Raw genomic sequence first — 115,343 nt, forward strand, 5'->3', positions numbered from 1 at the left:
AAAATAATTCAAGAGAGTAAAGAACGATTTTTAGTTAATCAAAAATCAAGATAGGCAGCAAAATAATGGGAGTATATGTAGAGAAAGAATGGAGGTATAGGAAAAGTAAGAATGCAAGTGAATCTACATTTTCATATAAAATAAATCAAATCAGAAAAGGCAACACAAGTAGCGGCAGAAAAGGTAGCAGAGAGGTATTTATAAAGTTTACAAAAGGAGCTAAATCAAGAGCAGGAATTCGTAACGCAATCAAGTATATTAGCAGAGATTCTAAGTTAGAATTATTGGATTCCGAAGGGCTTAAACAAAGTAGCAAGGAAGATATAGAAGATACAATAAGATTTATGCAAATGCATACATCTCTACCACAAAAATACGGTGTTGATTTAACAAAGAGTTTAACGTTTTCACCGCCGAAGATAGCTGGCGTATCAAAGGAGCGTGCATTAGAATCAGTAAGAAAGACATTAACGTCAATGTACCCTGATAATTATTTCGTGATGGCATACCATACAGATACTAAAAACCCACATGTTCACGTAATAATCAATGTGAGCAAATCAGATGGTACTAGAATTCGAATTAGCGGTGACAAAGATTATGATGAGATGAAAAAGCGGTTTGCAAATAATCTTAAAGATTATGGATATGATGTTAAGTCATCCATTAAGAAAGAAGCAATACGTGAAGAATGGAAAGAACTAACATCTAAGACAAACCGAAATGAATATGAGGTGGTGGAATTTGGAAGCAGCAGCTACCAGCTTGATAAAACAAAGGATCGCAATAATTACCTTGTATACAGGACGCATAACGGCAAGGAAGTTACTGTATGGGGCAAGGAGATAACCTCCGAGATCAAGAACAATGATGTACGAGTAGGCGACAAAATCAAACTAAAGAAAATAGGTACAAGAGATATTAAAGTCCCCGTATATTCTAAAGATGGTTGTGATATTGTGTCGTGGAAAAGTGCCAAGCGGAATATTTGGGAAATAAAGAATTTAAGCCGTGATATAGAGATCACACCAAAAACTGATGAGCATAAACTGACTGAAATTACGCTAGATGGTGAGATAAGGCAACAAATGCATATGAAATCACGAAAAGAGTTTGATCATGAGAAAAATATGTTGCTAAATCCAGAATGGCTTTGGGCTCTGTCTCATCAATTGTGTAAATTTCGTGAACCATTAAATTCTACCATCAAATTTGATCATAAAATGAGCCATAGCTTCATTCCAATTGGGGATAGGCATAGACCATTTTTTGGTAATATAATCAATTGTCAGATATAAAACTTTAAATACTGCGTCATCATTTGGAAAGATGCGTTTATTCTTAGTAACTTTTCTCAATTGGCTATTCAGCGATTCTATCGCATTTGTAGTGTAAATAATCTTACGAATCTCCTTTGGATATTGCAAGAAAATTATCAAATTATCCCAATTATTATACCAAGATTTAGCTATATGCGGATATTGCTTACTCCATTTTTGATCAAATGACTCAAGAGCTAATTCTGCTTCTTTTTCAGTAGCAGAAGTATAGATTAGTTTCAAATCCGCTGCTAATTGCTTTCTATCTTTATATGATACATATTTGAGGCTATTCCTGATCTGATGGACAATACAAATTTGATGTTCAGTTTTCGGATATACTGATGCAATAGCATCAGACATACCAGTTAGATTATCACTACAAGCAATTAAGATATCTTTTACTCCTCGATTCTTCATTTCAGTAAAATTACCAAGCCAAAATTTAGCTCCTTCATTCTCACTTATCCATAAGCCTAAAATATCCTTTCTGCCAGATAAATCTATTCCTAAAGCTACATATACTGATTTATTAATAATAAGTTTATCTTGTCTTACTTTCACTACTAAACAGTCAAAATATACTATAGGGTATACTGATTCAAGAGGTCTACTCTGCCAAATCTTGACCTCATCTATTACTTCATCTGTAATCCTGCTGATTAGGCTCTCACTGATCTCAGCTCCATATAATTCTTGCAATTGTGTTTTAATATCAGACACACTCATACCCTTCGCATATAAGGATATTATCTTTTGGTCTAAGCCATCTATTCTTGTTTGTTTCTTTGAGACTATTATAGGTTCAAATTTACCTTGTCTGTCTCTTGGAACATTTAGCTCTATAGTACCATTCTCACTAATCAGATTCTTACTAAAACTACCATTCCTCGCATTCTCAGTTTCAGCTCTATCATACTTGCTATAACCTAAATGTTCTGACATCTCAGCATGCAGTGCTCGCTCTAAAATACCCTTGGTTAATTCCTTAATTAATCCATTCTGACTTAGTACTGTTTTTAAATCTACTCCGCCTTCTATCAGCAAATCTATTGCTTCATTTATTTTTTTATTCTTCTCTATTTGCATTTCTGTTACCTATATTTTTAATTACTTCTAATATAGGCTCAACAAAAATTTACACAATCATTGCAAAAGACTCTGGCTTTGTTGCATAAATAAGCTTTTGAATATACTGCCCCTAACCCCGCAATGCTAGCCTAGCCAACAGGCACAGAGATAGGTTTACCAATTTCAAACATTTTGTTTAATAAGTGGCATTTAATAGACATTTCTTTTGTCATATTTTGATCATGTCTTGATAGAAACTTACTACCAAAAGAAGTTTTAAATCGAAAGAACGTGTTCTCTACACGCTCCCTTCTACCATAATTATTCTTTACCCTCCATGCTTGGTATCCTTTGTTTTGTTGATATATAACAGCTGCATCTCTCTCAGTTTTATCCCTAAGCGATTGAACTTTTACTGAAGAGTTTGGGGGTCTAATAACTGGTTTTATCTTCTTCTTTCTCAACAATTGATATGTAGATTCACCGTCATACCCTCGATCTCCCAGAAAATCCTTGGCTCTGACATTAGCTATTAGTAGTCCAATCTGTGATCTATCATCTATAGTATGCTCTGTGGTACTATCGGCAAGTATCATACCTTGATCTTCTATAACGATATGTAGCTTTTTCCATATGCGACGCTTATATTGCTTACCATGCTTATTTTCTAGCCATTCGTTCCCTGTGTAGGCTTGTATCCCTGTACTATCCATTGAAATACAACTAAATTCTTTATCTTGATTTCCATGTAAATACCTAAGATCTAATGACTTCATACGCTTACTTAATGTTGTATAGTCTGGACATCTAATAGATAAACCCGATATTTCAAAGAGCCAGTTTATAAAGCCTTGGGTTTGGCGTAACTTAAGACCGAATAAGCATCTGATCTTCAAACACTGTAATATAGCGTGATCACTATAGCGTCTAGGTCTTCCTCGTTTCATTTCCTCTCTGTAATCAGCATACCAGCCAATCGCCAAATCACTGGCAATCATAAAATCTATGCGACCCCTATTGCGTAAAAAATTATTATATTCTGACCAATTCGTTATTTTATATTTAGAATACTTGCGTGATTTACTAAAAGGGGCTTTCTTCCGAGATCTCATATAATCTGGATTATTTTTTAATTCAGGACATCTTACCAGATTATCACCACTCTTGCTCTACAAATTTTATTTATGCAACAAAGCCGTGCGGGGTCAGAAGCAACAAATTCTTGAGTATGGATAGGCAAAGGGTGGAGTATTGGAAAGCCCCGTACGGGGCTTTCGTGTTCTATGCAGAACACTATTTCATTGCTGCCGCAGACTCTCATTAATACTTGTACTACTATATTGACACGTTCGTGGTATTCTTAATATCAGAATATTATTCTACGATTACTAAAATATAGGTATATAATATACGCAAAATATTATTTTTTATACTCTCTAAATCAGGAGTTTCGCACTTAGCAAAGTTGCGAATCAGTTAAAAGCCATCTGATATTGTTTTGAATTGATGTTTTTATAACTTCCCAAGTTTGTTGATATAAAGTAATGTTTTCATTTATCCTCCTTTTATTCATATCAAGCCAGGCAAATACTGCAAGGCAAATATGATTTCTTTGAGCTCGGCCCGTGCGTGCCTGACAGCGTTCAATACCACAAGTTTGTTTTAATTCTCGATGATAAACCTCTATAGACCAACGTGCCTTAACAATTTTCTCTATTTGCTCACGTGTGGGATTTTCCAAGTTCGTTGTTATGTAATCAATGCGACCATTCTTTGCCACAAACTTAAATACCGTAACCCAACCGTATCCACGTAGGTGAATTTTTAGCCCCTCATCGGGTATCTCTAAACTTTCCAAGCTAACATTATGATTAACTTTTCTATTTTTCCTTAGGGTGGTAACCCATAGCCAGCCTAAATTACGTATATGTTTTAAATTCTCCAACCCGCTATACCAAGCATCCATGACTATGGCATCAGGATTGAGACCTCTTTCTTTAGCTAAAGTAAGCATATCACAAAAATGCTCATTCTTTGTTTTACCATCAGTGTCTTTATCATATATTCTATAATCTACGGGAGTAGATTGAGCAATTTTAGTATTGTAATGTAGTAAGTTTACCATTCCTATACCAGGTATAACATCATGTACAGCTCCAGAATATTGATAACGTACAAGCTCAATCTTCTGACTGTATTGCTTTGATAATAAGGTGTCATCCCCCACTAATAAACACGGTGCTTCCCAATCTATATATTTGGACACTTCCTTATAGATTTCGCTAGGACGAAAATCCTTACTCTTTAACCATCGACTTGCACTATCGTGAGATAGATCTACTGGACTCACTTCAGATAATGCCTTGCTAGTATATCTGACACTACTTGCTTGTAAAAATGATTTATATAAGTCCTTGCTACATTTTGTTCTTGTCATTTTTATCTAAAACTATTTTTCTCTAGATTAACATACTTTTTGCTAAGTGCGAAACTCCTGATGTAATCAATGCGACCATTTTTTGCCACAAACTTAAATACCGTAACCCAACCGTATCCACGTAGGTGAATTTTTAGCCCTTCATCGGGAATCTCTAAAGTTTCCAAGCTAACATTACGATTAACTTTTCTATTTTTTCTTAGGTTGGTAACCCATATCCAACCTAAATTACGTATATGTTTTAAATTATCCAAACCACTATACCAAGCATCCATAACTATAGCATCAGGCTTGATACCTCTTTCTTTAGCTAAAGTAAGCATATCACAAAAATGCTCGTTCTTTGTTTTACCATCAGTTTCTTTATCATATATTCTATAATCTACAGGAGTAGATTGATCAATTTGAGTATTGTAATGCAGTAAGTTTACCATTCCTATACCAGGTATAACATCATGTACAGCCCCAGAATATTGATAATTTACAAGCTCGATCCTCTTACTGTATTGCTTTGACAATAAGGTGTCATCTCCCACTAATAAACAAGGATCTTCCAGATCAATATATTTTGACACTTTGCTATAGATTTCGCTAGGGCGAAAATCCTTACTCTTTAACCATCGACTTGCACTATCGTGCGATAGATCTAATGGACTTACTTCAGATAATGCTTTGCTAGTATATCTTACACTACTTGCTTGTAAGAATGATTTATATAAATCTTTGCTACATTTTGATCTTGTCATTTTTATCTAAAACTATTTTTCTCTAGATTAGCATATTATTTGCTAAGTGCGAAACTCCTGAAAAGAAGAATTAAACCCAAATAATAAGCTATATAAATTAAGAGAATTAATAAATTGGTCTAGGCTCGAAGAGTGGTTATCAAAAAATGTTTGTATTAAGAAATTTGGTAGAAATAGAAAATGTCATAGAGTGATGCTTGGCATAACGATGCTACAAGCAATGTATAATTTTTCAGATTCATTATCAGAGGAAGAGCTAAAAGAGAATATGTATTGGCAGTATTTCTGCGGGTGGGAATATATAGAAAAAGACATAGCTATCTCGGAAACTAGTATACGACGGTTTCGTAGTGTATTAGGTGAAGCTGGATATAATGAGATATTATCGGAGTTGATCAGGGTTGGGATAAAAACTAACACAATTAAAAAAAAAGATTTGGAATTAATCATCGCTGATACGACTGTACAAATTAAGAATATCAAACACCCACACGATGTTTATTTAATGGATAAAGCTAGGCTTAGCATAGTAAAGCTTTGCAACAGTTTGGGTATACATTTGAATGAAACATACGCTAGAACCTATAAACGCGATATAGTAAAGCTATGGAAATATAAAGAACATAGTAAAGCCAAGAAGCGTTGGAAAATAATGAAGCATTTAAAAATATTACTGGGTCGTTTGATTAGAGTATGTGAGCGTGAGATCAAAAATAAGCAATTAAACTTGTCTCTCAAAAATCAAGAAGTATTGCAAAAAATAAAACAAATACATAACCAATCTGTTTTAAAAAGAGAAGCTAAAAAGCAATATAAAGAAGATAACAAAGTATTATATAGTCTATCCGCCAAAAACACTTCAAATCCTGATCATTTGTAATGGGATAGAGTTTTGACAACAAATTGCTAAGATTTTCAATAAAAATTAATAAGTTATGTTAATTTTTACTGATACATTTCTGTGTTGGTCTAATTTTGATATGGAGCTACTGTTAACGATTTTTTATCGTCATCTAGAGTCTTTTGCAATGATTGTGTAAATTTTTGTTGAGCCTATATTAGAAGTAATTAAAAATATAGGTAACAGAAATGCAAATAGAGAAGAATAAAAAAATAAATGAAGCAATAGATTTGCTGATAGAAGGCGGAGTAGATTTAAAAACAGTACTAAGTCAGAATGGATTAATTAAGGAATTAACCAAGGGTATTTTAGAGCGAGCACTGCATGCTGAGATGTCAGAACATTTAGGTTATAGCAAGTATGATAGAGCTGAAACTGAGAATGCGAGGAATGGTAGTTTTAGTAAGAATCTGATTAGTGAGAATGGTACTATAGAGCTAAATGTTCCAAGAGACAGACAAGGTAAATTTGAACCTATAATAGTCTCAAAGAAACAAACAAGAATAGATGGCTTAGACCAAAAGATAATATCCTTATATGCGAAGGGTATGAGTGTGTCTGATATTAAAACACAATTGCAAGAATTATATGGAGCTGAGATCAGTGAGAGCCTAATCAGCAGGATTACAGATGAAGTAATAGATGAGGTCAAGATTTGGCAGAGTAGACCTCTTGAATCAGTATACCCTATAGTATATTTTGACTGTTTAGTAGTGAAAGTAAGACAAGATAAACTTATTATTAATAAATCAGTATATGTAGCTTTAGGAATAGATTTATCTGGCAGAAAGGATATTTTAGGCTTATGGATAAGTGAGAATGAAGGAGCTAAATTTTGGCTTGGTAATTTTACTGAAATGAAGAATCGAGGAGTAAAAGATATCTTAATTGCTTGTAGTGATAATCTAACTGGTATGTCTGATGCTATTGCATCAGTATATCCGAAAACTGAACATCAAATTTGTATTGTCCATCAGATCAGGAATAGCCTCAAATATGTATCATATAAAGATAGAAAGCAATTAGCAGCGGATTTGAAACTAATCTATACTTCTGCTACTGAAAAAGAAGCAGAATTAGCTCTTGAGTCATTTGATCAAAAATGGAGTAAGCAATATCCGCATATAGCTAAATCTTGGTATAATAATTGGGATAATTTGATAATTTTCTTGCAATATCCAAAGGAGATTCGTAAGATTATTTACACTACAAATGCGATAGAATCGCTGAATAGCCAATTGAGAAAAGTTACTAAGAATAAACGCATCTTTCCAAATGATGACGCAGTATTTAAAGTTTTATATCTGACAATTGATTATATTACCAAAAAATGGTCTATGCCTATCCCCAATTGGAATGAAGCTATGGCTCATTTTATGATCAAATTTGATGGTAGAATTTAATGGTTCACGAAATTTACACAATTGATGAGACAGAGCCTTCATCTAGTTTTTGCATGATGATATTTTTGATTTATGTGGAGTTAGACACGATTTGTAAATGATTTGCAATGCATCGTAAATTCAAACCAATAGCAGAGATTATTGGATTGATAATATCTCCTATCATACCTTTCAAGAAGTTTCTACCCATCCGACCATATTGCTTTAAGTGACCTATTATTGGTTCTATGGCACTGCGTCTCTTGATCATAGACTTGTCCTCTTGTAACAACTTCTTCCGCGTTTTTGGGGTATATACCTTACTCTTCTCCTTTACATTGCTACCACTATACCCAAGATCAACAAATGATTTCTTTATCTTGATTCCAGTGACACTCTCTACTGCTTCAAAGCTCTGATGCAATGTATGACCATCATAAGGATTATTATGAAACGATTTTGCGGATAAAACAAAATTTCTACGACCACTTACTACTACCGCTACTTTATTGCCAAACTCATATGGCTTGTTGCGTTTTCCCTTTCCTATACACTCTACTTCAGGGGCATGAAAACTATATAATACTTTGTTATCTTCTTTATATTGCTTTTTAGCTTCTCTTTTTAAAACAGATTGGTTATGTATTTGTTTTATTTTTTGCAATACTTCTTGATTTTTGAGAGACAAGTTTAATTGCTTATTTTTGATCTCACGCTCACATACTCTAATCAAACGACCCAGTAATATTTTTAAATGCTTCATTATTTTCCAACGCTTCTTGGCTTTACTATGTTCTTTATATTTCCATAGCTTTACTATATCGCGTTTATAGGTTCTAGCGTATGTTTCATTCAAATGTATACCCAAACTGTTGCAAAGCTTTACTATGCTAAGCCTAGCTTTATCCATTAAATAAACATCGTGTGGGTGTTTGATATTCTTAATTTGTACAGTCGTATCAGCGATGATTAATTCCAAATCTTTTTTTTTAATTGTGTTAGTTTTTATCCCAACCCTGATCAACTCCGATAATATCTCATTATATCCAGCTTCACCTAATACACTACGAAACCGTCGTATACTAGTTTCCGAGATAGCTATGTCTTTTTCTATATATTCCCACCCGCAGAAATACTGCCAATACATATTCTCTTTTAGCTCTTCCTCTGATAATGAATCTGAAAAATTATACATTGCTTGTAGCATCGTTATGCCAAGCATCACTCTATGACATTTTCTATTTCTACCAAATTTCTTAATACAAACATTTTTTGATAACCACTCTTCGAGCCTAGACCAATTTATTAATTCTCTTAATTTATATAGCTTATTATTTGGGTTTAATTCTTCTTTTAATTTATAACCAAACAGTCTCCCTTGTTCTTGCGATTTGATAATGTTGTCTATTGGCATTGACTGAAATCCATAAGGTTTATGACCATATTTTATCATTTTCTTACGGATTGTTGTATTACTTCTTGTCTTAAAACCATATTATCTATAAGGCTTGTAGAGTTTTGGCGGACGGACTATATAATCTGCGTCACCTATTACTTCCGCTCTAATAAAACCTTTTTCAAAGTCGGTATGAATAATACCTGCAGCCCCCAGGGGCAAGCGTACCATCTTTAAAAGTCCAGCTATGTGCTTCTTTAGGACCAATCGTAAAAAAGCTTTTCAGATTTAAGAGATTATACCCTTCTTTAATTACTTGACTTAATCCTGTTTCTTCGAGGTCAATACTATTTAGGAATTCTTTTTTCTCGTCCTCATCTTCAAGCAAAGCAATATCTGCTTCTATTTTTGAGGAAATAACAACACTTTTAGCTTCTTCTTTTTTTGCTTGTTCTGCTACTAATTTTGTAAACGCGTTACCACTTGCTGCATCCTTTTCAAGTACATTACACACATATAGAACAGGCTTAGAAGTAAGTAGCTGTAACTGCTTGAGATTACCAGTTCCTAAAGTTTTATTTAGCACTCTTGCAGGTTTACCATCGGCTAATACTTTATGAACCTCTATTAATAGCTCTATTTGCTCTGCTAAAGTCTTATCACCTGATTTCAAACGTTTTTCGCTTGTAGCAAGTCGCTTTTCCACCGATTCTATATCGGCAAGTATTAACTCCATCTCAATTATTTCAAGGTCATGAATCGGATCAACCTTATGATGTACGTGCGTTACATCTTCATCCTCAAAACAACGTAACACATGCAATATTGCGTCTACTTCTCTAATGTTTGATAAGAACTTATTACCAAGCCCCTCCCCTTTGCTTGCACCTTTAACAAGACCTGCAATATCGACAAATTCGATATAAGATGGAATAATTTTTTTACTTCCTACAAGTCTAGCTAGCTTTTGTAAACGCTCATCAGGTACTGAAACAACGGCACTATTTGGTTCAATCGTACAAAACGGATAATTAGCAGCTTCAGCTGCCACGCTTGCCGTTAAGGCATTAAATAACGTTGACTTACCGACATTCGGCAAACCCACAATTCCTAATTTTAATGTCATAAATCTTTCCTTAGTAAATACATAACTGAATCTTTTTCATAGCCATGTCTTGTAAATTCTAGCTTATATCCTAATTTTTCATAAAACGGTTTCGCTTGAAAGTCCATAGTCGATAAAGCAACAAAATTACAGCCACGCTCACGTGCCAATTCTTCAGCTTTTTCCATTAACATTCTTCCATATTTTTTGTTTCTATGATTTTCATCTACAAATGATGCTCCTCGCAGCAGAGCTACGAGGTATCTATCCCAAAAGCTTTAACTGTTTTTGTTGCAATGCTTTATAAGAAGGTTTGCCTGAACCTTGATTCTGTACATAATTACGTAATTTCTGCTCATCACCATGTTTACCTACTGTGCTCATAAAATATCCTTTACTCCAAAACTCACTTCCCCATAATTTTTCTTTAAGATTTGGATATTTCTCAAACATTTTCTTAGAAGTAATACTTTTTATGATTTGAGTTATTTTTGTTGGGCTATACATTGGTATTGACTGTAATAAAAAATGTACGTGATCTTTATCTACTCCTATTTCTAAAAATCTAATTTCATAACGATCTTCTATGTGCTCACAAATTTTACACAAATAATCATCTAGTTCTTTATTGAATATTACTCTTCTATACTTTGCCGGCGTTACTAAATGATATATTAACCTGAATTCTGGATTAATCTAGGTTTGGAAGTAAGTATTTACAAGGGATAGAAGATACTCTATATAATTTTTAGCAAAAAAACAAGAGTATCCCCATGAAGAAAGATATTACTGCATTATTTTGTTTTGTCGATGATTTTTGTAAAATTAGCGAGCAGTGGATTAATCTCTCAGGGTTTAATTCCCCGAAGCTCTGCTTCGTGATATCATAAGAAACAACTAAAACTTTTTTAGATACCTCGTAGCTCTGCTGCGAGGAGCATCATTAATAAAAACCCTACAAGAAAGCCTGAAATAAGCTATTCTGAGCTGTTAACAATAGTGCTTTTATACCATCAATCACCTTGTAAAAACTTTAAATATTTTTATATGTCCTATCTACAATTATATAAATCAGACTTTGTAACTCTTCCATCATATACTCGTTTTATAGCTCTAAAACTAAGAGTTCTGAGTTATTTAGTTTTATTACTTGAATGGTATATGCAGGCAGCTCAATCTACGGGAGTTTCTTATATTGACGCCACATCTTTAGAGGTTTGTCATCGAAAAAGAATCTCTCGTAATAAAGTCTTTGCCGGTATTGCTGCTTTGGGTAAAACAACAAAAAGTTGGTTTTTTGGTCTAAAATTACATTTGGTTATTAACGAAAAAGGTGAGATTCAAGATCTAAAACTAACGCCTGGTAATGTAGATGATAGAGCGCCGGTTTCGATAATCACCAAACATATCACGGGATTATTGTTTGGCGATAAGGGTTATATCAAACAGGCGCTCTTTGATGATCTATACAGCAAAGGAATCAAGTTAGTAACTGGCATAAAGAAGAAAATGAAGAATAAACTTATGCCATTATTTGAAAAAATATTATTACGCAAACGCTCAATTATCGAAACAGTATTTAGTGTGCTGAAGGGTGCTTTCGAGATCGAACATACAAGACATAGATCAATTTGGAATGCCTTTGTACATATCTTATCCGCCCTAATTGCATACTGTATGAAACCTAACAAACCTGCTATATCTCAAAATTAGCTAATCCAGAATTCAGGTTTAAAAGGCATTAGCTCAAGAATTTTATTGCAAGAATTTACTCATTTACGAAAACAATTTTGGGGCAATCATTTGTGGGCTAGGGGCTATATGGCAGTCAGTTCAGGTAATATAACTGATGAAATGATACAGCACTATATTGATGAACAGGAAGGTGAACCTGTGAATGATGATCGATTTCTAATCGATTCCACTTTATAACCCCTCAGCTTATAGCTGAGGGTTGTTTAGTTCCTTTACCAACGGTGACTTATGAATACTCGCATTATCCATTATTACACATTGTCCAGGTTTTAGTGATGGGCATAATAGCTCACCTACCCACTGATTAAATAATTGCTTATCAATATAACCGGGATGCTCTAACGGAGCAATTAATTCTTTGGTGGAGTCTTGTGCAATGATTGTGTAAATTTTTGTTGAGCCTATATAGCTAACGCGGAAAGGTTTTTACCATAGTTTTTGTATTTACTCACATATTCACCAGATCTAAATCCTATTAAACATTGCTGGACTAACTTTAAAAACTGTTTACGTAAAATTATTGATCAATGCCTAAGTTTTTCCTAATCTGTGGTAGAAACATTTCCGTGTTAGCTATATTAGAAGTAATTAAAAATATAGGTAACAGAAATGCAAATAGAGAAGAATAAAAAAATAAATGAAGCAATAGATTTGCTGATAGAAGGCGGAGTAGATTTAAAAACAGTACTAAGTCAGAATGGATTAATTAAGGAAATGATGCTCCTCGCAGCAGAGCTACGAGGTATCTAAAAAAGTTTTAGTTGTTTCTTATGATATCACGAAGCAGAGCTTCGGGGAATTAAACCCTGAGAGATTAATAAATCAGTATATGTAGCTTTAGGAATAGATTTATCTGGCAGAAAGGATATCAGGAGTTTCGCACTTAGCAAAAAGTATGTTAATCTAGAGAAAAATAGTTTTAGATAAAAATGACAAGAACACAATGTAGCAAGGACTTATATAAATCATTTTTACAAGCAAGTAGTGTCAGATATACTAGCAAGGCATTATCTGAAGTGAGTCCAGTAGATCTATCTCACGATAGTGCAAGTCGATGGTTAAAGAGTAAGGATTTTCGTCCTAGCGAAATCTATAAGGAAGTGTCAAAATATATAGATTGGGAAGCACCGTGTTTATTAGTGGGGGATGACACCTTATTATCAAAGCAATACAGTCAGAAGATTGAGCTTGTACGTTATCAATATTCTGGAGCTGTACATGATGTTATACCTGGTATAGGAATGGTAAACTTACTACATTACAATACTAAAATTGCTCAATCTACTCCCGTAGATTATAGAATATATGATAAAGACACTGATGGTAAAACAAAGAATGAGCATTTTTGTGATATGCTTACTTTAGCTAAAGAAAGAGGTCTCAATCCTGATGCCATAGTCATGGATGCTTGGTATAGCGGGTTGGAGAATTTAAAACATATACGTAATTTAGGCTGGCTATGGGTTACCACCCTAAGGAAAAATAGAAAAGTTAATCATAATGTTAGCTTGGAAAGTTTAGAGATACCCGATGAGGGGCTAAAAATTCACCTACGTGGATACGGTTGGGTTACGGTATTTAAGTTTGTGGCAAAGAATGGTCGCATTGATTACATAACAACGAACTTGGAAAATCCCACACGTGAGCAAATAGAGAAAATTGTTAAGGCACGTTGGTCTATAGAGGTTTATCATCGAGAATTAAAACAAACTTGTGGTATTGAACGCTGTCAGGCACGCACGGGCCGAGCTCAAAGAAATCATATTTGCCTTGCAGTATTTGCCTGGCTTGATATGAATAAAAGGAGGATAAATGAAAACATTACTTTATATCAACACACTTGGGAAGTTATAAAAACATCAATTCAAAACAATATCAGATGGCTTTTAACTGATTCGCAACTTTGCTAAGTGCGAAACTCCTGGATATTTTAGGCTTATGGATAAGTGAGAATGAAGGAGCTAAATTTTGGCTTGGTAATTTTACTGAAATGAAGAATCGAGGAGTAAAAGATATCTTAATTGCTTGTAGTGATAATCTAACTGGTATGTCTGATGCTATTGCATCAGTATATCCGAAAACTGAACATCAAATTTGTATTGTCCATCAGATCAGGAATAGCCTCAAATATGTATCATATAAAGATAGAAAGCAATTAGCAGCGGATTTGAAACTAATCTATACTTCTGCTACTGAAAAAGAAGCAGAATTAGCTCTTGAGTCATTTGATCAAAAATGGAGTAAGCAATATCCGCATATAGCTAAATCTTGGTATAATAATTGGGATAATTTGATAATTTTCTTGCAATATCCAAAGGAGATTCGTAAGATTATTTACACTACAAATGCGATAGAATCGCTGAATAGCCAATTGAGAAAAGTTACTAAGAATAAACGCATCTTTCCAAATGATGACGCAGTATTTAAGGTTTTATATCTGACAATTGATTATATTACCAAAAAATGGTCTATGCCTATCCCCAATTGGAATGAAGCTATGGCTCATTTTATGATCAAATTTGATGGTAGAATTTAATGGTTCACGAAATTTACACAATTGATGAGACAGAGCCCTTTGGTGCCCTATTATAACCAGCAACTATATTTACTCGCTCAGTAGCAAAACCTGCTTGCTCTGAGTAAGCTCTTGTTCCTCTTTCTGATCATCCGTACAACATGGTTATATTATTACTTACCCCCATTTCGTCACAATACACAAGTTTATCAGATGCTATTTGATCAATATATTCCACAAATTGTTTTCTAGCTTCTTCATCCCTGCCTTTGTATTTTGGCTCTTTTTTTATATGTAATTTTCATTCTATGAAGCGTGTCATAAAATGTGCTCATTGGCAGCTCGGGCGCTACTGCATTTCTTATATCTGTAGCTCGGCTATCAGGATTATTTGCTAAAAATTCAATTATATTCTCCTTATTAGTAAACCTAGCATCACGTCCACTTTGCAGATGTTGTCTTGAGCTGTAGTCTCCATTTTCTTTATAACCAGGAGTTTCGCACTTAGCAAAAAGTATGTTAATCTAGAGAAAAATAGTTTTAGATAAAAATGACAAGAACAAAATGTAGCAAGGACTTATATAAATCATTTTTACAAGCAAGTAGTGTCAGATATACTAGCAAGGCATTATCTGAAGTGAGTCCAGTAGATCTATCTCACGATAGTGCAAGTCGATGGTTAAAGAGTAAGGATTTTCGTCCTAGCGAAATCTATAAGGAAGTGTCAAAATATATAGATTGGGAAGCACCGTGTTTATTAGTGGGGGATGACACCTTATTATCAAAGCAATACAGTCAGAAGATTGAGCTTGTACGTTATCAATATTCTGGAGCTGTACATGATGTTATACCTGGTATAGGAATGGTAAACTTACTACATTACAATACTAAAATTGCTCAATCTACTCCCGTAGATTATAGAATATATGATAAAGACACTGATGGTAAAACAAAGAATGAGCATTTTTGTGATATGCTTACTTTAGCTAAAGAAAGAGGTCTCAATCCTGATGCCATAGTCATGGATGCTTGGTATAGCGGGTTGGAGAATTTAAAACATATACGTAATTTAGGCTGGCTATGGGTTACCACCCTAAGGAAAAATAGAAAAGTTAATCATAATGTTAGCTTGGAAAGTTTAGAGATACCCGATGAGGGGCTAAAAATTCACCTACGTGGATACGGTTGGGTTACGGTATTTAAGTTTGTGGCAAAGAATGGTCGCATTGATTACATAACAACGAACTTGGAAAATCCCACACGTGAGCAAATAGAGAAAATTGTTAAGGCACGTTGGTCTATAGAGGTTTATCATCGAGAATTAAAACAAACTTGTGGTATTGAACGCTGTCAGGCACGCACGGGCCGAGCTCAAAGAAATCATATTTGCCTTGCAGTATTTGCCTGGCTTGATATGAATAAAAGGAGGATAAATGAAAACATTACTTTATATCAACAAACTTGGGAAGTTATAAAAACATCAATTCAAAACAATATCAGATGGCTTTTAACTGATTCGCAACTTTGCTAAGTGCGAAACTCCTGATAACGTCTAATCCAATTTGATATCGTATGACGCTCTATACCTAATAAGTCTATCCGCCAAAAACACTTCAAATCCTGATCATTTGTAATGGGATAGAGTTTTGACAACAAATTGCTAAGATTTTCAATAAAAATTAATAAGTTATGTTAATTTTTACTGATACATTTCTGTGTTGGTCTAATTTTGATATGGAGCTATTGTTAACGATTTTTTATCGTTCATCTAGTTTTTGCATGATGATATTTTTGATTTATGTGGAGTTAGACACGATTTGTAAATGATTTGCAATGCATCGTAAATTCAAACCAATAGCAGAGATTATTGGATTGATAATATCTCCTATCATACCTTTCAAGAAGTTTCTACCCATCCGACCATATTGCTTTAAGTGACCTATTATTGGTTCTATGGCACTGCGTCTCTTGATCATAGACTTGTCCTCTTGTAACAACTTCTTCCGCGTTTTTGGGGTATATACCTTACTCTTCTCCTTTACATTGCTACCACTATACCCAAGATCAACAAATGATTTCTTTATCTTGATTCCAGTGACACTCTCTACTGCTTCAAAGCTCTGATGCAATGTATGACCATCATAAGGATTATTATGAAACGATTTTGCGGATAAAACAAAATTTCTACGACCACTTACTACTACCGCTACTTTATTGCCAAACTCATATGGCTTGTTGCGTTTTCCCTTTCCTATACACTCTACTTCAGGGGCATGAAAACTATATAATACTTTGTTATCTTCTTTATATTGCTTTTTAGCTTCTCTTTTTAAAACAGATTGGTTATGTATTTGTTTTATTTTTTGCAATACTTCTTGATTTTTGAGAGACAAGTTTAATTGCTTATTTTTGATCTCACGCTCACATACTCTAATCAAACGACCCAGTAATATTTTTAAATGCTTCATTATTTTCCAACGCTTCTTGGCTTTACTATGTTCTTTATATTTCCATAGCTTTACTATATCGCGTTTATAGGTTCTAGCGTATGTTTCATTCAAATGTATACCCAAACTGTTGCAAAGCTTTACTATGCTAAGCCTAGCTTTATCCATTAAATAAACATCGTGTGGGTGTTTGATATTCTTAATTTGTACAGTCGTATCAGCGATGATTAATTCCAAATCTTTTTTTTTAATTGTGTTAGTTTTTATCCCAACCCTGATCAACTCCGATAATATCTCATTATATCCAGCTTCACCTAATACACTACGAAACCGTCGTATACTAGTTTCCGAGATAGCTATGTCTTTTTCTATATATTCCCACCCGCAGAAATACTGCCAATACATATTCTCTTTTAGCTCTTCCTCTGATAATGAATCTGAAAAATTATACATTGCTTGTAGCATCGTTATGCCAAGCATCACTCTATGACATTTTCTATTTCTACCAAATTTCTTAATACAAACATTTTTTGATAACCACTCTTCGAGCCTAGACCAATTTATTAATTCTCTTAATTTATATAGCTTATTATTTGGGTTTAATTCTTCTTTTAATTTATAACCAAACAGTTTCCCTTGTTCTTGCGATTTGATAATGTTGTCTATTGGCATTGACTGAAATCCATAAGGTTTATGACCATATTTTATCATTTTCTTACGGATTGTTGTATTACTTCTTGTCTTAAAACCATATTATCTATAAGGCTTGTAGAGTTTTGGCGGACGGACTATATAGTTTTCATGCCCCTGAAGTAGAGTGTATAGGAAAGGGAAAACGCAACAAGCCATATGAGTTTGGCAATAAAGTAGCGGTAGTAGTAAGTGGTCGTAGAAATTTTGTTTTATCCGCAAAATCGTTTCATAATAATCCTTATGATGGTCATACATTGCATCAGAGCTTTGAAGCAGTAGAGAGTGTCACTGGAATCAAGATAAAGAAATCATTTGTTGATCTTGGGTATAGTGGTAGCAATGTAAAGGAGAAGAGTAAGGTATATACCCCAAAAACGCGGAAGAAGTTGTTACAAGAGGACAAGTCTATGATCAAGAGACGCAGTGCCATAGAACCAATAATAGGTCACTTAAAGCAATATGGTCGGATGGGTAGAAACTTCTTGAAAGGTATGATAGGAGATATTATCAATCCAATAATCTCTGCTATTGGTTTGAATTTACGATGCATTGCAAATCATTTACAAATCGTGTCTAACTCCACATAAATCAAAAATATCATCATGCAAAAACTAGATGAACGATAAAAAATCGTTAACAATAGCTCCATATCAAAATTAGACCAACACAGAAATGTATCAGTAAAAATTAACATAACTTATTAATTTTTATTGAAAATCTTAGCAATTTGTTGTCAAAACTCTATCCCATTACAAATGATCAGGATTTGAAGTGTTTTTGGCGGATAGACTAAATACTGCGTCATCATTTGGAAAGATGCGTTTATTCTTAGTAACTTTTCTCAATTGGCTATTCAGCGATTCTATCGCATTTGTAGTGTAAATAATCTTACGAATCTCCTTTGGATATTGCAAGAAAATTATCAAATTATCCCAATTATTATACCAAGATTTAGCTATATGCGGATATTGCTTACTCCATTTTTGAGCAAATGACTCAAGAGCTAATTCTGCTTCTTTTTCAGTAGCAGAAGTATAGATTAGTTTCAAATCCGCTGCTAATTGCTTTCTATCTTTATATGATACATATTTGAGGCTATTCCTGATCTGATGGACAATACAAATTTGATGTTCAGTTTTCGGATATACTGATGCAATAGCATCAGACATACCAGTTAGATTATCACTACAAGCAATTAAGATATCTTTTACTACTCGATTCTTCATTTCAGTAAAATTACCAAGCCAAAATTTAGCTCCTTCATTCTCACTTATCCATAAGCCTAAAATATCCTTTCTGCCAGATAAATCTATTCCTAAAGCTACATATACTGATTTATTAATAATAAGTTTATCTTGTCTTACTTTCACTACTAAACAGTCAAAATATACTATAGGGTATACTGATTCAAGAGGTCTACTCTGCCAAATCTTGACCTCATCTATTACTTCATCTGTAATCCTGCTGATTAGGCTCTCACTGATCTCAGCTCCATATAATTCTTGCAATTGTGTTTTCATATCAGACACACTCATACCCTTCGCATATAAGGATATTATCTTTTGGTCTAAGCCATCTATTCTTGTTTGTTTCTTTGAGACTATTATAGGTTCAAATTTACCTTGTCTGTCTCTTGGAACATTTATCTCTATAGTACCATTCTCACTAATCAGATTCTTACTAAAACTACCATTCCTCGCATTCTCAGTTTCAGCTCTATCATACTTGCTATAACCTATAGCTAACGCGAAAAGGTTTTTACCATAGTTTTTGTATTTACTCACATATTCACCAGATCTAAATCCTATTAAACATTGCTGGACTAACTTTAAAAACTGTTTACATAAAATTATTGATCAATGCCTAAGTTTTTCCTAATCTATGGTAGAAACATTTCCGTGTTAGCTATAAATGTTCTGACATCTCAGCATGCAGTGCTCGCTCTAAAATACCCTTGGTTAATTCCTTAATTAATCTCTCAGGGTTTAATTCCCCGAAGCTCTGCTTCGTGATATCATAAGAAACAACTAAAACTTTTTTAGATACCTCGTAGCTCTGCTGCGAGGAGCATCATTCCATTCTGACTTAGTACTGTTTTTAAATCTACTCCGCCTTCTATCAGCAAATCTATTGCTTCATTTATTTTTTTATTCTTCTCTATTTGCATTTCTGTTACCTATATTTTTAATTACTTCTAATATAGGCTCAACAAAAATTTACACAATCATTGCAAAAGACTCCAATTGGCTATTCAGCGATTCTATCGCATTTGTAGTGTAAATAATCTTACGAATCTCCTTTGGATATTGCAAGAAAATTATCAAATTATCCCAATTATTATACCAAGATTTAGCTATATGCGGATATTGCTTACTCCATTTTTGATCAAATGACTCAAGAGCTAATTCTGCTTCTTTTTCAGTAGCAGAAGTATAGATGAGTTTCAAATCCGCTGCTAATTGCTTTCTATCTTTATATGATACATATTTGAGGCTATTCCTGATCTGATGGACAATACAAATTTGATGTTCAGTTTTCGGATGATGAACGAACATTAGAATTACCCATGACGAATATTAAAATTACCCATTTTTGAGTAAAAAATATTGTCTAAAGTGTTACATTATTATCCTCCGATTTTATAGTTCATTTTTTGCCTTTAGCTGTAGCGATTCTATAACTTTCAGTATTGAGTTCAAGAATTGAAGAATGGTGAACCAATCTGTCAATAACTGCTGACGTAGTCATTTCATCTTTAAAAATAGTATTCCATTTTGCAAAAACTAAATTGCTAGTAATTAATACACTACGCATTTCATAACGTTCAGCTAATAAGGTAAATAAAACATCAGTTTCTTCACGATTATATGGTACATATGATATATCATCAATTATCAATATTTCAAAATAATCGAATTTTTTAATAATTTGCTTAAGTTTTAAACTAAGCTTTGCTTCTAGTAATTGTTGAACCAAATTAGCTGCTGTTGTATATAACAGGAGTTTCGCACTTAGCAAAATTGTGTATTAGTTAGAAGCCATTTAATGTTGTTCTGAATTGATGTTTTTATAACTTCCCAAGTTTGTTGATATAAAGTAATGTTTTCATTTATCCTCCTTTTGTTCATATCAAGCCAGGCCAATACAGCAAGGCAAATATGATTTCTTTGAGCTCGACCCGTGCGTGCCTGACAGCATTCAATACCACAAGTTTGTTTCAATTCTCGATGATAAACTTCTATAGACCAACGCGCCTTAACAATTTTCTCTATTTGCTCACGTGTAGGATTCTCTAAATTAGTTGTTATGTAATCAATGCGACCATTTTTTGCCACAAACTTAAATACCGTAACCCAACCGTATCCACGTAGGTGAATTTTTAGCCCTTCATCGGGAATCTCTAAAGTTTCCAAGCTAACATTACGATTAACTTTTCTATTTTTTCTTAGGTTGGTAACCCATATCCAACCTAAATTACGTATATGTTTTAAATTATCCAAACCACTATACCAAGCATCCATAACTATAGCATCAGGCTTGATACCTCTTTCTTTAGCTAAAGTAAGCATATCACAAAAATGCTCGTTCTTTGTTTTACCATCAGTTTCTTTATCATATATTCTATAATCTACAGGAGTAGATTGATCAATTTGAGTATTGTAATGCAGTAAGTTTACCATTCCTATACCAGGTATAACATCATGTACAGCCCCAGAATATTGATAATTTACAAGCTCGATCCTCTTACTGTATTGCTTTGACAATAAGGTGTCATCTCACACTAATAAACAAGGATCTTCCAGATCAATATATTTTGACACTTTGCTATAGATTTCGCTAGGGCGAAAATCCTTACTCTTTAACCATCGACTTGCACTATCGTGCGATAGATCTAATGGACTTACTTCAGATAATGCTTTGCTAGTATATCTTACACTACTTGCTTGTAAGAATGATTTATATAAATCTTTGCTACATTTTGATCTTGTCATTTTTATCTAAAACTATTTTTCTCTAGATTAGCATATTATTTGCTAAGTGCGAAACTCCTGTATAATACACGTCTACCAGCAAGACACCACTCACGTGCTAAACCTATACTAAGATGACTTTTGCCAGTGCCAGGATTACCAAAAATAAGTATATTTTCATAGCGATCCATAAATTCTCCTTGTGCAAGATATTGGATCTTAGTTGGCGATAATCCTGGGATACGCTTAATATCAAAGTTGCTTAATAACTTATCTCGAGAGAGTTTTGCTTGCTTCAGCAATCTGGCAATACGTTGTTGTTGTCTATGTTCTAACTCACGTATGGCTAACTCCTGTAGATAATCTATATATGTTTTCTTTTCTTGCTCAAAGCTTTCTGCAACTGATTTATAGCACGATGCAAAAGTAGGTAAGCAAAGGTTCTTGAGTAAATTATTTAGCGGTTGCGGAGTTATTATCTGTTTACTCATGCAACCTCCATTGTTTTAAAGCAATGTAATTGATCATATTCAGACAGTATTGGTTGATTAATTTTTACTGAACAAACAGTTTGAGTCTGGCTATTTAGTAAATCTGTAATATGATCAATTATTGGCTCAATCTTCTTTTCTAATAGCACTTCTAATGCAGTAACTACATTCAATTCTCCATACATTTTTGCTAATTGTAATATTTTAAGATATATTTTATGCCCTTTATATGGATATATAGAGATAAGCTGGTCATATACCTGACGAAATATAGCACGTGGGAATAAAGCTTCATAATATTGATATTGAACAAATGCTCCAGGTTTACGTACTAAACTATCAATAATATGTCTATAATCAATAACATAGCCATTGCTGATTCTAGACATTTTTTGTAAACATTTGTTACCATAGTAAAGCTCTATTTCTTCAGAATAAATATAAGCTTTTAAAGTATAACCTATTAAGCGACTAGGCACAGAATAAGCTACAGATAAAATACTAACTGTACTGCTTGGATTAACACGTACTGATAATATTGTAGGTGCATTCCATTTCCTGATTGGTAACTCTTTTAAATGAACTCATTCTTCAGCTAATTTTTCTTTTCTACAGCTATTTCGCTTTTCTTTAATTTGTGTAAGGAATAATTCATAAGCTTTTAAATCAACAAAATTACGTGATCCACGTAATAGCAGATGTTGATTCACTGCTTGCTTAAATGTATCATGACTTTTTTCAACAGAACCATTTTCATGACTGACGCCTGGATTATTTCGCGATGGTGCAACATTGTAATAACCAAGCAATTCTTGCCATCTTTCTGTAAATTGTCTACTATTACCACATTGCTTGGTAGCTGCACTTAAATTATCTGTACGATGCTCTGGTAAAACTCCACCTAACTCCCATACAGCTTTTTCAAACCCTGATGCTAATGTATCAAAACTTTCACTATGGCATATGCTAAAAGTTTCCCAACATGAATAAGGCAACATAAAATGAAATAGTAAGTGAGGATATGGTTGCCCACCAATACAAATACCCAATTGATTCATATTGGTCCAATCAGACTGACTCTGTTTGCCAGGAAGAATATTTTGTAAAAAGATTACTGTCTTATCCTTACCATGTGCAGCTCTCCATTGTTTCAACCTTTTCTGCAAACAGCGTAATTGCTTCCCATTATAATTCCCATGACACTTTTCTGTCAAATATGCTAATATGGTAGTTGCTTGCAACTCCGGTGCTGATTCTAGCATTGATTCTATTTCATCCCAGTGCTTCACAAATGGATCCTTACGTGTCCTATATTTACGTATTGTGCGTAATTCGCTTGGATACTTATTAATACGTAAATACTTACGTGCCGTTTTTATACTCATACCTGCTTTTGCAGCAGAAATTATCTGATTATATTTTTTGATCTTTTGCATTAAAATACCTACTTGGTTATTTGTACATGTCATCAGTAATTCTCGAATAATATTTAAATATTTAAAAATAAATTTTTATTCGATTTTACTGTCCATAGTTACTTCTTTTTTATAGGTAATTTTAATGTTCGTTGAGGGTAATTCTAATATTCGTTAGTCAATTAATGATTAAATGTAATTTAAATCCCATAAACCAACCATAACTACTCATCCCAACTTTGGCAATTTTACCAAAAACTCTATTACTAGAAGTGCGCTTAGCATGACAAATAGATAGTTTTGTTGAATCAATAAAATATATTCCCGTATCTTCGCCTCGTAGTAATTGCAACATTATTGACAATGGCAATATTAACCTTGGCCATAATTGTACTATTCTACTATAACATGGTAAATTAAAGTAACCCTTATATTTATGCGGTAAGTAGTATAAATAATAGTTTTTAAAGTCCTTGCAAGGCGATAGATAAAAATATATGACTATTGTCATCAATTCTGCAAGACTTAATTTTCCTATTCTATGCCTTTGCTGATTTGTTGATAATAGACGGTGTTCTATCCATTCTTCATATATTTTACACAAATTATCTACTAAATAATATATACAGTTATGATACATCTTTTCATGTTGAGTTACTGATCTTTTATTAAAAAAATCTATCATAACTCAACATTAATCTCCTTTAAACCCTTTATCTATAAGCTTTCTATCTATCCCTTATCCTAAATTAGCGTTAACAAACCTGCTATATCTCAAAATTAGCTAATCCAGAATTCAGGTTAAAAGGAAAGTTCAGCAGTGGAAAAAGAGAGTATTTTTTTGGAAGGTAGTTGCAATATTATTCTACCTATGGAATCGATACCTTGAAAAGTGCCTGTAACAATGTCATTTTGATATTTAACACTAATATTTTCATGTAAGTTATAAGCATGTTTTAGCCATGTTTCTCTAATAAATGAAAAGCCTTCTTTCTCCCAGATTTGGTAATATTTTTCAAAATTTGCTATTAATATTTCAAGTAAAGCTTGAGGTGTGATAATAGGGAGTTCTTCAGATACTAAGCTAGTGGTAGGTTGGTCGATATTTATTGGGTGATAGGTTATGTTAATACCAACACCAATAATAAGATAATAAGCATCTTCTACTTTAACCGCCTCAAGAAGTATACCGGATATTTTTTTACCACCTACTAGAACATCATTTGGCCATTTTAATTGGATTTTTTTAAGAACTAGTGGCATCATCCTGCGTGCTTGTATAGGGATCCCGTTTATTTTCTGGAGACCGTGGTCAAGCCACGGTATGACATGTACCACACTATCATAAACCGCTAGGGCTGTAACGAAAGACAATTGTGGTAATAATTCAAGCTCTTTATTTGGTTTAATTAGTAAACTAGCATGTAAATTGCCGGAAGTAGATTGCCAGTTTTTACCGCTTCTGCCACGTCCTTCGGTTTGAGATTTAGCAAGTATGATATAATCTCTATCAGGTTTGTTATTTTTAGCCATTCTAATGGCTTCAAGGTTTGTGCTATCTAATTCATCAAAAACAAATAACTTATATCTACTTAAATTCATTTAAACCTAAGACGAAATAATTAAAGATCCGAAAAGTAAAAACCCTATTACTACAAAGTTAATTAATAATAACCCGTAGGAAATAGGTATTTTTGTTGGATTAGGTTTTTCAGCAAAATACATCGTTTTAATTATTTTAAGATAGTAAAAAGCCGCAATGACGCTAGTAAAGATACCAAAGTAAGCAAGCAAAAACTCTTCTTGGGTAATTGCTTGGTAAAAGAGGTAGTATTTTCCAAGAAAGCCAGCAAGCGGCGGGATACCTATCATAGAAAACATAATTATACAAATTGCAGCAGCTATAGCTTTATGATTTGCTGCAATTCCTTGGATGCTTTCAAAATTGGCTTTGTCTGTTTGGTTTCCGAGTAACATAATCAGGCAAGTAAAGAACCCTATACTTACGGCTGCATATATTAACATATAGAGCATAGCAGCTTTATTGCCATCTTCAGTACGCAGCAATACACCGATTAATACATAACCGATATTTAGAATAGTACTATATGCCATTAATCTTTTTAAGGAAGTTTGACGAATAGCACCAAGAGCACCAAATATCATAGATAATAAAGCAATTATTTTTATTAGATTATAGCTAATAGGGTGATAGTTTTTAATAATTAAATTTTCGATATTTAATAAAATAGCAACAGCCCCGATTTTTGAAGCTGCTGTAAAATAAGTAACCGAAGCAATAGGTGATCCCTCATATACATCTGGTGCCCAGAAATGCAATGGGGTACTTGAAAGCTTAAAGAAAATACTGCTTAAAAATAGCACTACACCAATTACTAAACCTAAATTTACTGAAGAGCTATCATTTAGCTTATAAAATATATCTGAAAATTGTAAGCTTCCGCCAAATCCATATATAAAAGAAATACCGAATAATGATAAGCAGCTAACTAAACTGCCTAATATAAAATATTTTAATGCTCCCTCTGATGATTTAATATCGCTCAATTTAAAACCAGCAAGTATATAAGAAGTTAGAGCAGTAAGCTCCATAGCACAGAAAAGTAATAAAAAATTCTGTGCTGAAATTGCCACAAAAATCCCAACTGTAGATAATAATATCAAAGTTATAAATTCAAATTTTAGTGGCTCACCGCTACGCACCGAATAATCTCGGTAAATTATCATAGATATTATAGTAAATATCAATATGATAGCCTTATAATTAGCAATATTTGCATTAGTAGTAAACATTACATAATCTAGGTATAATACACTTTCAGAGTAAGAATATTTTAGAATAATGAAAATTGTTAATATGGTAAGTAAAATAGTTATATTAGCAACAATTCTATTTTTACCTTGCAGCATTACGGCGAAGAATTGGCTTAAAAGTGCCGTTAAAGTTAAAGTTATTTCAGGAAGTAGCATATAAAATTAATATTGTTTATCGAAATATAAATATTAGTAAATAAATAATTTTTTGGCTCTGTCTCATCAATTGTGTAAATTTCGTGAACCATTAAATTCTACCATCAAATTTGATCATAAAATGAGCCATAGCTTCATTCCAATTGGGGATAGGCATAGACCATTTTTTGGTAATATAATCAATTGTCAGATATAAAACCTTAAATACTGCGTCATCATTTGGAAAGATGCGTTTATTCTTAGTAACTTTTCTCAATTGGCTATTCAGCGATGCTATCGCATTTGTAGTGTAAATAATCTTACGAATCTCCTTTGGATATTGCAAGAAAATTATCAAATTATCCCAATTATTATACCAAGATTTAGCTATATGCGGATATTGCTTACTCCATTTTTGATCAAATGACTCAAGAGCTAATTCTGCTGCTTTTTCAGTAGCAGAAGTATAGATTAGTTTCAAATCCGCTGCTAATTGCTTTCTATCTTTATATGATACATATTTGAGGCTATTCCTGATCTGATGGACAATACAAATTTGATGTTCAGTTTTCGGATATACTGATGCAATAGCATCAGACATACCAGTTAGATTATCACTACAAGCAATTAAGATATCTTTTACTCCTCGATTCTTCATTTCAGTAAAATTACCAAGCCAAAATTTAGCTCCTTCATTCTCACTTATCCATAAGCCTAAAATATCCTTTCTGCCAGATAAATCTATTCCTAAAGCTACATATACTGATTTATTAATCTCTCAGGGTTTAATTCCCCGAAGCTCTGCTTCGTGATATCATAAGAAACAACTAAAACTTTTTTAGATACCTCGTAGCTCTGCTGCGAGGAGCATCATTTCCTTAATGTCCCCCTTCGGGGATCAAAAATCCCTCGCCTTTAGGCGAAGGGAAGATATAATGAAATTGCTTTAGCAATGAATTTATATCAAGAAATATGAGAAGTTATAGAAAGAATAGTCATAGTCAGTATGATTTAAAAGTGCATCTTATATGGATACCAAAATATAGGAAGAGAATATTGATAGGCAAAGTATCGGAAAGGACTAGAGATTTACTGAGGCAGATTTGCATGGAACATGAAGTACATATAATTTCAGGGAAAATATCATGTGATCACGTACATATGTTTATCTCATATAAGCCGCAAATATCTCTTAGCAAGTTAGTACAGTATTTAAAAGGCATTAGCTCAAGAATTTTATTGCAAGAATTTACTCATTTACGAAAACAATTTTGGGGCAATCATTTGTGGGCTAGGGGCTATATGGCAGTCAGTTCAGGTAATATAACTGATGAAATGATACAGCACTATATTGATGAACAGGAAGGTGAACCTGTGAATGATGATCGATTTCTAATCGATTCCACTTTATAACCCCTCAGCTTATAGCTGAGGGTTGTTTAGTTAATCCATTCTGACTTAGTACTGTTTTTAAATCTACTCCGCCTTTTATCAGCAAATCTATTGCTTCATTTATTTTTGTATTCTTCTCTATTTGCATTTCTGTTACCTATATTTTTAATTACTTCTAATATAGGCTCAACAAAAATTTACACAATCATTGCAAAAGACTCAATTTTTTATCAATAAACTTATATCTGAAGTTTTGACAAAAACAGGAGTTTCGCACTTAGCAAAGTTGCGAATCAGTTAAAAGCCATCTGATATTGTTTTGAATTGATGTTTTTATAACTTCCCAAGTTTGTTGATATAAAGTAATGTTTTCATTTATCCTCCTTTTATTCATATCAAGCCAGGCAAATACTGCAAGGCAAATATGATTTCTTTGAGCTCGGCCCGTGCGTGCCTGACAGCGTTCAATACCACAAGTTTGTTTTAATTCTCGATGATAAACCTCTATAGACCAACGTGCCTTAACAATTTTCTCTATTTGCTCACGTGTGGGATTTTCCAAGTTCGTTGTTATGTAATCAATGCGACCATTCTTTGCCACAAACTTAAATACCGTAACCCAACCGTATCCACGTAGGTGAATTTTTAGCCCCTCATCGGGTATCTCTAAACTTTCCAAGCTAACATTATGATTAACTTTTCTATTTTTCCTTAGGGTGGTAACCCATAGCCAGCCTAAATTACGTATATGTTTTAAATTCTCCAACCCGCTATACCAAGCATCCATGACTATGGCATCAGGATTGAGACCTCTTTCTTTAGCTAAAGTAAGCATATCACAAAAATGCTCATTCTTTGTTTTACCATCAGTGTCTTTATCATATATTCTATAATCTACGGGAGTAGATTGAGCAATTTTAGTATTGTAATGTAGTAAGTTTACCATTCCTATACCAGGTATAACATCATGTACAGCTCCAGAATATTGATAACGTACAAGCTCAATCTTCTGACTGTATTGCTTTGATAATAAGGTGTCATCCCCCACTAATAAACACGGTGCTTCCCAATCTATATATTTTGACACTTCCTTATAGATTTCGCTAGGACGAAAATCCTTACTCTTTAACCATCGACTTGCACTATCGTGAGATAGATCTACTGGACTCACTTCAGATAATGCCTTGCTAGTATATCTGACACTACTTGCTTGTAAAAATGATTTATATAAGTCCTTGCTACATTTTGTTCTTGTCATTTTTATCTAAAACTATTTTTCTCTAGATTAACATACTTTTTGCTAAGTGCGAAACTCCTGAAAAATTCTAATTTTTCTGACTAAAGTAAAAATTTATATTTAAAGTTAAATATTTAGCGCTTTTATCAGCTTAAAAGCGATATTTCTACAATTTAAAGTAAATTATTTGCTATATAATACAAATTATAGATTGATACACTCGCCACTTTTTTTAATAAAAATTTTTTGTCAAAACTTCAGTTATATATAAATTAGACTTTAATACACTAAAAATTTGCAATTTTCTATAATAATACGCTATATTACTACTGTTTATGTATAAAAGTTTAATAAAATAATGTATCTGTTATCATATATATTAGGAGGATTGAATACATTACTCTGCCAGTTACGTCGATCAATTAGCTCTATAGAATTCTATAAAGATGTATATCAAAAATATCATGGTTATGGAATAAGATATTTATTTATTGTGTCTTTTATTCCAGCAATAATTTATTGTATCTTTATATTAAATTATCTAATAATCTTGAAACACAGCTTTAACGGAATAAAACAGACAAAAACGACAGATAATATTGAGTATATCATCAATCAATTACCGGAAATGCAATATGCTAATTCACGGATTCTTGTAAAAGATGAAGAACCTATTTATTTGTATAATAAAAATAATGATAAAGTAGCTGTCATTGATACAAAAAATCAGGTTTCAATTAGAGAAAAAAGCAAGATACCTTTTGTAATTGAGGCAGATAAACTTACAATAAATTTTGCAATAGATAATACTAAAAAAAGCTTCCCTCGTACCATTAATTACTCAAGTTTATTCGATCAAAGTCAGATGACTTTAACTCCTGAAATAATAAAAAAATATTTTGCCGATAATTTAATGCATTTACCAAATTTATTTATTTATCTTGGTATGCCAGCTATTATATTATTGTGGTTTGTAACATTCTTTTTAGAAAGAAGTATTATAATATTATTAGTATGTGTTGCATTCAAATTATTATTTAATAAAGTCTCAGTACAAGATGCTACAAGATTAGTAATGTTTTCAAGTGGAGTGCCGATATTACTGCAGCCAGTTGTTCCTTTTGTACCGGTATTAGGTACAATATTACAAATACTTCAAATATTTACTACTTGTCTATTATTTATTGCTATTTGGCAAGTCAATAAGAATAGAAAGTTTTCGAGTTACTTGTAAAAACTCTTCTTCGTTAGAATAGTCTAGAGTTATTTTTTCTTTTATCTGATGTTTAAACCATGTGATTTGCCTTTTGGCATACCTGCGTGTTCGTGTTTGAGCTAGGTTTAAAGCTTCACCCAAAGTTAGTTTGTTTTCTAGATAAGCCAAAATTTCTTTTATACCTACAGCTTTTAAATTTAGATAATCAGGATTGAATTGTTTTTTGATTAAAGCAATTTCGTCTATTGCACCATCTTTAAATATATTAGCTAAACGTTCATCACATATTTTATATAAAAATTTTCTCTCAGGGTTTAAGAAGATAATTTTAAAATTAAATTCAGATAAGATTTGTTCTTTTGGCAAAGTTTGGAAAGAGAAAATAGACTTGCCGGTTTGCAGCACTACTTCATAAGCTCTAATTAGCCTCTGAGTGTCTGATTGATTAATTTTAGATGAAGCTAGTGGATCAAGCTTTGTAAGCCTATTATGTAGCTCTATATTGCCTATTTCGTTATGCAGCTTTCTTACTTGCTGTCTTAAATCGTCAGATATATCAGGAATATTATTATATCCAAAAACTAAGGAGTTAATATATAATCCCGTACCACCTATTAATATAGGAAGCTTACCGCTGGTAGTTACCTGATTTATTTTTTCGGCAGCAATCTTTAAATATTTTACTACCGAAAAATCTTCAGTAATAGGCAAGAAGTTATATAAATGATAAGGAATTTCGCTTTTATAGCTTTCCGGAGGGGAGGCGGTAATAATTGGAATTTCTTTATAAACTTGCATTGAGTCGATATTTATTATTTCCCCGCCGCACGCTTTAGCAAGTGCATGACCTAGATAAGATTTTCCGCTAGCAGTAGGACCACATAAGATGATTATTGCTTTTTTTTGCACTTAAATATTAAGTCCGTACTTGCTTAATAATTGATTAATCATCGTTTTTAGCTCTTCTAATTTTTCAGCATTACTTGATTCAGCTCTTGCAATAATGGCAGATTCAGTATTAGAACTACGCAATAACCACCAACCATCTTCTGTGTTTACTCTTACTCCATCAATATCATTAAATTCTATTTTATCCTTTAGTAATTTTTCTTTGATTTCTTCAATAATTTGTAATTTTAATTCAGAAGAAACAAAAATTTTAACTTCCGGCGTGTTATAGCTTTTCGGTAGCTCATCGATTATTTCGTCTAAAGTTTTGCTTGATCTAGTCAGTAAATCCAAAAATCTTAATGCTGCATAGATTGCATCGTCAAAACCGAAATATTTATCGGCAAAGAATATATGCCCGCTCATCTCACCGGCTAGTAAAGCCTTTGACTCAGCCATTTTACTTTTAATAAATGGATGACCAGTTCGCCATATTATAGCTTGCCCGCCATATGATTTGATTCTATCGGCTATGAGCTGGCTGGCTTTTACATCAAGTATTATAGTAGCATTCGGGTTTTCTTTTAAAATATCCTCAGCAAAAATGCATAAAATTTGATCACCAAATAACATCTTACCGCTTGAACTCACAATGCCAATTCTATCGCCATCGCCATCAAAAGCTATACCAAGCTCGCAATTTTGTTCTTTAACTAGTTTAATTAATTCCTGTAAATTATCAGCCTTAGTAGGGTCAGGATGATGACTTGGAAAGTTTCCATCAATCTTACTATTAATAGTTATGTTTTCATTATTTAAATGATTTTTTAGCTCTTCAACAATATTTCCGGTTGCTCCGTTACCAGGGTCCCAAGCTACTTTTAGGTTGGAATTTACTATTATTTTTTCTAAAATACGATTTAGGTATTTTGATTGTATGTCATTCCCGCCCTCACTGTTATTTCCGCCTTTCCTGTCATTCCCGCGAAAGCGGGAATCCATATTCATATTAAGCTGGATTCCTGCTTCCGCAGGAATGACATTGAAGTCAGTATTTAAAATCTCTGTTAATAAATCCTGTATTTGAGAACCAAAAAAAGATCTGCCATGTTGTATTATTTTAAAGCCGTTATCATCACGAGGATTGTGAGAGCCAGTAACCATAATACTACCAGCTGGTGTAAATTTTTTATCAGCAAAATATAGAACTGGACTTGGGACAACACCAATATTTATGACCTCAGCCCCTGCATCAATTAAACCCATCTCTAAAGCTTTATAAAGGGTAGGAGAGCTAAGCCGCCCATCCATACCGACGCAGATTTTGTTATTGTCATTCTTTATGGTCATTTTTGCAAAGCAAAAACCAACCTTATAAGCTACTTCTACTGTTAAATCGGTAAGGCTATTACCTCTTATGTCATAAGCCCTAAAAATGTGTTTGTTAATGTTCATAAATCTGAAGTTTTGACAAAATCCTTTCCATAAGGAGAAATGTATTCCAATTTTTTTATACTTTTTTAGTAATAACAAAATTTATTTATTCTATTTGGGTACATAATGTATCAAAAACTGTAGCAATTTTGTCTAATATTGCTGGTTTATACTCACTAATATTATTGGGTAATGCTAGCTTTTTATTAAATGAGGTTTTGGTAATTTGATTACTTCCATCAAAACTTGATTTTATTGTAATTTCCAACTTACCATGTTTATTACTTTTGCGTATTACTGGTGCAAATGGTTTGACCTGATGATTATTTCTAATATTTCTATGATCTGGTATCCCTCTGGATATAGACTTTGCTAATATTTCTTCAAGGGAAATTTGTGGCATAGATCTATAAACTTCACTTGGAGACAACATATTGCTATTGATTTTTTTATCCCATGCCCTTACTTTCCTTGCCTTAACTGAAGATTGTGCATGATACAATATGTTGTACGCTAGCATTACGAATAACATATAATCCTCATCTTTATTTGGATCATTTGTTTGAAATTTATCCATCAATAATTTTGACTTACCAAATTTTAAAAAATGCTCAATATCAAACCTTTGTCTATAGTATTCATATACTTCTTTACCACTGATTTTATCCTTTTGTTGACCAGAAACACATAACCATAAATCTCTGTTATATTTCCTATTTCCTGATGCATCTAACACCTTAACCTGAATAAAATTTAGCGGTTTATCAGACATGATATGCTGTGTCTTACCCTTGATTAGATAATTCTTAAATAGTGAAATACTAATTGATATGTTACCATTTTTTGTAGCTTTTACTACAGTTTCTTCTGTATCTGGAATCAGTAAATTATCAGAACTACTACAAGAAATCTTAGCTCCATAAAATCTTTTACGCCCTCTTGTTTTTTGCTCCTCTGTATATATTTTGTAAATACTGCGATTAATTCTTTGGCGGGTTATTGTCACCGTATTTGCTTCATTGTGCAGCGGGTGAATGAAAGATAGAGTGCTATAACCTGCATCACCTACTGTTATATTTAGAGCCTTTTGTGGTATTTGCTTAACAATTTTTATTATTTGTTTGCTACCTTTGCTATACTTATTCTCATCTGATTTTACTCTATTTATAGATATTGGTACAGCCCATTTAGGCTGAGCACCGATGCAAACTACACTATATTCATAACCCGCAACTGGTCGGTTATTAGCATTCTGTCTAATATATGTACGATCAATTGCTTTCTTGGAATCTTTCTTGCTACTCACTGTAGTATCTATTTGTAGTAAGTTTTTACTCTCATTAATCAGTTTACTTATTAAGTATTTTTCTATATCTTCTCGAGTCTCAAAACGTTGCTTATCTCTTATATTTAATGATTCATCACGAGCACAGTAAAAATTCTCTATAGCTCTGTATACACTTGACCAACTACGCTGAAAATATTTATTAGTTGTTAATTCAACAACAGATCTTGCTTTAACGCTATCATTAGTTACTAGTGATAGTATTAATCTCTCAGGGTTTAATTCCCCGAAGCTCTGCTTCGTGATATCATAAGAAACAACTAAAACTTTTTTAGATACCTCGTAGCTCTGCTGCGAGGAGCATCATTAAAAATTTTTTGTCAAAACTTCAGTAATTGAGCAAGCTTCGTTGTATGGCTTCTATGTCGTTCCCGCCTGTGCGGGAATGACATAGAAGCGGTATGCCACAAATCCTATAAGCTAAAACTCTCGCCTAAATAAACCTCTTTAACTTTTTTGCTATTTGCTATTTCTTTGCTACTTCCTTCCAATAATACTTTCCCCTCGACAATAACATATGCTCGGTCAACTATATCTAAAGTATCACGCACGTTATGATCGGTAATTAGAATACCGATATTGAATTCACGCAAATAAGTAATTAGATTTTTGATATCAGAAATAGCTAGGGGATCAATACCAGCAAGTGGTTCATCAAGCATGATAAATTTCGGCTCTATTGCAAGCGATCTTGCAATCTCAAGCCTGCGTCTTTCACCGCCCGATAAGCTAGCAGCGGATAGATCTTTTAAATGTATTATAGAAAATTTTTCCAGTAAATTATGAGTTTTTTGCTCAATTACTTCTTTATCATTTTCCGATATTTCAATTATAGCTTTAATATTATCTTCAACCGATAAGCCTCGAAAAATTGAAGGTTCTTGAAGAAGGTAACCAATACCAAGCCTTGCTCTTAAATAAATTGGTAAATTAGTTATGTTAATATCATTTAATAATAACTGTCCCGAATCTGCTTTCATTAAGCCAATAATGATGTTAAAACAAGTTGTTTTACCAGCTCCGTTTGGACCAAATAACCCAACTATTTCGCCTTGTTTTACATTAAGAGATATATCGCTTAATATGGTTCTCTTTTTATAGGATTTTGATATATTTTTAACTTGTAAGCTGTCCATTTAATCTCTCAGGGTTTAATTTCCCCGAAGCTCTGCTTCGTGATATCATAAGAAACAACTAAAACTTTTTTAGATACCTCGTAGCTCTGCTGCGAGGAGCATCATTTTTCTTACTATTTTTCTTTATAATATCCACATAATAAATAAGTTTATTAGTTTTTAAAATATTATTATTACGTTCCAATACAACATTACCAAGTAAAATGAGTTGTTTATTATCTAAAAAATATTTCCCTGAATCTGCCAATAACAACTCATTATTAATTTTTTTCTCAACACTCAATTTAGTTGGAACAACTATATAATCAATTGTTTGTTTATTATCTACTGTTTTATAAAAAATATATAATTCTTCAGTTCTAAGTATCGCATTATCAAAATAAACAACGACATTTCCCAGGTATTCTGCCTTTTGTTTAACTCTATTAATGATTAAAGTATCAGATATGATATGTAAGTTCGAAATATCTTTATCATCAGCATATGTTGAGATACTAATAGTAAAGAATATTACAAGTTTAATAGTCCGATAGATCAATAGTAGTGTAGACATTGCCTTTAAAAATTATAATATTATTATCGTCTTGCGTGTTAAAACTATCTGAAGTAATAGTAGAGTTTTTATGAAATAATGTAGCAGGAGAATTACTAATTATACTTTTATTTATTAAATCAATTCTTGCATCGTTAGTGTCAAATATCATATCTTCAAAATAAAATTTTACATCATTTTTTAAATCTAATATATGCGACTCTTCGTTTAAAAACCCTTCTTTTGCATAAACAGTAACTGATTGATTTTGATTTATATTATATATACCGTTTATTATGTCTAATTTGTATTTATTATCCGAATCTTTTATAGCTTGCTCAGCTTTCACTAAATAGCTATTTAGATTCTTATCTACTCCCTCAAAAACCGAATCTTTTAATATAATATTATATTTTAAATCAAGGTTTTTTTCTGGAGCTTTTTCTACAATATTAGTATTATTTTCTTCGGTAGGGTAGCTACTTTTAACTAATGTATATCCTGCATATAAAATTCCAAGTATAATTAGGAAATAAGTAAATTTCCAAAATTTTTCCCGTCGTTTATAAGAGGAAGGCATATATTAGTTAACTCCTGCTCGCAATAAATCATGTATATGAGTAATGCCTATAATGATATTATTGTCAACAATGGGTAAATTAGTAATATTTTTAGCTTTCATTAAATCTAAAACTTCTTTTGCCAATATGTCAGATGAAATATATACAGGATTTTTAGTCATAATATCTGAGGCTATTTTTAAATGAATTTGATCGTTAATATGACGACGTAAATCACCATCTGTTATAACACCTACTAAATTCTTAGCTTTATCTATTACTAAGGTACAACCTAAGCGTTTTTTATTCATAACAATTATAGTTTCAGCAAAAGGTGTGTCTTCATGCACTAAAGGTATTTGGTCACCGCTACGCATTAAATGTTTAATTTCTGTCAAATTAGCCCCTATGCTACCGCCTGGATGGTATGACTTGAAATCATCCTTAGTAAAACCTTTTACTTCATGTATGACAGTCATTAATGCATCGCCAAGTGATAACATTATTAAGGATGAAACTGTAGGAGCTCCAATTATTGAAGCTTCTGAATATTCAGGCACTATAAGTAAGAAATCACTATTTGCGGCTAAAGTAGAATTTTTATTCATTGTCATTGCGGCAATTTTTACAGAAAAATCTTTGCAATATTTAATGATGTTAAATAATTCCTTAGTTTCACCAGAATTAGAAAGCATAATTACTAAATCATCTTTAGTAATCATCCCAAGGTCTCCGTGACTTGCTTCCGCTGGATGTATATAAAAAGCTGGCATACCAGTTGAAGAAAAGCTTGCGGCTATTTTCTTTGCAATATAACCGCTTTTACCCATACCCGTTAAAATTACTCTTCCTTTAAAAGATAGTAAAAATTCTACAATTTTGTTGAAGTCTTCAGGAATATGTTCAGATAGCTTTTTTAAAGCACTAGCTTCACTAGAAATTACTCTTTTAGCAACATTTTCGTAATTGTTTATAGGGTTCATTGCTTTTGTAGTTGTGTTATAAAAATCGTCATTGCGAGGAAAAACTGTAAGTTTTGACGAAGCAATCTTAGGGGGGGGCAGCAGATACTACTTCCTGAGATTGCTGCACTCTCTACGTTCGCTCGCAATGACGTTTATTATCAATTAAAATATTTACGTTCTGTAACTACTTCAGTCGTTTCAGCATTATTGTCTTCGTTCCAAGCTCTTTTTTTACCATTATCCCGTTTTTCAGGTTCTTGATGTTCTTGAGGACTATTTTTTGGTTTTGGGCTTGCTGAAGATTTATCTTTCTCAGCATTTTTAATAGTTAGTTTTGCTTTACCTTTATTATCGCACCCGATAAGCTTAACTTTTACTATATCACCTTGCTTTAAAACACTGCCGACTGATTCGATTCTTTCTTCGGCAATTTCGCTAATATGGACAAAACCATCTTTATTGCCTAAATAATTAACAAAAGCACCAGAATCTAATATTTTCATCACTGTGCCGTTAAATACTTCACCTATTTCAGGGTCAATAGCAATAGCTTTAACTTTATCTAAAGCAACTTTTAGTTTATCCTTATCTGAAGCATAAATAGAAACTGTGCCATCATCGCTTATATCAATTTTAGCACCGCTAGTTTCACAAATTTCCTTTATTACTTTACCACCAGGACCGATAATATCTCTGATCTTATCTTTATCAACTTTTAAAGTAGTAGTAGAAGGAGCGTTTTTGCTCATCTCATTATTTGGTTTACTAATAACTTTATTCATTTGCTCAAGTATATGCAAACGTCCAAGGCGTGCCTGTTCTAAGGCTATTTTCATTATTTCGAAATTTACCCCTCGTATTTTAATATCCATTTGTAATGCGGTGATACCTTCGCTAGTACCTGCAACCTTAAAGTCCATATCGCCGAAATAATCTTCATCGCCAAGAATATCAGATAATACCGCAAATTTTTCATCCTCCTTAACAAGCCCCATAGCAATACCTGCTACCGGTGCTTTTATTGGAACGCCAGCATACATTAAAGCAAGTGAGCTACCACAAACTGTTGCCATTGAAGAAGATCCATTAGATTCGGTAGTTTCCGCAACTACTCTAATAGAATAAGGGAACTGTGTTTTAGTAGGCAATACCGGATTAACAGCACGCCAAGCGAGTTTACCATGACCAACTTCACGTCTTCCTGGAGCTTTCATCGGCATTGCTTCATTAACAGAGTAAGGCGGGAAGATATAATTAAGCATAAAGCGTTCTTTATATTCACCCTCAAGGCTATCGATTATTTGTTCATCTAAGCTAGTTCCAAATGTGCTACTTACTAAGCTCTGTGTTTCGCCTCTAGTAAATAAAGCTGAGCCGTGAGCACAAGGTAATAATCCAACTTCACAAGTAATTTGTCTTATATCTGTTGTAGTACGTCCGTCGATACGTTTATTTTTTTGTAAAATATTACCACGTAATATATCGGATTCAACGGATTTTAAAGCGGATTCGATTTGGTAATTATTATATTTCTTACTTTCTATATCATCTGCAAAATGTTTAAGTACTTTTTCAGGTATTAGCTCTAAATTAGTACTACGTTCCTGTGTAGATTTAATTGCAAAAGTTTGCTCAATTTCTTTTGCAAATAATTTTTTGATTTCATTCTTTAATTCAGCAGGATATAAATCTTGCATTTCAAACTTCGATTTTTTAGCTTCAGCTGCAAGTTCTTTAATAATATTTACTACTGGTTGGAAACTGTCAAAACCGAATTTTACAGCAGCAAGCATTTGCTCTTCAGAAAGTAAATGTGCTTCTGACTCAACCATCATTACAGAGTCTCTTGTTCCTGCAACAACTAAATCAAGCTGGCTTGTCTTTAATAAGTCAAGAGTTGGGTTTAAAACGAATTCCCCGTTTATTAAGCCTACTTTACTTGCAGCAACTATTTCTAGATAAGGTGCAGGTGAAAGGCTAAGTGCAGCGGAAGCACCGATAATAGCAAGTATATCAACTGGTGTTTCAGGGTCATATGAAAGAACAGTGCAGGTAACAAATGTTTCATTAACAAAAGCAGGGTGAAATAATGGTCTGATCGGTCTATCTATCAGACGTGATACTAAAACTTCCCGATCTGATGCTTTACCCTCACGCTTAAAAAAGCCGCCTGGTATTTTACCAGCAGCATATGCCATTTCTCTATAATTAATTGTTAGAGGAAAAAAGCCAATACCTTCTTTTGCTTTGGCAGCAGTTACTGCTGTACATAGTAAGACAGAATTACCCATTTTAACAGTAACTGCTCCATCAGCTTGGCGAGCTATCTTGCCAGTACTAAGTTCAAGAGTTTTTCCGCCCCATTCAACTGTTTTAATTATCTCATTAAACATCTATATATATCTCTTAATTTGTATTTTAGTGTTTTGCGTCATTGCGAGGAGAAACTGTAAGTTTCGACGCGGCAATCCTAGGAATCTTGTGCTTTTTCATAAGATTGCCACGCTCATTTCATTCGCTCGCAATGACGCTTTGGTATCCACGCATGGATGACATAAATTTACTTAATTTTCCTAATACCGAGCTTACTTATTAAATCTAAATACTCGCTTACATTTTTTTTCTTTATATAATTAAGTAATCTACGACGACGTCCGACTAAGATTAATAACCCTCTTCTTGAGGTATGATCTTTATGATTAGATTTGAAATGCTCAGTTAAGTTATTGATCCGCTCAGTTAAAATAGCACATTGTACTGCACTTGAGCCTGTATCATTATCATTTATAGCATAATTTTTAATTAATTCTTGTTTACGTTCTTGTGTAATCGACATCGATAATTTCTCCTTATTAGTCTATTGCGTTAAATTAAATACTCGTGAAGAATGGAAGCAATTCTTATTTAAGCTACCGATTGCAAGCAGAACGCCCTTATAGCGAACCCACATAAAATCTACGTTTTTGTCATAATCAAATAGGCATTTTTGACCATATTTAATTTTTTGTGCTTGCTCGTCGTTAGCATCAAGAACCAGGATGTCGTCCAGTATTGCTTCTATCTTTATATTTTTTTCCTCAAGGAAAAGTTTGGTAATATCATTAGAAGAGTCAATTCGAATAGAATTTTCTGCTTTAAATATCCCAACTTGAGTACGGCGTAATTCTATCACAAATCCTAAACTTTGCAAGGACAATGCCAAATCTTCTGCTAAAGTCCTTATATAAGTACCTTTTGAGCATTCGGCGTAGTAGGTAGCAGTAGCATTTTGTTCATCGTAATCAAGACATTTTAGATTATAAATTGTTATATTACGTGGTTTTAGTTCTACTTCTTTACCATCTCGTGCTAATTTATATGCTCGTACTCCATTAACTTTAAGAGCAGAAAAAGCAGGGGGGATTTGTGTTATAGTACCAATAAATTTAGAGCATATAGCATATGCATTTTCTTTTGATGGTATATAATCTGTTGTAGCTATTACTTTGCCGGCATAGTCACCGCTATCGGTTTGCTTGCCAAATTTTACGGTAAAAATATAGGTTTTTTTAGCGTCAATCAGCATTTGCACTAATTTTGTAGCTTCACCTATAGCAAGGGGCAGTACTCCTTCCGCCTCGACATCTAGAGTGCCACTATGACCTATTTTAACTTTACCAAGTACTTTTTTTATTATACTTACAAGTTTAGCCGAGCTTATTCCTCTCGGCTTATAAACATTTAACCAATAACTATTCATCTAATTTAACTTGACGTGGGTTTAAAAAATCTATAATATATAATTCTAGCCAATTAGGTTAGACCAAAATCAATGACAATTAACCAAAATAATTCAAACCATACTTTTTCAAGTCATAATTTAGATAATTCCCCTCGTAAAATCAACAAGTTAATAAATAAATTTTCAGACTATATTTGGCCAATAAAACGCCAAGAGCTTTCTAAGTTTTTATTCATTACTTTACTAATGTTTTGTATTTTATTTATTCAAAATTTAATCAGAGCATTAAAAGATAGTATAGTTACTACGATGATTGGAGTGGAAACAATTTCCTTTCTAAAATTCTGGGGAGTGATGCCTTGTGCTTTTTTAATGACGGCTATTTATGTAAAGCTTGTTAATAGAATGAAAGCAGAAAATATATTCTATCTTATTATCTCAATATTTTTAGCATTTTTTGCCCTTTTTGCTTATGTTATTTTCCCAAATCATGAGATATTACATTTAAGTCCAACTACTGCTCAAAATTTAATTGCAAGCCTGCCTAATTTAAAATGGTTTATTTTGCTTTTATCGAAATGGAGTTTTTCTCTATTTTATATAATAGCTGAATTATGGCCAAATGTAGCTTTTGCACTGCTTTTTTGGCAATTTGTAAATAATATAACTACTGTTGAAGAATCGAAAAGATTTTATCCTTTATTTGGATTACTGAGCCAAACGGGGATTTATTTAGCAGGACAGTTTTTAGAAAATTTAAGCCATATTAATGAGTATGTAGCTGCTCAGTTTTCCTTGCAGGCGTCTTTTCATACTCTTTCCGTGCAGATTATATTAACCATAGTATTGATTCTAGGGATAGTAGGTATTAAAACTTTTTGGCTATTAAATCATAAAGTGCTAGATAAAGAACATATGGCATTATTGCGTTTTAAGGCACAGAAAAAAAACATGACAATTGTCGAAAGCTTTCAGATGATCCTTTCTTCAAGACATATTAGGTTAATTGCAACTTTACTTATTTGTTATGGTATTACTATAAATTTAGTGGAAGGACCTTGGAAAGCAGCTGCTACTAAACTATACAAAACCCCGACCGAATATGCTGCTTTTATTGGTAATTATTTAAGTTATACGGGGGCGTTTACCATTCTTTTTGTTGTGCTTGGCTCAAATATAGTTAGAAAACTCGGTTGGTTTACGGCAGCTATTATTACTCCTATAATAGTTTTTACTACAGGTATATTATTTTTTGCTGTTAATAATTTTGAAAGCTCTGCTGGTTTGATAGCAGCAAGCTTTATCCTTACCGATCCAGCTTTAATTGCCATAACTATCGGTGCTATTCAAAATGTGCTTAGTAAGTCAAGTAAATACACCTTATTTGATTCAACAAAAGAAATGGCTTATGTGCCATTAGATAAAGAAATAAAGATAAAAGGAAAAGCTGCTGCTGACGTGCTTGGTACAAAACTTGGAAAATCAGGAAGTGCATTTTTACAATCTTTAGTTTTTATTATTTTGCCTTCTGCAAGTTATCAATCTATTTCCGTATGTTTAATGTTTATATTTATAATCACCTGTTTAATATGGTTTTGGGCAGTAAAAGAATTAAACAAAGAATATAAAAAATCTGTTAAATTTTCTCAATAAAAAACAATTTTTTTCTTGCTATTACTAGCAAACTATTATTAGAATTAATCTCTCAGGGTTTAATTCCCCGAAGCTCTGCTTCGTGATATCATAAGAAACAACTAAAACTTTTTTAGATACCTCGTAGCTCTGCTGCGAGGAGCATCATTGTAATTTAAAATATAGCCTGGAGGTTTTATGAGTAAAGATCCTAATGTAGAAGAAATTATCAAGGAGTTTGATCCAATAGCAAATAAAGAGTTCACTGCAGCAGAAAAGCAAGAACAAACAAGACAAGAGCAAGAATTGTTTGAATCTGAGGGAGATAGTATTTTTATTAGTGGTGCTGATGCTACAAATGCGAGTAGCATACCAACATCTTCGCTTTCAGCTAGTGCTTTAGCAGGAGGTATATCAGGAGATGGCTTTATAGATCCAATAACTGAAGCTATTCGAAAGGAAATTCTAGAAAAGCAGCGTGATTTAATAAGAAATCAGTTGCTAAAAGAAAATGCAGAAAATCCTGATCTAAAGTCTAATTTTGAAAGTGATGAAAAATTTAGAGATTTTTTAAGAACTTTAAATGAAGATCCAAATAAAAAAGAACTATACGATAAAGCTTTAGAAAATCCTGAGCTTAAAAAGGGATTAGAAAATATAGAAATAGCAGGCTATAAAAACGTTCATGCATCACATAGTGCAGAAGTTTATCGTGAAAATAAAATTAAAGAAGAACAAGAAGAGTTATTAAGAAAATATCTTAATAATGATCCTGCTTACTCAGAAGAAGCAAAAGATCAAGAAAAATTCAGACAATTTCTAGCAAACCTTAATGCGGGGGCAAGACAAGGCTTATATGATAAAGCTTTATCTGACGAGCAGTTTAAAGGGCAGTATGAAAATATTAGACAAGAATATGCCAATAAATATGTTGGCGGATTTAGGTCAATGCAATGGGAAAATCAAGTAAGTGCAGGTGATCTTAGATCAACAGTAATTAAAAATGATGCCGGTGAAGAAATTTGTACGTTAGCCGAAAAAACTCATAAAACTGCCCCAATGACTGTCTATAAGCAGGATGGTACTGCAGTTACAGTTAATTCATATAGAACGATAGACTTTCCTATAGATCTTGAGGGCAAAAGTGGTACGATGCATTTATCGCTTGTTGCACAAAATAAAGAGGGTAAATCTAATAATGCACTCCGTTTTACTGCTCACTATGAAGCAGATCCGCATCCTGATGGCACTCCTAAACTCAAAGAAGTAAGCTCACCGCAACCTATAAAATTTATGGGAAAAGATGAAAATGCAGTAGGTTATATAGAGCATGGCGGAGAAATTTATACGTTGCCTGTAACACGAGGCAAATATGAAGCCATGATGAAAGAGGTTGCAGTAAATAAAGGGCAGGGCGTTGATGTTTCACAAACTATAGAACAAGATATTTATAGAGTTCAAGGAGGTGAAAAATCTGTATCTTCGCAGCAAATAGATCCAGCAAATGAAAAGTCTATTGAAACTAAAAATACAGAAATACCTGAACCTCAATCGGGGATAACTTCCAATCAAGTACCTCCTGTAACACCTTTTAGTTCAGGGCCAAAGCCTGTGATTTCACAAATGCCACAACCACAACAAGCTGAGATTTTGCAGCCACAACCACAAGGAATAGTTGATGCAGCAGCAGGCTTATCGCAAGCTATGCAGCATTTATTAGATCAGTTAAATAAAGATTTAAAAAATGAAAATGAGCCAGCTGGGTTAATCGGTGAGGTAGCAGAGAAAATCTTAGGAGAGAAAGAAGCAAAAGTTGACCAACAACAAGCAGGCATTAATACTTTAGCTGAAAATGTATTAGGTAATAAAGAGCTTTCTGAAGAGGTAAGGGTAGAGGGTATAGGTAAAATATTAGACACAATAAATAATGATAATGTTTTATCAGAACCAGAAAAAGCAAAATTGCTTGGAGGAATAACATCTGTTGCTCTAGATCAAGATAGTTTAAGTCAAGCTGCGAAAAAACAAATAGTAGGAAAGATAACTGACTCTGCTTTAGAGCTTAATACATCAGATGTAAGATTGCAGGCTATTAATGGCATAACTGATGCTGTATTAGATAGTAACCTGAATAAAGACGAAAAAGGAGAGATATTTGAAGTAATAAGCAATGTAATAGAAGCTTCTAAGCATGATGCTCCAGAAAAAAGTCAATTAAAAAGTGATGTACTAGATAAAGCTAGAGAAGCAGGAATTCTAAGTCCAGAACAGCAACAATTAATGCAGCAAAATTTAGATAAAATTAAAGAAAAGCAAGCAGCAGAAGAAACAATAAAAAAAGTAAACGGTATTTTATATGATCCTTTATCTGATGTTGTAAAAAAGACGGATGCAATAAAAACTATCACCACAGATGTTTTAGATGGTCCAGCTAAAGCGGAAGTAAAAGGTGCAATAGTTGAAGGTATTACAAAAGAAGTTGCTCAAAGTCCTTTAAGCATTAAGGATAATGTAGGTATTATTGAAGTTGTGGGTGAGGCTATAGCTAGTCATAAAGACATGTCTATACCAGAGAAAGCTACTATTGCTTCATTTGCAGAAGATGGAATTGTAAAAAGCACAGCTGAGCTGAAAGATAAAGAACTAATGACCAAAGGTCTGATTGATGGAATTCATAAGGGTATAGGAAATGAAAGTCCTGAAATAACTCAAGGTGTTGTTAAAAGCATTAACGCTAATGCTTTACCTGAAGCAAGATCTGCTCTTGAAAATATAGCAAACGAAGCAATATTAGAAAGGGAAATGCAGAATTTAACTCAAGGTTTAAAAGGACAAGATTTAGAACAAGATAAACCAGAGAAAGATATAGTTAAAGCTGCAAGAGAAACAATGGAGGCTTTGGGAAATCTTAATAAAGCTGCTGAGCCTGGATTTGAAAAAGGACCTGTTGATGATACACCAAAACAACAAACAGAAAAACCTATAATATCTGAACAAGAAAAAGTTGTACAAGAAACTTCAAGTAGGTTAAATGATATATCTCAATTTATAAGTAAAAAAGTTAATAACCTCCGTAGCCTTCTTGATGAACGCGGAAATCTTAAAACTAATGAAGAAAAGCAAGCTGAATTAGAAAAGCAAGCTAAAGATTTAACTAAAAAGTTTAATGAAAAATCTTCTACTAAAGATCAGTTAGATTTCATACAGGCTAATTTAATTGATAATAAAGATTTATCTAAAGATGCTCGTTTAAAAGCTATAGATAATTTATTACAAGAACAGGTGGAAAAAAGAGGGGCAGCTGTTTCAGGACAATCTCAAGATAAAACAGAAGATGTAAGAACTTTATCAGGAAAGTCTGAATTAAAACCTGTAAGTAAAGACGAGCCGGATATTGAAAGAGCTAAAATGGTCATGGGAAAAGATAAAGTTAATATTAAGGATAATGTAGCAATTATGACAAAATTGACGGAGGCAAAAAATGCTATACACTCAGCAAATCCTACAATATCCAATGTCAAAGCTCCTAATGGCACTAAAAAAGGACAATCATTTCCATGATGTAAATTTAATCATCCCTCTTATAATTTAAAATGGCATAATCCTTAGTTATAATAGGGAAGAAATCTTTATTAAAAGGTAATAATTCGGTTGTTTTATCTAAAAATTCTACTTCTATTATATCACCAGCACCAAAATTGAGGATATTTTTAATTTTACCGATTTCAGTATAATTACTGTCTAATACTGATAAATTATTTAAATCGGTTATATAAAACTCGTCTTCTTCTAGTTTTGGCACACTTGAACGTAAACAAAATAATTTATATCCTTTTAAATTTTCTGCTTCATTGCGAGTAGATATATCATTAAACTGGCAAATTAATTCACCTTTAGAATTTTGTTTAATTAGATTAATATTTACTTTCTCACCTGATTCGTTTACTAATTCCCTTTCAGTTATTTTTACAGTAGGATCAGTAAAAGATCGTAAAATTACATGTCCTTTAATCCCATGACATGATTTTATTACACCGACTAGAATTAAATTTTCTAAGGAATCCATTAATTTACCTTTAAATTTTGCTAGTTATATATAATAATATATTTAAATAATTTTTTATAGATATGATAAAAAAAATAATTGCTGGCATAATAATTTCTTGCTCCTTATTACTATTTCTTTTTTTTGGTGCATTGTCTCTAGTTAATTATAACTCTGTTGCGAGTAATTTCACTAATCGCTTGGGAATTGCCAATGAGAATATCGGAAAAATAAAGATAAATAAATTCCCAATACCTTATTTAGCTATTGAATCGATAAAGGAAGAGGGAAAATTAGATTTAGAAGAAGTTAAAGTCTATTTCTCATTCTGGTCGCTTATAAAATTTAGCCCTCAAATTAGTAGATTAGAAATATTAGATGCTAAGATTTATGCAGATTCTAAGATGCTCAATATTTATAATAACGAAGAGCTAATAGGTAAGTTTTTTAAATATAAACTGCAAAATATAAATCTTAATATTACGAACCTCAATATTATTAATAAACAAGATTATTCCATTTTAAACTTTTCTAATTGTTCATTAAAAAAGGAAAATTTAGCATCTAATTATATATTTAAAACTACAAATAACGAGTTAGGCACAATTTCAGGCTCAATTAATAAGAATGAGAATATAGTAAATTTTAGCTTTGATATTGATAATAAAGATTATAATTTTAAATTATCACAAATTTATAAAGATTTTAAGCTTGATAGTGGTAGTGGTGAATATAATATCAAAAACCTAGCATTAGCAATGTATAACATCCTACCGGATTTAAGCCATATTTTAAATAAGCTGAATCAAACAGCTGGAGTAAGTATTAAATTTAATATTTTAAATTCAGAAAATGCAGTAGAGCTAAAAGATATAGTTGTAGAATCACAATTTATTACGGGAGGTGGTGTTATTAGTATTGCTAAAAATGATAATACTACTGGCACTGTTAATTTAAATTTTTCTAAAATAGATTTAAATTCAATAGTTTCTTCAAATACTCCGGTAACATTTAATATTGCTCCATCGAATATTAGATTTATTTTTGCTGATAAGTTGCTTAAAATCAATATTGCAATTGATGAAGTGATTCTAAGTAATAATAATACATTAGAAAAAGTAGCGTTTACTTCTAGCTTATCAAAAGGCACTTTAAAAATAGATGAATGCTCAGGAAGTATTAAACCAGGTGGTGAGTTCAAGCTTCTAGGTAATGTAACGCAAAATTCTATCAGAAGTATGTTTGATGGACAAGTATATTTAAAGCATAATGATTTTAATTCGTTACTAAATATATTAGGATTTGCTGATATCACAGTTAAAGATGCTATACCATTTACTCTATCGTCTGAGTTAAAATTAACCCTAATAGATTTGTTTTTTAAAGATTTATCGCTAAAAACAGATAATTTAAGTCTGTCAGGGAATTTTTCTGGTAAATTTATTGCTCAAACACCTCATTTAAATGCTACACTTAGTATATCTTCGCTTGATTTAACAAAAAATAGTTATCCAGTAATTTCGCCTTTTATCGAATTTGTGCAAGGCTTGACTAAGGATATGAAGAGCCTAGATTATCCAAGTAAATTTATCCCAATTAGAACAAATCCTTATACAATTAATTTAGATATTTTAGTAGATGGTGTTAAATATAATGATCAAATCTTTGATAAGATGAATCTACTTGCTAAAATTTTACCAGCTAGTGTAAAAATTAGTAATCTAGATTTAAAAACAAATAATAGCTACTTATCAACTAGCTGGAATTTGGATGCTTCCAGCGTATTACCATCTTTAACTGTCGAAATTAAAGATGGTAGTTTAAGTACTGATTTATTATCACCTGCAAAGTTACTTGATTTAAGAAATAAATTAGTAAATGATTATAGCTTAGATAAAGTTACGTTACAAATATATGGTAATTTATCTAGCTTGTCGCAAAATGATTTAGTACTAAAAAATGTTAAATTCTATGCAGTAAATAATAATAATTTACTACAATTCAATAATATTGAAGCAGAACTATTAGGTGGTAAATTGCAAGGTAGTGGTAATATTTTGTTAGATCCTTACTCTCTTAATTTTGTATATGCATTAAATACTATAGATTTAGATAAGGCTTCAGCACTCTTACCTAAAATATTTACTGCTTCAGAAGGTGAAATAAGTATTAGCGGTAGTTTTTCCACTAACGGCAATACCCTGCAAAATCAACTATATAACCTTACTAGTAAATCACAATTTGCTATAAATATCATCACTGTTAATAACTTTAACATTGATTCTTTCATACAGAAAATTAACAATTATGATTATAATGCGTCGAATCTTGATAAAGATATAAATAGTGCTATAACGACAGGACAACAAAGAATTACGGGTATAAGTGGTAATATTGACTTACAAAAAGGCATTGCTCTTTTAAAAGATATAAATTTTGTTACCCAGTACAGTACAGGGGCTGCATCTTTCGCAGTTAATATATATAATTTTGATATGGATGCATCTAATATTCTAGCTTTTTATATTCCGTCTAGCCTTGTTAAACCTGATCCAAAAAATACTAGTTCTAATGCAGATAAAAGTATTTTAAGCAATCTTAGTTTGAGAGTACAAGGAAATATGTTTACTCCTAAAAAGACCTTTGATAGTAGTGAATTAAAAAAATTGCTAATATCACCAACAACTACAGAGGCAACTGATTTAATTAACCATTAAAAATAAAAACACATGACTACAACAAAAAATTTAGAAGAAAATATTAGTTTTGAAGAAGCTTTAAGTGAGCTTGAAGAAATTGTAAAAAAAATAGATAACGGGCAAGAGACTTTAGAAGCAGCAGTTAATAGTTTTGAGCGTGGTATTTTGCTTAAAAATCACTGTGAAAAGAAACTTAAAGAAGCTCGTTTGAAGATTGAGAAAATTACTAAGCTTGCAGATTCTACAATAACCTTGGAGGAGGTGGAGGTCTAAATAAAGGATGATTTATTATGCATAATAGTTTTCTTATAAGGCTTGTCCGGTGTTGTTGCATGACTCCTATGTCATTCTCGCAAAAGCGGGAATCCAGGAAAAAAGTCTAAATACAGCAAATTTTTAAAAATGATGCTCCTCGCAGCAGAGCTACGAGGTATCTAAAAAAGTTTTAGTTGTTTCTTATGATATCACGAAGCAGAGCTTCGGGGAATTAAACCCTGAGAGATTAAAAGCTCGATTTATTTCGCTTTATGCTGGATTCCCGCTTTTGCGGGAATGACATTGTATAGCAGCTAATTATTTAAAATGATACAAACATAAATATATTAAATAACGAGTCTTTTGCAATGATTGTGTAAATTTTTGTTGAGCCTATATTAGAAGTAATTAAAAATATAGGTAACAGGAATGCAAATAGAGAAGAATAAAAAAATAAATGAAGCAATAGATTTGCTGATAGAAGGCGGAGTAGATTTAAAAACAGTACTAAGTCAGAATGGATTAATTAAGGAATTAACCAAGGGTATTTTAGAGCGAGCACTGCATGCTGAGATGTCAGAACATTTAGGTTATAGCAAGTATGATAGAGCTGAAACTGAGAATGCGAGGAATGGTAGTTTTAGTAAGAATCTGATTGTGAGAATGGTGTTATAGAGCTAAATGTGCCAAGAGACAGACAAGGTAAATTTGAACCCATAATAGTCTCAAAGAAACAAACAAGAATAGATGGCTTAGACCAAAAGATAATATCCTTATATGCGAAGGGCATGAGTGTGTCTGATATTAAAACACAATTGCAAGAATTATATGGAGCTGAGATCAGTGAGAGCCTAATCAGCAGGATTACAGATGAAGTAATAGATGAGGTCAAGATTTGGCAGAGTAGACCACTTGAATCAGTATACCCTATAGTATATTTTGACTGTTTAGTAGTGAAAGTAAGACAAGATAGTCTATCCGCCAAAACTCTAAAAGCCTTATAGGCAATAGGGTTTTAAGGCAAAAATGCATAGTAAAATCCATAAGAAAATGAAAGGTTTTATATCAAAAGCTTATGGAAATACAAAAAAATGACAATAAAAAAATGAATGCATTTTGGGAAATAGTGTGGTTTTTAATACAAAAATTTAAAATCAGCCCTCAAAATTAGAGTAATTTGCTCTAAAATCGCACTATTTTTGGAAATTAGTGACACAAGTGATATTTTTTAGAGTTTTGGCGGAGGGACTAGCTCCATATCAAAATTAGACCAACACAGAAATGTATCAGTAAAAATTAACATAACTTATTAATTTTTATTGAAAATCTTAGCAATTTGTTGTCAAAACTCTATCCCATTACAAATGATCAGGATTTGAAGTGTTTTTGGCGGATAGACTAGCTAGTTTTCAACTGGCTCTGTCTCATCAATTGTGCAAATTTCGTGAACCATTAAATTCTACCATCAAATTTGATCATAAAATGAGCCATAGCTTCATTCCAATTGGGGATAAGCATAGACTATTTTTTGGTAATATAATCAATTGTCAGATATAAAACCTTAAATACTGCGTCATCATTTGGAAAGATGCGTTTATTCTTAGTAACTTTTCTCAATTGGCTATTCAGCGATTCTATCGCATTTGTAGTGTAAATAATCTTACGAATCTCCTTTGGATATTGCAAGAAAATTATCAAATTATCCCAATTATTATACCAAGATTTAGCTATATGCGGATATTGCTTACTCCATTTTTGATCAAATGACTCAAGAGCTAATTCTGCTTCTGGCTCTGTTTCATCAATTGTGTAAATTTCGTGAGCCATTAAAGGTAAATTCCAGTATTAATTAAGCCAGATTTATATTTTCTTCCCATACCTCATTGGGTGTTTTATAACCGAGCACTTTTCTTGGTAAATTATTTAAAAAATCCTCAATTTCTTGTAATTGCTTTATTGTTAATTTTTTTATATCTAAAGATTTAGAGTATACTCTGTGCACCATTGAGTTAATCTTCTCTATCAATGGTTTTTGCCATGGAGAATAAGGATTGCAAAAATATACTTTTCGTTCAGATTTTGGCAATAGTTGTTCATGATTGGTAAATTCTTTGCCATTATCTAACGTTATGCTTTTGATTATATGCGACAATTGTTTAAGTTTTTTATTCATGTTACCAATCACATCTTGTGTTCTTTTTGAACGGTTTAAAGTGAGAAACACTTTTTGTGTTCTGATATCCACAAGAGCGCCTATATTACGACTTTGATTACCTTTGTTAAAAGTTAAATCACCTTCTAAATGACCTATTGCTGCTATCTTTCTATTTATCTCTGGTCTTTCAGTAATGGAAACTCGATTTGGTATTGTAATTCTTTTGTTTCTGATTCTTGTACCATGATGCAACCTATTTTTCCTTTTTCTTGCTAAAGATAAATATAATTTTTGCCTTTGTGCTATAGGAGATGTATAAATAAACTGGTATATACTCTCTGTAGAAATATTGACAGTATTTCGTGATAGTTTACGTCTACCTGAAATTATATCTGGTGAAATACCCTGTGTTAACTGCTTTATTATTTCTGCTCGTAAATTATTATCAATATCTAATTTTCTTTTTCTCTTACCTTGCCTTAAACTGCAAGCAAGTGTGTTAGCCCTATCTGGTCTATAATTATGCCTCATTCTCTTGAGTTCATAACATATAGTGCTTTTATCACGGCCAATCTTTGTCCCTATATATCGCGAGCTATAACCACTCTTATTCATTTCGTATATTTTAAATCTTTCATCTATCGTTAAATGAGCCATGATATATCTATATTTAAATGATGCTCCTCGCAGCAGAGCTACGAGGTATCTAAAAAAGTTTTAGTTGTTTCTTATGATATCACGAAGCAGAGCTTCGGGGAATTAAACCCTGAGAGATTAAAAATTGATTATATCTGGCTTAATTAATTATAGAACTTTCCAACTTTTCTCAATTGGCTATTCAGCGATTCTATCGCATTTGTAGTGTAAATAATCTTACGAATCTCCTTTGGATATTGCAAGAAAATTATCAAATTATCCCAATTATTATACCAAGATTTAGCTATATGCGGATATTGCTTACTCCATTTTTGATCAAATGACTCAAGAGCTAATTCTGCTTTTTTTTCAGTAGCAGAAGTATAGATTAGTTTCAAATCGAGTCTTTTGCAATGATTGTGTAAATTTTTGTTGAGCCTATATTAGAAGTAATTAAAAATATAGGTAACAGAAATGCAAATAGAGAAGAATAAAAAAATAAATGAAGCAATAGATTTGCTGATAAAAGGCGAAGTAGATTTAAAAACAGTACTAAGTCAGAATGGATTAATTAAGGAATTAACCAAGGGTATTTTAGAGCGAGCACTGCATGCTGAGATGTCAGAACATTTAGGTTATAGCAAGTATGATAGAGCTGAAACTGAGAATGCGAGGAATGGTAGTTTTAGTAAGAATCTGATTAGTGAGAATGGTACTATAGAGCTAAATGTTCCAAGAGACAGACAAGGTAAATTTGAACCTATAATAGTCTCAAAGAAACAAACAAGAATAGATGGCTTAGACCAAAAGATAATATCCTTATATGCGAAGGGTATGAGTGTGTCTGATATTAAAACACAATTTCAAGAATTATATGGAGCTGAGATCAGTGAGAGCCTAATCAGCAGGATTACAGATGAAGTAATAGATGAGGTCAAGATTTGGCAGAGTAGACCTCTTGAATCAGTATACCCTATAGTATATTTTGACTGTTTAGTAGTGAAAGTAAGACAAGATAAACTTATTATTAATAAATCAGTATATGTAGCTTTAGGAATAGATTTATCTGGCAGAAAGGATATTTTAGGCTTATGGATAAGTGAGAATGAAGGAGCTAAATTTTGGCTTGGTAATTTTACTGAGATGAAAAATAGAGGAGTAAAAGATATCTTAATTGCTTGTAGTGATAATCTAACTGGTATGTCTGATGCTATTGCATCAGTATACCCGAAAACTGAACATCAAATTTGTATTGTCCATCAGATCAGGAATAGCCTCAAATATGTATCATATAAAGATATAGCTAACACGGAAATGTTTCTACCACAGATTAGGAAAAACTTAGGCATTGATCAATAATTTTACGTAAACAGTTTTTAAAGTTAGTCCAGCAATGTTTAATAGGATTTAGATCTGGTGAATATGTGAGTAAATACAAAAACTATGGTAAAAACCTTTCCGCGTTAGCTATAGAAAGCAATTAGCAGCGGATTTGAAACTAATCTATACTTCTGCTACTGAAAAAGAAGCAGAATTAGCTCTTGAGTCATTTGATCAAAAATGGAGTAAGCAATATCCGCATATAGCTAAATCTTGGTATAATAATTGGGATAATTTGATAATTTTCTTGCAATATCCAAAGGAGATTCGTAAGATTATTTACACTACAAATGCGATAGAATCGCTGAATAGCCAATTGAGAAAAGTTACTAAGAATAAACGCATCTTTCCAAATGATGACGCAGTATTTAAGGTTTTATATCTGACAATTGATTATATTACCAAAAAAGAGTCTTTTGCAATGATTGTGTAAATTTTTGTTGAGCCTATATTAGAAGTAATTAAAAATATAGGTAACAGAAATGCAAATAGAGAAGAATAAAAAAATAAATGAAGCAATAGATTTGCTGATAGAAGGCGGAGTAGATTTAAAAACAGTACTAAGTCAGAATGGATTAATTAAGGAATTAACCAAGGGTATTTTAGAGCGAGCACTGCATGCTGAGATGTCAGAACATTTAGGTTATAGCAAGTATGATAGAGCTGAAACTGAGAATGCGAGGAATGGTAGTTTTAGTAAGAATCTGATTAGTGAGAATGGTACTATAGAGATAAATGTTCCAAGAGACAGACAAGGTAAATTTGAACCTATAATAGTCTCAAAGAAACAAACAAGAATAGATGGCTTAGACCAAAAGATAATATCCTTATATGCGAAGGGTATGAGTGTGTCTGATATTAAAACACAATTGCAAGAATTATATGGAGCTGAGATCAGTGAGAGCCTAATCAGCAGGATTACAGATGTAAGTAATAGATGAGGTCAAGATTTGGCAGAGTAGACCTCTTGAATCAGTATACCCTATAGTATATTTTGACTGTTTAGTAGTGAAAGTAAGACAAGATAAACTTATTATTAATAAATCAGTATATGTAGCTTTAGGAATAGATTTATCTGGCAGAAAGGATATTTTAGGCTTATGGATAAGTGAGAATGAAGGAGCTAAATTTTGGCTTGGTAATTTTACTGAAATGAAGAATCGAGGAGTAAAAGATATCTTAATTGCTTGTAGTGATAATCTAACTGGTATGTCTGATGCTATTGCATCAGTATATCCGAAAACTGAACATCAAATTTGTATTGTCCATCAGATCAGGAATAGCCTCAAATATGTATCATATAAAGATAGAAAGCAATTAGCAGCGGATTTGAAACTAATCTATACTTCTGCTACTGAAAAAGAAGCAGCATTAGCTCTTGAGTCATTTGATCAAAAATGGAGTAAGCAATATCCGCATATAGCTAAATCTTGGTATAATAATTGGGATAATTTGATAATTTTCTTGCAATATCCAAAGGAGATTCGTAAGATTATTTACACTACAAATGCGATAGAATCGCTGAATAGCCAATTGAGAAAAGTTACTAAGAATAAACGCATCTTTCCAAATGATGACGCAGTATTTAAAGTTTTATATCTGACAATTGATTATATTACCAAAAAATGGTCTATGCCTATCCCCAATTGGAATGAAGCTATGGCTCATTTTATGATCAAATTTGATGGTAGAATTTAATGGTTCACGAAATTTACATGTAATAGTTGAGATACCGTCTTGAGTGTCAACAACTTTTTCATTATTTTACCTCAATTTTATTTTACAGGGTTTTTATATTTGCACTAAAAGATGTTTTGTTATTAAGAACACCATAAATTATGTGAAGCAACTTACGCATAGCAGCAATCACTATAACCATTTTAGATTTTCCAACATTGCTCAAACGTTGACTAAAATCCTTAATAATCGGATTATGTTTTATAGCAACTATGGCAGGCATATAAAAAGCTTTACGTAAATTAGCATCTCCTGTTTTTGATATTTTTCCTATTCCATGGACAGAAGTGCCTGATTGTTTTGGCTTTGGGTTAAGACCAACAAACGCAGCTAGTTGTTTTGCAGAATTAAAATTTTCTACAACAAGAAAAGCAAGTATCACTCCTATTGTTTTTTCTCCTATACCAGGGATTGAATCAAGAAGTTTACTTTTATCATGTAAGTCTTTGTGTCCTTTAATATGATTAGAGATAAGTTCTTCTACTTCCTTAATTTGCTTATCCAGAAATTCAATATGAATCATAATGTTAATGGCAACTGCTTTACTTGCTCCGCTCAATCTATTATTTTCTTGATTTTTATTAGCAATCAAACTATCCAAGCGTCTTACCCATTGTTGTAATTCTTTAATATGTATAGGGGTTGGTTGCCAAAGATCAGGTTGCATAGCCTTGCAAAAAGAAGCTATCAATTCACAATCAGATTTGTCAGTTTTAACTCTTGAAAGCTTGCTCATTGCAAAGCCCTTGATGCGAGCTGGATTTACGACACTAACTTTAAATGTATTATCATAAAGATATTGAGCTAACCTAACTTCGTAACCACCTGTTGATTCCATACAAGCGTGAGCAGTATCTATTCCCTTTTTTTCTAACCATTGTTTTAGTGCAGCAAAGCCTTTTGCAGTATTATTAAACTTTTTGGTTTTGATTTTATTATCATTTAATAAAGCTACGTCAAATGTTGCTTTAGAAATATCTATACCCAAAATAATGCTACTCATATTTGACCTTCTATGTTAATAATAAGTAGAATACCCAAAGATCAACCTTGTAAATACAGGTTCATTGATTAATTTCAAGACCTAAGAATACCGTCCGATCTTTAATGAGTATGTGAAGACTAATTGTTTGATCTCAACTACAGGGTTACATAGCCCTAAGATTTAATACGGCATATTAGTCTTCTTACTTAAGTGCCCTTAAGTATCTTATAGTTGTTTACTAAAGACAATACTAAGATACAAGATTATATCTTACATTTAGTAAAATAAATTAATTATTAAATGGAGATAAAGAATGAACTTAAATCAAAAAATAATAAAACCAAAATTAGGTTTACTTGAATTAGCTAAGAGCCTTGGTAGTATATCATCAGCATGTAAAGCGATGGGATATAGTAGAGATAGTTATTACAGATTTAAAGAACTGTATGAAACTGGTGGCGAAGAAGCGTTGTATGAAATTAGTCGAAGAAAGCCAATAATAGCGAATAGAGTTGATCCTGCTGTAGAGAAAGCAGTACTAGATATGGCAATAGAATATCCAGCATATGGTCAGCTAAGAGTATCAAATGAGCTTAAAAAGACAGGTGTACTTGTATCACCTGGGGGAGTAAGATCAATTTGGTTACGTAATGATTTAAACAACATCAGTAAAAGACTTAAAGCATTAGAAGCAAAAATGGCTCAAGATGGTATTGTGCTTACTGAGGCACAATTACAAGTGCTAGAGAAGCGTCGTAATGAAAAAGAAGCTCATGGAGAAATTGAGACACAGCATCCAGGGTATCTAGGATGCCAAGATACATATTATGTAGGCAACTTTAAGGGTATAGGTAAGGTTTATTCTCAGGTATTTATTGATAGCTACAGCAGAGTAGCTGATGTTAAACTATATACTGATAAAACAGCTTTAACTGCTGCTGATATGCTTAATGACCGAGTGTTACCATGGTATGAGACTCAAGGGATACCAATACTTCGTATTCTGACAGATCGTGGGTCAGAATATAAGGGGAATATAGAGCATCATGCTTTTGAATTATTTCTAAGTATCGAAGGTATAGAGCATACTACTACTAAAGCATATTCTCCTCAAACAAACGGTATGTGTGAGCGTTTTAATAAAACCATGAAACAAGAATTCTTTGATACAGCTATGCGGAAAAAGATTTATACAGCTCTTGATGACCTACAATTAGATCTTGATATCTGGCTAGAGTATTTCAATAATGAAAGACCTCATTCTGGTAAATATTGTTATGGAAAAACTCCTATGCAAACTTTTAAGGATAGTAAGAAATTAGCTGTTGAAAAGAATAATGAAATCTTGTATCTTGAATATGTATCTGACAGTCAAAATTTAACTGACAATCAGGGGCAAAATTTATAGTGTCTGTAAGATCAAATCTTAACTTCTACAATTTACACAATTGATGAGACAGAGCCCCAAAAAATGGTCTATGCCTATCCCCAATTGGAATGAAGCTATGGCTCATTTTATGATCAAATTTGATGGTAGGATTTAATGGCTCACGAAATTTACACAATTGATGAAACAGAGCCTTCAAATCCGCTGCTAATTGCTTTCTATCTTTATATGATACATATTTGAGGCTATTCCTGATCTGATGGACAATACAAATTTGATGTTCAGTTTTCGGGTATACTGATGCAATAGCATCAGACATACCAGTTAGATTATCACTACAAGCAATTAAGATATCTTTTACTCCTCTATTTTTCATCTCAGTAAAATTACCAAGCCAAAATTTAGCTCCTTCATTCTCACTTATCCATAAGCCTAAAATATCCTTTCTGCCAGATAAATCTATTCCTAAAGCTACATATACTGATTTATTAATAATAAGTTTATCTTGTCTTACTTTCACTACTAAACAGTCAAAATATACTATATGGTATACTGATTCAAGAGGTCTACTCTGCCAAATCTTGACCTCATCTATTACTTCATCTGTAATCCTGCTGATTAGGCTCTCACTGATCTCAGCTCCATATAATTCTTGCAATTGTGTTTTAATATCAGACACACTCATACCCTTCGCATATAAGGATATTATCTTTTGGTCTAAGCCATCTATTCTTGTTTGTTTCTTTGAGACTATTATAGGTTCAAATTTACCTTGTCTGTCTCTTGGAACATTTAGCTCTATAGTACCATTCTCACTAATCAGATTCTTACTAAAACTACCATTCCTCGCATTCTCAGTTTCAGCTCTATCATACTTGCTATAACCTAAATGTTCTGACATCTCAGCATGCAGTGCTCGCTCTAAAATACCCTTGGTTAATTCCTTAATTAATCCATTCTGACTTAGTACTGTTTTTAAATCTACTCCGCCTTCTATCAGCAAATCTATTGCTTCATTTATTTTTTTATTCTTCTCTATTTGTATTTCTGTTACCTATATTTTTAATTACTTCTAATATAGGCTCAACAAAAATTTACACAATCATTGCAAAAGACTCGCATTATATGCAAAATTATCAGCAAATTGCTGCCTGATAATCGAAAAATTAGGAAAACATACTACTCATTTTTTTGTCTTGATTTTTCATGTATGGACCTCCTGTAGAATGCAAGAAAAAAATAACATCAATAATAAAAACAAACAAATGCAGTCATGTATCCGGCTTATAGCTGATAAATCAACCTAATTTATTCTACAGCCCTGATGGAATTCGCTGGCTTACAAACTATATACTTATCAGTCCATCGGCTTCTAAAAGAGCCACTGAAAAACGCAGTTTTTTTGTAAGCTAAGGTTTGTCTTATTTACCATCAATATTAATTATCTCAAGCATATTTCGGGTTGGAATCTCTTACATATTGTTTTGCTTTTACCTATTCATTATATAAATCACCATTTATTTTACTTATAAGTGCTATGCTACACACTCTTTAGCTACAAACTTTACTCTCTACATAATCATCTCCTGATCTTAGTACAGCAAACACCACTCTTGCCAACTTATTAGCTATGGCAACTGTCGTTTTATTATGGCTACTTCGCTCAGATAAATTAAACATCCATTTCGTAAATTGGCTAAAATCTTTTTTAGATTTCTGTTCTTCCGATGTAAATCTTATCTTGGCATTTAGTACAGCTCTAGCCCCTTGAATTAATAAAGTGCGTAAGTATACATCACCTCGCTTGCTAATTCCCAGCAGCTTATCCTTCCCACCACTTGAATGTTGTCTTGGCACTAATCCTAGCCATGCCGATAATTGCCTGCCATTCTCAAAACTTGTAGCATTACCTATTGATGCTATTAAAGCAGTAGCAGTAATTAAACCAAGACCAGGTATAGCTCTTAATCGTTGATATTGAGTTAGGTTACTTGCTATCATTGTTAATCGTTTTTCTATCTCTTTTATTTTTCTGTTATTATCTAAGAATTCTTCTTTTAGTTCACTAAATGTTTGATAACTTAACTGGCTTAATTTCCCTGCATCTAAAATCTCAATTAATTTTGTGATAACCTTATTAATGCCTTGAGGAACAATAAAACCAAACTCATGTAGTAGCCCCCTAATTTCATTAGCAAGTGCTGTACGATTTTTTACCAATCTCTCTCTTACCCTATGTATTGATAAAATTTCTTGTTGCTCTATAGTTTTAATTGCAACAAATCTCATATTAGGTCTTGTCACGGCTTCACATATCGCTTCAGCATCTGCTTGATCATTTTTATTAGTTTTAACATATGGTTTGACAAATTGCGGTGCCATTAGTTTTACTTCATGCCCTAATTTAGTTATTTCTCTTGCCCAATAACTAGAACCACCACAAGCTTCCATCCCTACTAAACATTGTGGTAAATTAGCCATAAATGTCAAAACCTGATCTCTCATCAATTTTTTCTTTAATACTGTCTTGCCATTTTTATCTACACCATGAATTTGAAAAATTCTTTTTGCAATATCTATACCAATTGTAGTAACCTCCATATGGACCTCCTTAATTGTTGTTTTAATATGTTAAATATTAACCCTAGAAGATTAGCAACTGCTTTTCATTCTCTATATCAGGAGGTCCATACCATTAGTCCACTATCCTATAGCTCTGTATACACTTGACCAACTACGCTGAAAACGCTAATTTAGGATAAGGGATAGATAGAAAGCTTATAGATAAAGGGTTTAAAGGAGATTAATGTTGAGTTATGATAGATTTTTTTAATAAAAGATCAGTAACTCAACATGAAAAGATGTATCATAACTGTATATTATTTAGTAGATAATTTTTGTAAAATATATGAAGAATGGATAGAACACCGTCTATTATCAACAAATCAGCAAAGGCATAGAATAGGAAAATTAAGTCTTGCAGAATTGATGACAATAGTCATATATTTTTATCTATCGCCTTGCAAGGACTTTAAAAACTATTATTTATACTACTTACCGCATAAATATAAGGGTTACTTTAATCTCTCAGGGTTTAATTCCCCGAAGCTCTGCTTCGTGATATACTACTTGAATGGAAGAAAGCAGTTATATACATAAGAGTCATAATGTCACAGTACTAATATATCATTTAGTAACGCTGGCAAAGTATATAGCTAACGCGGAAAGGTTTTTACCATAGTTTTTGTATTTACTCACATATTCACCAGATCTAAATCCTATTAAACATTGCTGGACTAACTTTAAAAACTGTTTACGTAAAATTATTGATCAATGCCTAAGTTTTTCCTAATCTGTGGTAGAAACATTTCCGTGTTAGCTATAGAAGAGTAATATTCAATCAAGAACTAGATGATTATTTGTGTAAAATTTGTGAGCACATAGAAGATCGTTATGAAATTAGATTTTTAGAAATAGGAGTAGATAAAGATCACGTACATTTTTTATTACAGTCAATACCAATGTATAGCCCAACAAAAATAACTCAAATCATAAAAAGTATTACTTCTAAGAAAATGTTTGAGAAATATCCAAATCTTAAAGAAAAATTATGGGGAAGTGAGTTTTGGAGTAAAGGATATTTTATGAGCACAGTAGGTAAACATGGTGATGAGCAGAAATTACGTAATTATGTACAGAATCAAGGTTCAGGCAAACCTTCTTATAAAGCATTTCAACAAAAACAGTTAAAGCTTTTTGGATAGATACCTCGTAGCTCTGCTGCGAGGAGCATCATTTCAACAACAGATCTTGCGTTAACGCTATCATTAGTTACTAGTGATAGTATTAATTCTAAAACCACATCTTGATTATAGGGAAAAATTTTTTATTTCTTGTATAATCATACACACTAAAACCCCTTTTGTATTTGAGCGTATTTATATCATAACTTATAAGTTTGGCTATCTTTTTGTCAAAACTTCAGCTTGAAAGAAATGAATTATACCTCTATAATTAATATAATCATTAAACTCAAGGCCATATAATCGTGACTGACAATAATTCTTCTAATTTAGTACCGGTAAATATCGAAGATGAGATGAAAGTATCTTATCTTGACTATGCTATGAGCGTCATAGTAAGTAGGGCAATACCGGATGTTCGAGATGGCTTAAAGCCGGTACATCGTCGTATCATCTACTCAATGCATGAAGCAGGTAACCATGCAAACAGAGCTTACAGAAAATCCGCTAGAATAGTTGGTGACGTGATGGGTAAATACCACCCGCACGGTGATAGTGCTATCTATGATTCGTTAGTGCGTATGGCTCAAGATTTTTCACTGCGTCTACCGCTTGTTGATGGGCAGGGTAATTTCGGCTCATTGGATGGTGACGCTGCGGCGGCAATGAGGTATACCGAATCACGTATGGCTAAAGTAGCCCATAAACTGATTGAGGATATTGATAAAGAAACTGTCAGCTTTAACCCAAATTATGACGGTTCTGAAGAAGAGCCTTCAGTGCTGCCCTCTATGTTTCCGAACTTACTAGTAAATGGAAGTGGTGGTATTGCGGTTGGTATGGCAACTAATATTCCGCCTCATAATCTTGGAGAGGTTATTGATGCTTGTTGTTTATATGTAGATAATAACGATATAGAAATTTTAGACCTGTTAGAAGTTGTGAAAGGTCCTGACTTTCCTACAAGCGGGATTATTCTAGGTGTTAATGGTATTAAATCAGCCTATTTAACAGGTAGGGGGAGCATCGCTATAAGAGGGCGAGCTGAGATTGAGAATTTAGGTAACGGGCGTCAAGCAATTATTATTACCGAAATACCTTACATGGTAAATAAAGCAAGGCTTGTTGAAAAGATTGCCGAAATGGTCAAGGAAAAGCGTATTGAGGGTATAAGCGATTTACGTGATGAGTCGAATAAAAACGGCATAAGAATTTATATTGAGCTTAAGAAAGATATTGTCGCTGAAGTAGTTTTAAACCAAATATATTCCTGTACGCAGCTTCAAACTAGCTTTGGCGTTATAATGCTTGCTCTAAAAGATGGTTTGCCTAAGGTAATGAATTTAAAAGAAGTAATAGCGGCTTTCGTTAGCTTTAGGGAAGTAGTTATTACTAACCGCACTATATATTTACTTAATAAAGCAAGAGATAAAGCTCATATTTTACTAGGGCTAACTATCGCTGTTAGCAATATCGACGAAATAATTCGTATTATAAAAGCTGCAAGCGATCCAAATGCTGCTAAGCAAGAATTAATGGCACGCAGTTGGGATGCGTTAAATATTCTGCCGCTTGTGAAGTTAGTTGATGATAAGGCAATGTTGAATGAAGAGGGTAAATGTAGCTTTACCGAAGCCCAAGCAAAGGCAATTTTAGAGATGAGATTGCAACGCTTAACCACCATGGAAAAGAATAAGTTAGAGGAAGATTTAAAGAACCTTGCCACTGAGATTACTGAATATCTAAATATCTTGGGTTCACGTGAGCGGTTACTTGAAATTCTAAAAGAAGAGCTAATTAAAGTTAAAGAAGAGTTTGCAACTCCTCGTCTTACTTCGATTGAATTCGGTGAGTTTGATCAGGATATCGAGGATTTAATTCAGCGTGAAGAGATGGTAGTAACTGTAACTCTTGGTGGTTATATAAAGCGTGTGCCTCTAAGTAGTTATAGAGCTCAAAAACGAGGTGGTAAGGGTAGGTCAGGGCTTTCAATGCGTGATGAGGATATAACAACGCAAGTTTTTGTTGGTAGTACTCATACGCCAATGTTATTCTTCTCGAATATCGGGCAGGTTTATAGCTTAAAGCTGTATAAGCTTCCTTTAAGTAATCCGCAAGGGAAAGGTAGACCTATGGTTAACATATTACCGCTTAAAGGTGATGAGTATATAACCAATATTATGCCGTTGCCTGAAAATCAAGATGAGTGGGATAATCTAAATATCATGTTCGCAACTGCTAAAGGTAATATTAGAAGAAGTGATTTATTAGATTTCAAAAAGATTCAGTCAAACGGTAAGATTGCAATTAGGCTTGATGAAGATGACAAGTTAATAGATGTAAAGCCTTGTAAAGAAGACGAGCACATTTTATTAGCTACTAAATCCGGTAAAGCTCTAAGATTCCCTGTTGAGTCACTGCGTGTGATTAAGAGCCGTACTTCTGACGGAGTGCGTGGTATGAGGCTTGCCGAAGACGACTCAGTGATTTCTATGACAGTATTAAAAGGTATCAAAGCTACACGTGAAGAGCGAGACGCTTATTTATCTGTATCATGGGAGAAGAGACTTGAGATCGCTAAAGGGGAAGAATTGAATTCTGAAGAATTAGGTAAAGATTTGACTGCTGAATCTATTTTAGAAATGGCAAATTCCGAAGAGTTTATTTTAACAGTAACCGAAAACGGCTTTGGTAAAAGAAGCTCGGCTTATGGTTATAGGATTACTGACCGCGGCGGTAGCGGTATAATCAACATGGATATTAACGACAAAACCGGTTTAGTAGTCGGCGTTATGCCTGTTAAAATGGATGATGAATTAATGCTTATCACCAATAGCGGTAAATTAATTCGCTGTAAACTTGAAACAGTACGTATTACAGGGCGTAACACTAGCGGTGTCACTTTATTTAGACTAGAGGACGGGGAAAAAGTCGTATCTGCTTCTCTAATTGCTGAAAGTTCTGATGATAATGAAGAAGATAGCGAGTTTGAAGAAGAAGTGGCAGAAGAGGGGAGTGAATAAAACGTCATTGCCGTCTTTACGAGCGACTAAAATGAGCGTGGCAATCTCATGAAATAGAATAAAACTCCTGAGATTGCTTCGTCGCTATGCTCCTCGCAATGACGATATCTATACTTATTTAGTAATGCTAATTTTAGGATACAACCTTGAGTCTTTTGCAATGATTGTGTAAATTTTTGTTGAGACTATATTAGAAGTAATTAAAAATATAGGTAACAGAAATGCAAATAGAGAAGAATAAAAAAATAAATGAAGCAATAGATTTGCTGATAGAAGGCGGAGTAGATTTAAAAACAGTACTAAGTCAGAATGGATTAATTAAGGAATTAACCAAGGGTATTTTAGAGCGAGCACTGCATGCTGAGATGTCAGAACATTTAGGTTATAGCAAGTATGATAGAGCTGAAACTGAGAATGCGAGGAATGGTAGTTTTAGTAAGAATCTGATTAGTGAGAATGGTACTATAGAGCTATGATGAACGAACATTAGAATTACCCATGACGAATATTAAAATTACCCATTTTTGAGTAAAAAATATTGTCGGCTCTGTCTCATCAATTGTGTAAATTTCGTGAACCATTAAATTCTACCATCAAATTTGATCATAAAATGAGCCATAGCTTCATTCCAATTGGGGATAGGCATAGACCATTTTTTGGTAATATAATCAATTGTCAGATATAAAACCTTAAATACTGAGTCCGTCCGCCAAAACTCTACAAGCCTTATAGATAATATGGTTTTAAGACAAGAAGTAATACAACAATCCGTAAGAAAATGATAAAATATGGTCATAAACCTTATGGATTTCAGTCAATGCCAATAGACAACATTATCAAATCGCAAGAACAAGGGAAACTGTTTGGTTATAAATTAAAAGAAGAATTAAACCCAAATAATAAGCTATATAAATTAAGAGAATTAATAAATTGGTCTAGGCTCGAAGAGTGGTTATCAAAAAATGTTTGTATTAAGAAATTTGGTAGAAATAGAAAATGTCATAGAGTGATGCTTGGCATAACGATGCTACAAGCAATGTATAATTTTTCAGATTCATTATCAGAGGAAGAGCTAAAAGAGAATATGTATTGGCAGTATTTCTGCGGGTGGGAATATATAGAAAAAGACATAGCTATCTCGGAAACTAGTATACGACGGTTTCGTAGTGTATTAGGTGAAGCTGGATATAATGAGATATTATCGGAGTTGATCAGGGTTGGGATAAAAACTAACACAATTAAAAAAAAAGATTTGGAATTAATCATCGCTGATACGACTGTACAAATTAAGAATATCAAACACCCACACGATGTTTATTTAATGGATAAAGCTAGGCTTAGCATAGTAAAGCTTTGCAACAGTTTGGGTATACATTTGAATGAAACATACGCTAGAACCTATAAACGCGATATAGTAAAGCTATGGAAATATAAAGAACATAGTAAAGCCAAGAAGCGTTGGAAAATAATGAAGCATTTAAAAATATTACTGGGTCGTTTGATTAGAGTATGTGAGCGTGAGATCAAAAATAAGCAATTAAACTTGTCTCTCAAAAATCAAGAAGTATTGCAAAAAATAAAACAAATACATAACCAATCTGTTTTAAAAAGAGAAGCTAAAAAGCAATATAAAGAAGATAACAAAGTATTATATAGTTTTCATGCCCCTGAAGTAGAGTGTATAGGAAAGGGAAAACGCAACAAGCCATATGAGTTTGGCAATAAAGTAGCGGTAGTAGTAAGTGGTCGTAGAAATTTTGTTTTATCCGCAAAATCGTTTCATAATAATCCTTATGATGGTCATACATTGCATCAGAGCTTTGAAGCAGTAGAGAGTGTCACTGGAATCAAGATAAAGAAATCATTTGTTGATCTTGGGTATAGTGGTAGCAATGTAAAGGAGAAGAGTAAGGTATATACCCCAAAAACGCGGAAGAAGTTGTTACAAGAGGACAAGTCTATGATCAAGAGACGCAGTGCCATAGAACCAATAATAGGTCACTTAAAGCAATATGGTCGGATGGGTAGAAACTTCTTGAAAGGTATGATAGGAGATATTATCAATCCAATAATCTCTGCTATTGGTTTGAATTTACGATGCATTGCAAATCATTTACAAATCGTGTCTAACTCCACATAAATCAAAAATATCATCATGCAAAAACTAGATGAACGATAAAAAATCGTTAACAATAGCTCCATATCAAAATTAGACCAACACAGAAATGTATCAGTAAAAATTAACATAACTTATTAATTTTTATTGAAAATCTTAGCAATTTGTTGTCAAAACTCTATCCCATTACAAATGATCAGGATTTGAAGTGTTTTTGGCGGATAGACTAGGCTAGCATTGCGGGGTTAGGGGCAGTATATTCAAAAGCTTATTTATGCAACAAAGCCATGGATAGAGAAGATTAACTCAATGGTGCACAGAGTATACTCTAAATCTTTAGATATAAAAAAATTAACAATAAAGCAATTACAAGAAATTGAGGATTTTTTAAATAATTTACCAAGAAAAGTGCTCGGTTATAAAACACCCAATGAGGTATGGGAAGAAAATATAAATCTGGCTTAATTAATACTGGAATTTACCATAGAACTTTCCCTTTCACTGATCTCTGCACCATATAGCTCATGAATCTGAATCTTAATGTCAGAGAGGCTCATCCCTTTAGCATATAAGGATAATATCTTCTGATCTAATCCATCAATCCTAGTCTGACGTTTTGGTACTAGTACAGGAGCAAATTCAGCATTTCTATCACGTGGTACTTCAAGTTCCAATACTCCCCCTTCAGTAATGAGGCTTTTTTTGCCTACACCATTTCTGCTGTTTTCAGTCTCTAGCCTACCATATTTGCTATAACCAAGATGCTCATCCATCTCAGCTTTTAAGGCTCTTTCAAATATATTCTTTGTTAACTGCTTTAACATCCCGTCTTTGGCAAAAAAACTCGTTAAATCAGTATCTTTATCTACTAGCAAATCTACTGTTTGTTTTATCTTCTCTTGGTTAGTGTTACTCATGTTATTCCTGATAAATTATATTATTGTTAATATAACATATCCTAGAAATTTACACACTTAGTGAGACAGCACCTGCTGAGATTTTAAATAACATGCCAAGCAAGATTTTTGGTTATAAAACACCCAATGAAATTTGGGCAGAAAATTTATAGGTTCTGTTCTACTTAGTCCTTGAATTTTCAAAAAGAGGCATCTCTACTATAATCATTGACTTTACGGTTTGAGCTATAATCATGATAGAACTGTTGTTGCGATGTCTGCGTTGATATCGCCGATCACTGCAGATTCATTATCTTCAAAAAATATTCTACAATCTCCCGGTATGTCCTCAGCACCACCAGGGAAAAGCGTAGCATATTTTTGATCAATACGATATAGTAACTCGTTTAACGAGCAAGATTCATGCAACGGTTCTACATTAGGACGCAAAATATAAATACCATCCTTTAGTCTATGCACCTTATCAAGTAGGTTGTAATCATACGTCCCACCGCCTAATATTTTATTTTCTACTGAGTCTATATCTCTATTAAATTGTAAAGTAGTAATATTACTCTTATTATCAGGATTTGATGCAATAATAGCTGTATGGCCTCGCACAAGGTAAATATCACCAGGTTGGATTAATTTTAATTGTTCATCTTTGATATCACCTCTTAAAAAAGTAACGGGATTATAATGATATTCATTGCCTGGGTTAGAATATGCTGCCTTCATAGTGATAGTACTTATACTTTCAACTTGTTCGGTAGTAAGGTATGTTGCTTTACCTACAGATGTCGAACAATCTTCAGCACCAAATAATAATTGCTTTTTAAAATCACGTTGAGCACCATATTGATAATCTCCAAACAGCATCATGCTCTGTGTAGAAGAGAAAGGATAAGAGTACGGTATCAAGTCATCCGGTAAGTGATAGCTAGTATTACGACAAGAGAATGATGTAGCCGCACCAACCATACTGTCTTGCTTTTTATTACAAGTGGCAGCAAGACTCGCAAGCAATACTGAACTGACAGAAGGATTCTCATTACCCCAATATGTCTGTTCACTTGGCGATTGTAAAGTTGGGAGCTCACAAGGGTCAATAGTATTAGTTAATTTATGATAAAATTTACCATCATTTATTTGGCTAACTAACGTCTCCTCTTGACTCTCTGCCCAGTGTTTAGCCATATTAAGTTGTAAGTGAGTTTTATTAGTCTTTATAGGATATCCTATATTACTTAAGTCTTGATCTTTTAAATAGTTATTAATTACTATACTAGTACCATTAAATTCTTTTAAGCTTTGTGTAAACAGTGTGACTAATTCTGCATCTGATATATCAGTATGTTGTTCACGATATTCAAGAATAATCTTTTGTATTTTATCTTGACTATCTTTTGTGTAGAAGTTAAGATTTGATCTTACAGACACTATAAATTTTGCCCCTGATTGTCAGTTAAATTTTGACTGTCAGATACATATTCAAGATACAAGATTTCATTATTCTTTTCAACAGCTAATTTCTTACTATCCTTAAAAGTTTGCATAGGAGTTTTTCCATAACAATATTTACCAGAATGAGGTCTTTCATTATTGAAATACTCTAGCCAGATATCAAGATCTAATTGTAGGTCATCAAGAGCTGTATAAATCTTTTTCCGCATAGCTGTATCAAAGAATTCTTGTTTCATGGTTTTATTAAAACGCTCACACATACCGTTTGTTTGAGGAGAATATGCTTTAGTAGTAGTATGCTCTATACCTTCGATACTTAGAAATAATTCAAAAGCATGATGCTCTATATTCCCCTTATATTCTGACCCACGATCTGTCAGAATACGAAGTATTGGTATCCCTTGAGTCTCATACCATGGTAACACTCGGTCATTAAGCATATCAGCAGCAGTTAAAGCTGTTTTATCAGTATATAGTTTAACATCAGCTACTCTGCTGTAGCTATCAATAAATACCTGAGAATAAACCTTACCTATACCCTTAAAGTTGCCTACATAATATGTATCTTGGCATCCTAGATACCCTGGATGCTGTGTCTCAATTTCTCCATGAGCTTCTTTTTCATTACGACGCTTCTCTAGCACTTGTAATTGTGCCTCAGTAAGCACAATACCATCTTGAGCCATTTTTGCTTCTAATGCTTTAAGTCTTTTACTGATGTTGTTTAAATCATTACGTAACCAAATTGATCTTACTCCCCCAGGTGATACAAGTACACCTGTCTTTTTAAGCTCATTTGATACTCTTAGCTGACCATATGCTGGATATTCTATTGCCATATCTAGTACTGCTTTCTCTACAGCAGGATCAACTCTATTCGCTATTATTGGCTTTCTTCGACTAATTTCATACAACGCTTCTTCGCCACCAGTTTCATACAGTTCTTTAAATCTGTAATAACTATCTCTACTATATCCCATCGCTTTACATGCTGATGATATACTACCAAGGCTCTTAGCTAATTCAAGTAAACCTAATTTTGGTTTTATTATTTTTTGATTTAAGTTCATTCTTTATCTCCATTTAATAATTAATTTATTTTACTAAATGTAAGATATAATCTCAACTATTACAGATTAACACGTACTGATAATATTGTAGGTGCATTCCATTTCCTGATTGGTAACTCTTGTAAATGAACTAATTCTTCAGCTAATTTTTCTTTTCTACAGCTATTGCGCTTTTCTTTAATTTGTGTAAGGAATAATTCATAAGCTTTTAAATCAACAAAATTACGTGATCCACGTAATAGCAGATGTTGATTCACTGCTTGCTTAAATGTATCATGACTTTTTTCAACAGAACCATTTTCATGACTGACGCCTGGATTATTTCGCGATGGTGCAAAATTGTAATAACCAAGCAATTCTTGCCATCTTTCTGTAAATTGTCTACTATTACCACATTGCTTGGTAGCTGCACTTAAATTATCTGTACGATGCTCTGGTAAAACTCCACCTAACTCCCATACAGCTTTTTCAAACCCTGATGCTAATATATCAAAACTTTCACTATGGCATATGCTAAAAGTTTCCCAACATGAATAAGGCAACATAAAATGAAATAGTAAGTGAGGATATGGTTGCCCACCAATACAAATACCCAATTGATTCATATTGGTCCAATCAGACTGACTCTGTTTGCCAGGAAGAATATTTTGTAAAAAGATTACTGTCTTATCCTTACCATGTGCAGCTCTCCATTGTTTTAACCTTTTCTGCAAACAGCGTAATTGCTTCCCATTATAATTCCCATGATACTTTTCTGTCAAATATGCTAATATGGTAGTTGCTTGCAACTCCGGTGCTGATTCTAGCATTGATTCTATTTCATCCCAGTGCTTCACAAATGGATCCTTACGTGTCCTATATTTACGTATTGTGCGTAATTCGCTTGGATACTTATTAATACGTAAATACTTACGTGCCGTTTTTACACTCATACCTGCTTTTGCAGCAGAAATTATCTGATTATATTTTTTGATCTTTTGCATTAAAATACCTACTTGGTTATTTGTACATGTTATCAGTAATTCTCGAATAATATTTAAATATTTAAAAATAAATTTTTATTCGATTTTACTGTCCATAGTTACTTCTTTTTTATAGGTAATTTTAATGTTCGTTGAGGGTAATTCTAATATTCGTTAGTCAATTATCAAAAAAGTTTTAATTATACAATACTTACGCTATGTTATTATAAATAAGCTTAAAAACCCTTGATGTCAAGGTACGTTTTTATAGTGCATCACTTCATAAGATCCCTGAATGCATGGGAATTATGCGACACATAGAGTAAGTCTTGTTATATTCTCTTTACTGCACAGGTATTTCCTTACCATTTTGGTCTTTGAGTTCAATTCTAGGCAAAATAATGGTCAAGATGCCATTTTTTAGCTTAGAAGAAATGGCATTTTGATCAATATCATCATACAGAGAGATAACATAATTAAATTTTTTATTTAAATGATCAGTAGCACTATTTGCTTTAGTATCGTCAATGTTAGCTTCAATAAAAAGCTTATAATTATTTACTTTAAGTTTAATGTTGTCCTTATCATATCCTGGTATTTCTAGGACTAGGATATATTGTTTATCTTGAGTAATTAATTTACTTTTTATAGAACTTGAGTCATAGATAGATAATCTATCATCAAATATGCTATTCCAGTAATAATCAAAGGCAGAGAAAGGACGATTAATAAAATCTAATGGATGACGTAAATAAATAGTATTAGTATAATGATTACTATTTGATGTTTTTTTATCCTCAGCCGCAATGGTTGGATTAGCCAATAAAATAACAGTAATGCAAGTTATTAAAAATTTAATATTGTTGTATAACATAATTACCTTCTTTTACTTCAATTTGACTATATAACATATAAGGTTAATTTATAGAATTGTAACATAATTATATATCTAAACTAGATATAGTTTTAGAATAGAAAAATTCAAGTAATTATTCATGACGCTTATATCCTCCTAGGAATCTAATAAGGTATAAAAATAGGTTAATAAAGTCTAGATATAAGTTAAAAGCAGCTACAATAGACATTTTTTGTGCTAAATGATTGTCAGTATTAGTGAAGTAAAAAGATTTAATTTTTTGAGTATCCCAAGCTATTAGCCCAATGAAGATGATTACTCCTAGAAAAGAAGAAGCAAAATACACAGCAGGACTTTGCAAGAAAAGGTTAACCAGTGCAGTAAGCAGTAATCCAACAAGTCCCATTACAAAGAAAGAACCCCAAGAAGTAAGATCCTTATTAGTGCTATATCCATATAAGCTCATTATACCAAAAACAGCAGCACAAATAAAGAAAGTTCTAGCAATAGAGATAGTAGTGTAAATAAGAAATAGGTACGATAAAGACATGCCTACTAGAGCTGCATATATCCAAAATAAAGTTTGAGCTGATTGGATAGATGGTAAATTCCAGTATTAATTAAGTGTAATAGTTGAGATTATATCTTACATTTAGTAAAATAAATTAATTATTAAATGGAGATAAAGAATGAACTTAAATCAAAAAATAATAAAACCAAAATTAGGTTTACTTGAATTAGCTAAGAGCCTTGGTAGTATATCATCAGCATGTAAAGCGATGGGATATAGTAGAGATAGTTATTACAGATTTAAAGAACTGTATGAAACTGGTGGCGAAGAAGCGTTGTATGAAATTAGTCGAAGAAAGCCAATAATAGCGAATAGAGTTGATCCTGCTGTAGAGAAAGCAGTACTAGATATGGCAATAGAATATCCAGCATATGGTCAGCTAAGAGTATCAAATGAGCTTAAAAAGACAGGTGTACTTGTATCACCTGGGGGAGTAAGATCAATTTGGTTACGTAATGATTTAAACAACATCAGTAAAAGACTTAAAGCATTAGAAGCAAAAATGGCTCAAGATGGTATTGTGCTTACTGAGGCACAATTACAAGTGCTAGAGAAGCGTCGTAATGAAAAAGAAGCTCATGGAGAAATTGAGACACAGCATCCAGGGTATCTAGGATGCCAAGATACATATTATGTAGGCAACTTTAAGGGTATAGGTAAGGTTTATTCTCAGGTATTTATTGATAGCTACAGCAGAGTAGCTGATGTTAAACTATATACTGATAAAACAGCTTTAACTGCTGCTGATATGCTTAATGACCGAGTGTTACCATGGTATGAGACTCAAGGGATACCAATACTTCGTATTCTGACAGATCGTGGGTCAGAATATAAGGGGAATATAGAGCATCATGCTTTTGAATTATTTCTAAGTATCGAAGGTATAGAGCATACTACTACTAAAGCATATTCTCCTCAAACAAACGGTATGTGTGAGCGTTTTAATAAAACCATGAAACAAGAATTCTTTGATACAGCTATGCGGAAAAAGATTTATACAGCTCTTGATGACCTACAATTAGATCTTGATATCTGGCTAGAGTATTTCAATAATGAAAGACCTCATTCTGGTAAATATTGTTATGGAAAAACTCCTATGCAAACTTTTAAGGATAGTAAGAAATTAGCTGTTGAAAAGAATAATGAAATCTTGTATCTTGAATATGTATCTGACAGTCAAAATTTAACTGACAATCAGGGGCAAAATTTATAGTGTCTGTAAGATCAAATCTTAACTTCTACAAATTAAGCCAGATTTATATTTTCTTCCCATACCTCATTGGGTGTTTTATAACCGAGCACTTTTCTTGGTAAATTATTTAAAAAATCCTCAATTTCTTGTAATTGCTTTATTGTTAATTTTTTTATATCTAAAGATTTAGAGTATACTCTGTGCACCATTGAGTTAATCTTCTCTATCAATGGTTTTTGCCATGGAGAATAAGGATTGCAAAAATATACTTTTCGTTCAGATTTTGGCAATAGTTGTTCATGATTGGTAAATTCTTTGCCATTATCTAGTCCGTCCGCCAAAACTCTAAAAGCCTTATAGGCAATAGGGTTTTAAGGCAAAAATGCATAGTAAAATCCATAAGAAAATGAAAGGTTTTATATCAAAAGCTTATGGAAATACAAAAAAATGACAATAAAAAAATGAATGCATTTTGGGAAATAGTGTGGTTTTTAATACAAAAATTTAAAATCAGCCCTCAAAATTAGAGTAATTTGCTCTAAAATCGCACTATTTTTGGAAATTAGTGACACAAGTGATATTTTTTAGAGTTTTGGCGGAGGGACTATCTAACGTTATGCTTTTGATTATATGCGACAATTGTTTAAGTTTTTTATTCATGTTACCAATCACATCTTGTGTTCTTTTTGAACGGTTTAAAGTGAGAAACACTTTTTGTGTTCTGATATCCACAAGAGCGCCTATATTACGACTTTGATTACCTTTGTTAAAAGTTAAATCACCTTCTAAATGACCTATTGCTGCTATCTTTCTATTTATCTCTGGTCTTTCAGTAATGGAAACTCGATTTGGTATTGTAATTCTTTTGTTTCTGATTCTTGTACCATGATGCAACCTATTTTTCCTTTTTCTTGCTAAAGATAAATATAATTTTTGCCTTTGTGCTATAGGAGATGTATAAATAAACTGGTATATACTCTCTGTAGAAATATTGACAGTATCTCGTGATAGTTTACGTCTACCTGAAATTATATCTGGTGAAATACCCTGTGTTAACTGCTTTATTATTTCTGCTCGTAAATTATTATCAATATCTAATTTTCTTTTTCTCTTACCTTGCCTTAAACTGCAAGCAAGTGTGTTAGCCCTATCTGGTCTATAATTATGCCTCATTCTCTTGAGTTCATAACATATAGTGCTTTTATCACGGCCAATCTTTGTCCCTATATATCGCGAGCTATAACCACTCTTATTCATTTCGTATATTTTAAATCTTTCATCTATCGTTAAATGAGCCATGATATATCTATATTTAAATGATGCTCCTCGCAGCAGAGCTAAGAGGTATCTAAAAAAGTTTTAGTTGTTTCTTATCAGGAGTTTCGCACTTAGCAAAATTGTGTATTAGTTAGAAGCCATTTAATGTTGTTCTGAATTGATGTTTTTATAACTTCCCAAGTTTGTTGATATAAAGTAATGTTTTCATTTATCCTCCTTTTGTTCATATCAAGCCAGGCCAATACAGCAAGGCAAATATGATTTCTTTGAGCTCGACCCGTGCGTGCCTGACAGCATTCAATACCACAAGTTTGTTTCAATTCTCGATGATAAACTTCTATAGACCAACGCGCCTTAACAATTTTCTCTATTTGCTCACGTGTAGGATTCTCTAAATTAGTTGTTATGTAATCAATGCGACCATTTTTTGCCACAAACTTAAATACCGTAACCCAACCGTATCCACGTAGGTGAATTTTTAGCCCTTCATCGGGAATCTCTAAAGTTTCCAAGCTAACATTACGATTAACTTTTCTATTTTTTCTTAGGTTGGTAACCCATATCCAACCTAAATTACGTATATGTTTTAAATTATCCAAACCACTATACCAAGCATCCATAACTATAGCATCAGGCTTGATACCTCTTTCTTTAGCTAAAGTAAGCATATCACAAAAATGCTCGTTCTTTGTTTTACCATCAGTTTCTTTATCATATATTCTATAATCTACAGGAGTAGATTGATCAATTTGAGTATTGTAATGCAGTAAGTTTACCATTCCTATACCAGGTATAACATCATGTACAGCCCCAGAATATTGATAATTTACAAGCTCGATCCTCTTACTGTATTGCTTTGACAATAAGGTGTCATCTCCTACTAATAAACAAGGATCTTCCAGATCAATATATTTTGACACTTTGCTATAGATTTCGCTAGGGCGAAAATCCTTACTCTTTAACCATCGACTTGCACTATCGTGCGATAGATCTAATGGACTTACTTCAGATAATGCTTTGCTAGTATATCTTACACTACTTGCTTGTAAGAATGATTTATATAAATCTTTGCTACATTTTGATCTTGTCATTTTTATCTAAAACTATTTTTCTCTAGATTAGCATATTATTTGCTAAGTGCGAAACTCCTGCTTATGATATCACGAAGCAGAGCTTCGGGGAATTAAACCCTGAGAGATTAAAAATTGATTATATCTGGCTTAATTAATTATAGAACTTTCCCATCGTAAATTCAAACCAATAGCAGAGATTATTGGATTGATAATATCTCCTATCATACCTTTCAAGAAGTTTCTACCCATCCGACCATATTGCTTTAAGTGACCTATTATTGGTTCTATGGCACTGCGTCTCTTGATCATAGACTTGTCCTCTTGTAACAACTTCTTCCGCGTTTTTGGGGTATATACCTTACTCTTCTCCTTTACATTGCTACCACTATACCCAAGATCAACAAATGATTTCTTTATCTTGATTCCAGTGACACTCTCTACTGCTTCAAAGCTCTGATGCAATGTATGACCATCATAAGGATTATTATGAAACGATTTTGCGGATAAAACAAAATTTCTACGACCACTTACTACTACCGCTACTTTATTGCCAAACTCATATGGCTTGTTGCGTTTTCCCTTTCCTATACACTCTACTTCAGGGGCATGAAAACTATATAATACTTTGTTATCTTCTTTATATTGCTTTTTAGCTTCTCTTTTTAAAACAGATTGGTTATGTATTTGTTTTATTTTTTGCAATACTTCTTGATTTTTGAGAGACAAGTTTAATTGCTTATTTTTGATCTCACGCTCACATACTCTAATCAAACGACCCAGTAATATTTTTAAATGCTTCATTATTTTCCAACGCTTCTTGGCTTTACTATGTTCTTTATATTTCCATAGCTTTACTATATCGCGTTTATAGGTTCTAGCGTATGTTTCATTCAAATGTATACCCAAACTGTTGCAAAGCTTTACTATGCTAAGCCTAGCTTTATCCATTAAATAAACATCGTGTGGGTGTTTGATATTCTTAATTTGTACAGTCGTATCAGCGATGATTAATTCCAAATCTTTTTTTTTAATTGTGTTAGTTTTTATCCCAACCCTGATCAACTCCGATAATATCTCATTATATCCAGCTTCACCTAATACACTACGAAACCGTCGTATACTAGTTTCCGAGATAGCTATGTCTTTTTCTATATATTCCCACCCGCAGAAATACTGCCAATACATATTCTCTTTTAGCTCTTCCTCTGATAATGAATCTGAAAAATTATACATTGCTTGTAGCATCGTTATGCCAAGCATCACTCTATGACATTTTCTATTTCTACCAAATTTCTTAATACAAACATTTTTTGATAACCACTCTTCGAGCCTAGACCAATTTATTAATTCTCTTAATTTATATAGCTTATTATTTGGGTTTAATTCTTCTTTTAATTTATAACCAAACAGTTTCCCTTGTTCTTGCGATTTGATAATGTTGTCTATTGGCATTGACTGAAATCCATAAGGTTTATGACCATATTTTATCATTTTCTTACGGATTGTTGTATTACTTCTTGTCTTAAAACCATATTATCTATAAGGCTTGTAGAGTTTTGGCGGACGGACTAACTCTTTTAAATGAACTAATTCTTCAGCTAATTTTTCTTTTCTACAGCTATTTCGCTTTTCTTTAATCTCTCAACCTGAATTCTGGATTAGCTCATTTTGAGATATAGCAGGTTTGTTAGGTTTCATACAGTATGCAATTAGGGCGGATAAGATATGTACAAAGGCATTCCAAATTGATCTATGTCTTGTATGTTCGATCTCGAAAGCACCCTTCAGCACACTAAATACTGTTTCGATAATTGAGCGTTTGCGTAATAATATTTTTTCAAATAATGGCATAAGTTTATTCTTCATTTTCTTCTTTATGCCAGTTACTAACTTGATTCCTTTGCTGTATAGATCATCAAAGAGCTCCTGTTTGATATAACCCTTATCGCCAAACAATAATCCCGTGATATGTTTGGTGATTATCGAAACCGGCGCTCTATCATCTACATTACCAGGCGTTAGTTTTAGACCTTGAATCTCACCTTTTTCGTTAATAACCAAATGTAATTTTAGACCAAAAAACCAACTTTTTGTTGTTTTACCCAAAGCAGCAATACCGGCAAAGACTTTATTACGAGAGATTCTTTTTCGATGACAAACCTCTAAAGATGTGGCGTCAATATAAGAAACTCCCGTAGATTGAGCTGCCTGCATATACCATTCAAGTAATAAAACTAAATAACTCAGAACTCTTGGTTTTAGAGCTATAAAACGAGTATATGATGGAAGAGTTACAAAGTCTGATTTATATAATTGTAGATAGGACATATAAAAATATTTAAAGTTTTTACAAGGTGATTGATGGTATAAAAGCACTATTGTTAACAGCTCAGAATAGCTTATTTCAGGCTTTCTTGTAGGGTTTTTATTAATTAATGGTAGAAATGATTTATTAATCCACTGCTCGCTAATTTTACAAAAATCATCGACAAAACAAAATAATGCAGTAATATCTTTCTTCATGGGGATACTCTTGTTTTTTTGCTAAAAATTATATAGAGTATCTTCTATCCCTTGTAAATACTTACTTCCAAACCTAGATTAATACGTAAATACTTACGTGCCGTTTTTACACTCATACCTGCTTTTGCAGCAGAAATTATCTGATTATATTTTTTGATCTTTTGCATTAAAATACCTACTTGGTTATTTGTACATGTCATCAGTAATTCTCGAATAATATTTAAATATTTAAAAATAAATTTTTATTCGATTTTACTGTCCATAGTTACTTCTTTTTTATAGGTAATTTTAATGTTCGTTGAGGGTAATTCTAATATTCGTTAGTCACTAATCAGATTCTTACTAAAACTACCATTCCTCGCATTCTCAGTTTCAGCTCTATCATACTTGCTATAACCTAAATGTTCTGACATCTCAGCATGCAGTGCTCGCTCTAAAATACCCTTGGTTAATTCCTTAAATGATGCTCCTCGCAGCAGAGCTACGAGGTATCTAAAAAAGTTTTAGTTGTTTCTTATGATATCACGAAGCAGAGCTTCGGGGAATTAAACCCTGAGAGATTAAAAATTGATTATATCTGGCTTAATTAATTATAGAACTTTCCATCTAAAAAAGTTTTAGTTGTTTCTTATGATATCACGAAGCAGAGCTTCGGGGAATTAAACCCTGAGAGATTAAAAAAAGTGGCGAGTGTATCAATCTATAATTTTATATCAAATAATTTACTTTAAATTGTAGAAATATCGCTTTTAAGCTGATAAAAGCACTAAATATTTAACTTTAAATATAAATTTTTACTTTAGTCAGAAAAATTAGAATTTTTGTCAAAACTTCAGTTGTCATCAATTCTGCAAGACTTAATTTTCCTATTCTATGCCTTTGCTGATTTGTTGATAATAGACGGTGTTCTATCCATTCTTCATATATTTTACAAAAATTATCTACTAAATAATATACAGTTATGATATATCTTTTCATGTTGAGTTACTGATCTTTTATTAAACAAATCTATCATAACTCCACATTAATCTCCTTTAAACCCTTTATCTATAAGCTTTCTATCTATCCCTTATCCTAAATTACTGAAGTTTTGACAAAAATTCTAATTTTTCTGACTAAAGTAAAAATTTATATTTAAAGTTAAATATTTAGTGCTTTTATCAGCTTAAAAGCGATATTTCTACAATTTAAAGTAAATTATTTGATATAAAATTATAGATTGATACACTCGCCACTTTTTTTAATAAAAATTGTTTGTCAAAACTTCAGTAAATTAGCGTTTATAATCAACGTTTCCTTTTTGATCAAAATAATATAATAATAATCCATTTGCAGGATGTTATTCTACTATTTCTAATAATTCTAGTTTGTAGGTATCATCTAGTGATGCTAGTTTACTCTATTTTTTAAGGGCTTAAGTGCTTTAGCCGGTTTTAATAATTCCGGTGTTAAGATGAATTTAGTTTTTTTCTCGATATTTGATAGAAAAAACAAATGAAAATTGTGCGGATGATGTATTACCGCATATTTATCCCATTCAGGATATTGTCTATTTAAATTTTCCTTTGGGTTATAGGGACCATAAACTTCTATATCACCAAATTTATATTTTTTTAAAGGCAATAATTCATGATCATAAAAGAAATCATCAGGGTATTGAGTGTGTGTTTTTATATTAGCATGAATAAATTCATTTTTTTCTTTTTGAAAAGTAAAAATATCAATGCAGCCTTTTTGACATATTTTATAAGCTAGATCATGAGAAATAGAATAACCTAGTTTTTGAAACTCTGGAAATATTTGTTGTAACCTTATCTCATCTTCCTGCATTATGCCAATATCAAGATCATCATCATAAGGTATTATCCCTTGATGACGAACTGCTCCAAGCAAGGTGCCTCCGTCTATCCAATAATTAATATTGTGCTTAGTTAACAACTCATGAGTATCTTTCATAACTTGATAGAGTGAGAGAGTTGTATTCTCACTCATTCTATATTTTTTTACTTCTTCATCGGTTGGCACTTTATAACGCCAATCATGCTCAAGCACGTGAGTATAAAAAAATATACCAGCAAAAAGCAAGAGAATAGAGCCTAAAATATTTTTAGGTGAGAATACTGACTTTAATTTCATCATTTGTTGGTTTGAATTTTACTTCTTTTGCTGATGTAACATTTTTTAAATCTAATGACAATTCTTCGGATAATTCAATGCCGCTAACTTCAAGCAATTGTACTTCTGCCTTTATAGATAGATTCTTTTCAGCTTTAAATTTTCTAACATGATCTAAAATCTCAAGCAATCCTTCCGGCTGTTTTGCATCTATTTTATAGTTTAAATTACCATAATTAATCCAATTACCTTTAATGTGAACAGAATTTTCACTATATAATATTTGATACAGCTCCTCAGTAATGTGTGGCATAAATGGTGCAAATAGTTTAAGTAAGGTTTGCATAACGTGATAAAGCGTTAATATGCTGCTATATTGTCCGCTAGGGTTTTTATTTTCTTCATTATAAGCACGTGTTTTACTGATTTCTAAATAATTATCACAAAATACTGACCAGAAAAACTTTTCCGTTAAATGCATAGCGTTAGCATATTCATAATTTTGCAACTCGTTTGTTGCATTATTTACTAGTTCTACTAACTTATTAATTATCCACTGATCGAATTCATGAGTAATTTTTTCTTTCACATCTATAAGATTTGTTTTTTTATCTTCATCAGATAATTTATCAAAATGCTGCGAGACAAATTTAGCAGCATTCCACAGCTTATTAACAAGCCTTTTACCATTTTTCATTACGTCTTCTGAATAGGCAGTGTCAGCTCCTAATTTCGAATTAGCTGACCAATAACGTATAACATCAGAACCATATTGCTCTAGCAATTTTTCCGGTACTAATACATTTCCTTTAGATTTAGACATTTTACTACGATCTTCAGCCAAGCACCAACCACTAACCATGATATTTTTCCATGGCAGAGTATTTTGATGCAAATGAGCTTTTAAGATAGTATAGAACGCCCAAGTTCTAATAATCTCATGTGCTTGTGGTCTTAAATCCATTGGGAACAATTTATCATGCCTATCCTTATTCACGGCAAACTCATCAGAAATACCCCAGGTTGAAAGTTGTGGCGAAACAGAGCTGGTTGCCCAAGTATCCATAACGTCTAAGTCGGGTTCTACTTCATCTTTGCTATAGCCAATAGGCAAATCCTTTAAAGGATCAACAGGTAACTGCGAAATATCAGCATATAAAATTTTCCCCTCTTCGCCGATTCTTTTAGAATACCAAACAGGAAATGGCACGCCAAAATAACGCTGCCTGCTTATACACCAATCCCATGATATGGCATTAATCCAGTTGTCTAAACGAATCTTCATATTTTTAGGATGCCAATTTAGTTCGTTTGCTCTTTTTAGCTCATCTTTATGCGATATAATTTTAACAAACCATTGTGGCACAGTTAGTACCTCAAGAGGTGCACCTGAACGCTCAGCACATTTAACAGTTTGGGTAATCTCTTCTTGCTTAACAAGCGATTCTTGCTCTTTTAAAATATCTATTATCTTTGCTCGAGCTTCTTTTATTTTTAAGCCATCTATCCCAATTTCATGAGGGAAATCTATCGTACCTTTTTTGGTAATAATAGTGTTTAAAGGTAGATTATGTGTTTTCCACCAAATAATATCCGTTTGATCACCAAATGTGCAGCACATAACAAGCCCTGTGCCTTTATCTTGCTGCACTAACGGGTCAGCTAAAAGCGGAACTTTAACATTAAACAGCGGAGTGACGGCAAACTTTCCTGCTAAATGCTGATAACGTTTATCGTCTGGGTGATAGAATACAGCAACGCAAGCAGGTAATAGTTCAGGTCGTGTAGTTGCGATGGTAAATTCATCATTTGCTTCAGTTTTAAATGTAATATAGTTCATGAATGAGGTTTTTTCCTTATCCTCAATATCAGCTTGAGCAAGGGCTGTGCCATCTACTGGATCCCACAAAATTGGCTGATTATTACGATAAACCGCACCTTTTTTTACTAAATCAAGAAAAGACATTTGTGAGATTTTACGAGATAGCGGACTGATTGTTTGATATTCTAAATTCCAGTCTACCGATAAAGCGATTTGATTAAACAAGCTTCTAAATTTTTCTTCTTCGCTTGCTACTACCTCATTACAAATATTTATGAATTCTTCTCTGCCCATATTATACGCCTTGACTTGTCTTTGCTTTTCAACAAGCCGCTCGGTCGGCAGTCCGTTATCATCAAAGCCCATAGGGTAGAAAATGTTTTTCCCCATCATACGCTGAAAACGTACTATAAAATCAGTCTGTGTATAGCTGTAAACATGCCCGATGTGAAGTTGTCCCGAAACAGTCGGGGGAGGCGTATCTACGACAAATGTTTCATCTTTAGTGATATTCTCATCGTATGCATAAATTTGCTTTTCTTGCCAAATCTGTTGCCATTTTTTTTCGCTTTCGATAAAATTATAATTTTTCGGAAATTCTTTCATAAATGTTTCTGCTAGTTTAAATAACTAACGTTATAAAGATTATATTTAATTATGACAATAACACGTTGCTTTTTTTGAGGAGGATATAAATTATACAGCAAACTACGGTACAATTAATTATTTTTTACAATTGAGCGGATAAGGGTTTCTTTTAGACCAGTCAGCTCAGCAATAACAGGAATTTTGAAACCTTGAGAGAACATCTTTTTTGCTATCATTACTGCCTTATTATACTCACCTTCCCGCTTTCCTTCTCGTTTTCCCTCATCTATATATACATCTGCTATAGTTTTCATAATGTTATCCTTGTGTTGCGGTGATAAATATTTATCAAATACTTGCACTAATCTCGGTTGTTGCTTTTTTGAGATCTTTGCATCAGTATACCATAAAAACGATTTTAGGTAAATATAACTTTTTTCTTTATCATGACTAACGAATATTAGAATTACCCTCAACGAACATTAAAATTACCTATAAAAAAGAAGTAACTATGGACAGTAAAATCGAATAAAAATTTATTTTTAAATATTTAAATATTATTCGAGAATTACTGATGACATGTACAAATAACCAAGTAGGTATTTTAATGCAAAAGATCAAAAAATATAATCAGATAATTTCTGCTGCAAAAGCAGGTATGAGTGTAAAAACGGCACGTAAGTATTTACGTATTAATAAGTATCCAAGCGAATTACGCACAATACGTAAATATAGGACACGTAAGGATCCATTTGTGAAGCACTGGGATGAAATAGAATCAATGCTAGAATCAGCACCGGAGTTGCAAGCAACTACCATATTAGCATATTTGACAGAAAAGTATCATGGGAATTATAATGGGAAGCAATTACGCTGTTTGCAGAAAAGGTTGAAACAATGGAGAGCTGCACATGGTAAGGATAAGACAGTAATCTTTTTACAAAATATTCTTCCTGGCAAACAGAGTCAGTCTGATTGGACCAATATGAATCAATTGGGTATTTGTATTGGTGGGCAACCATATCCTCACTTACTATTTCATTTTATGTTGCCTTATTCATGTTGGGAAACTTTTAGCATATGCCATAGTGAAAGTTTTGATACATTAGCATCAGGGTTTGAAAAAGCTGTATGGGAGTTAGGTGGAGTTTTACCAGAGCATCGTACAGATAATTTAAGTGCAGCTACCAAGCAATGTGGTAATAGTAGACAATTTACAGAAAGATGGCAAGAATTGCTTGGTTATTACAATGTTGCACCATCGCGAAATAATCCAGGCGTCAGTCATGAAAATGGTTCTGTTGAAAAAAGTCATGATACATTTAAGCAAGCAGTGAATCAACATCTGCTATTACGTGGATCACGTAATTTTGTTGATTTAAAAGCTTATAAATTATTCCTTACACAAATTAAAGAAAAGCGAAATAGCTGTAGAAAAGAAAAATTAGCTGAAGAATTAGTTCATTTAAAAGAGTTACCAATCAGGAAATGGAATGCACCTACAATATTATCAGTACGTGTTAATCCAAGCAGTACAGTTAGTATTTTATCTGTAGCTTATTCTGTGCCTAGTCGCTTAATAGGTTATACTTTAAAAGCTTATATTTATTCTGCAGAAATAGAGCTTTACTATGGTAACAAATGTTTACAAAAAATGTCTAGAATCAGCAATGGCTATGTTATTGATTATAGACATATTATTGATAGTTTAGTACGTAAACCTGGAGCATTTGTTCAATATCAATATTATGAAGCTTTATTCCCACGTGCTATATTTCGTCAGGTATATGACCAGCTTATCTCTATATATCCATATAAAGGGCATAAAATATATCTTAAAATATTACAATTAGCAAAAATGTATGGAGAATTGAATGTGGAAAGTTCTATAATTAATGAAGCCAGATATAATCAATTTTTAATCTCTCAGGGTTTAATTCCCCGAAGCTCTGCTTCGTGATATCATAAGAAACAACTAAAACTTTTTTAGATACCTCGTAGCTCTGCTGCGAGGAGCATCATTTAAATATAGATATATCATGGCTCATTTAACGATAGATGAAAGATTTAAAATATACGAAATGAATAAGAGTGGTTATAGCTCGCGATATATAGGGACAAAGATTGGCCGTGATAAAAGCACTATATGTTATGAACTCAAGAGAATGAGGCATAATTATAGACCAGATAGGGCTAACACACTTGCTTGCAGTTTAAGGCAAGGTAAGAGAAAAAGAAAATTAGATATTGATAATAATTTACGAGCAGAAATAATAAAGCAGTTAACACAGGGTATTTCACCAGATATAATTTCAGGTAGACGTAAACTATCACGAGATACTGTCAATATTTCTACAGAGAGCATATACCAGTTTATTTATACATCTCCTATAGCACAAAGGCAAAAATTATATTTATCTTTAGCAAGAAAAAGGAAAAATAGGTTGCATCATGGTACAAGAATCAGAAACAAAAGAATTACAATACCAAATCGAGTTTCCATTACTGAAAGACCAGAGATAAATAGAAAGATAGCAGCAATAGGTCATTTAGAAGGTGATTTAACTTTTAACAAAGGTAATCAAAGTCGTAATATAGGCGCTCTTGTGGATATCAGAACACAAAAAGTGTTTCTCACTTTAAACCGTTCAAAAAGAACACAAGATGTGATTGGTAACATGAATAAAAAACTTAAACAATTGTCGCATATAATCAAAAGCATAACGTTAGATAATGGCAAAGAATTTACCAATCATGAACAACTATTGCCAAAATCTGAACGAAAAGTATATTTTTGCAATCCTTATTCTCCATGGCAAAAACCATTGATAGAGAAGATTAACTCAATGGTGCACAGAGTATACTCTAAATCTTTAGATATAAAAAAATTAACAATAAAGCAATTACAAGAAATTGAGGATTTTTTAAATAATTTACCAAGAAAAGTGCTCGGTTATAAAACACCCAATGAGGTATGGGAAGAAAATATAAATCTGGCTTAATTAATACTGGAATTTACCTAAATTGCTAGTAACCTGAATTCTGGATTAGCTAATTTTGAGATATAGCAGGTTTGTTAGGTTGCATACAGTATGCAATTAGGGCGGATAAGATATGTACAAAGGCATTCCAAATTGATCTATGTCTTGTATGTTCGATCTCGAAAGCACCCTTCAGCACACTAAATAGTCCGTCCGCCAAAACTCTACAAGCCTTATAGATAATATGGTTTTAAGACAAGAAGTAATACAACAATCCGTAAGAAAATGATAAAATATGGTCATAAACCTTATGGATTTCAGTCAATGCCAATAGACAACATTATCAAATCGCAAGAACAAGGGAAACTGTTTGGTTATAAATTAAAAGAAGAATTAAACCCAAATAATAAGCTATATAAATTAAGAGAATTAATAAATTGGTCTAGGCTCGAAGAGTGGTTATCAAAAAATGTTTGTATTAAGAAATTTGGTAGAAATAGAAAATGTCATAGAGTGATGCTTGGCATAACGATGCTACAAGCAATGTATAATTTTTCAGATTCATTATCAGAGGAAGAGCTAAAAGAGAATATGTATTGGCAGTATTTCTGCGGGTGGGAATATATAGAAAAAGACATAGCTATCTCGGAAACTAGTATACGACGGTTTCGTAGTGTATTAGGTGAAGCTGGATATAATGAGATATTATCGGAGTTGATCAGGGTTGGGATAAAAACTAACACAATTAAAAAAAAAGATTTGGAATTAATCATCGCTGATACGACTGTACAAATTAAGAATATCAAACACCCACACGATGTTTATTTAATGGATAAAGCTAGGCTTAGCATAGTAAAGCTTTGCAACAGTTTGGGTATACATTTGAATGAAACATACGCTAGAACCTATAAACGCGATATAGTAAAGCTATGGAAATATAAAGAACATAGTAAAGCCAAGAAGCGTTGGAAAATAATGAAGCATTTAAAAATATTACTGGGTCGTTTGATTAGAGTATGTGAGCGTGAGATCAAAAATAAGCAATTAAACTTGTCTCTCAAAAATCAAGAAGTATTGCAAAAAATAAAACAAATACATAACCAATCTGTTTTAAAAAGAGAAGCTAAAAAGCAATATAAAGAAGATAACAAAGTATTATATAGTTTTCATGCCCCTGAAGTAGAGTGTATAGGAAAGGGAAAACGCAACAAGCCATATGAGTTTGGCAATAAAGTAGCGGTAGTAGTAAGTGGTCGTAGAAATTTTGTTTTATCCGCAAAATCGTTTCATAATAATCCTTATGATGGTCATACATTGCATCAGAGCTTTGAAGCAGTAGAGAGTGTCACTGGAATCAAGATAAAGAAATCATTTGTTGATCTTGGGTATAGTGGTAGGATAGTGGACTAATGGTATGGACCTCCTGATATAGAGAATGAAAAGCAGTTGCTAATCTTCTAGGGTTAATATTTAACATATTAAAACAACAATTAAGGAGGTCCATATGGAGGTTACTACAATTGGTATAGATATTGCAAAAAGAATTTTTCAAATTCATGGTGTAGATAAAAATGGCAAGACAGTATTAAAGAAAAAATTGATGAGAGATCAGGTTTTGACATTTATGGCTAATTTACCACAATGTTTAGTAGGGATGGAAGCTTGTGGTGGTTCTAGTTATTGGGCAAGAGAAATAACTAAATTAGGGCATGAAGTAAAACTAATGGCACCGCAATTTGTCAAACCATATGTTAAAACTAATAAAAATGATCAAGCAGATGCTGAAGCGATATGTGAAGCCGTGACAAGACCTAATATGAGATTTGTTGCAATTAAAACTATAGAGCAACAAGAAATTTTATCAATACATAGGGTAAGAGAGAGATTGGTAAAAAATCGTACAGCACTTGCTAATGAAATTAGGGGGCTACTACATGAGTTTGGTTTTATTGTTCCTCAAGGCATTAATAAGGTTATCACAAAATTAATTGAGATTTTAGATGCAGGGAAATTAAGCCAGTTAAGTTATCAAACATTTAGTGAACTAAAAGAAGAATTCTTAGATAATAACAGAAAAATAAAAGAGATAGAAAAACGATTAACAATGATAGCAAGTAACCTAACTCAATATCAACGATTAAGAGCTATACCTGGTCTTGGTTTAATTACTGCTACTGCTTTAATAGCATCAATAGGTAATGCTACAAGTTTTGAGAATGGCAGGCAATTATCGGCATGGCTAGGATTAGTGCCAAGACAACATTCAAGTGGTGGGAAGGATAAGCTGCTGGGAATTAGCAAGCGAGGTGATGTATACTTACGCACTTTATTAATTCAAGGGGCTAGAGCTGTACTAAATGCCAAGATAAGATTTACATCGGAAGAACAGAAATCTAAAAAAGATTTTAGCCAATTTACGAAATGGATGTTTAATTTATCTGAGCGAAGTAGCCATAATAAAACGACAGTTGCCATAGCTAATAAGTTGGCAAGAGTGGTGTTTGCTGTACTAAGATCAGGAGATGATTATGTAGAGAGTAAAGTTTGTAGCTAAAGAGTGTGTAGCATAGCACTTATAAGTAAAATAAATGGTGATTTATATAATGAATAGGTAAAAGCAAAACAATATGTAAGAGATTCCAACCCGAAATATGCTTGAGATAATTAATATTGATGGTAAATAAGACAAACCTTAGCTTACAAAAAAACTGCGTTTTTCAGTGGCTCTTTTAGAAGCCGATGGACTGATAAGTATATAGTTTGTAAGCCAGCGAATTCCATCAGGGCTGTAGAATAAATTAGGTTGATTTATCAGCTATAAGCCGGATACATGACTGCATTTGTTTGTTTTTATTATTGATGTTATTTTTTTCTTGCATTCTACAGGAGGTCCATACATGAAAAATCAAGACAAAAAAATGAGTAGTATGTTTTCCTAATTTTTCGATTATCAGGCAGCAATTTGCTGATAATTTTGCATATAATTCAGATATACATTCATAGGCTTTTTATAACCAATACTTGAATGAAATCTGTGATAATTATATTTATTCAGATAATGATCAATCCCCTCTTTTAACTCTTTAACATTGTTAAAATCATTAATAAAGATACAATTATATTTTAAAGTTCTAAAAAACCTTTCTATTACTATATTATCAATACTTCTACCTTTGCCATTCATTGAAATTTGGATATCATGCTCCTTGAGAATATTTATGTGGTCATAACTGGTATATTGGCTACCTTGATCACTATTAAATATCTGTGGAGCGTTATACTTACTGAGAGCTTGTTTCAAGACATCAATTACAAGAGATGCATCCATAGAATTTGACAGTTTATAGCTCAATATGGCCTTGCTATGCCAATCTATAATAGCTGCCATATACATAAAGCCACCATTAGTTCTAATGTAAGTAATGTCACCACTCCAAACCTCATTCACATTAGGCACATACACTTGCTTTGTTGAGCCAGATTTAGTCCAATATTGATCAAGTAAGTAGCTATAGATCTTATGCTCACTATCGTTTCGAGAAGTAGATTTTTTCTTATGTGGGTAAATAGCTTCTATACCCATCATCCTCATATATTTCAGTACTCGATCTTTACCGACAATAAAACCATCTTCTAGTAACTGTTGATGAATATAGCGATAACCAAATTCAGGATTATCTGTATATATTTCATCTATTCTATTTAAAATACTTAATTTATTTATACTCATCTCCTTGGATTTATAGTAGGCTGTAGATCGACTAATCTTTAATAGTTCACACTGTCTTGATTTTGAGAGTTGATTTAGCTTGGAGTGTACAAGACTCTTTTTATTTGATAAATCCAAGCTTTTGAGCTTTCCCACGGCCCAGTCCCTCTCAACTGTGATTCTACCAAGAGCTTTAGCAAGTTCATCATTTTGCTCTTGTAAATGATTTATTTGTTCTTGATATTCACTCAAAACTTTAGCTGGTTCAAAAGCTAATGCCGCATTACCTAAAAACTGTTTTTTCCAATTTTGAATTGTTTTAACACTTATTGCATATTTTGAAGCTAACTGACCAAGTGTCGACTCCTCTTTTATTAATTCTAATACTATCCCCGTTTTTTCTGAAGCACTGAAAATTTTTACTTTATTTTTCTTCATCTTTCCTCTTAAGTTTATTGCTATTTATTCTAACTTATTGCGGAAACACACTCCTTCATTTTTTTGTCCAATTTTTTCATGTATGGACCTCCTGTAGAATGCAAGAAAAAAATAACATCAATAATAAAAACAAACAAATGCAGTCATGTATCCGGCTTATAGCTGATAAATCAACCTAATTTATTCTACAGCCCTGATGGAATTCGCTGGCTTACAAACTATATACTTATCAGTCCATCGGCTTCTAAAAGAGCCACTGAAAAACGCAGTTTTTTTGTAAGCTAAGGTTTGTCTTATTTACCATCAATATTAATTATCTCAAGCATATTTCGGGTTGGAATCTCTTACATATTGTTTTGCTTTTACCTATTCATTATATAAATCACCATTTATTTTACTTATAAGTGCTATGCTACACACTCTTTAGCTACAAACTTTACTCTCTACATAATCATCTCCTGATCTTAGTACAGCAAACACCACTCTTGCCAACTTATTAGCTATGGCAACTGTCGTTTTATTATGGCTACTTCGCTCAGATAAATTAAACATCCATTTCGTAAATTGGCTAAAATCTTTTTTAGATTTCTGTTCTTCCGATGTAAATCTTATCTTGGCATTTAGTACAGCTCTAGCCCCTTGAATTAATAAAGTGCGTAAGTATACATCACCTCGCTTGCTAATTCCCAGCAGCTTATCCTTCCCACCACTTGAATGTTGTCTTGGCACTAATCCTAGCCATGCCGATAATTGCCTGCCATTCTCAAAACTTGTAGCATTACCTATTGATGCTATTAAAGCAGTAGCAGTAATTAAACCAAGACCAGGTATAGCTCTTAATCGTTGATATTGAGTTAGGTTACTTGCTATCATTGTTAATCGTTTTTCTATCTCTTTTATTTTTCTGTTATTATCTAAGAATTCTTCTTTTAGTTCACTAAATCAGGAGTTTCGCACTTAGCAAAAAGTATGTTAATCTAGAGAAAAATAGTTTTAGATAAAAATGACAAGAACAAAATGTAGCAAGGACTTATATAAATCATTTTTACAAGCAAGTAGTGTCAGATATACTAGCAAGGCATTATCTGAAGTGAGTCCAGTAGATCTATCTCACGATAGTGCAAGTCGATGGTTAAAGAGTAAGGATTTTCGTCCTAGCGAAATCTATAAGGAAGTGTCCAAATATATAGATTGGGAAGCACCGTGTTTATTAGTGGGGGATGACACCTTATTATCAAAGCAATACAGTCAGAAGATTGAGCTTGTACGTTATCAATATTCTGGAGCTGTACATGATGTTATACCTGGTATAGGAATGGTAAACTTACTACATTACAATACTAAAATTGCTCAATCTACTCCCGTAGATTATAGAATATATGATAAAGACACTGATGGTAAAACAAAGAATGAGCATTTTTGTGATATGCTTACTTTAGCTAAAGAAAGAGGTCTCAATCCTGATGCCATAGTCATGGATGCTTGGTATAGCGGGTTGGAGAATTTAAAACATATACGTAATTTAGGCTGGCTATGGGTTACCACCCTAAGGAAAAATAGAAAAGTTAATCATAATGTTAGCTTGGAAAGTTTAGAGATACCCGATGAGGGGCTAAAAATTCACCTACGTGGATACGGTTGGGTTACGGTATTTAAGTTTGTGGCAAAGAATGGTCGCATTGATTACATAACAACGAACTTGGAAAATCCCACACGTGAGCAAATAGAGAAAATTGTTAAGGCACGTTGGTCTATAGAGGTTTATCATCGAGAATTAAAACAAACTTGTGGTATTGAACGCTGTCAGGCACGCACGGGCCGAGCTCAAAGAAATCATATTTGCCTTGCAGTATTTGCCTGGCTTGATATGAATAAAAGGAGGATAAATGAAAACATTACTTTATATCAACAAACTTGGGAAGTTATAAAAACATCAATTCAAAACAATATCAGATGGCTTTTAACTGATTCGCAACTTTGCTAAGTGCGAAACTCCTGTAAATGTTTGATAACTTAACTGGCTTAATTTCCCTGCATCTAAAATCTCAATTAATTTTGTGATAACCTTATTAATGCCTTGAGGAACAATAAAACCAAACTCATGTAGTAGCCCCCTAATTTCATTAGCAAGTGCTGTACGATTTTTTACCAATCTCTCTCTTACCCTATGTATTGATAAAATTTCTTGTTGCTCTATAGTTTTAATTGCAACAAATCTCATATTAGGTCTTGTCACGGCTTCACATATCGCTTCAGCATCTGCTTGATCATTTTTATTAGTTTTAACATATGGTTTGACAAATTGCGGTGCCATTAGTTTTACTTCATGCCCTAATTTAGTTATTTCTCTTGCCCAATAACTAGAACCACCACAAGCTTCCATCCCTACTAAACATTGTGGTAAATTAGCCATAAATGTCAAAACCTGATCTCTCATCAATTTTTTCTTTAATACTGTCTTGCCATTTTTATCTACACCATGAATTTGAAAAATTCTTTTTGCAATATCTATACCAATTGTAGTAACCTCCATATGGACCTCCTTAATTGTTGTTTTAATATGTTAAATATTAACCCTAGAAGATTAGCAACTGCTTTTCATTCTCTATATCAGGAGGTCCATACCATTAGTCCATTATAGTAGCAATGTAAAGGAGAAGAGTAAGGTATATACCCCAAAAACGCGGAAGAAGTTGTTACAAGAGGACAAGTCTATGATCAAGAGACGCAGTGCCATAGAACCAATAATAGGTCACTTAAAGCAATATGGTCGGATGGGTAGAAACTTCTTGAAAGGTATGATAGGAGATATTATCAATCCAATAATCTCTGCTATTGGTTTGAATTTACGATGCATTGCAAATCATTTACAAATCGTGTCTAACTCCACATAAATCAAAAATATCATCATGCAAAAACTAGATGAACGATAAAAAATCGTTAACAATAGCTCCATATCAAAATTAGACCAACACAGAAATGTATCAGTAAAAATTAACATAACTTATTAATTTTTATTGAAAATCTTAGCAATTTGTTGTCAAAACTCTATCCCATTACAAATGATCAGGATTTGAAGTGTTTTTGGCGGATAGACTAAATACTGTTTCGATAATTGAGCGTTTGCGTAATAATATTTTTTCAAATAATGGCATAAGTTTATTCTTCATTTTCTTCTTTATGCCAGTTACTAACTTGATTCCTTTGCTGTATAGATCATCAAAGAGCTCCTGTTTGATATAACCCTTATCGCCAAACAATAATCCCGTGATATGTTTGGTGATTATCGAAACCGGCGCTCTATCATCTACATTACCAGGCGTTAGTTTTAGACCTTGAATCTCACCTTTTTCGTTAATCCCTGTTGGGTTAAATTCCCCGTGGCTTGCCACGATTATTAACCAAATGTAATTTTAGACCAAAAAACCAACTTTTTGTTGTTTTACCCAAAGCAGCAATACCGGCAAAGACTTTATTACGAGAGATTCTTTTTCGATGACAAACCTCTAAAGATGTGGCGTCAATATAAGAAACTCCCGTAGATTGAGCTGCCTGCATATACCATTCAAGTAATAAAACTAAATAACTCAGAACTCTTGGTTTTAGAGCTATAAAACGAGTATATCAGGAGTTTCGCACTTAGCAAAGTTGCGAATCAGTTAAAAGCCATCTGATATTGTTTTGAATTGATGTTTTTATAACTTCCCAAGTTTGTTGATATAAAGTAATGTTTTCATTTATCCTCCTTTTATTCATATCAAGCCAGGCAAATACTGCAAGGCAAATATGATTTCTTTGAGCTCGGCCCGTGCGTGCCTGACAGCGTTCAATACCACAAGTTTGTTTTAATTCTCGATGATAAACCTCTATAGACCAACGTGCCTTAACAATTTTCTCTATTTGCTCACGTGTGGGATTTTCCAAGTTCGTTGTTATAGCTAACGCGAAAAGGTTTTTACCATAGTTTTTGTATTTACTCACATATTCACCAGATCTAAATACTATTAAACATTGCTGGACTAACTTTAAAAACTGTTTACATAAAATTATTGATCAATGCCTAAGTTTTTCCTAATATGTGGTAGAAACATTTCCGTGTTAGCTATATGTAATCAATGCGACCATTCTTTGCCACAAACTTAAATACCGTAACCCAACCGTATCCACGTAGGTGAATTTTTAGCCCCTCATCGGGTATCTCTAAACTTTCCAAGCTAACATTATGATTAACTTTTCTATTTTTCCTTAGGGTGGTAACCCATAGCCAGCCTAAATTACGTATATGTTTTAAATTCTCCAACCCGCTATACCAAGCATCCATGACTATGGCATCAGGATTGAGACCTCTTTCTTTAGCTAAAGTAAGCATATCACAAAAATGCTCATTCTTTGTTTTACCATCAGTGTCTTTATCATATATTCTATAATCTACGGGAGTAGATTGAGCAATTTTAGTATTGTAATGTAGTAAGTTTACCATTCCTATACCAGGTATAACATCATGTACAGCTCCAGAATATTGATAACGTACAAGCTCAATCTTCTGACTGTATTGCTTTGATAATAAGGTGTCATCCCCCACTAATAAACACGGTGCTTCCCAATCTATATATTTTGACACTTCCTTATAGATTTCGCTAAGACGAAAATCCTTACTCTTTAACCATCGACTTGCACTATCGTGAGATAGATCTACTGGACTCACTTCAGATAATGCCTTGCTAGTATATCTGACACTACTTGCTTGTAAAAATGATTTATATAAGTCCTTGCTACATTTTGTTCTTGTCATTTTTATCTAAAACTATTTTTCTCTAGATTAACACAGGAGTTTCGCACTTAGCAAAGTTGCGAATCAGTTAAAAGCCATCTGATATTGTTTTGAATTGATGTTTTTATAACTTCCCAAGTTTGTTGATATAAAGTAATGTTTTCATTTATCCTCCTTTTATTCATATCAAGCCAGGCAAATACTGCAAGGCTTTGTTGCATAAATAAAATTTGTAGAGCAAGAGTGGTGATAATCTGGTAAGATGTCCTGAATTAAAAAATAATCCAGATTATATGAGATCTCGGAAGAAAGCCCCTTTTAGTAAATCACGCAAGTATTCTAAATATAAAATAACGAATTGGTCAGAATATAATAATTTTTTACGCAATAGGGGTCGCATAGATTTTATGATTGCCAGTGATTTGGCGATTGGCTGGTATGCTGATTACAGAGAGGAAATGAAACGAGGAAGACCTAGACGCTATAGTGATCACGCTATATTACAGTGTTTGAAGATCAGATGCTTATTCGGTCTTAAGTTACGCCAAACCCAAGGCTTTATAAACTGGCTCTTTGAAATATCGGGTTTATCTATTAGATGTCCAGACTATACAACATTAAGTAAGCGTATGAAGTCATTAGATCTTAGGTATTTACATGGAAATCAAGATAAAGAATTTAGTTGTATTTCAATGGATAGTACAGGGATACAAGCCTACACAGGGAACGAATGGCTAGAAAATAAGCAGGGTAAGCAATATAAGCGTCGCATATGGAAAAAGCTACATATCGTTATAGAAGATCAAGGTATGATACTTGCCGATAGTACCACAGAGCATACTATAGATGATAGATCACAGATTGGACTACTAATAGCTAATGTCAGAGCCAAGGATTTTCTGGGAGATCGAGGGTATGACGGTGAATCTACATATCAATTGTTGAGAAAGAAGAAGATAAAACCAGTTATTAGACCCCCAAACTCTTCAGTAAAAGTTCAATCGCTTAGGGATAAAACTGAGAGAGATGCAGCTGTTATATATCAACAAAACAAAGGATACCAAGCATGGAGGGTAAAGAATAATTATGGTAGAAGGGAGCGTGTAGAGAACACGTTCTTTCGATTTAAAACTTCTTTTGGTAGTAAGTTTCTATCAAGACATGATCAAAATATGACAAAAGAAATGTCTATTAAATGCCACTTATTAAACAAAATGTTTGAAATTGGTAAACCTATCTCTGTGCCTGTTGGCTAGGCTAGCATTGCGGGGTTAGGGGCAGTATATTCAAAAGCTTATTTATGCAACAAAGCCATCACGGCCAATCTTTGTCCCTATATATCGCGAGCTATAACCACTCTTATTCATTTCGTATATTTTAAATCTTTCATCTATCGTTAAATGAGCCATGATATATCTATATTTAAATGATGCTCCTCGTAGCTCTGCTGCGAGGAGCATCATTTAATTATAGAACTTTCCATATTTTTTGATCTTTTGCATTAAAATACCTACTTGGTTATTTGTACATGTCATCAGTAATTCTCGAATAATATTTAAATATTTAAAAATAAATTTTTATTCGATTTTACTGTCCATAGTTACTTCTTTTTTATAGGTAATTTTAATGTTCGTTGAGGGTAATTCTAATATTCGTTAGTCACAGGACATCTTACCAGATTATCACCACTCTTTCTCTACAAAGCTTATTTATCTGAAGTTTTGACAAAAATTCTAATTTTTCTGACTAAAGTAAAAATTTATATTTAAAGTTAAATATTTAGTGCTTTTATCAGCTTAAAAGCGATATTTCTACAATTTAAAGTAAATTATTTGATATATAATACAAATTATAGATTGATACACTCGCCACTTTTTTTAATAAAAATTTTTTGTCAAAACTTCAGTATTTATGCAACAAAGCCATTCTGAGCTGTTAACAATAGTGCTTTTATACCATCAATCACCTTGTAAAAACTTTAAATATTTTTATATGTCCTATCTACAATTATATAAATCAGACTTTGTAACTCTTCCATCATATACAGGAGTTTCGCACTTAGCAAAAAGTATGTTACAGGAGTTTCGCACTTAGCAAAAAGTATGTTAATCTAGAGAAAAATAGTTTTAGATAAAAATAACAAGAACAAAATGTAGCAAGGACTTATATAAATCATTTTTACAAGCAAGTAGTGTCAGATATACTAGCAAGGCATTATCTGAAGTGAGTCCAGTAGATCTATCTCACGATAGTGCAAGTCGATGGTTAAAGAGTAAGGATTTTCGTCCTAGCGAAATCTATAAGGAAGTGTCAAAATATATAGATTGGGAAGCACCGTGTTTATTAGTGGGGGATGACACCTTATTATCAAAGCAATACAGTCAGAAGATTGAGCTTGTACGTTATCAATATTCTGGAGCTGTACATGATGTTATACCTGGTATAGGAATGGTAAACTTACTACATTACAATACTAAAATTGCTCAATCTACTCCCGTAGATTATAGAATATATGATAAAGACACTGATGGTAAAACAAAGAATGAGCATTTTTGTGATATGCTTACTTTAGCTAAAGAAAGAGGTCTCAATCCTGATGCCATAGTCATGGATGCTTGGTATGGCTTTGTTGCATAAATAAGCTTTTGAATATACTGCCCCTAACCCCGCAATGCTAGCCTAGCCAACAGGCACAGAGATAGGTTTACCAATTTCAAACATTTTGTTTAATAAGTGGCATTTAATAGACATTTCTTTTGTCATATTTTGATCATGTCTTGATAGAAACTTACTACCAAAAGAAGTTTTAAATCGAAAGAACGTGTTCTCTACACGCTCCCTTCTACCATAATTATTCTTTACCCTCCATGCTTGGTATCCTTTGTTTTGTTGATATATAACAGCTGCATCTCTCTCAGTTTTATCCCTAAGCGATTGAACTTTTACTGAAGAGTTTGGGGGTCTAATAACTGGTTTTATCTTCTTCTTTCTCAACAATTGATATGTAGATTCACCGTCATACCCTCGATCTCCCAGAAAATCCTTGGCTCTGACATTAGCTATTAGTAGTCCAATCTGTGATCTATCATCTATAGTATGCTCTGTGGTACTATCGGCAAGTATCATACCTTGATCTTCTATAACGATATGTAGCTTTTTCCATATGCGACGCTTATATTGCTTACCCTGCTTATTTTCTAGCCATTCGTTCCCTGTGTAGGCTTGTATCCCTGTACTATCCATTGAAATACAACTAAATTCTTTATCTTGATTTCCATGTAAATACCTAAGATCTAATGACTTCATACGCTTACTTAATGTTGTATAGTCTGGACATCTAATAGATAAACCCGATATTTCAAAGAGCCAGTTTATAAAGCCTTGGGTTTGGCGTAACTTAAGACCGAATAAGCATCTGATCTTCAAACACTGTAATATAGCGTGATCACTATAGCGTCTAGGTCTTCCTCGTTTCATTTCCTCTCTGTAATCAGCATACCAGCCAATCGCCAAATCACTGGCAATCATAAAATCTATGCGACCCCTATTGCGTAAAAAATTATTATATTCTGACCAATTCGTTATTTTATATTTAGAATACTTGCGTGATTTACTAAAAGGGGCTTTCTTCCGAGATCTCATATAATCTGGATTATTTTTTAATTCAGGACATCTTACCAGATTATCACCACTCTTGCTCTACAAATTTTAGGAAAGTTCTATAATTAATTAAGCCAGATATAATCAATTTTTAATCTCTCAGGGTTTAATTCCCCGAAGCTCTGCTTCGTGATATCATAAGAAACAACTAAAACTTTTTTAGATACCTCGTAGCTCTGCTGCGAGGAGCATCATTTAATAAAAACCCTACAAGAAAGCCTGAAATAAGCTATTCTGAGCTGTTAACAATAGTGCTTTTATACCATCAATCACCTTGTAAAAACTTTAAATATTTTTATATGTCCTATCTACAATTATATAAATCAGACTTTGTAACTCTTCCATCATATACTCGTTTTATAGCTCTAAAACCAAGAGTTCTGAGTTATTTAGTTTTATTACTTGAATGGTATATGCAGGCAGCTCAATCTAAGGGAGTTTCTTATATTGACGCCACATCTTTAGAGGTTTGTCATCGAAAAAGAATCTCTCGTAATAAAGTCTTTGCCGGTATTGCTGCTTTGGGTAAAACAACAAAAAGTTGGTTTTTTGGTCTAAAATTACATTTGGTTATTAACGAAAAAGGTGAGATTCAAGGTCTAAAACTAACGCCTGGTAATGTAGATGATAGAGCGCCGGTTTCGATAATCACCAAACATATCACGGGATTATTGTTTGGCGATAAGGGTTATATCAAACAGGAGCTCTTTGATGATCTATACAGCAAAGGAATCAAGTTAGTAATTGGCATAAAGAAGAAAATGAAGAATAAACTTATGCCATTATTTGAAAAAATATTATTACGCAAACGCTCAATTATCGAAACAGTATTTAGTGTGCTGAAGGGTGCTTTCGAGATTGAACATACAAGACATAGATCAATTTGGAATGCCTTTGTACATATCTTATCCGCCCTAATTGCATACTGTATGAAACCTAACAAACCTGCTATATCTCAAAATTAGCTAATCCAGAATTCAGGTTAAAGAATTCCAAACAGAGATAGAAGAAAGCCTAAATATGGTTAAGACATTAGGATTGTTATGTGATGAAAATATGGGTGATTTTTGAATTAGTTTTTCCATCATTGCGAGAAGGCATTGCCTGCGTGGATCATTTTCCCCTGTCATCCCGTGATGGTGTTGTTGCGTGGGTTCTTTCCTACCTGTCACCCCGTGGCTTGACCACGGGGTCCAGCTAGAAAATACTAATAAAATTTGATGAACGAACATTAGAATTACCCATGACGAATATTAAAATTACCCATTTTTGAGTAAAAAATATTGTCTAAAGTGTTACATTATTATCCTCCGATTTTATAGTTAATTTTTTGCCTTTAGCTGTAGCGATTCTATAACTTTCAGTATTGAGTTCAAGAATTGAAGAATGGTGAACCAATCTGTCAATAACTGCTGACGTAGTCATTTCATCTTTAAAAATAGTATTCCATTTTGCAAAAACTAAATTGCTAGTAATTAATACACTACGCATTTCATAACGTTCAGCTAATAAGGTAAATAAAACATCAGTTTCTTCACGATTATATGGTACATATGATATATCATCAATTATCAATATCAGGAGTTTCGCACTTAGCAAAGTTGCGAATCAGTTAAAAGCCATCTGATATTGTTTTGAATTGATGTTTTTATAACTTCCCAAGTTTGTTGATATAAAGTAATGTTTTCATTTATCCTCCTTTTATTCATATCAAGCCAGGCAAATACTGCAAGGCAAATATGATTTCTTTGAGCTCGGCCCGTGCGTGCCTGACAGCGTTCAATACCACAAGTTTGTTTTAATTCTCGATGATAAACCTCTATAGACCAACGTGCCTTAACAATTTTCTCTATTTGCTCACGTGTGGGATTTTCCAAGTTCGTTGTTATGTAATCAATGCGACCATTCTTTGCCACAAACTTAAATACCGTAACCCAACCGTATCCACGTAGGTGAATTTTTAGCCCCTCATCGGGTATCTCTAAACTTTCCAAGCTAACATTATGATTAACTTTTCTATTTTTCCTTAGGGTGGTAACCCATAGCCAGCCTAAATTACGTATATGTTTTAAATTCTCCAACCCGCTATACCAAGCATCCATGACTATGGCATCAGGATTGAGACCTCTTGCTTTAGCTAAAGTAAGCATATCACAAAAATGCTCATTCTTTGTTTTACCATCAGTGTCTTTATCATATATTCTATAATCTACGGGAGTAGATTGAGCAATTTTAGTATTGTAATGTAGTAAGTTTACCATTCCTATACCAGGTATAACATCATGTACAGCTCCAGAATATTGATAACGTACAAGCTCAATCTTCTGACTGTATTGCTTTGATAATAAGGTGTCATCCCCCACTAATAAACACGGTGCTTCCCAATCTATATATTTTGACACTTCCTTATAGATTTCGCTAGGACGAAAATCCTTACTCTTTAACCATCGACTTGCACTATCGTGAGATAGATCTACTGGACTCACTTCAGATAATGCCTTGCTAGTATATCTGACACTACTTGCTTGTAAAAATGATTTATATAAGTCCTTGCTACATTTTGTTCTTGTCATTTTTATCTAAAACTATTTTTCTCTAGATTAACATACTTTTTGCTAAGTGCGAAACTCCTGAATATTTCAAAATAATCGAATTTTTTAATAATTTGCTTAAGTTTTAAACTAAGCTTTGCTTCTAGTAATTGTTGAACCAAATTAGCTGCTGTTGTATATAATACACGTCTACCAGCAAGACACCACTCACGTGCTAAACCTATACTAAGATGACTTTTGCCAGTGCCAGGATTACCAAAAATAAGTATATTTTCATAGCGATCCATAAATTCTCCTTGTGCAAGATATTGGATCTTAGTTGGCGATAATCCTGGGATACGCTTAATATCAAAGTTGCTTAATAACTTATCTCGAGAGAGTTTTGCTTGCTTCAGCAATCTGGCAATACGTTGTTGTTGTCTATGTTCTAACTCACGTATGGCTAACTCCTGTAGATAATCTATATATGTTTTCTTTTCTTGCTCAAAGCTTTCTGCAACTGATTTATAGCACGATGCAAAAGTAGGTAAGCAAAGGTTCTTGAGTAAATTATTTAGCGGTTGCGGAGTTATTATCTGTTTACTCATGCAACCTCCATTGTTTTAAAGCAATGTAATTGATCATATTCAGACAGTATTGGTTGATTAATTTTTACTGAACAAACAGTTTGAGTCTGGCTATTTAGTAAATCTGTAATATGATCAATTATTGGCTCAATCTTCTTTTCTAATAGCACTTCTAATGCAGTAACTACATTCAATTCTCCATACATTTTTGCTAATTGTAATATTTTAAGATATATTTTATGCCCTTTATATGGATATATAGAGATAAGCTGGTCATATACCTGACGAAATATAGCACGTGGGAATAAAGCTTCATAATATTGATATTGAACAAATGCTCCAGGTTTACGTACTAAACTATCAATAATATGTCTATAATCAATAACATAGCCATTGCTGATTCTAGACATTTTTTGTAAACATTTGTTACCATAGTAAAGCTCTATTTCTTCAGAATAAATATAAGCTTTTAAAGTATAACCTATTAAGCGACTAGGCACAGAATAAGCTACAGATAAAATACTAACTGTACTGCTTGGATTAACACGTACTGATAATATTGTAGGTGCATTCCATTTCCTGATTGGTAACTCTTTTAACCTGAATTCTGGATTAGCTAATTTTGAGATATAGCAGGTTTGTTAGGTTTCATACAGTATGCAATTAGGGCGGATAAGATATGTACAAAGGCATTCCAAATTGATCTATGTCTTGTATGTTCGATCTCGAAAGCACCCTTCAGCACACTAAATACTGTTTCGATAATTGAGCGTTTGCGTAATAATATTTTTTCAAATAATGGCATAAGTTTATTCTTCATTTTCTTCTTTATGCCAGTTACTAACTTGATTCCTTTGCTGTATAGATCATCAAAGAGCTCCTGTTTGATATAACCCTTATCGCCAAACAATAATCCCGTGATATGTTTGGTGATTATCGAAACCGGCGCTCTATCATCTACATTACCAGGCGTTAGTTTTAGACCTTGAATCTCACCTTTTTCGTTAATAACCAAATGTAATTTTAGACCAAAAAACCAACTTTTTGTTGTTTTACCCAAAGCAGCAATACCGGCAAAGACTTTATTACGAGAGATTCTTTTTCGATGACAAACCTCTAAAGATGTGGCGTCAATATAAGAAACTCCCGTAGATTGAGCTGCCTGCATATACCATTCAAGTAATAAAACTAAATAACTCAGAACTCTTGGTTTTAGAGCTATAAAACGAGTATATGATGGAAGAGTTACAAAGTCTGATTTATATAATTGTAGATAGGACATATAAAAATATTTAAAGTTTTTACAAGGTGATTGATGGTATAAAAGCACTATTGTTAACAGCTCAGAATAGCTTATTTCAGGCTTTCTTGTAGGGTTTTTATTAATTAATGGTAGAAATGATTTATTAATCCACTGCTCGCTAATTTTACAAAAATCATCGACAAAACAAAATAATGCAGTAATATCTTTCTTCATGGGGATACTCTTGTTTTTTTGCTAAAAATTATATAGAGTATCTTCTATCCCTTGTAAATACTTACTTCCAAACCTAGATTAATCCAGAATTCAGGTTTATAGGTAATTTTAATGTTCGTTGAGGGTAATTCTAATATTCGTTAGTCAAAAATTAGTATTTTTTATTATTTTTCGAATACTGTGGTCAAGCAACTAGGTGACTACCTTAGGGTGCTTTTTGATTCACGCGAGCAATGCTGTAGCTAGGATGAAACCAATTTTATAACTAACTGAAGTTTTGACAAAAAATTTTTATTAAAAAAAGTGGCGAGTGTATCAATCTATAATTTGTATTATATATCAAATAATTTACTTAAATTGTAGAAATATCGCTTTTAAGCTGATAAAAGCACTAAATATTTAACTTTAAATATAAATTTTTACTTTAGTCAGAAAAATTAGAATTTTTGTCAAAACTTCAGTAACTAATAAAACTACCTCCAACACTTACTTTACTCTTTAACCCCACAAAGTTATTGTTTGTTTTATTTTGTGTGATTATTATCGCATAGAAAATTAACTTAACTCTATGCCAAATATAGACATTCTTATTTTTGCTAGTTTTGTAGCGATTAATTTAATCGTTGGATTTGCGGATATTAAAAATATAAAAAATATTCGGGAATATGCGATTGGAAAAAGAAATTTCTCGACCGGTACGATAGTTGCAACCCTAATTGCTACTTGGATCGGTACTAGCACTTTCCTAATCGATAATTCACGAATATATACTGACGGGTTGTTTTACTTGCTTCCTAGCATACTCGGTAGTGTTGTTAGTTGGCTCTTAATTGCCTATTTCCTTGCTCCTCGTTTCGAGCATTTTTTAGGCAGTAGATCAGTAGCAGAAATAATGGGGAACGCTTACGGCAATAAAGTTCGTGGTCTTACCTCTATTGTTAGCATATTAATGGCTATAGGCAGGATTGCTATTCAGTTTCATATAGCTAGTCTAGTGCTAGAGTTATTTTTTGGTATTTCAAATTTTTACGTAGATTTGTTTTTAGCGACTTTCATAATAAGCTATTCGGCTTTCGGCGGCGTTAAATCGGTTACTTTTACTGAAGCCGTACAGTTTTTTACCTATAGTGCCGTTATTCCGGTAATAGGGATTATAGTGTGGAATATTTTTAGCGATCCTACTATTTCTATCGACTCAAATGTGCAACATCATCTTACCGATTTAGGGATGATATTTAACTATACTAACCCTAAATTTTGGATATCCTTAAATATCTTTATATATTTTGCAATTCCATCGCTTGGTCCTTCGATTTTTCAAAGAATATTGATGGCAAAGGATATACATCAGATATCAAGAACCTTTTTTATTTCAGCAATTATTTGCCTTTGTTTATCTATCTTATTCATTTGGATTGCGATATTGTTGCTTTCCCAAAATGCTGTCGATAGTAGTCAATTATTTTTTCAGATTACTAAAAGCTATATAGGATTTAAAGGCTTAATAGTTGGCGTTATTATGGCAATGATAATCTCAAGTACTAACTCTTATATTAACGTTGGGAAAGTTCTATAATTAATTAAGCCAGATATAATCAATTTTTAATCTCTCAGGGTTTAATTCCCCGAAGCTCTGCTTCGTGATATCATAAGAAACAACTAAAACTTTTTTAGATACCTCGTAGCTCTGCTGCGAGGAGCATCATTTAAATATAGATATATCATGGCTCATTTAACGATAGATGAAAGATTTAAAATATACGAAATGAATAAGAGTGGTTATAGCTCGCGATATATAGGGACAAAGATTGGCCGTGATAAAAGCACTATATGTTATGAACTCAAGAGAATGAGGCATAATTATAGACCAGATAGGGCTAACACACTTGCTTGCAGTTTAAGGCAAGGTAAGAGAAAAAGAAAATTAGATATTGATAATAATTTACGAGCAGAAATAATAAAGCAGTTAACACAGGGTATTTCACCAGATATAATTTCAGGTAGACGTAAACTATCACGAGATACTGTCAATATTTCTACAGAGAGTATATACCAGTTTATTTATACATCTCCTATAGCACAAAGGCAAAAATTATATTTATCTTTAGCAAGAAAAAGGAAAAATAGGTTGCATCATGGTACAAGAATCAGAAACAAAAGAATTACAATACCAAATCGAGTTTCCATTACTGAAAGACCAGAGATAAATAGAAAGATAGCAGCAATAGGTCATTTAGAAGGTGATTTAACTTTTAACAAAGGTAATCAAAGTCGTAATATAGGCGCTCTTGTGGATATCAGAACACAAAAAGTGTTTCTCACTTTAAACCGTTCAAAAAGAACACAAGATGTGATTGGTAACATGAATAAAAAACTTAAACAATTGTCGCATATAATCAAAAGCATAACGTTAGATAATGGCAAAGAATTTACCAATCATGAACAACTATTGCCAAAATCTGAACGAAAAGTATATTTTTGCAATCCTTATTCTCCATGGCAAAAACCATTGATAGAGAAGATTAACTCAATGGTGCACAGAGTATACTCTAAATCTTTAGATATAAAAAAATTAACAATAAAGCAATTACAAGAAATTGAGGATTTTTTAAATATAGCTAACGCGAAAAGGTTTTTACCATAGTTTTTGTATTTACTCACATATTCACCAGATCTAAATCCTATTAAACATTGCTGGACTAACTTTAAAAACTGTTTACATAAAATTATTGATCAATGCCTAAGTTTTTCCTAATCTATGGTAGAAACATTTCCGTGTTAGCTATAATTTACCAAGAAAAGTGCTCGGTTATAAAACACCCAATGAGGTATGGGAAGAAAATATAAATCTGGCTTAATTAATACTGGAATTTACCCTTGCTATAACCTAAATGTTCTGACATCTCAGCATGCAGTGCTCGCTCTAAAATACCCTTGGTTAATTCCTTAATTAATCCATTCTGACTTAGTACTGTTTTTAAATCTACTCCGCCTTCTATCAGCAAATCTATTGCTTCATTTATTTTTTTATTCTTCTCTATTTGCATTTCTGTTACCTATATTTTTAATTACTTCTAATATAGGCTCAACAAAAATTTACACAATCATTGCAAAAGACTCTGATTTTTCATGTATGGACCTCCTGTAGAATGCAAGAAAAAAATAACATCAATAATAAAAACAAACAAATGCAGTCATGTATCCGGCTTATAGCTGATAAATCAACCTAATTTATTCTACAGCCCTGATGGAATTCGCTGGCTTACAAACTATATACTTATCAGTCCATCGGCTTCTAAAAGAGCCACTGAAAAACGCAGTTTTTTTGTAAGCTAAGGTTTGTCTTATTTACCATCAATATTAATTATCTCAAGCATATTTCGGGTTGGAATCTCTTACATATTGTTTTGCTTTTACCTATTCATTATATAAATCACCATTTATTTTACTTATAAGTGCTATGCTACACACTCTTTAGCTACAAACTTTACTCTCTACATAATCATCTCCTGATCTTAGTACAGCAAACACCACTCTTGCCAACTTATTAGCTATGGCAACTGTCGTTTTATTATGGCTACTTCGCTCAGATAAATTAAACATCCATTTCGTAAATTGGCTAAAATCTTTTTTAGATTTCTGTTCTTCCGATGTAAATCTTATCTTGGCATTTAGTACAGCTCTAGCCCCTTGAATTAATAAAGTGCGTAAGTATACATCACCTCGCTTGCTAATTCCCAGCAGCTTATCCTGCCCACCACTTGAATGTTGTCTTGGCACTAATCCTAGCCATGCCGATAATTGCCTGCCATTCTCAAAACTTGTAGCATTACCTATTGATGCTATTAAAGCAGTAGCAGTAATTAAACCAAGACCAGGTATAGCTCTTAATCGTTGATATTGAGTTAGGTTACTTGCTATCATTGTTAATCGTTTTTCTATCTCTTTTATTTTTCTGTTATTATCTAAGAATTCTTCTTTTAGTTCACTAAATGTTTGATAACTTAACTGGCTTAATTTCCCTGCATCTAAAATCTCAATTAATTTTGTGATAACCTTATTAATGCCTTGAGGAACAATAAAACCAAACTCATGTAGTAGCCCCCTAATTTCATTAGCAAGTGCTGTACGATTTTTTACCAATCTCTCTCTTACCCTATGTATTGATAAAATTTCTTGTTGCTCTATAGTTTTAATTGCAACAAATCTCATATTAGGTCTTGTCACGGCTTCACATATCGCTTCAGCATCTGCTTGATCATTTTTATTAGTTTTAACATATGGTTTGACAAATTGCGGTGCCATTAGTTTTACTTCATGCCCTAATTTAGTTATTTCTCTTGCCCAATAACTAGAACCACCACAAGCTTCCATCCCTACTAAACATTGTGGTAAATTAGCCATAAATGTCAAAACCTGATCTCTCATCAATTTTTTCTTTAATACTGTCTTGCCATTTTTATCTACACCATGAATTTGAAAAATTCTTTTTGCAATATCTATACCAATTGTAGTAACCTCCATATGGACCTCCTTAATTGTTGTTTTAATATGTTAAATATTAACCCTAGAAGATTAGCAACTGCTTTTCATTCTCTATATCAGGAGGTCCATACCATTAGTCCACTATCTCTCTCAGGGTTTAATTCCCCGAAGCTCTGCTTCGTGATATCATAAGAAACAACTAAAACTTTTTTAGATACCTCGTAGCTCTGCTGCGAGGAGCATCATTGGTTCACGAAATTTACACAATTGATGAGACAGAGCCGAATTAGCTCTTGAGTCATTTGATCAAAAATGGAGTAAGCAATATCCGCATATAGCTAAATCTTGGTATAATAATTGGGATAATTTGATAATTGTCTTGCAATATCCAAAGGAGATTCGTAAGATTATTTACACTACAAATGCGATAGAATCGCTGAATAGCCAATTGAGAAAAGTTACTAAGAATAAACGCATCTTTCCAAATGATGACGTAGTATTTAAGGTTTTATATCTGACAATTGATTATATTACCAAAAAATGGTCTATGCCTATCCCCAATTGGAATGAAGCTATGGCTCATTTTATGATCAAATTGGACGGTAGAATTTAATGGTTCACGAAATTTACACAATTGATGAAACAGAGCCTTTTTGTCAAAACTTCAGTGATTTATTAATAATAAGTTTATCTTGTCTTACTTTCACTACTAAACAGTCAAAATATACTATAGGGCATACTGATTCAAGAGGTCTACTCTGCCAAATCTTGACCTCATCCATTACTTCATCTGTAATCCTGCTGATTAGGCTCTCACTGATCTCAGCTCCATATAATTCTTGCAATTGTGTTTTAATATCAGACACACTCATACCCTTCGCATATAAGGATATTATCTTTTGGTCTAAGCCATCTATTCTTGTTTGTTTCTTTGAGACTATTATAGGTTCAAATTTACCTTGTCTGTCTCTTGGAACATTTAGCTCTATAGTACCTTCTCACTAATCGGATTCTTACTAAAACTACCATTCCTCGCATTCTCAGTTTCAGCTCTATCATACTTGCTATAACCTAAATGTTCTGACATCTCAGCATGCAGTGCTCGCTCTAAAATACCCTTGGTTAATTCCTTAATTAATCCACTCTGACTTAGTACTGTTTTTAAATCTACTCCGCCTTCTATCAGCAAATCTATTGCTTCATTTATTTTTTTATTCTTCTCTATTGGCATTTCTGTTACCTATATTTTTAATTACTTCTAATATAGGCTCAACAAAAATTTACACAATCATTGAAAAAGACTCATTTTTTTGTCTTGATTTTTCAGTCCACTCTCCTTGTTTTATTTATGTTTTTTTATTACTGGATTCCCGCGCCTACGCGGGAATGACATGACCCCGTGGACAAGCCACGGGAGGCATTGTTGCGTGGATGCCAAGTCGTCATTGTGAGCGGTCGAAGACCGCGTGGCAATCTCAGGAAATAATGATGAGATTGCTTCGTCAAAACTTAAAGTTTTTCCTCGCAATGACGGGAAAACGATTTACGCAGACATTGACACTGAGGCGTTAGAAGTCCATGCCTCCCATTCCGCCCATACCACCACGCATTGGCATTGGGTTTTCTTTATCTTCAAGCTCATCAACGATTAAGGTTTCTGTAGTAATAATCAGTGAAGCAACAGAAGCTGCATCTTGCAGAGCAGTACGCACTACTTTAGCCGGATCAATAATTCCTGCTTTAATCATATCAACATATTGCATATTTTGAGCGTTAAAGCCGAAATTCTTATCTTTATGCTCTAATAATTTACCAACTACTACACCACCATTTTCGCCAGCATTTTCAACGATTTGCTTTATTGGATCTTTTAAAGCTTCGATTACTAACTCAATACCTGCTTGTTGGTCTTTATTGTCTACTTTCAGATTTTTTAAAGCCTGTGAAGCATGTAGTAATGTCACACCGCCACCAGCAACAACACCTTCTTCAACAGCAGCACGTGTTGCAGCAAGTGCATCCTCAACGCGATCTTTACGCTCTTTTACCTCAACTTCAGTAGCACCGCCAACTTTAAGTACAGCAACACCGCCAGAAAGTTTAGCTAAACGCTCTTGTAATTTTTCTTTATCATAGTCAGAAGTAGTTTCAGCGATATGTGATTTAATTTGTAATACTCTCTCTTCAATATTTTTCTTATCGCCGCTACCGTCAACAATTACAGTATTTTCTTTAGAGATTGTAACTCTTTTTGCATGACCTAAACTTTTAAGGCTAACATTTTCAAGCTTCATGCCTAAATCTTCGGTTATAAGCTCACCATTAGTTAGAATAGCAATATCTTCCATCATAGCTTTTCTTCTATCACCAAAGCCTGGAGCTTTTACAGCTGCAACTTTTAAACCACCACGTAATCTATTTACTACTAAGGTTGCAAGAGCTTCACCCTCCACATCTTCAGCAATAATTAATAATGGACGAGAAGATTGTACTACCGCTTCAAGGATAGGTAGCATTGGTTGTAGATTTGATAATTTTTTCTCGAATAATAAGATGTAAGGATTTTCAAGTTCAGCAACCATTTTTTCAGAATTCGTTACAAAATATGGTGATAAATAACCTCTATCAAACATCATACCTTTAACTACTTCAACATCGAAGCTGAAATTCTTTGCTTCTTCAACAGTGATTACGCCTTCTTTGCCCACTTCTTCCATTGCTTTAGCGATTTTCTCACCGATTTCTTTATCACCATTTGAGGATATAGTACCAACTTGTGCTATTTCTTCTGGGCTATCGATTTTTTTACTAGCTTTTTTAACTTCTTCTAATACTGTATTTACCGCTAAATCCATACCACGTTTTAAATCCATTGGATTATAACCAGCAGCAACCAGCTTGTTACCCTCACGTGCTAAAGCTCTAGCAAGAACAGTTGCGGTAGTTGTTCCGTCACCTGCAACTTCAGCAGCTTTAGTAGCAGCTGACTTTAATAATTGAGCACCAGCATTTCTAATTTTGTCTTTTAATTCAATAGATTTTGCGACAGTAACACCATCTTTAGTAATTTTTGGTGCACCAAATGATTGCTCTATAAGTACATTTCTGCCTTTTGGACCTAAAGTAACTTTTACTGCATCAGCTAAAATATCAATACCTTCTAGCATTTGCTCACGTGCTTTTGAGCCGTGCTTAATAAGTTTTGTTGCCATATTTAAATTCTCCTTAAAACAAATAATTAATTAATAATACCAAATACATCGCTTTCTTTCATTACGATGAGATCTTCACCCTTGACTTTAATTTCAGTACCAGCCCATTTACCATATAGAACTTTATCACCTACTTTTAACTCTACAGGATGCACTTCGCCTTTTTCATTACGAATGCCTTTGCCAACTGCTACGACTTCACCTTGCATTGGTTTTTCTTTAGCAGTATCTGGAATAATAATTCCACCTTTAGTTTTTTCTTCATGTTCGATAGGTTTTATCGCGATTCTATCGTATAATGGTTTAAAAGACATTTTAACCTCCAAATTATATAAATATTTTAAATGTACATACTATATATATTTTATTTTCATTAGTTCAAGAGGTAAAAATAAAAATTTTTTAGTTACTGGTTTAAGGCTAAAATTTATTTGCTTAATTACTTGAGATACCGTCTTGAGTGTCAACAACTTTTTCATTATTTTACCTCAATTTTATTTTACAGGGTTTTTATATTTGCACTAAAAGATGTTTTGTTATTAAGAACACCATAAATTATGTGAAGCAACTTACGCATAGCAGCAATCACTATAACCATTTTAGATTTTCCAACATTGCTCAAACGTTGACTAAAATCCTTAATAATCGGATTATGTTTTATAGCAACTATGGCAGGCATATAAAAAGCTTTACGTAAATTAGCATCTCCTGTTTTTGATATTTTTCCTATTCCATGGACAGAAGTGCCTGATTGTTTTGGCTTTGGGTTAAGACCAACAAACGCAGCTAGTTGTTTTGCAGAATTAAAATTTTCTACAACAAGAAAAGCAAGTATCACTCCTATTGTTTTTTCTCCTATACCAGGGATTGAATCAAGAAGTTTACTTTTATCATGTAAGTCTTTGTGTCCTTTAATATGATTAGAGATAAGTTCTTCTACTTCCTTAATTTGCTTATCCAGAAATTCAATATGAATCATAATGTTAATGGCAACTGCTTTACTTGCTCCGCTCAATCTATTATTTTCTTGATTTTTATTAGCAATCAAACTATCCAAGCGTCTTACCCATTGTTGTAATTCTTTAATATGTATAGGGGTTGGTTGCCAAAGATCAGGTTGCATAGCCTTGCAAAAAGAAGCTATCAATTCACAATCAGATTTGTCAGTTTTAACTCTTGAAAGCTTGCTCATTGCAAAGCCCTTGATGCGAGCTGGATTTACGACACTAACTTTAAATGTATTATCATAAAGATATTGAGCTAACCTAACTTCGTAACCACCTGTTGATTCCATACAAGCGTGAGCAGTATCTATTCCCTTTTTTTCTAACCATTGTTTTAGTGCAGCAAAGCCTTTTGCAGTATTATTAAACTTTTTGGTTTTGATTTTATTATCATTTAATAAAGCTACGTCAAATGTTGCTTTAGAAATATCTATACCCAAAATAATGCTACTCATATTTGACCTTCTATGTTAATAATAAGTAGAATACCCAAAGATCAACCTTGTAAATACAGGTTCATTGATTAATTTCAAGACCTAAGAATACCGTCCGATCTTTAATGAGTATGTGAAGACTAATGGTTTGATCTCAACTACAGAGTTACATAGCCCTAAGATTTAATACGGCATATTAGTCTTCTTACTTAAGTGCCCTTAAGTATCTTATAGTTGTTTACTAAAGACAATACTAAGATACAAGATTATATCTTACATTTAGTAAAATAAATTAATCTCTCAGGGTTTAATTCCCCGAAGCTCTGCTTCGTGATATCATAAGAAACAACTAAAACTTTTTTAGATACCTCGTAGCTCTGCTGCGAGGAGCATCATTTACTAGCAATTTAGTTTTTGCAAAATGGAATACTATTTTTAAAGATGAAATGACTACGTCAGCAGTTATTGACAGATTGGTTCACCATTCTTCAATTCTTGAACTCAATACTGAAAGTTATAGAATCGCTACAGCTAAAGGCAAAAAATTAACTATAAAATCGGAGGATAATAATGTAACACTTTAGACAATATTTTGTACTCAAAAATGGGTAATTTTAATATTCGTCATGGGTAATTCTAATGTTCGTTCATCAAATCTTCATATGATTTACTCCTTTGGGATAGTTTTGATGTTATTTCTAGCTTAAGATTTGCTCACGTGGATCATGCTCCCCCTGTCATCCCACGACTTGATCGCGGGATCCAGCTAAAAAATACTAATAAAATTAGTATTTTTTATTATTTTTTGGATGCCGTGGTCAAGCCACGGCATGACACCGAGGACGTTTTTCGATCTACGCAACAATGCCATCACGGAGTGATATAGCTTAATCCATTAAGATACTGACACTAAATTGTCTATCCGCCAAAAACACTTCAAATCCTGATCATTTGTAATGGGATAGAGTTTTGACAACAAATTGCTAAGATTTTCAATAAAAATTAATAAGTTATGTTAATTTTTACTGATACATTTCTGTGTTGGTCTAATTTTGATATGGAGCTATTGTTAACGATTTTTTATCGTTCATCTAGTTTTTGCATGATGATATTTTTGATTTATGTGGAGTTAGACACGATTTGTAAATGATTTGCAATGCATCGTAAATTCAAACCAATAGCAGAGATTATTGGATTGATAATATCTCCTATCATACCTTTCAAGAAGTTTCTACCCATCCGACCATATTGCTTTAAGTGACCTATTATTGGTTCTATGGCACTGCGTCTCTTGATCATAGACTTGTCCTCTTGTAACAACTTCTTCCGCGTTTTTGGGGTATATACCTTACTCTTCTCCTTTACATTGCTACCACTATACCCAAGATCAACAAATGATTTCTTTATCTTGATTCCAGTGACACTCTCTACTGCTTCAAAGCTCTGATGCAATGTATGACCATCATAAGGATTATTATGAAACGATTTTGCGGATAAAACAAAATTTCTACGACCACTTACTACTACCGCTACTTTATTGCCAAACTCATATGGCTTGTTGCGTTTTCCCTTTCCTATACACTCTACTTCAGGGGCATGAAAACTATATAATACTTTGTTATCTTCTTTATATTGCTTTTTAGCTTCTCTTTTTAAAACAGATTGGTTATGTATTTGTTTTATTTTTTGCAATACTTCTTGATTTTTGAGAGACAAGTTTAATTGCTTATTTTTGATCTCACGCTCACATACTCTAATCAAACGACCCAGTAATATTTTTAAATGCTTCATTATTTTCCAACGCTTCTTGGCTTTACTATGTTCTTTATATTTCCATAGCTTTACTATATCGCGTTTATAGGTTCTAGCGTATGTTTCATTCAAATGTATACCCAAACTGTTGCAAAGCTTTACTATGCTAAGCCTAGCTTTATCCATTAAATAAACATCGTGTGGGTGTTTGATATTCTTAATTTGTACAGTCGTATCAGCGATGATTAATTCCAAATCTTTTTTTTTAATTGTGTTAGTTTTTATCCCAACCCTGATCAACTCCGATAATATCTCATTATATCCAGCTTCACCTAATACACTACGAAACCGTCGTATACTAGTTTCCGAGATAGCTATGTCTTTTTCTATATATTCCCACCCGCAGAAATACTGCCAATACATATTCTCTTTTAGCTCTTCCTCTGATAATGAATCTGAAAAATTATACATTGCTTGTAGCATCGTTATGCCAAGCATCACTCTATGACATTTTCTATTTCTACCAAATTTCTTAATACAAACATTTTTTGATAACCACTCTTCGAGCCTAGACCAATTTATTAATTCTCTTAATTTATATAGCTTATTATTTGGGTTTAATTCTTCTTTTAATTTATAACCAAACAGTTTCCCTTGTTCTTGCGATTTGATAATGTTGTCTATTGGCATTGACTGAAATCCATAAGGTTTATGACCATATTTTATCATTTTCTTACGGATTGTTGTATTACTTCTTGTCTTAAAACCATATTATCTATAAGGCTTGTAGAGTTTTGGCGGACGGACTAAATTTCTGAAGTTTTGACAAAAAATTTTTATTAAAAAAAGTGGCGAGTGTATCAATCTATAATTTGTATTATATATCAAATAATTTACTTTAAATTGTAGAAATATCGCTTTTAAGCTGATAAAAGCACTAAATATTTAACTTTAAATATAAATTTTTACTTTAGTCAGAAAAATTAGAATTTTTGGCAAAACTTCAGTAAATTTGTGGGATGCCTTATTATATGCCATATTAAACATTAGCACCATGTA

General features: G+C 32.9%; 84 protein-coding genes and 40 pseudogenes (1 of these 124 only partly in view). 43 read left to right on the plus strand and 81 right to left on the minus strand.

Features of this window, described 5'->3' with window-relative positions; all coding sequences use genetic code 11:
• Together AAHI98_RS16770 and mobP1 are read left to right on the plus strand one after the other, a co-directional pair.
• Positions 1–54, plus strand: partial view of a hypothetical protein gene (locus AAHI98_RS16770; RefSeq protein ID WP_342226538.1) — the final stretch only. 480 nt of this gene lie to the left of the window's left edge; 54 of the gene's 534 nt are visible here — the last part of the coding sequence; the start codon falls outside the window, past its left edge; it ends in the stop codon at positions 52–54.
• Between the two features lie 11 nt (positions 55–65).
• Complete coding sequence (mobP1, locus tag AAHI98_RS16775; RefSeq protein WP_342226539.1) at positions 66–1,298, plus strand: MobP1 family relaxase; 1,233 nt, start codon at positions 66–68, stop codon at positions 1,296–1,298.
• Here mobP1 and AAHI98_RS16780 read toward each other — a convergent pair.
• The 4 genes and pseudogenes from AAHI98_RS16780 to AAHI98_RS16795 all read right to left on the minus strand — a co-directional run.
• A complete protein-coding gene (locus tag AAHI98_RS16780) occupies positions 1,194–2,408 on the minus strand; it encodes an IS256 family transposase (RefSeq protein WP_342224662.1) in 1,215 nt (404 codons plus the stop codon). The genes mobP1 and AAHI98_RS16780 overlap by 105 nt on opposite strands.
• Positions 2,409–2,539: 131 nt before the next feature.
• A complete protein-coding gene (locus AAHI98_RS16785; RefSeq protein ID WP_342224734.1) occupies positions 2,540–3,502 on the minus strand; it encodes an IS5 family transposase in 963 nt (320 codons plus the stop codon).
• Positions 3,503–3,846: 344 nt separating this feature from the next.
• The gene (locus AAHI98_RS16790) at positions 3,847–4,827 is read right to left on the minus strand and encodes an IS701 family transposase (protein WP_342224659.1); all 981 of its coding nucleotides are present in this window, start codon (positions 4,825–4,827) and stop codon (positions 3,847–3,849) included.
• Between the two features lie 17 nt (positions 4,828–4,844).
• A pseudogene (locus AAHI98_RS16795) lies at positions 4,845–5,573 on the minus strand (IS701 family transposase); the annotation flags it as partial.
• A 154-nt stretch (positions 5,574–5,727) separates the two neighbouring features.
• Between AAHI98_RS16795 and AAHI98_RS16800 the strand changes: the two are divergent.
• Both AAHI98_RS16800 and AAHI98_RS16805 read left to right on the plus strand, forming a co-directional pair.
• Positions 5,728–6,453, plus strand: coding sequence for a transposase (locus tag AAHI98_RS16800; RefSeq protein ID WP_342226685.1), 726 nt, complete (start codon positions 5,728–5,730; stop codon positions 6,451–6,453).
• A 209-nt stretch (positions 6,454–6,662) separates the two neighbouring features.
• The gene (locus AAHI98_RS16805; RefSeq protein WP_342224662.1) at positions 6,663–7,877 is read left to right on the plus strand and encodes an IS256 family transposase; all 1,215 of its coding nucleotides are present in this window, start codon (positions 6,663–6,665) and stop codon (positions 7,875–7,877) included.
• A gap of 70 nt (positions 7,878–7,947) precedes the next feature.
• On the opposite strand, the gene AAHI98_RS16810 is transcribed toward AAHI98_RS16805, so the two are convergent.
• The 4 genes and pseudogenes from AAHI98_RS16810 to tnpA (AAHI98_RS16825) form a co-directional block, all read right to left on the minus strand.
• Positions 7,948–9,309, minus strand: a complete 1,362-nt coding sequence (locus AAHI98_RS16810) for an IS5 family transposase (protein WP_342226541.1) — start codon at positions 9,307–9,309, stop codon at positions 7,948–7,950.
• 78 nt (positions 9,310–9,387) lie between these two features.
• A pseudogene (gene ychF / locus AAHI98_RS16815) lies at positions 9,388–10,378 on the minus strand (redox-regulated ATPase YchF); the annotation flags it as partial.
• Positions 10,375–10,608: a GNAT family N-acetyltransferase gene (locus tag AAHI98_RS16820; protein ID WP_342226155.1), complete on the minus strand. Its 234-nt coding sequence runs from the start codon at positions 10,606–10,608 to the stop codon at positions 10,375–10,377. The gene AAHI98_RS16820 and the pseudogene ychF, both read right to left, overlap by 4 nt.
• 13 nt (positions 10,609–10,621) lie before the next feature.
• Positions 10,622–11,053: an IS200/IS605 family transposase gene (gene tnpA / locus AAHI98_RS16825; protein ID WP_342226686.1), complete on the minus strand. Its 432-nt coding sequence runs from the start codon at positions 11,051–11,053 to the stop codon at positions 10,622–10,624.
• Between the two features lie 77 nt (positions 11,054–11,130).
• On the opposite strand from tnpA (AAHI98_RS16825), the pseudogene AAHI98_RS16830 reads away from it, so the two are divergent.
• Positions 11,131–12,070 (plus strand): annotated as a pseudogene (locus tag AAHI98_RS16830) (IS982 family transposase).
• Between the two features lie 18 nt (positions 12,071–12,088).
• A pseudogene (locus tag AAHI98_RS16835) lies at positions 12,089–12,289 on the plus strand (transposase); the annotation flags it as partial.
• Between the two features lie 9 nt (positions 12,290–12,298).
• Here AAHI98_RS16835 and AAHI98_RS18330 read toward each other — a convergent pair.
• Positions 12,299–12,517: a transposase gene (locus AAHI98_RS18330; RefSeq protein ID WP_410526243.1), complete on the minus strand. Its 219-nt coding sequence runs from the start codon at positions 12,515–12,517 to the stop codon at positions 12,299–12,301.
• A gap of 204 nt (positions 12,518–12,721) precedes the next feature.
• Here AAHI98_RS18330 and AAHI98_RS16840 point away from each other — a divergent pair, with 204 nt between their 5' ends.
• The 4 genes and pseudogenes from AAHI98_RS16840 to AAHI98_RS16855 all read left to right on the plus strand — a co-directional run bounded on the left by AAHI98_RS16840 (position 12,722) and on the right by AAHI98_RS16855 (position 16,158).
• Positions 12,722–12,862, plus strand: a complete 141-nt coding sequence (locus AAHI98_RS16840) for a hypothetical protein (protein ID WP_342225272.1) — start codon at positions 12,722–12,724, stop codon at positions 12,860–12,862.
• 179 nt (positions 12,863–13,041) lie between these two features.
• Positions 13,042–14,022, plus strand: coding sequence for an IS701 family transposase (locus AAHI98_RS16845; RefSeq protein ID WP_342224856.1), 981 nt, complete (start codon positions 13,042–13,044; stop codon positions 14,020–14,022).
• 14 nt (positions 14,023–14,036) lie between these two features.
• Positions 14,037–14,648: pseudogene (locus AAHI98_RS16850) on the plus strand (IS256 family transposase); the annotation flags it as partial.
• A gap of 529 nt (positions 14,649–15,177) precedes the next feature.
• Entirely contained in the window at positions 15,178–16,158 is a 981-nt protein-coding gene (locus AAHI98_RS16855) for an IS701 family transposase (RefSeq protein ID WP_342224659.1), read from the plus strand.
• A gap of 265 nt (positions 16,159–16,423) precedes the next feature.
• Here the strand turns inward: AAHI98_RS16855 and AAHI98_RS16860 are convergent, their stop codons facing one another.
• Positions 16,424–17,785: an IS5 family transposase gene (locus AAHI98_RS16860; RefSeq protein WP_342224717.1), complete on the minus strand. Its 1,362-nt coding sequence runs from the start codon at positions 17,783–17,785 to the stop codon at positions 16,424–16,426.
• A 65-nt stretch (positions 17,786–17,850) separates the two neighbouring features.
• On the opposite strand from AAHI98_RS16860, the gene AAHI98_RS16865 reads away from it, so the two are divergent.
• Positions 17,851–18,354, plus strand: coding sequence for a transposase (locus AAHI98_RS16865; protein WP_342225136.1), 504 nt, complete (start codon positions 17,851–17,853; stop codon positions 18,352–18,354).
• Between the two features lie 204 nt (positions 18,355–18,558).
• Here the strand turns inward: AAHI98_RS16865 and AAHI98_RS16870 are convergent.
• The 12 genes and pseudogenes from AAHI98_RS16870 to AAHI98_RS16930 all read right to left on the minus strand — a co-directional run.
• Positions 18,559–19,506: pseudogene (locus AAHI98_RS16870) on the minus strand (IS256 family transposase); the annotation flags it as partial.
• Positions 19,507–19,805: 299 nt separating this feature from the next.
• Positions 19,806–19,934, minus strand: coding sequence for a hypothetical protein (locus AAHI98_RS16875; protein ID WP_342224793.1), 129 nt, complete (start codon positions 19,932–19,934; stop codon positions 19,806–19,808).
• Positions 19,935–20,007: 73 nt separating this feature from the next.
• Positions 20,008–20,310, minus strand: a pseudogene (locus tag AAHI98_RS16880) (transposase); the annotation flags it as partial.
• A gap of 103 nt (positions 20,311–20,413) precedes the next feature.
• Positions 20,414–20,785 (minus strand): ATP-binding protein, encoded by a 372-nt coding sequence (locus AAHI98_RS16885; protein ID WP_342226543.1) that lies wholly within the window; start codon positions 20,783–20,785, stop codon positions 20,414–20,416.
• Positions 20,779–21,759: pseudogene (locus tag AAHI98_RS16890) on the minus strand (IS701 family transposase). Before AAHI98_RS16890 ends, AAHI98_RS16885 begins: the two are co-directional and overlap by 7 nt.
• A gap of 35 nt (positions 21,760–21,794) precedes the next feature.
• On the minus strand, positions 21,795–22,229 hold the full coding sequence (locus tag AAHI98_RS16900; RefSeq protein WP_342226546.1) for an ATP-binding protein: 435 nt from the start codon (positions 22,227–22,229) through the stop codon (positions 21,795–21,797).
• Complete coding sequence (locus tag AAHI98_RS16905) at positions 22,226–22,792, minus strand: Mu transposase domain-containing protein (protein ID WP_410526274.1); 567 nt, start codon at positions 22,790–22,792, stop codon at positions 22,226–22,228. Before AAHI98_RS16905 ends, AAHI98_RS16900 begins: the two co-directional genes overlap by 4 nt.
• A 21-nt stretch (positions 22,793–22,813) precedes the next feature.
• The gene (gene istA / locus AAHI98_RS16910) at positions 22,814–23,698 is read right to left on the minus strand and encodes an IS21 family transposase (protein WP_342226547.1); all 885 of its coding nucleotides are present in this window, start codon (positions 23,696–23,698) and stop codon (positions 22,814–22,816) included.
• Positions 23,699–23,825: 127 nt separating this feature from the next.
• A pseudogene (locus AAHI98_RS16915) lies at positions 23,826–24,292 on the minus strand (transposase); the annotation flags it as partial.
• A 153-nt stretch (positions 24,293–24,445) separates the two neighbouring features.
• Positions 24,446–25,246 (minus strand): biotin--[acetyl-CoA-carboxylase] ligase, encoded by an 801-nt coding sequence (locus AAHI98_RS16920; protein WP_342226549.1) that lies wholly within the window; start codon positions 25,244–25,246, stop codon positions 24,446–24,448.
• 6 nt (positions 25,247–25,252) lie between these two features.
• A complete protein-coding gene (nuoN, locus tag AAHI98_RS16925) occupies positions 25,253–26,635 on the minus strand; it encodes an NADH-quinone oxidoreductase subunit NuoN (protein ID WP_342226550.1) in 1,383 nt (460 codons plus the stop codon).
• A gap of 91 nt (positions 26,636–26,726) precedes the next feature.
• Positions 26,727–27,386: pseudogene (locus AAHI98_RS16930) on the minus strand (IS256 family transposase); the annotation flags it as partial.
• Positions 27,387–27,586: 200 nt separating this feature from the next.
• Between AAHI98_RS16930 and tnpA (AAHI98_RS16935) the strand changes: the two are divergent.
• Entirely contained in the window at positions 27,587–28,027 is a 441-nt protein-coding gene (gene tnpA, locus AAHI98_RS16935; RefSeq protein WP_095568239.1) for an IS200/IS605 family transposase, read from the plus strand.
• Positions 28,028–28,031: 4 nt separating this feature from the next.
• Here the strand turns inward: tnpA (AAHI98_RS16935) and AAHI98_RS16940 are convergent, their stop codons facing one another.
• Complete coding sequence (locus AAHI98_RS16940) at positions 28,032–28,154, minus strand: hypothetical protein (protein WP_342226551.1); 123 nt, start codon at positions 28,152–28,154, stop codon at positions 28,032–28,034.
• A gap of 129 nt (positions 28,155–28,283) precedes the next feature.
• A complete protein-coding gene (locus AAHI98_RS16945; protein ID WP_342224659.1) occupies positions 28,284–29,264 on the minus strand; it encodes an IS701 family transposase in 981 nt (326 codons plus the stop codon).
• 337 nt (positions 29,265–29,601) lie between these two features.
• On the opposite strand from AAHI98_RS16945, the gene AAHI98_RS16950 reads away from it, so the two are divergent.
• Complete coding sequence (locus AAHI98_RS16950) at positions 29,602–30,477, plus strand: DUF1189 family protein (protein ID WP_342226552.1); 876 nt, start codon at positions 29,602–29,604, stop codon at positions 30,475–30,477.
• Here AAHI98_RS16950 and miaA read toward each other — a convergent pair.
• The 10 genes from miaA to truB all read right to left on the minus strand — a co-directional run bounded on the left by miaA (position 30,421) and on the right by truB (position 41,058).
• A complete protein-coding gene (miaA, locus tag AAHI98_RS16955) occupies positions 30,421–31,368 on the minus strand; it encodes a tRNA (adenosine(37)-N6)-dimethylallyltransferase MiaA (RefSeq protein ID WP_342226553.1) in 948 nt (315 codons plus the stop codon). The genes AAHI98_RS16950 and miaA overlap by 57 nt on opposite strands.
• Complete coding sequence (locus tag AAHI98_RS16960) at positions 31,369–32,802, minus strand: phosphomannomutase/phosphoglucomutase (RefSeq protein ID WP_342226554.1); 1,434 nt, start codon at positions 32,800–32,802, stop codon at positions 31,369–31,371.
• Between the two features lie 85 nt (positions 32,803–32,887).
• The gene (locus AAHI98_RS16965; RefSeq protein ID WP_342226555.1) at positions 32,888–34,087 is read right to left on the minus strand and encodes a transposase; all 1,200 of its coding nucleotides are present in this window, start codon (positions 34,085–34,087) and stop codon (positions 32,888–32,890) included.
• A 452-nt stretch (positions 34,088–34,539) separates the two neighbouring features.
• The gene (lptB, locus tag AAHI98_RS16970) at positions 34,540–35,262 is read right to left on the minus strand and encodes an LPS export ABC transporter ATP-binding protein (protein WP_342226556.1); all 723 of its coding nucleotides are present in this window, start codon (positions 35,260–35,262) and stop codon (positions 34,540–34,542) included.
• Positions 35,263–35,320: 58 nt separating this feature from the next.
• A complete protein-coding gene (locus tag AAHI98_RS16975; RefSeq protein WP_342226557.1) occupies positions 35,321–35,815 on the minus strand; it encodes an LptA/OstA family protein in 495 nt (164 codons plus the stop codon).
• Positions 35,781–36,374: an LPS export ABC transporter periplasmic protein LptC gene (gene lptC, locus AAHI98_RS16980; RefSeq protein WP_342226558.1), complete on the minus strand. Its 594-nt coding sequence runs from the start codon at positions 36,372–36,374 to the stop codon at positions 35,781–35,783. Before lptC ends, AAHI98_RS16975 begins: the two co-directional genes overlap by 35 nt.
• A 3-nt stretch (positions 36,375–36,377) precedes the next feature.
• A complete protein-coding gene (locus tag AAHI98_RS16985) occupies positions 36,378–37,337 on the minus strand; it encodes a KpsF/GutQ family sugar-phosphate isomerase (RefSeq protein WP_342226559.1) in 960 nt (319 codons plus the stop codon).
• 140 nt (positions 37,338–37,477) lie between these two features.
• Positions 37,478–39,712 (minus strand): polyribonucleotide nucleotidyltransferase, encoded by a 2,235-nt coding sequence (pnp, locus tag AAHI98_RS16990; RefSeq protein ID WP_342226560.1) that lies wholly within the window; start codon positions 39,710–39,712, stop codon positions 37,478–37,480.
• A 167-nt stretch (positions 39,713–39,879) separates the two neighbouring features.
• A complete protein-coding gene (rpsO, locus tag AAHI98_RS16995) occupies positions 39,880–40,155 on the minus strand; it encodes a 30S ribosomal protein S15 (protein ID WP_011477440.1) in 276 nt (91 codons plus the stop codon).
• A gap of 21 nt (positions 40,156–40,176) precedes the next feature.
• Positions 40,177–41,058 carry a tRNA pseudouridine(55) synthase TruB gene (gene truB / locus AAHI98_RS17000; RefSeq protein WP_342226561.1) on the minus strand — a complete coding sequence of 294 codons (882 nt, stop codon included), beginning with the start codon at positions 41,056–41,058 and terminating at the stop codon, positions 40,177–40,179.
• A 72-nt stretch (positions 41,059–41,130) separates the two neighbouring features.
• On the opposite strand from truB, the gene tlc4 reads away from it, so the two are divergent.
• Both tlc4 and AAHI98_RS17010 read left to right on the plus strand, forming a co-directional pair.
• Complete coding sequence (gene tlc4, locus AAHI98_RS17005; RefSeq protein ID WP_342226562.1) at positions 41,131–42,693, plus strand: NTP/NDP exchange transporter Tlc4; 1,563 nt, start codon at positions 41,131–41,133, stop codon at positions 42,691–42,693.
• A 177-nt stretch (positions 42,694–42,870) separates the two neighbouring features.
• The gene (locus tag AAHI98_RS17010; RefSeq protein ID WP_342226563.1) at positions 42,871–46,233 is read left to right on the plus strand and encodes a Sca4 family spreading effector; all 3,363 of its coding nucleotides are present in this window, start codon (positions 42,871–42,873) and stop codon (positions 46,231–46,233) included.
• Positions 46,234–46,240: 7 nt separating this feature from the next.
• Here AAHI98_RS17010 and rimM read toward each other — a convergent pair whose 3' ends face one another.
• On the minus strand, positions 46,241–46,738 hold the full coding sequence (gene rimM, locus AAHI98_RS17015) for a ribosome maturation factor RimM (RefSeq protein WP_342226564.1): 498 nt from the start codon (positions 46,736–46,738) through the stop codon (positions 46,241–46,243).
• A 62-nt stretch (positions 46,739–46,800) separates the two neighbouring features.
• On the opposite strand from rimM, the gene AAHI98_RS17020 reads away from it, so the two are divergent.
• The 3 genes and pseudogenes from AAHI98_RS17020 to AAHI98_RS17030 all read left to right on the plus strand — a co-directional run.
• A complete protein-coding gene (locus AAHI98_RS17020) occupies positions 46,801–49,434 on the plus strand; it encodes an AsmA-like C-terminal region-containing protein (RefSeq protein ID WP_342226565.1) in 2,634 nt (877 codons plus the stop codon).
• 12 nt (positions 49,435–49,446) lie between these two features.
• Positions 49,447–49,689 carry an exodeoxyribonuclease VII small subunit gene (locus AAHI98_RS17025; protein WP_342226566.1) on the plus strand — a complete coding sequence of 81 codons (243 nt, stop codon included), beginning with the start codon at positions 49,447–49,449 and terminating at the stop codon, positions 49,687–49,689.
• 411 nt (positions 49,690–50,100) lie between these two features.
• Positions 50,101–50,648: pseudogene (locus tag AAHI98_RS17030) on the plus strand (IS256 family transposase); the annotation flags it as partial.
• A 475-nt stretch (positions 50,649–51,123) separates the two neighbouring features.
• On the opposite strand, the pseudogene AAHI98_RS17035 reads toward AAHI98_RS17030, so the two are convergent.
• From AAHI98_RS17035 to AAHI98_RS17045, 3 genes and pseudogenes are all read right to left on the minus strand, one after another.
• Positions 51,124–51,486, minus strand: a pseudogene (locus AAHI98_RS17035) (transposase); the annotation flags it as partial.
• Positions 51,487–51,520: 34 nt separating this feature from the next.
• On the minus strand, positions 51,521–52,483 hold the full coding sequence (locus AAHI98_RS17040; protein ID WP_342226568.1) for an IS30 family transposase: 963 nt from the start codon (positions 52,481–52,483) through the stop codon (positions 51,521–51,523).
• A gap of 155 nt (positions 52,484–52,638) precedes the next feature.
• A pseudogene (locus tag AAHI98_RS17045) lies at positions 52,639–52,863 on the minus strand (transposase); the annotation flags it as partial.
• Positions 52,864–52,936: 73 nt separating this feature from the next.
• Between AAHI98_RS17045 and AAHI98_RS17050 the strand changes: the two are divergent.
• The 3 pseudogenes from AAHI98_RS17050 to AAHI98_RS17060 all read left to right on the plus strand — a co-directional run.
• Positions 52,937–53,761, plus strand: a pseudogene (locus tag AAHI98_RS17050) (IS256 family transposase); the annotation flags it as partial.
• 172 nt (positions 53,762–53,933) lie between these two features.
• Positions 53,934–54,257, plus strand: a pseudogene (locus AAHI98_RS17055) (transposase); the annotation flags it as partial.
• Between the two features lie 67 nt (positions 54,258–54,324).
• A pseudogene (locus AAHI98_RS17060) lies at positions 54,325–55,540 on the plus strand (IS256 family transposase).
• Positions 55,541–55,622: 82 nt separating this feature from the next.
• Here AAHI98_RS17060 and AAHI98_RS17065 read toward each other — a convergent pair.
• Positions 55,623–56,582: a transposase gene (locus tag AAHI98_RS17065; protein WP_342224639.1), complete on the minus strand. Its 960-nt coding sequence runs from the start codon at positions 56,580–56,582 to the stop codon at positions 55,623–55,625.
• Between the two features lie 295 nt (positions 56,583–56,877).
• Between AAHI98_RS17065 and AAHI98_RS17070 the strand changes: the two genes are divergently transcribed.
• Positions 56,878–57,972 carry an IS481 family transposase gene (locus AAHI98_RS17070; RefSeq protein ID WP_342224693.1) on the plus strand — a complete coding sequence of 365 codons (1,095 nt, stop codon included), beginning with the start codon at positions 56,878–56,880 and terminating at the stop codon, positions 57,970–57,972.
• A gap of 163 nt (positions 57,973–58,135) precedes the next feature.
• On the opposite strand, the pseudogene AAHI98_RS17075 reads toward AAHI98_RS17070, so the two are convergent.
• Positions 58,136–58,960 (minus strand): annotated as a pseudogene (locus tag AAHI98_RS17075) (IS256 family transposase); the annotation flags it as partial.
• Between the two features lie 542 nt (positions 58,961–59,502).
• Positions 59,503–60,552 carry an IS110 family RNA-guided transposase gene (locus AAHI98_RS17080; protein WP_342224642.1) on the minus strand — a complete coding sequence of 350 codons (1,050 nt, stop codon included), beginning with the start codon at positions 60,550–60,552 and terminating at the stop codon, positions 59,503–59,505.
• Positions 60,553–60,804: 252 nt separating this feature from the next.
• On the opposite strand from AAHI98_RS17080, the pseudogene AAHI98_RS18335 reads away from it, so the two are divergent.
• The 4 genes and pseudogenes from AAHI98_RS18335 to AAHI98_RS17095 all read left to right on the plus strand — a co-directional run.
• Positions 60,805–61,089 (plus strand): annotated as a pseudogene (locus AAHI98_RS18335) (IS982 family transposase); the annotation flags it as partial.
• A 242-nt stretch (positions 61,090–61,331) separates the two neighbouring features.
• A pseudogene (gene tnpA, locus AAHI98_RS17085) lies at positions 61,332–61,715 on the plus strand (IS200/IS605 family transposase); the annotation flags it as partial.
• A gap of 284 nt (positions 61,716–61,999) precedes the next feature.
• Positions 62,000–64,717: a DNA topoisomerase (ATP-hydrolyzing) subunit A gene (gene gyrA / locus AAHI98_RS17090; protein ID WP_342226571.1), complete on the plus strand. Its 2,718-nt coding sequence runs from the start codon at positions 62,000–62,002 to the stop codon at positions 64,715–64,717.
• 227 nt (positions 64,718–64,944) lie between these two features.
• Positions 64,945–65,190 (plus strand): annotated as a pseudogene (locus tag AAHI98_RS17095) (transposase); the annotation flags it as partial.
• Between the two features lie 107 nt (positions 65,191–65,297).
• Here AAHI98_RS17095 and AAHI98_RS18910 read toward each other — a convergent pair.
• Positions 65,298–65,420, minus strand: a pseudogene (locus AAHI98_RS18910) (IS256 family transposase); the annotation flags it as partial.
• Between the two features lie 75 nt (positions 65,421–65,495).
• Here AAHI98_RS18910 and AAHI98_RS17105 point away from each other — a divergent pair.
• Positions 65,496–66,857: an IS5 family transposase gene (locus AAHI98_RS17105; protein ID WP_342224717.1), complete on the plus strand. Its 1,362-nt coding sequence runs from the start codon at positions 65,496–65,498 to the stop codon at positions 66,855–66,857.
• A 258-nt stretch (positions 66,858–67,115) separates the two neighbouring features.
• A pseudogene (locus AAHI98_RS17110) lies at positions 67,116–67,298 on the plus strand (IS30 family transposase); the annotation flags it as partial.
• On the opposite strand, the gene AAHI98_RS17115 reads toward AAHI98_RS17110, so the two are convergent.
• From AAHI98_RS17115 to AAHI98_RS17140, 6 genes and pseudogenes are all read right to left on the minus strand, one after another.
• Positions 67,295–67,750 carry a transposase gene (locus tag AAHI98_RS17115; protein WP_342225980.1) on the minus strand — a complete coding sequence of 152 codons (456 nt, stop codon included), beginning with the start codon at positions 67,748–67,750 and terminating at the stop codon, positions 67,295–67,297. The pseudogene AAHI98_RS17110 and the gene AAHI98_RS17115 sit on opposite strands and share 4 nt — an antisense overlap.
• 231 nt (positions 67,751–67,981) lie before the next feature.
• Positions 67,982–69,169, minus strand: coding sequence for an RP439 family protein (locus AAHI98_RS17120; RefSeq protein ID WP_342225979.1), 1,188 nt, complete (start codon positions 69,167–69,169; stop codon positions 67,982–67,984).
• Positions 69,169–70,263, minus strand: a complete 1,095-nt coding sequence (locus AAHI98_RS17125; RefSeq protein ID WP_342224693.1) for an IS481 family transposase — start codon at positions 70,261–70,263, stop codon at positions 69,169–69,171. Before AAHI98_RS17125 ends, AAHI98_RS17120 begins: the two co-directional genes overlap by 1 nt.
• Before the next feature lie 59 nt (positions 70,264–70,322).
• Entirely contained in the window at positions 70,323–71,246 is a 924-nt protein-coding gene (istA, locus tag AAHI98_RS17130) for an IS21 family transposase (protein WP_342225978.1), read from the minus strand.
• A gap of 322 nt (positions 71,247–71,568) precedes the next feature.
• Positions 71,569–72,099 (minus strand): Hsp20/alpha crystallin family protein, encoded by a 531-nt coding sequence (locus tag AAHI98_RS17135; protein ID WP_342225551.1) that lies wholly within the window; start codon positions 72,097–72,099, stop codon positions 71,569–71,571.
• A gap of 115 nt (positions 72,100–72,214) precedes the next feature.
• Positions 72,215–72,670, minus strand: a pseudogene (locus AAHI98_RS17140) (Bax inhibitor-1/YccA family protein); the annotation flags it as partial.
• 100 nt (positions 72,671–72,770) lie between these two features.
• Here AAHI98_RS17140 and AAHI98_RS17145 point away from each other — a divergent pair.
• Positions 72,771–73,865: an IS481 family transposase gene (locus AAHI98_RS17145; protein ID WP_342224693.1), complete on the plus strand. Its 1,095-nt coding sequence runs from the start codon at positions 72,771–72,773 to the stop codon at positions 73,863–73,865.
• A gap of 32 nt (positions 73,866–73,897) precedes the next feature.
• Here AAHI98_RS17145 and AAHI98_RS17150 read toward each other — a convergent pair whose 3' ends face one another.
• From AAHI98_RS17150 to AAHI98_RS17195, 11 genes and pseudogenes are all read right to left on the minus strand, one after another.
• Positions 73,898–74,185: a hypothetical protein gene (locus tag AAHI98_RS17150; RefSeq protein WP_342225081.1), complete on the minus strand. Its 288-nt coding sequence runs from the start codon at positions 74,183–74,185 to the stop codon at positions 73,898–73,900.
• A 262-nt stretch (positions 74,186–74,447) separates the two neighbouring features.
• Positions 74,448–75,143, minus strand: a pseudogene (locus AAHI98_RS17155) (IS30 family transposase); the annotation flags it as partial.
• An 89-nt stretch (positions 75,144–75,232) separates the two neighbouring features.
• Positions 75,233–76,213 (minus strand): IS701 family transposase, encoded by a 981-nt coding sequence (locus tag AAHI98_RS17160; protein WP_342224656.1) that lies wholly within the window; start codon positions 76,211–76,213, stop codon positions 75,233–75,235.
• Positions 76,214–76,342: 129 nt separating this feature from the next.
• Positions 76,343–77,686, minus strand: a complete 1,344-nt coding sequence (locus tag AAHI98_RS17165) for an IS5 family transposase (RefSeq protein WP_342226575.1) — start codon at positions 77,684–77,686, stop codon at positions 76,343–76,345.
• A gap of 150 nt (positions 77,687–77,836) precedes the next feature.
• Positions 77,837–78,718, minus strand: a complete 882-nt coding sequence (locus AAHI98_RS17170) for an IS982 family transposase (RefSeq protein WP_342226576.1) — start codon at positions 78,716–78,718, stop codon at positions 77,837–77,839.
• A 44-nt stretch (positions 78,719–78,762) separates the two neighbouring features.
• Positions 78,763–78,918: a hypothetical protein gene (locus tag AAHI98_RS17175; RefSeq protein ID WP_342226577.1), complete on the minus strand. Its 156-nt coding sequence runs from the start codon at positions 78,916–78,918 to the stop codon at positions 78,763–78,765.
• A 123-nt stretch (positions 78,919–79,041) separates the two neighbouring features.
• Positions 79,042–79,176, minus strand: a pseudogene (locus AAHI98_RS17180) (transposase); the annotation flags it as partial.
• Between the two features lie 370 nt (positions 79,177–79,546).
• A pseudogene (locus tag AAHI98_RS18915) lies at positions 79,547–79,696 on the minus strand (IS982 family transposase); the annotation flags it as partial.
• Between the two features lie 411 nt (positions 79,697–80,107).
• Entirely contained in the window at positions 80,108–80,857 is a 750-nt protein-coding gene (locus AAHI98_RS17185) for a LicD family protein (protein ID WP_342226578.1), read from the minus strand.
• Positions 80,826–83,261 carry a valine--tRNA ligase gene (locus AAHI98_RS17190; protein ID WP_342226579.1) on the minus strand — a complete coding sequence of 812 codons (2,436 nt, stop codon included), beginning with the start codon at positions 83,259–83,261 and terminating at the stop codon, positions 80,826–80,828. Before AAHI98_RS17190 ends, AAHI98_RS17185 begins: the two co-directional genes overlap by 32 nt.
• Before the next feature lie 113 nt (positions 83,262–83,374).
• Positions 83,375–83,719, minus strand: coding sequence for a hypothetical protein (locus tag AAHI98_RS17195; RefSeq protein ID WP_342226580.1), 345 nt, complete (start codon positions 83,717–83,719; stop codon positions 83,375–83,377).
• 98 nt (positions 83,720–83,817) lie between these two features.
• Between AAHI98_RS17195 and istA (AAHI98_RS17200) the strand changes: the two genes are divergently transcribed.
• Together istA (AAHI98_RS17200) and AAHI98_RS17205 are read left to right on the plus strand one after the other, a co-directional pair.
• On the plus strand, positions 83,818–85,203 hold the full coding sequence (gene istA / locus AAHI98_RS17200; protein ID WP_342226581.1) for an IS21 family transposase: 1,386 nt from the start codon (positions 83,818–83,820) through the stop codon (positions 85,201–85,203).
• 79 nt (positions 85,204–85,282) lie between these two features.
• Positions 85,283–86,245, plus strand: coding sequence for an IS30 family transposase (locus tag AAHI98_RS17205; protein ID WP_342224646.1), 963 nt, complete (start codon positions 85,283–85,285; stop codon positions 86,243–86,245).
• A gap of 49 nt (positions 86,246–86,294) precedes the next feature.
• Here AAHI98_RS17205 and AAHI98_RS17210 read toward each other — a convergent pair.
• A pseudogene (locus AAHI98_RS17210) lies at positions 86,295–86,432 on the minus strand (IS982 family transposase); the annotation flags it as partial.
• Between the two features lie 77 nt (positions 86,433–86,509).
• On the opposite strand from AAHI98_RS17210, the gene AAHI98_RS17215 reads away from it, so the two are divergent.
• Together AAHI98_RS17215 and AAHI98_RS17220 are read left to right on the plus strand one after the other, a co-directional pair.
• Positions 86,510–87,634 (plus strand): IS5 family transposase, encoded by a 1,125-nt coding sequence (locus AAHI98_RS17215; protein ID WP_342226583.1) that lies wholly within the window; start codon positions 86,510–86,512, stop codon positions 87,632–87,634.
• Positions 87,635–87,728: 94 nt separating this feature from the next.
• Positions 87,729–88,778, plus strand: coding sequence for an IS110 family RNA-guided transposase (locus AAHI98_RS17220; RefSeq protein WP_342224642.1), 1,050 nt, complete (start codon positions 87,729–87,731; stop codon positions 88,776–88,778).
• A gap of 396 nt (positions 88,779–89,174) precedes the next feature.
• Here AAHI98_RS17220 and AAHI98_RS17225 read toward each other — a convergent pair whose 3' ends face one another.
• Both AAHI98_RS17225 and AAHI98_RS17230 read right to left on the minus strand, forming a co-directional pair.
• Complete coding sequence (locus tag AAHI98_RS17225) at positions 89,175–90,371, minus strand: IS3 family transposase (protein ID WP_342226584.1); 1,197 nt, start codon at positions 90,369–90,371, stop codon at positions 89,175–89,177.
• A gap of 423 nt (positions 90,372–90,794) precedes the next feature.
• A pseudogene (locus AAHI98_RS17230) lies at positions 90,795–91,292 on the minus strand (IS110 family RNA-guided transposase); the annotation flags it as partial.
• Between the two features lie 82 nt (positions 91,293–91,374).
• Here AAHI98_RS17230 and AAHI98_RS17235 point away from each other — a divergent pair.
• Complete coding sequence (locus tag AAHI98_RS17235) at positions 91,375–92,355, plus strand: IS701 family transposase (protein WP_342224659.1); 981 nt, start codon at positions 91,375–91,377, stop codon at positions 92,353–92,355.
• A 48-nt stretch (positions 92,356–92,403) separates the two neighbouring features.
• On the opposite strand, the pseudogene AAHI98_RS17240 reads toward AAHI98_RS17235, so the two are convergent.
• A pseudogene (locus AAHI98_RS17240) lies at positions 92,404–92,904 on the minus strand (IS110 family RNA-guided transposase); the annotation flags it as partial.
• A gap of 160 nt (positions 92,905–93,064) precedes the next feature.
• Between AAHI98_RS17240 and AAHI98_RS17245 the strand changes: the two are divergent.
• On the plus strand, positions 93,065–93,265 hold the full coding sequence (locus AAHI98_RS17245) for a hypothetical protein (protein ID WP_342224789.1): 201 nt from the start codon (positions 93,065–93,067) through the stop codon (positions 93,263–93,265).
• A 168-nt stretch (positions 93,266–93,433) separates the two neighbouring features.
• Here the strand turns inward: AAHI98_RS17245 and AAHI98_RS17250 are convergent.
• The 4 genes and pseudogenes from AAHI98_RS17250 to AAHI98_RS17265 all read right to left on the minus strand — a co-directional run.
• Positions 93,434–93,995, minus strand: a pseudogene (locus AAHI98_RS17250) (IS982 family transposase); the annotation flags it as partial.
• Positions 93,996–94,010: 15 nt separating this feature from the next.
• Positions 94,011–94,421 (minus strand): transposase, encoded by a 411-nt coding sequence (locus AAHI98_RS17255; protein ID WP_458693701.1) that lies wholly within the window; start codon positions 94,419–94,421, stop codon positions 94,011–94,013.
• Positions 94,422–94,479: 58 nt separating this feature from the next.
• A pseudogene (locus AAHI98_RS17260) lies at positions 94,480–95,163 on the minus strand (transposase); the annotation flags it as partial.
• Between the two features lie 47 nt (positions 95,164–95,210).
• Positions 95,211–95,351, minus strand: a pseudogene (locus tag AAHI98_RS17265) (IS701 family transposase); the annotation flags it as partial.
• Positions 95,352–95,435: 84 nt separating this feature from the next.
• Here AAHI98_RS17265 and AAHI98_RS17270 point away from each other — a divergent pair.
• Positions 95,436–96,398: an IS5 family transposase gene (locus tag AAHI98_RS17270; RefSeq protein ID WP_342226588.1), complete on the plus strand. Its 963-nt coding sequence runs from the start codon at positions 95,436–95,438 to the stop codon at positions 96,396–96,398.
• A gap of 57 nt (positions 96,399–96,455) precedes the next feature.
• Here AAHI98_RS17270 and AAHI98_RS17275 read toward each other — a convergent pair.
• Positions 96,456–96,551 (minus strand): annotated as a pseudogene (locus AAHI98_RS17275) (IS30 family transposase); the annotation flags it as partial.
• Between the two features lie 517 nt (positions 96,552–97,068).
• Here AAHI98_RS17275 and AAHI98_RS18920 point away from each other — a divergent pair.
• Positions 97,069–97,185 (plus strand): annotated as a pseudogene (locus AAHI98_RS18920) (IS982 family transposase); the annotation flags it as partial.
• 93 nt (positions 97,186–97,278) lie between these two features.
• Positions 97,279–97,764, plus strand: a pseudogene (locus tag AAHI98_RS17285) (IS701 family transposase); the annotation flags it as partial.
• Between the two features lie 57 nt (positions 97,765–97,821).
• Here the strand turns inward: AAHI98_RS17285 and AAHI98_RS17290 are convergent.
• Positions 97,822–98,784 (minus strand): IS5 family transposase, encoded by a 963-nt coding sequence (locus tag AAHI98_RS17290; RefSeq protein WP_342226588.1) that lies wholly within the window; start codon positions 98,782–98,784, stop codon positions 97,822–97,824.
• A 209-nt stretch (positions 98,785–98,993) separates the two neighbouring features.
• Here AAHI98_RS17290 and AAHI98_RS17295 point away from each other — a divergent pair.
• A pseudogene (locus tag AAHI98_RS17295) lies at positions 98,994–99,767 on the plus strand (IS982 family transposase); the annotation flags it as partial.
• Positions 99,768–100,089: 322 nt separating this feature from the next.
• Here AAHI98_RS17295 and AAHI98_RS17300 read toward each other — a convergent pair.
• The 5 genes from AAHI98_RS17300 to AAHI98_RS17320 are packed head-to-tail and all read right to left on the minus strand — an operon-like array spanning position 100,090 to position 103,397.
• Positions 100,090–100,401: an ATP-binding protein gene (locus AAHI98_RS17300; RefSeq protein ID WP_342225037.1), complete on the minus strand. Its 312-nt coding sequence runs from the start codon at positions 100,399–100,401 to the stop codon at positions 100,090–100,092.
• On the minus strand, positions 100,395–101,375 hold the full coding sequence (locus tag AAHI98_RS17305; RefSeq protein ID WP_342225548.1) for an IS701 family transposase: 981 nt from the start codon (positions 101,373–101,375) through the stop codon (positions 100,395–100,397). Before AAHI98_RS17305 ends, AAHI98_RS17300 begins: the two co-directional genes overlap by 7 nt.
• 2 nt (positions 101,376–101,377) lie before the next feature.
• The gene (locus tag AAHI98_RS17310; RefSeq protein WP_342226591.1) at positions 101,378–101,941 is read right to left on the minus strand and encodes an ATP-binding protein; all 564 of its coding nucleotides are present in this window, start codon (positions 101,939–101,941) and stop codon (positions 101,378–101,380) included.
• Positions 101,938–102,549, minus strand: coding sequence for a Mu transposase domain-containing protein (locus tag AAHI98_RS18340; protein ID WP_410526275.1), 612 nt, complete (start codon positions 102,547–102,549; stop codon positions 101,938–101,940). The genes AAHI98_RS17310 and AAHI98_RS18340 overlap by 4 nt, the downstream gene beginning before the upstream one ends.
• Positions 102,537–103,397 carry an IS982 family transposase gene (locus tag AAHI98_RS17320; protein ID WP_342225178.1) on the minus strand — a complete coding sequence of 287 codons (861 nt, stop codon included), beginning with the start codon at positions 103,395–103,397 and terminating at the stop codon, positions 102,537–102,539. The genes AAHI98_RS18340 and AAHI98_RS17320 overlap by 13 nt, the downstream gene beginning before the upstream one ends.
• A gap of 568 nt (positions 103,398–103,965) precedes the next feature.
• Here AAHI98_RS17320 and AAHI98_RS17325 point away from each other — a divergent pair.
• Positions 103,966–104,967 (plus strand): annotated as a pseudogene (locus AAHI98_RS17325) (sodium:solute symporter family protein); the annotation flags it as partial.
• Positions 104,968–105,120: 153 nt separating this feature from the next.
• Entirely contained in the window at positions 105,121–106,041 is a 921-nt protein-coding gene (locus tag AAHI98_RS17330; protein ID WP_342226592.1) for an IS30 family transposase, read from the plus strand.
• Between the two features lie 232 nt (positions 106,042–106,273).
• Here AAHI98_RS17330 and AAHI98_RS17335 read toward each other — a convergent pair.
• A pseudogene (locus AAHI98_RS17335) lies at positions 106,274–106,408 on the minus strand (IS256 family transposase); the annotation flags it as partial.
• 463 nt (positions 106,409–106,871) lie between these two features.
• Positions 106,872–107,921 (minus strand): IS110 family RNA-guided transposase, encoded by a 1,050-nt coding sequence (locus AAHI98_RS17340; RefSeq protein WP_342226594.1) that lies wholly within the window; start codon positions 107,919–107,921, stop codon positions 106,872–106,874.
• A gap of 235 nt (positions 107,922–108,156) precedes the next feature.
• On the opposite strand from AAHI98_RS17340, the pseudogene AAHI98_RS17345 reads away from it, so the two are divergent.
• A pseudogene (locus AAHI98_RS17345) lies at positions 108,157–108,495 on the plus strand (transposase); the annotation flags it as partial.
• 52 nt (positions 108,496–108,547) lie between these two features.
• On the opposite strand, the pseudogene AAHI98_RS18925 reads toward AAHI98_RS17345, so the two are convergent.
• The 4 genes and pseudogenes from AAHI98_RS18925 to AAHI98_RS17370 all read right to left on the minus strand — a co-directional run.
• A pseudogene (locus AAHI98_RS18925) lies at positions 108,548–109,107 on the minus strand (IS256 family transposase); the annotation flags it as partial.
• Between the two features lie 343 nt (positions 109,108–109,450).
• The gene (groL, locus tag AAHI98_RS17360; protein ID WP_342226596.1) at positions 109,451–111,094 is read right to left on the minus strand and encodes a chaperonin GroEL; all 1,644 of its coding nucleotides are present in this window, start codon (positions 111,092–111,094) and stop codon (positions 109,451–109,453) included.
• A 26-nt stretch (positions 111,095–111,120) separates the two neighbouring features.
• Positions 111,121–111,408 carry a co-chaperone GroES gene (locus AAHI98_RS17365; protein WP_342226597.1) on the minus strand — a complete coding sequence of 96 codons (288 nt, stop codon included), beginning with the start codon at positions 111,406–111,408 and terminating at the stop codon, positions 111,121–111,123.
• 185 nt (positions 111,409–111,593) lie between these two features.
• Positions 111,594–112,553: a transposase gene (locus AAHI98_RS17370; RefSeq protein WP_342224639.1), complete on the minus strand. Its 960-nt coding sequence runs from the start codon at positions 112,551–112,553 to the stop codon at positions 111,594–111,596.
• Positions 112,554–112,912: 359 nt separating this feature from the next.
• Here AAHI98_RS17370 and AAHI98_RS17375 point away from each other — a divergent pair, with 359 nt between their 5' ends.
• Positions 112,913–113,116 carry an ATP-binding protein gene (locus AAHI98_RS17375; RefSeq protein WP_342226690.1) on the plus strand — a complete coding sequence of 68 codons (204 nt, stop codon included), beginning with the start codon at positions 112,913–112,915 and terminating at the stop codon, positions 113,114–113,116.
• 535 nt (positions 113,117–113,651) lie between these two features.
• On the opposite strand, the gene AAHI98_RS17380 is transcribed toward AAHI98_RS17375, so the two are convergent.
• The gene (locus AAHI98_RS17380) at positions 113,652–115,013 is read right to left on the minus strand and encodes an IS5 family transposase (protein ID WP_342224717.1); all 1,362 of its coding nucleotides are present in this window, start codon (positions 115,011–115,013) and stop codon (positions 113,652–113,654) included.
• Between the last annotated feature and the right edge of the window lie 330 nt (positions 115,014–115,343).

The sequence above is a fragment of the Rickettsia endosymbiont of Urophora cardui genome (genome assembly GCF_964030725.1).
Lineage (GTDB): Bacteria > Pseudomonadota > Alphaproteobacteria > Rickettsiales > Rickettsiaceae > Rickettsia.

Excerpts from the sequence above, each read along its gene's own strand:
- mobP1 (WP_342226539.1), top strand. The coding sequence starts at position 66 with ATGGGAGTATATGTAGAGAAAGAATGGAGGTATAGGAAAAGTAAGAAT.
- AAHI98_RS16780 (WP_342224662.1), bottom strand. The coding sequence starts at position 2,408 with ATGCAAATAGAGAAGAATAAAAAAATAAATGAAGCAATAGATTTGCTG.
- AAHI98_RS16785 (WP_342224734.1), bottom strand. The coding sequence starts at position 3,502 with ATGAGATCTCGGAAGAAAGCCCCTTTTAGTAAATCACGCAAGTATTCT.
- AAHI98_RS16790 (WP_342224659.1), bottom strand. The coding sequence starts at position 4,827 with ATGACAAGAACAAAATGTAGCAAGGACTTATATAAATCATTTTTACAA.
- AAHI98_RS16805 (WP_342224662.1), top strand. The coding sequence starts at position 6,663 with ATGCAAATAGAGAAGAATAAAAAAATAAATGAAGCAATAGATTTGCTG.
- AAHI98_RS16810 (WP_342226541.1), bottom strand. The coding sequence starts at position 9,309 with ATGATAAAATATGGTCATAAACCTTATGGATTTCAGTCAATGCCAATA.
- AAHI98_RS16840 (WP_342225272.1), top strand. The coding sequence starts at position 12,722 with ATGCAAATAGAGAAGAATAAAAAAATAAATGAAGCAATAGATTTGCTG.
- AAHI98_RS16845 (WP_342224856.1), top strand. The coding sequence starts at position 13,042 with ATGACAAGAACACAATGTAGCAAGGACTTATATAAATCATTTTTACAA.
- AAHI98_RS16855 (WP_342224659.1), top strand. The coding sequence starts at position 15,178 with ATGACAAGAACAAAATGTAGCAAGGACTTATATAAATCATTTTTACAA.
- AAHI98_RS16860 (WP_342224717.1), bottom strand. The coding sequence starts at position 17,785 with ATGATAAAATATGGTCATAAACCTTATGGATTTCAGTCAATGCCAATA.
- AAHI98_RS16875 (WP_342224793.1), bottom strand. The coding sequence starts at position 19,934 with ATGCAAATAGAGAAGAATAAAAAAATAAATGAAGCAATAGATTTGCTG.
- AAHI98_RS16900 (WP_342226546.1), bottom strand. The coding sequence starts at position 22,229 with ATGAGTAAACAGATAATAACTCCGCAACCGCTAAATAATTTACTCAAG.
- istA (WP_342226547.1), bottom strand. The coding sequence starts at position 23,698 with ATGACATGTACAAATAACCAAGTAGGTATTTTAATGCAAAAGATCAAA.
- AAHI98_RS16920 (WP_342226549.1), bottom strand. The coding sequence starts at position 25,246 with ATGAATTTAAGTAGATATAAGTTATTTGTTTTTGATGAATTAGATAGC.
- nuoN (WP_342226550.1), bottom strand. The coding sequence starts at position 26,635 with ATGCTACTTCCTGAAATAACTTTAACTTTAACGGCACTTTTAAGCCAA.
- tnpA (WP_095568239.1), top strand. The coding sequence starts at position 27,587 with ATGAGAAGTTATAGAAAGAATAGTCATAGTCAGTATGATTTAAAAGTG.
- AAHI98_RS16940 (WP_342226551.1), bottom strand. The coding sequence starts at position 28,154 with ATGCAAATAGAGAAGAATACAAAAATAAATGAAGCAATAGATTTGCTG.
- AAHI98_RS16945 (WP_342224659.1), bottom strand. The coding sequence starts at position 29,264 with ATGACAAGAACAAAATGTAGCAAGGACTTATATAAATCATTTTTACAA.
- AAHI98_RS16950 (WP_342226552.1), top strand. The coding sequence starts at position 29,602 with ATGTATCTGTTATCATATATATTAGGAGGATTGAATACATTACTCTGC.
- AAHI98_RS16960 (WP_342226554.1), bottom strand. The coding sequence starts at position 32,802 with ATGAACATTAACAAACACATTTTTAGGGCTTATGACATAAGAGGTAAT.
- lptB (WP_342226556.1), bottom strand. The coding sequence starts at position 35,262 with ATGGACAGCTTACAAGTTAAAAATATATCAAAATCCTATAAAAAGAGA.
- AAHI98_RS16975 (WP_342226557.1), bottom strand. The coding sequence starts at position 35,815 with ATGTCTACACTACTATTGATCTATCGGACTATTAAACTTGTAATATTC.
- lptC (WP_342226558.1), bottom strand. The coding sequence starts at position 36,374 with ATGCCTTCCTCTTATAAACGACGGGAAAAATTTTGGAAATTTACTTAT.
- AAHI98_RS16985 (WP_342226559.1), bottom strand. The coding sequence starts at position 37,337 with ATGAACCCTATAAACAATTACGAAAATGTTGCTAAAAGAGTAATTTCT.
- pnp (WP_342226560.1), bottom strand. The coding sequence starts at position 39,712 with ATGTTTAATGAGATAATTAAAACAGTTGAATGGGGCGGAAAAACTCTT.
- rpsO (WP_011477440.1), bottom strand. The coding sequence starts at position 40,155 with ATGTCGATTACACAAGAACGTAAACAAGAATTAATTAAAAATTATGCT.
- truB (WP_342226561.1), bottom strand. The coding sequence starts at position 41,058 with ATGAATAGTTATTGGTTAAATGTTTATAAGCCGAGAGGAATAAGCTCG.
- tlc4 (WP_342226562.1), top strand. The coding sequence starts at position 41,131 with ATGACAATTAACCAAAATAATTCAAACCATACTTTTTCAAGTCATAAT.
- AAHI98_RS17010 (WP_342226563.1), top strand. The coding sequence starts at position 42,871 with ATGAGTAAAGATCCTAATGTAGAAGAAATTATCAAGGAGTTTGATCCA.
- rimM (WP_342226564.1), bottom strand. The coding sequence starts at position 46,738 with ATGGATTCCTTAGAAAATTTAATTCTAGTCGGTGTAATAAAATCATGT.
- AAHI98_RS17020 (WP_342226565.1), top strand. The coding sequence starts at position 46,801 with ATGATAAAAAAAATAATTGCTGGCATAATAATTTCTTGCTCCTTATTA.
- AAHI98_RS17025 (WP_342226566.1), top strand. The coding sequence starts at position 49,447 with ATGACTACAACAAAAAATTTAGAAGAAAATATTAGTTTTGAAGAAGCT.
- AAHI98_RS17040 (WP_342226568.1), bottom strand. The coding sequence starts at position 52,483 with ATGGCTCATTTAACGATAGATGAAAGATTTAAAATATACGAAATGAAT.
- AAHI98_RS17065 (WP_342224639.1), bottom strand. The coding sequence starts at position 56,582 with ATGAGTAGCATTATTTTGGGTATAGATATTTCTAAAGCAACATTTGAC.
- AAHI98_RS17070 (WP_342224693.1), top strand. The coding sequence starts at position 56,878 with ATGAACTTAAATCAAAAAATAATAAAACCAAAATTAGGTTTACTTGAA.
- AAHI98_RS17080 (WP_342224642.1), bottom strand. The coding sequence starts at position 60,552 with ATGGAGGTTACTACAATTGGTATAGATATTGCAAAAAGAATTTTTCAA.
- AAHI98_RS17105 (WP_342224717.1), top strand. The coding sequence starts at position 65,496 with ATGATAAAATATGGTCATAAACCTTATGGATTTCAGTCAATGCCAATA.
- AAHI98_RS17115 (WP_342225980.1), bottom strand. The coding sequence starts at position 67,750 with ATGAGTAACACTAACCAAGAGAAGATAAAACAAACAGTAGATTTGCTA.
- AAHI98_RS17125 (WP_342224693.1), bottom strand. The coding sequence starts at position 70,263 with ATGAACTTAAATCAAAAAATAATAAAACCAAAATTAGGTTTACTTGAA.
- istA (WP_342225978.1), bottom strand. The coding sequence starts at position 71,246 with ATGCAAAAGATCAAAAAATATAATCAGATAATTTCTGCTGCAAAAGCA.
- AAHI98_RS17135 (WP_342225551.1), bottom strand. The coding sequence starts at position 72,099 with ATGTTATACAACAATATTAAATTTTTAATAACTTGCATTACTGTTATT.
- AAHI98_RS17145 (WP_342224693.1), top strand. The coding sequence starts at position 72,771 with ATGAACTTAAATCAAAAAATAATAAAACCAAAATTAGGTTTACTTGAA.
- AAHI98_RS17160 (WP_342224656.1), bottom strand. The coding sequence starts at position 76,213 with ATGACAAGATCAAAATGTAGCAAAGATTTATATAAATCATTCTTACAA.
- AAHI98_RS17165 (WP_342226575.1), bottom strand. The coding sequence starts at position 77,686 with ATGATAAAATATGGTCATAAACCTTATGGATTTCAGTCAATGCCAATA.
- AAHI98_RS17170 (WP_342226576.1), bottom strand. The coding sequence starts at position 78,718 with ATGAAGAAAGATATTACTGCATTATTTTGTTTTGTCGATGATTTTTGT.
- AAHI98_RS17175 (WP_342226577.1), bottom strand. The coding sequence starts at position 78,918 with ATGACATGTACAAATAACCAAGTAGGTATTTTAATGCAAAAGATCAAA.
- AAHI98_RS17185 (WP_342226578.1), bottom strand. The coding sequence starts at position 80,857 with ATGATGAAATTAAAGTCAGTATTCTCACCTAAAAATATTTTAGGCTCT.
- AAHI98_RS17190 (WP_342226579.1), bottom strand. The coding sequence starts at position 83,261 with ATGAAAGAATTTCCGAAAAATTATAATTTTATCGAAAGCGAAAAAAAA.
- istA (WP_342226581.1), top strand. The coding sequence starts at position 83,818 with ATGACATGTACAAATAACCAAGTAGGTATTTTAATGCAAAAGATCAAA.
- AAHI98_RS17205 (WP_342224646.1), top strand. The coding sequence starts at position 85,283 with ATGGCTCATTTAACGATAGATGAAAGATTTAAAATATACGAAATGAAT.
- AAHI98_RS17215 (WP_342226583.1), top strand. The coding sequence starts at position 86,510 with ATGATAAAATATGGTCATAAACCTTATGGATTTCAGTCAATGCCAATA.
- AAHI98_RS17220 (WP_342224642.1), top strand. The coding sequence starts at position 87,729 with ATGGAGGTTACTACAATTGGTATAGATATTGCAAAAAGAATTTTTCAA.
- AAHI98_RS17225 (WP_342226584.1), bottom strand. The coding sequence starts at position 90,371 with ATGAAGAAAAATAAAGTAAAAATTTTCAGTGCTTCAGAAAAAACGGGG.
- AAHI98_RS17235 (WP_342224659.1), top strand. The coding sequence starts at position 91,375 with ATGACAAGAACAAAATGTAGCAAGGACTTATATAAATCATTTTTACAA.
- AAHI98_RS17270 (WP_342226588.1), top strand. The coding sequence starts at position 95,436 with ATGAGATCTCGGAAGAAAGCCCCTTTTAGTAAATCACGCAAGTATTCT.
- AAHI98_RS17290 (WP_342226588.1), bottom strand. The coding sequence starts at position 98,784 with ATGAGATCTCGGAAGAAAGCCCCTTTTAGTAAATCACGCAAGTATTCT.
- AAHI98_RS17305 (WP_342225548.1), bottom strand. The coding sequence starts at position 101,375 with ATGACAAGAACAAAATGTAGCAAGGACTTATATAAATCATTTTTACAA.
- AAHI98_RS17310 (WP_342226591.1), bottom strand. The coding sequence starts at position 101,941 with ATGAGTAAACAGATAATAACTCCGCAACCGCTAAATAATTTACTCAAG.
- AAHI98_RS17320 (WP_342225178.1), bottom strand. The coding sequence starts at position 103,397 with ATGAAGAAAGATATTACTGCATTATTTTGTTTTGTCGATGATTTTTGT.
- AAHI98_RS17330 (WP_342226592.1), top strand. The coding sequence starts at position 105,121 with ATGGCTCATTTAACGATAGATGAAAGATTTAAAATATACGAAATGAAT.
- AAHI98_RS17340 (WP_342226594.1), bottom strand. The coding sequence starts at position 107,921 with ATGGAGGTTACTACAATTGGTATAGATATTGCAAAAAGAATTTTTCAA.
- groL (WP_342226596.1), bottom strand. The coding sequence starts at position 111,094 with ATGGCAACAAAACTTATTAAGCACGGCTCAAAAGCACGTGAGCAAATG.
- AAHI98_RS17365 (WP_342226597.1), bottom strand. The coding sequence starts at position 111,408 with ATGTCTTTTAAACCATTATACGATAGAATCGCGATAAAACCTATCGAA.
- AAHI98_RS17370 (WP_342224639.1), bottom strand. The coding sequence starts at position 112,553 with ATGAGTAGCATTATTTTGGGTATAGATATTTCTAAAGCAACATTTGAC.
- AAHI98_RS17380 (WP_342224717.1), bottom strand. The coding sequence starts at position 115,013 with ATGATAAAATATGGTCATAAACCTTATGGATTTCAGTCAATGCCAATA.